Here is a 115343-nt window from a genome sequence, read left to right as displayed (position 1 = left end):
TGGCAAGGCTTAAAGAACATTTATCACTAAATCAAGAACACTTTTAGAGTGCTGTATAAACAGTGCTCAGGGCGTCTTGTTAATTACTTAAAACCAACACAAAGAAATGAAAAAAAAGTTAAACATACACATACTGCTGTTTCTACTCTTCATAACGGCAGGAATACAAGCCCAAAATACCACCCCACTTATTCAATCAAAACTAGATGGAACTGTCGTTGATGCTATTACAAATCAACCTATAATTGGTGCTTCGGTTACCATTAAAGGTACAACCCACGGCGTTGTGACAGATGCCGAAGGAAAATTTTATTTTCAAACAGGACAGAAATTTCCTTACACCTTGATCGTAAGTTACATCGGATATAAAAAACTAGAAATAATTGTTGAGAAAAATCCCGTAATTATTAATCTTAAAGAAGAACGCCAAGAACTAGACGAATTGGTAGTTGTAGGTTACGGAACTCAAAAAAGAAAAGACATTACAGGCTCGGTAGCTTCGGTTCCAAAAGCCAACTTATCTCAGGTTACTTCTTCGGCAGACAATCTATTAAGAGGTGCAGTTGCTGGAGTTGTAGTTACACAAAGTTCTGGACGTCCAGGCGCTTCTTCAAGCGTTCGCATTCGCGGAGGAAACTCGATTACTGCTGGTAATGAACCTTTGTATGTTGTTGACGGAATCTTAATTTACAACGATAACAATAACAGTAGCGCGGGAGTAACATATGCGGGTGCGAGTGTCAATGTGCTTTCTACTATTAATCCTGCTGACATCGAATCTATTGAAGTTCTTAAGGATGCCTCAGCAACAGCTATTTATGGTTCTAGAGGTGCCAATGGAGTTGTAATTATTACGACAAAAAAGGGAACAAAAGGACAAGATAATATTTCTTACCAAGGCTATTTCGGATTCCAGAATATTTCCAAAAAACTGAAATTGATGAATGCGAGCGAATGGGCAAGTTTAAGAAACGATGTTCAGGCGAGTATTGGTCAGGCTCCTTCTTTTTCTCCTGCACAGATCGAAGCTTTGAAGACTTCTGGAAACTACGATTGGCAGTCCGCAGCATTTGTAACGGCAGCACCTGTTCAAAATCATAATTTATCTTTTTCGGGCGGAGACGAGAAATCTAGATATGCTATTTCTGCAGGATACTTTGATCAGGATGGTATTGTTTTAGGATCTGATTTTAAACGTATTTCGCTACGAGCCAACTATGAACGAAATTATTCTCAGAAATTCAAATTTGGCGTAAATGCCAATTATACCAATTCGATTGCAAATGGTGTTGGTACAAATGGAGGCGCGGCGGCAGGAAGAAACCCAAACCCACTTGTTAGTGTAGTTTTGACAGCTCCTGTGGTTCCTATTAAAAATGCAGACGGAAGTTACAACGTAACCAACAATCCTTACGCAACTTCTGTAAATGGTTATGTTCCGAACCCAATTAATGATTTGGAAAATACAACGAACGAGACCAAGCTAAACAGAATCCTGACTAGCTTATTTGGCGAATATAAATTCAATAAAGAATTAACGGCTAAAGTTGCGGTGAGCGGCGATGTTTTAAATACGAAACAAAATTATTATGCGCCTTCAAACACCACTACTGGAGCAGGTACAAAAGGATTGGCCTCTATCGGAGAAAGATTAGTAAGTTCTGTTTTGAATGAAAATACGCTTACCTACAATACCAATTTTGGCGAAAATCATAAATTCTCTGCTTTAGGAGGTTATACGCTTCAATACACAAAAGGTGAAGTTGTAAATGCAGGAGCTCAGACTTTTGTTAACGATGCCAATACTTACAATGCACTTCAAGATGGTGTGGCGGTAAAACCATACAGCGAAGCTTATGAAAGTGTTTTGAAATCTTGGCTGGCTAGAGTCAATTATTCGTATAAAGGAAAATACAACTTTACACTTTCTGGACGTGCAGACGGTTCTTCAAGATTTGGTTCTGAATCACTTTGGGGCTACTTTCCTTCTGCTGGATTCTCATGGAATATTACAGACGAAGAATTTGCCAACAATATTAAAGGCGTAACCGAAGCAAAACTAAGAATTACAGCTGGAACGACAGGAAACCAAGAAATCGGAAACTACCTGCCTCTTGCTTCGATGGGATCTGTAAATTATTCTTTTGGAGGAACATTATATACCGGTTTAGCTCCTACCCGATTGGCAAACCCAGATTTGAAATGGGAAAAAACAAATCAATATAATGTTGGGTTGGATTTATCATTATTAGACCGAAGAATCAATTTTGTTTTTGATGTGTATTATAAAAAGACGAAAGATTTATTGATCAACGTTCCTGTACCATTGAGTTCGGGTTATGCCACAGTGCTTCAAAATATTGGTGGAGTTGAAAATAAAGGTTTTGAAGTTGGTGTAACAACGGAAAATATAAAAACAGAAAACTTCGCTTGGAACTCCAATATTGTATTTTCTCTTAACCGAAATAAAGTTACTGAGATCGGAAATGGCGTAGATCAGTTTTTCCCAGTAGTGCCAAACGGTTCTTTATTGCAGCAGCAGCCTGTCACAGTAAAAGTAGGTTTACCATTAGGAACTTTCTGGGGTTATAGAACCAACGGAATTTTCCAGACTCAGGAAGAAGTAAATACACAGCCAAAAATCAACAGTTTGGCCAATACAAAAGTGGGAGACAGAAAATATGTTGATACTAACGGAGATGGCGTAATTACAGCTCTTGACAAAGGCAATTTAGGCACATCTCAACCAAAATTTGTTGGAAGTTTCAGTAATACAGTTTCATACAATGATTTTGATTTAAATTTCTCTTTTCAAGGTGCATATGGCGGAAAAATCTTTAATGCCTTAAATCAGCAATTGGAGATCTCTACTCTTGGAACCAATGCGGCGGCGACTCTAAATGATCGATGGACACCAACAAATCCGAGTAATGAAATTCCGAGAGCTTCTAGTTCTCCTTTAGGAATTGTTTCTGAACGTTATGTTGAAGATGCTTCTTTCTTACGATTAAAATTAATCACATTAGGATACACTTTACCTAAAAGTGTTTCTAAAAAACTGGGAACAAAAAGCGTAAAAATCTACGTCTCAGCAGAAAACCTAATTACATGGACCAAATACACTGGCTATGATCCAGAGGTAAGTTCATACGAACAAAACAACTTATATCCGGGAATTGACTTTGGTTCTTATCCAAACTCCAAAACATTCATCTCGGGCTTGAACGTAACTTTCTAAGTAAAAAAAAATATATAATGAAAAAGATAATCATAACATTCCTTTTAAGTGCCAGTCTATTGGTATCGTGCACTGATCTTGAGGTGACACCTAACTCTTTCGTAACCGAAGACAATTACTTTATCACTCAAGATGATGCAGTAGCGAGTGTAACTGCAGTATATGCCTCTTTGAGCCTTGATCCAGGTGAGCAAAGTTTATTTGGTCGAAACCTTTACTTCTTAACCGATATGGGTTCTGATTACGCAGCTGCAGGAGTTTCTGCTACAAACCCGCAAGTTAGAGCCATGAGCAGTTTAACACACGATGCTACCAATGATCGTGTTCAGGTAGCATGGAGACAAATTTACAACGGAATCAACAGAGCAAATGTTTCTATTGATAATATTCCGAAAGTTTCAGGTTCAGAAGTGATCAAAACCAGATTGATCAATGAAGCTAAATTCATCCGAGCATTGCTTTATTTTCAAGCAGTTCGTCTTTGGGGCGGAGTCCCGATTGTTTTGCACGAAGCTAAATCTATCAATTTGGGAGATTTAAAAACGAATCGTTCTACAGTTGAGGAAGTGTACACCCAAATCATCAAAGATTTAACAGATGCCGAAGCGCTTCCAAAAACCTATACGGCAGCAGATGCTGGACGTGCCACATCAGGAGCAGCAAAAGCCATTTTGGCAAAAGTGTATCTGACTAGAAAAGATTGGCCAAACGCGATTGCAAAAGCTAGAGAAGTAATTGACGGAGGTTACGGATATGCTTTGTTTGAAGATTTTCAAGATATTTTCACTAAAACAAAAAAGAACGGAAAAGAGCATATTTTCTCTGTTCAGTTTGAACCAAATCAAGCAGGAAACGGATCAAGCGGAAGTACTTTTCAAGCCACTTCTTTTACTGGATTTACAGCAACAGAACCAGCAGATATCATTTCAGACGTTGCTTTGTTTTATGACATCTATGTACCTGGAGACAAAAGAAGAGATGTAAGTTATGCGAAACAATTGCTTAATCCAGCGACAGGTACGCTATACACTTTTCCAAAACCTATTTTCAAAAAATACTTGGATTTGTCTAATCTGGCGACACCTTCAAACGTAGCGATCAACTTTCCAGTTATTCGTTATGCGGACATCCTTCTGTCTTTAGCGGAAGCAATAAATGAACAAGGAGGTCCAACTGCAGAAGCATACGAATTGATTAATCAAGTGCGAAGAAGAGCTTTTGGAAAGGCCATCACAACTCCAGATGTGACTGTTGATTTAGTGGGATTAAACCAGACGTCTTTTAGAGCTGCAATTCAGGAAGAGCGCAAAAAAGAATTTGTTCAGGAAGGACAGCGCTGGTACGATTTGGTAAGATGGGGAACATTGGTTACTGAAGTAAAAAAGGTTACAGCTAAAAACTCAGTTTCAGAAAGAAATAATCTGTATCCGATTCCGCAAAGCGAAAGAAATATCAATCCTGATGGATTGCCACAAAACCCTGGATATTAAAAAATTTAAACGCATGGAAACATAGATTTTAAATTATTAATAAAAAAAGTAAAAGAGAAACTCGTTTCTCCACACATAGTTACTATGTGAATTGAAATAAGTGAAACGCCTTTTATCAGAAAACAAATCTATGTTTCTATGTGTTTAAAAATAGGAACCATTATTTAAAAACCATATAACTAAAAAAACTATAAAAAATGAAAAATTTAAAAAATAGCATCTCAATCAAAGGCTCTAAGAAGGGGCTTTTGATTACTGCTGTCCTGATTGCACAATTGGGAATAGCACAAGACAAACAAGAATTTAAGGGTACAATCGGAAAAACTCTGGCTGATTCTAAAGAATACTGGCCAGATCCTGTAACGGCACCAAAAGGCGCTCCGAACATTGTTTGGATTCTTTTAGATGACGTTGGATTTGGAGCTTCAAGCGCTTTTGGAGGCTTAATCAATACGCCTACTTTTGATAATCTGGCAAATAATGGTTTACGTTATACAAACTTCCATACAACAGCAATTTGTGCTCCTACCCGTGCCGCTTTATTGACTGGAAGAAATTCAGGAAGAGTTCACGTAAGCGGATTTTCTCATACTATTTTATCGGCTGGTTTCCCAGGTTGGGACGGAAGAATCCCAGCAGATAAAGGAACAATTGCAGAGATTTTACGCGACAATGGCTACAACACGTTTGCAGTTGGAAAATATGGTGTTACACCAGATGAAGACGCAACAGATGCGGGTCCGTTTGACAGATGGCCAACGGGAAAAGGTTTCGATCATTTTTACGGATTCTTAGGCTCTCAAACCGACCAATACAATCCTGATTTGGTTGAAGACCAAGTTCACATTAAACCTGACGGACGCCATTTAAATGAATTAATCACAGACAAAGCAATCAGTTACATTCAGAAACAGCAAAAAGCAGCTCCTGGAAAACCATTTTTCTTGTATTATGCTCCAGGGGCGGTTCATGCACCGCATCAAGTAGCTGAAAAATGGGTTGAGCCATACAAAGGCAAATTTGATGAAGGCTGGGATGTTTATCGCGAAAAAGTATTGGCAAACCAAAAGAAATTGGGTGTAATTCCTCAAAATGCCGTTCTGCCAGAACGTAACGCTTTAATTACAGAATGGAAAAAATTATCACCAGATCAAAAGAAAGTATACGCAAGATTCATGGAAGTTTACGCTGGATTCTTAACGTATACAGATTATGAAATTGGAAGAGTTGTAGATTATTTAAAACAAAGCGGACAGCTTGATAATACTTTAATCTTTGTTGCCATTGGAGATAACGGTGCAAGTAAAGAAGGGACTCTACAAGGAACAATCAACCAAAGTTTATTTGCTCAAGGAAAAACCGACGAAGAAAACTTCCAAAGCAATTTGAACAACATTGGCGAAATCGGAACAGCTAAAGGTTTAAATACCAATTACCCTTTGGGATGGGCTCAGGCAACAAATGCTCCTTTCAAAAACTGGAAACAAGATGCTCAGTCTGAAGGAGGAACTCGCAACCCGCTGATTGTTTTTTATCCAAACGGAATTAAAGACAAAGGCGGTATCAGAAATCAGTACAGCCACGTAACAGATATTTTGCCAACGACTTTGGATATTGTTGGCATTAAAGCGCCAGAATACATTAGAAATATCAAACAAGATATTATTCAAGGTTCAACATTCAAAGCTTCTATAGATAATCCGAAAGCGGAATCATTGCACAAAGTTCAGTATTACTACATCTTCGGAAACAGAGCCATTTATAAAGATGGATGGAAAGCTTCTGCGGCGCATTTGCCAGATTCTTTTGCAGTAAAAAAATCTTTAGGAAGCAACGAAAAACCTGCTCCAAGCAACTTTGATACTGATGTTTGGGAATTATACAATCTAAACGAAGATTTTAACGAACGTAATAATCTGGCGAAAAAGTATCCTGAAAAACTGGCTGAACTTCAAAAATTATTTGACGAACAGGCAAAAGAAAATAATCTATATCCTTTAATCGATTGGCAGGATGTTTATAACAGAAGAATTCACAATACTGGTGCTGATAAAGGAAAAACAATTTCTGATTTAATCAAACAAGCAACTAAACAAGGCGGAACCAATAATTAATTACAGAACCTGCAAGGTTTTGGAAACCTTGTAGGTTTCAAATCTTATACATAAAAAATACCTACAAGGTTTGAAAAACCTTGCAGGACATAAAAAGAATAATCATGAAACGAGTAGATTATGAAATCATAGGAAAAAAGATTGTCGTTGGGATAATCTTGTTTTTAGTTCCACTGGCTATCCTAGCTGGCGGATTAGCAGTAGTAAATCAATTTTTAAAATAAGAAATCATGGCAATAGTTCAAAAAGAAAAACTAACGAGAGACTTCACAATAAGTTTCTTCATTTATTCATTGCCTGTAGTGGCAATTTATCTATATTTTAAATTAACTGGCGGAGCTATAAGTGAATCGCATATAACACTGCCTTCATTTTTAGAATTTGCACAACCTGTTTTTGCTAATATCAGAACTTGGGGATTAACTGTATTTATGATCGTTTTAGGAATTATAGAATTTGCCGCTGGACTTTACGATGACGAATGGACAGGTGAAGAACGCAAAATAGATATTGTTTGTTTCTTAGCCCCAAAATTGCTTTTGCCTCCTGTAATTGCTTTTTTCAGTCTAACTGCTTTACCTTATTTATTGCCAAATCTGGCTAATTCATTATCATGGGTTCCGTTTTGGGGAGGTTTTTTCTTAATAGCAATTGCCGATGATTTAACGCAATATTGGTATCACAGACTTCATCATCAGATTCCGTTCTTGTGGCGCTTTCACAGGACACATCATTCGGCTCCGTACATGGGAATGGCGATGGCTTCAAGACAAAACTTTATTTATACGGTTTTCTTTTCTCAAATTTATTTGACAGCCACTTTAACCTATTTAGGTTTAGGACTTCCTGCTTTATTTGTTTTAGTAATCAAAAGTTTTATCACTTTGGGAGCGCATTCAAGCATTCCATGGGATAAACCATTTTACAAATACAGAGTATTGCATCCAATTGCATGGGTTTTAGAAAGATTGATTTCTACTCCAGCAACACATCACGCACACCATGCAGATACAAGCGGAGACGGTGTTGGACATTTTAAAGGAAACTTCGGAAACATGTTTTTTATCTGGGATGTCATTTTCGGAACAGGATTGATTACTCGCCAATATCCAAAATCATTCGGAACAAAATCATACAAACAAGAAGAATGGTACGCACAATTTCTTTGGCCTATTTTTAAATCTAAAAAAGAAGGAAGTTCTCTTGCCGAGGGAGTATTATCGCTTCCGCTAAAACCAAAGCCAGTTTCCGCTGAAGAAACTCCTGCACCAGTATTAGAACAAGTATAATGCTTCGTGATATGAAAAATCAAATCTTAAAATCCAGTATAACAGCAATTGCCTTTTTATGGGCAGTTGCTGCTTTTTCGCAAAATGAAATTCACAGCTCATTATCGCTCGATTCATTTTATTCGAAAATAAAAAGTCAAAAAAATCCGCAGATTGTTGATGCCAGAACTCCTGAAGAATTTGCATTGAATCATATTGAAGGTGCTGTAAACTTTAATCTTCAATCTGAAAATTATGCGCAATCTGTTGCTAAACTAGATAAATCAAAACCTGTTTTTATTTATTCTATCGGAGCTGGCAGAAGCGTCGCTTTAGAAAAGGAATTACTAAAAAATGGTTTCTCAGAAGCCTATAGTTTAGAAGGCGGAATTGCCAATTGGATTGGAAACGGAAAACCTTTTTATTCTAATCTAAAAAGCAAATTGTCTCTGGCAGAATTCAATAAGATCATTACTGATAACAAAACTGTTCTCGTAGATATCGGTTCCAAATACTGCGCGCCTTGCAAAAAAGTAAAACCAGTTTTAGAGAATATCAGGTCTGAATACGGAAGCAATTTAAAAATCGTAGAAATTGAACTGGAGGACAGTCCGCAAGTAATTGCCGATCTAAAAACCGTAAAAGTTTTTCCGACTTTGATCTTATATCAAAACGGTAAAATTGTTTTTAAGAAAGAAGGAATAAATGACTTGAAAAACGAAGTTGATGTTGCGCTGGCTTCGAAGTAAGCACAATCTTTTACACAGTTTCAACGCACAGTATGTCATCCTGAGGAACGAAGGATCACACTAGTAATTCAGTAATCAGAGTCGACAATCTTTGTAGAGCTACGTGTGTGATCCTTCGTTCCTAAGGATGACAAAATACCGGCAAAAGCAATGCGAACTAACCAAAAACCAAAATATGGCAACGTATAAAAAAATAACCAAAATTGCTCTCCCCTTTTTAATAGTGCTTCTCATTCTAGCAGCATTTTTATTCTGGCCGATTAATACTGATGGCACTTTAGTCAAAGAAGATCAGAAATTGGCAGAAGGCAAAAAGGAATTTTTAGCCTCAAAACCTAAAGATTCCATTGTTGGAAAAAAGACCAATATCATTATTCTGCTTGCCGATGATTTGGGCAAGTATGATATTTCGCTCTACGGCGGAAAATCGTCTCCTACCCCACAAATCGATTCTTTGGCTGCTTCTGGAGTTACTTTTACAGATGGTTATGCATCTGCTGCAATCTGTTCGCCTTCGCGTGCCGGATTGATTACAGGAAGATATCAAGAACGTTTTGGACATGAATATCAACCTGGAGATCGTTATCCAAAAAACAATTTAGAATATTATGGCTTTAAATATTTAATCAACACAGACGGATGGAGATTAAATGATAAAATCAATTATCCGAACGAGGCTTCCATTAAAACGCAGGGGCTGCCAAAATCTGAAATCACTTTTGCAGATTTGGCAAAAAGGCAAGGTTACACCACTGGGATTATCGGAAAATGGCATTTGGGACACAATAAAGGATTTTTTCCTTTGGACCGCGGTTTCGATTATCATTACGGGTTTTATCAGGCATTTTCGCTTTATGCTCCAGAAGATGATAATCCAGATATCATTAATCATCATCACAAAGATTTTACCGACAAAACCATTTGGGGCAACGGCCGTGTCGGAATTGGACAAATTCGCAGAGACAGCACCATTATTGATGAAAAAGCGTATTTAACCGAAAAATTTGCTGAAGAAGCGGAAGCTTTTATTGACAAGAATAAAAACAAACCTTTCTTGCTTTATATTCCGTTTAATGCGCCTCATACGCCATTTCAGGTTCGTAAAAAGTATTACGATCGTTTTCCGAATGTAAAAGACGAAAATAAACGCGTCTATTTTGCCATAATCAGCGCTTTGGATGATGCCATTGGAAGAATTCGCGAAAAAGTCAAAAAAGAAGGTTTGGAAGATAATACCTTAATCATTTTTGCCAGCGACAATGGCGGTGCCGATTATACTTTTGCGACGACAAACGCTCCATTGAAAGGCGGTAAATTTTCTCATTTTGAAGGCGGAATCAATGTTCCTTTTGCACTTTCGTGGAAAGGAAAAATCAAACCCCATACGGTTTACAAAAATCCTGTAAGCACTTTGGATATTTTTACCACCATTGCATCAGCGATTGGTTCTGATTTGCCAAAAGACAGAATTTATGATGGTGTAGATTTAGTTAAAACCGTAAAAGAAAATAAAATAGCGCACAAAGATTTATATTGGCGTTCGGGCGATGCAAAAGCCATTAGAAGCGGCGATTGGAAACTAGTCATTAGTGGAAAAACACACCAAAAATGGCTATATAACCTTGCCTCAGATAAATCGGAAACAACAGACCTCTCACAAAAAAATCCAGGTAAAGTAAAAGAATTGCAAACTGCGTTGCAAACTTGGGAAAAAGGTTTAATTAAACCGCTGTGGCCTAATCTAACTTATTATGAATTCAATTTTGACAAACAAAAATACTTTGTCGATTTGTAGTTTTTTAGGATAAAAAAAATCTAATAGGCTTACGCAAACTCCTGCAAGGTTTTCAAAACCTTGTAGGTTTATTTTATCTATTCCAAAATTAATAACCAATACCTACAAGGTTTTGAAAACCTTGCAGGAAAGAAAAATATCAAATGTCAACTTCAACAAAACAATATAACCTTCACGAAGACTGGACCGTCGTTATTCTCGGCTTTCTCATTATCGGAATTTCGCTTTTCATTTTTCTGCCGCAAGTTCCTGTTTTTAAATGGACAAACGGAACAGACTTAATTACCAATGTTTTCGATATTAAAAATATTAAAATAATAGGTTTTCAGTTTTTTTATTTCATTGCTATTGGAGTAATCGGCATATTTTTAGTTGGAAAATCGGTTAAAAATTTCATTTTCGGATTTCCCGTAGTTTATGTTTTAACGATTCTAGCTTTAATTATTGCAGGAAATACTGAAGTAAAAGCACTCAATCTAGAAGCCGTAATTTTCAGTTTAGCTATCGGATTGATAATCGGTAATTTTTTCAAACTCCCAGAATGGTTTCGTTCTGCTTTGTCAACTGAATTATTTGTCAAAATCGGATTGGTTTTACTGGGAACCAGCGTCATTTTTTCGGATATTCTTAAAGCAGGCTCATTAGGTTTAATTCAAGCTTTGGTTGTCGTTTTATCGGTTTGGTATTTTGCTTTTTGGCTTTGCCGAAAACTAAAAGTCGACAACGAATTGACTATGATGATCTCGAGTGCGGTTTCAATTTGCGGTGTTTCGGCGGCAATTGCCACTTCTGGTGCGATAAAAGGCGATTCTAAAAAATTGTCTTACGTGATTTCTATGGTTTTGGTAACTGCGATTCCTATGATGATTTTTATGCCAATAATTGCCAGTCATTTTAATTTTCCCGAAGAAGTTACAGGAGCTTGGCTTGGCGGAAGCATTGATACTTCTGGCGCTGTAGTGGCATCTGGAACTTTGGTTGGCGAAACGGCTTTAAAAATAAGTACAATTGTAAAATTTTCTCAAAATGTTTTATTGGGATTAGCTGCTTTTGCGATTTCTGTTTATTGGACCTATACTCACAATCAGTCTTCTGAAGTTCGGGAATCTAAACCAACTCTTGGGGTAATCTGGGAACGTTTTCCAAAGTTTGTTATTGGTTTTATTGCGGCTTCCATTGTTTTCTCTTTTTTTGTTGCACCAGAAACTCGTGATGAATTAAAGGAAAGTTTAAAGAATCTGCAAGGACTTTGGTTTGCCTTGACTTTTACCAGTATTGGTTTAGAAACCAATTTTAAAGACCTATTACAGCATAATAGCAGAAAACCTTTGATCGCATTTTTAATTGCACAATTCTTTAATATCTTTATTACGTTGATTATAGCTTTTTTGCTTTTTAAACCTTAAAAACAACGCACACTCCTTCGGAATGTATAAGGACAATTCGATTTCAATTCTAACGACCAAATGTTTCTAACGGATGTTTCTAGAAATGTATCTCCCTTTTGAACTTTTCAAAAAGAAAAAAATACAAACCAAAAATATACTAACGGTAAATTATAATAAAATGAATAAACGAATAAATATTTTGTTTTCTGTCTTATTGACGGGAATAATAGGCTCCAACCAAACCGAAGCACAGACTGCATCTGCCAAACCCAACGTAATTTTAATTCTGGTGGATGATATGGGATATTCCGATTTAGGGAACTATGGGTCTGAAATCAAAACACCAAATTTAGATCGTTTGGCCAAAGAAGGAACACGTCTCCGTGAGTTTTACAACAATTCTATTTGCGCGCCAACGAGAGCTTCTTTGCTAACTGGACAATATCAGCATAAAGCTGGAGTTGGCTATTTTGATGTCAATCTTGGTCTTCCAGCTTATCAAGGTTATTTAAATAAAGAATCTTTAACTTTAGGAGAAGTTTTCCGTTCGGGAGGTTACAGCACTTTAATGTCTGGAAAATGGCATGTGGGTTCTGAAGATCAGTCACAGTGGCCAAACCAAAGAGGTTTTGACAAATTTTACGGAATCTTGAAAGGGGCTTCTAATTATTTTGACACGAAACCTCTTCCTTTCGGGACGACACCTTATCCTGTAAAGATGATTCGAAATAACGAAGAACTACATCCAAAAGACGATTCATACTATTTTACAGATGAAATCGGGAATAATGCGGTTACTTTTTTAGAAGAGCAAAACAAAGAAAACAAACCATTCTTCTTATACTTGGCATTTACGGCGCCTCATTGGCCATTACAGGCAAAACAAGTTGATATTGCCAAATACAGAGGCAAATTTGATGAAGGCTGGGATATTTTGAGAGAAAAAAGAATCCAGAAATTGAAAGAAAGCGGTATCATTCTACCCAATCAAACTATTTCTCCTAGGGATCCAGAAGTTCCAGAATGGGATAAACTGACTTATGATGAAAAACAATTCTGGAAAGCCAAAATGGAAGTTTATGCCGCAATGGTTGACAATATGGACCAAAATGTGGGTAAAGTTTTAGACAAATTAAAAGCGCTTAAAAAAGACAAAAACACTTTAATTATTTTCATTGCAGATAATGGTGCTCAAGGCGGATTTAATACTTACAATCCTTTAAGAAGAGGTTTGGTCCGCAACGACGGGCCAGTAGGTTCTTCTGGTTCTTTTGATTATCAGGAACAAAATTGGGCATATCTTTCTAATACTCCTTTACTGGATTACAAAAATAATATGCATGAAGGCGGATTCAGCTCTCCTTTTATTGCTTGGTATCCATCAAAAATTAAGGCGGGAAGAATAGATAAAGGAACTGGACATATTATTGACCTTGCCCCTACTTTTTATGAATTGGCAGGAATTGAATATCCTAAAACTTTAAATGGCGTAAATTCTAATCCGCTTCCTGGAAAAAGCCTGCTTCCGGTTTTATTTGACAGTGTTTCTGAAGTAAATCGTGGCGCGCCTTTATTCTGGGAAAGAGCTGGAAACAGAGCGGTTAGAGAAGGAAAATGGAAATTGGTCTCAACTTACCCTGCTTACCAATGGGAACTTTACGATCTTGAAGCAGACCGTGGAGAAACGAATAATGTGGCAGCACAAAATCCGGGAATTGTAAATGATCTTTCGGCAAAATATTTTGACTGGGCCGACAAAACAGGAGTTGTAGAATACAGCAAATTCAAGCAAAAAGGAGAATTAATTCCTGGTGCTCCTCAAAAGAAATAATTACTTTTTTTGATATTTTTAGTAATTATAACAAAAAGCGATTGTCTATAGAACAGTCGCTTTTTAAAACGAAAAAATGGTTTTTACAAAAAAAGCAGCAAATACATTTTGCTGCTTTTTATTTTTTAATCTCAAAGGACGATTATTTAAACTCATTCAAAGATTTCTCGATAATGTCAAGACACTCTTTAATTTGCTCTTCGGTCATTACCAAAGGTGGTGCAAGTCTGATTTTATTTCCGTGAGTTGGTTTTGCCAATAATCCGTTGTCTCTAAATTTCAAGCAGATTTCCCAAGCTAAATCAGATTCTTCGTCTGTGTTGATTACGATAGCATTCAATAAACCTTTTCCGCGAACCAGCGTAATTAAGTTATTTTTTGCAGCAATTTTATTTAATCCATCTCTTAAAATAACTCCTAAACGTTCTGCATTTTCAGCCAGTTTTTCGTCTTTAATTACTTCTAAGGCCGCAACTGCAACTGCCGCTGCAACAGGGTTTCCACCAAAAGTAGATCCGTGCTGTCCTGGTTTAATCACATTCATGATTTCATCATTACATAAAACAGCCGAAACTGGATAAACTCCGCCAGAAATTGCTTTTCCTAAAATTAAAACATCAGGCTGTACATTTTCATGATGAACTGCCAATAATTTTCCTGTACGTGCGATTCCCGTCTGTACCTCATCCGCAATAAAAAGTACGTTGTGTTTTTCGCAAAGTGCTTTCGCTTTCGCTAAATAACCTTCAGAAGGAACATAAACTCCTGCTTCACCCTGAATTGGTTCAACCAAGAATCCAGCGATATTTTTTGATGAATTTAAAGCATTTTCAAGCGCTTCAAGATTATCATATTCTATTTTGATGAAACCATCTGTGAAAGGTCCGAAGTTTTTGCGTGCCGTTTCATCATTCGAAAATGAAATGATTGTTGTTGTTCTTCCGTGAAAGTTATTCTCACACACAATAATCTGCGCTTGATTTTCCGGAATTCCTTTTACTTCATAAGCCCATTTTCTAGAGATTTTCAAAGCTGTTTCAACCGCTTCGGCACCTGTATTCATTGGAAGAACTTTATCGAAACCAAAATATTTCGTTACATATTCTTCGTAATTCCCTAATTTATCATTGTAAAAAGCACGAGAAGTCAAAGTCAGTTTTTGAGCTTGTTCTACCATTGCATTTACAATTTTAGGATGGCAGTGGCCTTGATTTACTGCAGAATAAGCAGATAAAAAATCATAATATTTCTTTCCGTCAACATCCCATACATATACGCCTTCGCCACGTTCTAAAACGACAGGAAGCGGATGGTAATTATGAGCTCCATATTTGTTTTCTTTTTCAATCAGAACCTCTGATTTTGATGAAAGTGTTTTTTCTGTACTTATCATAATATGCTTTTTATTTCTACAAAAATAATAAAATTAAACAAATAACAATCCTAAAAACAACATTTTGACTTAAATATAACAAAATAAAAGTCAAAACTTAAATTTAAACACCTCGAAAAAGGCATATTTATTTTTGAGAAATTTGATTCAATGTCTGTTTATTAAAAAAAAGGATTACTTTTATGAATCGCAAAAGACTCAATTTTAAAACGATTTTTACTGAATGGATATATTAGACGAATTTGATATTAGTATTCTTAAAGAATTAGAAAAAGATGGAAGAATGGCTTATTCTGCCATCGCCACTAATCTTAAAATATCAAATACAATGGTGCATCAGCGTATTAACAGAATGATTGAACAAGGCGTGATTGGCGGTATTAAGCCCATTATTCAGGAAAAGAAGATAGGTTACGACTGGGCTTCTTTTACTGGACTCACACTAAACAAAGATTCTGATTCTGAACGGATTATTGAAGCGCTTAAAGAAATTCCTGAGATTACCGAATGTTATTATGTAACCGGTTCCTTTACGCTTTACATAAAAATCATTGCGAAAAACCATGAGCATATGCGCCGCATCCTTTATGAAAAAATCGATGGAATTCCAGGAATCGATAAAACCGATTCTATTGTAGAATTGGGTTGCGCTTTTAAACGAAACATTTCATTATAAAAAAGAAAAAACATTCTTTTACAATATTGGTTACAAACCTCACAAGATTTTACTTGTGAGGTTTTTTTGTAACATAATATTTCTGATATTTGTTAAAAATTGAAGAAATCATGAAAAACTCCATAGTCATTTTATTCAGTGCAATCTTATTTTCTAATCTCATGAATGCGCAATTAAAACCAGTAAAATATACAGAAGGAAGCCAGCAATTGAATGGCTTATTTATAAAATCTGCTAAAAAAAGCACTAACAATCCAGGCATCTTGCTTTTACCAGCTTGGTTAGGAATTGATAATGCTTCTAAAGGAATTGCTGAAGAATTATCTAAATTAGGCTATCACGTTTTTATCGCAGATATATACGGTGAAGGAAATTATCCTAAAAACACGGGAGAAGCAGGAAAACAAGCAGGATTTTATAAAACAAATTACGAAGCGTATCAAAAACGTATTGACGCTGCCTTAAAGGAATTAGTTAAGTCTGGTGCCAATGCTGATAATATTGTCGCTATTGGTTATTGTTTTGGCGGTACGGGAGTTCTTGAAGCAGCCCGCGGACATCTGAATGTAAAAGGAATTGCTTCGTTTCATGGAGGTTTAGGAAAAGATGCCAGCAGAAAAACAGAACCGATTTCTGCAAAAGTTCTTATTTGCCATGGTGCAGACGATCCTTTTGTTTCTAAAGAAGAAATTGCATCATTTCAGCAGGAAATGCGCGATGCTAAAGCAGATTGGCAAATGATTTATTATGCCAATGCTGTTCATTCATTTACAAATCCTGAAGCAGGAAATGACAATTCTAAAGGTGCTGCATACAATGCTGTTGCGGCAAAAAGATCTTTTGACCATTTGCAGCTTTTCTTAAATGAAGTCCTGAAAAAATAATTTCAAAAAAACCTAAAGACTACCAAAACAAATCAATTAACATAAACCAATGTCACATAACAAAATTAGAGAAGACAAAACTTGTCTAAACTGCAGGCATGTTGTAGAACTGAAATTCTGCCCGAACTGCGGACAGGAAAACAGCGATAGCCGAAAAACTTTTCATCATTTGTTTATCCATTTCTTTGAAGATTTGACACATTATGAAAATGCATTCTGGAAAACTATTAAAAATCTACTATTCAAGCCTTCAACGCTTACAAAAGAATACCTTTCAGGAAAACGTTTATCTTATCTTGCTCCGGTTCGACTTTATATTTTTATAAGTTTTATTACATTTTTATTAATTGCAATGTTTCCAAACAATGTAGGCGAAAAAATTGATAAAAGTGAAGAAGCATTGAACAAAGAAATCTCTAAAGCTACGGACAGCCTAAATATAAGCAGAAAGGACGACAAAAGATATTTCCATTTTAAAACTATGAAAGAAATTGATTCGATTCAGAAATATGGAAAAGAAAATGAGAAGTTAAATGCCTCTTCATATTGGTTTTCTGAAAAAGCTATACACGTAACAGAAAAATATACAAAAAAAGAGATTTATGAAAAATTCGTGGAATCGTTCTTTCATAATCTTCCTAAAATCCTCTTTATAATAATGCCATTTTTTGCTTTTTTCTTGTGGCTTTTCCACAACAAAAAGAAATGGTATTATTTTGATCACGGAATTTTCACGCTCCACTATTTTTCTTTTCTCTTACTAATTTTCCTTATCATGTTTATCATCGAAAGACTAATTGGTCTTTTTGGAGAAGATAGTCCGCTATCTTTTATCTCAGGTATTACCACTTTTGCGGGAACTATTTGGATGTGTTATTATTTTTATCCTGCACATCACCGTTTTTATGGCGAGTCAAGAATAGTCTCTTTTATAAAAAGCTTTTTCTTGTTTATAATAAATTCTCTTTTTATCCTATTTTTACTCACCTTTTACGTTCTTTACACATTTATTAATTTACACTAACTATTTAGAATGAAAAAATTACTCATTTTATTTTTAATTGTTACTGCGTACTCTTGTAAAACGACGCAGCCAACAGCATCTAAAGACAATTCAGATCCTTCAAAATATATTAAGGCTATCAGCGAAAAGGATCTTAAAAAAATGCTTTACACTGTTGCTTCTGATGAAATGGAAGGCCGTGAAACTGGTTCGAAAGGACAGAAAAAAGCAGGTCTTTACATGATTGAGCAATACAAAAAAAGTGGAATCTCTTTTCCAAAAGGGGCTTCAGATTACTATCAGCCTGTTCCTGCAACATTTATGAATGCAAGACGCAATCAGAACCTTCCTGATTCAGAAAACATCTGGGCTTATATTGAAGGAACAGAAAAACCAGATGAAGTTTTGGTAATTTCTGCGCACTATGACCACGTTGGCATTAAAGATGGCGAAGTGTATAACGGTGCTGATGACGATGGTTCAGGAACTGTAGCGGTTATGGAAATGGCGAAAGCTTTTGCGAAAGCGAAAAAACAAGGGCACGGACCAAAACGTTCAATTTTGTTTCTTCACGTAACTGGAGAAGAGCACGGTTTGCATGGATCTCGCTACTATTCTGAAAATCCGTTATTCCCAATTGCAAATACAATTGCCGACATCAATATCGACATGATCGGTCGTCGTGATGTTGAACATTCAAATACAAACAACTATGTGTATGTAATTGGTGCTGACAGGCTATCATCTGACTTACACAATGCAGTTGTGGGTCAAAATGAAAAATACATTAAAATGGACTTGGATTTTAAATTTAATGATCCGAAAGATCCAAATCATTTCTACGAGCGTTCTGACCATTATAACTTTGCTAAACACGGCATCCCATCTGTTTTCTTCTTCAACGGAGTTCACGAAGATTATCACGGAAAAGGTGACGAGCCTCAAAAAATTGAATACGATGCTTTAACCAAAAGAACTAAACTGGCTTTCGCGGTAGCATGGGAATTGGCAAATAGAGAGAATAGACCTGTAGTTGATAAGAAATAAGGCACTGAGTTGCTAAGATGCTAAGGTTCTAGGTTTTTCTCTTAGCATGGTTAAAAGAAAAAGGATGAGTTTTACTCATCCTTTTTTATATTTATTAAGGTTCAGAAAACTTAGAATCTTAGCATCTAAGAACCTTAGAATCTTTGTTAGTCATTCATAGAAATCAAAAACTCCTCATTATTTTTCGTTTTCTTGAAACGATCGTTTACGAAATCCATAGATTCTACTGGGTTCATATCTGATAGATATTTACGCATAATCCACATTCTTTGTAATGTTTTTTCATCTAATAACAAGTCGTCGCGACGTGTACTTGACGATGTAAGATCGATTGCAGGGAAAATACGTTTATTGGCTATCTTACGGTCTAATTGAAGTTCCATGTTACCTGTTCCTTTAAACTCTTCGAAGATAACCTCATCCATTTTAGAACCAGTTTCTGTTAATGCAGTTGCGATTATACTTAAAGATCCACCGTTTTCTACATTTCTAGCCGCTCCAAAGAAACGTTTTGGTTTTTGCAATGCATTGGCATCAACACCTCCACTTAATACTTTTCCAGATGCAGGCTGAACGGTGTTGTAAGCTCTTGCTAAACGTGTAATAGAATCTAATAGAATCACAACATCGTGACCGCATTCTACCAAACGTTTTGCTTTTTCTAATACGATATTAGCGATTTTTACGTGTTCTTGCGGTTCTCTATCGAAAGTTGAAGCAATAACTTCACCACGCACACTTCTTTGCATATCGGTAACCTCCTCTGGACGCTCATCAATAAGAAGAACAATTAAATAAACCTCTGGATGGTTGGCCGCAATTGCGTTTGCAATATCTTTAAGAAGCATTGTTTTACCCGTTTTAGGCTGCGCAACGATCATACCACGCTGACCTTTACCTATTGGTGAAAACAAGTCTATAATTCTTGTTGAAATAGAACTGCCTTTTTCGGCAAGTTTGAATTTTTCTGAAGGGAAAACCGGTGTCAAGTGTTCAAAAGAAACTCTATCGCGAACTACTTGCGGATCGTGACCATTGATTTTTAATACACGAACCAAAGGAAAAAATTTCTCACCTTCTTTTGGAGGGCGAACCACTCCTTTTACTGTATCTCCTGTTTTTAAACCAAATAATCTGATTTGTGAAGTTGACAAATAAATATCGTCTGGAGAAGCTAAATAATTATAATCTGATGAACGTAAAAATCCATAACCGTCTGGCATCATTTCTAGAACGCCTTCACTTTCAATAATTCCGTCAAATTCAAAATCAGAATCTCTGAAATTATTGTTATTCTTTTTATTCTTATGATTAGGATTTTGGTTATTGTGGTTTCCGTTTCCATTGCCATTCCCGTTTTGATTTTGGTTCTGATTCGGGTTTTGATTCTGGTTCTGGTTCTGATTTTTATTCTGATTCGGATTAACCTTTTTTGCAGGGGTTTGTGTAGTTTTTTCAGCTGTTTCTGCTGTTGGCTCAGAAATTGGTTCTGATGGAGTTAAATCTGTAACTTCTTCAGATGCTACTTCTTTTACTACCTCTTTCTCTTTTTTAAGTGCTACTTTTTTCTCGTATGCCTGTTTATTGAATTTTACTGCTTTAGGTTCTTTTTTTCCTGCCGCAGGCTTATTTTCCTGTACTGCTTCTATCGTCGTTTCTGCAATTGGCTCTACTTTTTCTGCAGTTTCTGTATTCTGAACAGTTTCCTCTACTTTATCAAATTCTAAAACAGGTGCATTTTTGGTATTTGCTGCTTTTGCTTTGGCTGGTGCAATTCTAGCGCGTTTTGGTTTCTCTTCTTTAGTTTCTGCTGCTTCAGTTTTTGGAGTTTCTGTCGGCGCAAGAGATGCTTCTTGGTGTGCTAAAATCTGACTAATTAAAGTCTCTTTTTTGACACCAGTAATCTTTATTGTTTTAGCTAACTTAGCTATTTCTTGAAGCTCAGAAAGCTTCATTTCTTTTAATGCAGAAATATCAAACATGAATGTTCTATGAATTTAATTATTTTAAGGAATACTGTAAAAAGAATAGGTAGATAATTAATTTGAATTGACCGCAGTATGAAGTGCTTACGGTATTATGATGCAATAATACGAATAAAATTTTATCATACAATAGTATTTTAAAAAAAGAAAATATATTTTTGTAAAACATTTTTAGACCATGATACAAAGAATTCAGACTGTATATTTATTTTTAGCTTTTGCTGCAACTGGCATTTTAATGCTTTTTGTTCCGCTTTGGACAACTAGTGCAGGAAAACCATTCTTTTTTATGCAGGATCAACTTTATACTGTTTTATTAGGTTTGACGACTATGCTTAGTATTATCAGTATCATTTCATTTAAAAAGAGACAAAATCAGTTTGTGCTAAACAGACTTAATATAATATTAAATTTAATTTTATTAGGATTATTTGTATATCGATCACTAAATTTATCTGGAGGGACTGAGGTCTCTGAGAAAGGTATTGGGATGTTCATGCCGATTGTTGCTATCGTGTTATTAGTTTTAGCTAATAAGGCCATCAAAAAGGACGAAGATCTTGTAAAATCTGTTGATCGTTTGAGGTAAACCTATAAACTTAGTTTATTTTGTGCGAAGAAAAACCCGAATTTTTATTCGGGTTTTTTTTACCCTATAATGTTATAAATCAAACCTAAAGGGCACTATAATACTGCTTTTACGTGATAAATTTGCATTTTTCAAATTCAAATTTATCATGACACCAAAAATAAGGATTCATCTTGCAGACGATCATCAGGTCTTAATTGATGGATTGTCCAACTTACTTCAAACCGTTTCAAACTTTGAAGTGGCAGGAACTTCACTAGACGGCACAACTGTCTATGATGATGTTGTGAAAGACCTCGCCGATGTTTTAATTTTAGACATCAGCATGCCGAAAAAAGATGGCATTGAAACCCTTAAAGAATTTAAAGAAAAACAACTGCCTTGTAAAGTCATTATTTTATCTAGCTATGATGATTTAAAAATCATTAAAGAAGTAATGAAACTAGGCGCAAAAGGCTATCTGACAAAAAATTGCGCTGGAGAAAATATTATTGAAGCGGTTGAAGCCGTTTATCAAGGTCAGGAATATTTTAGCGACGCGGTCAGAGAAAAAATCTTCAACTCCTTTATGGACAGTCCAAAACTGAATCATAATGTGATTATAGAAAATCCGATCTTAAGTCCACGTGAAATTGAAATCATTATTCTGATTGCTTTGGAATATAGCGGAAAAGAAATCAGTGAAAAGCTTTTTATTAGTTCGCATACTGTCGAAACGCATCGTAAAAACATCATGAAAAAGCTGAATATTAAAAGTACAATCGGCTTAGTGAAATATGCCCTTAAAAACAATCTGATCAATCCTTAACAATTGCTTTTATGTCTGTTTTTCGTTTTTTAATCTCTTTGCTATTATTTTTTGCTGTTAAAGCAACTAGTCTTGCACAGCCAAAAGATATTGCAAATGCAAAGACTCTTCAAACTCAAGTTGATAATAAAACAACAATTAAGCCTGTTAGCAAATCGGAACAGTTGCGAAATAAGAAAATCGTTAGCTTATCTATTATACTTACCGTTATCATTTTTCTTTTGTTTTATTTCCTATACCAAAACAATAAGCTTAAGCAAAAAATAAAACGAAAAGACACCAAACAGAAAATTCTTCTAGATATCATCAATTCTGGCATTGATTCTCAAGAAGCAGAACACAAGAAAATTGCTTCTTTTCTGCATGACAATATCAATTCGTTATTATCCTCAGCTGGATTGCATTTAAATACATTTACAGCTCAGAACGATATAAAATCTAATGAAATACAAAAGGCAAAAGCTATTTTATCTGAAGCTCATGAACTTTTAAGAGATATGTCTCATGATCTTGTTCCATCACTTTTGGTGCGTTTTGGACTGATATATTCTTTAGAAGATTTATGCGAAAAAAACTCCAATTCTGCTATTGAATTTGAATTTTCGAGTTTTATTCCAACCAGCAGAAGATATGCTGAGAAATTTGAAATGAAAATTTATTTTATTGTCAGCGAATTATTCAGCAACATTACAAAACATAGTAATGCCAAAAAAGCAAAACTTTCTCTTACGGAAAAAGAAAATCAATTGGTCTTACGTATCTATGATGACGGAATTGGCTTTAAAACTCAAAAATTAAAAGACGCTGAAGGTTTTGGTTTAAACAGAATTAGGGCCAGAATTAAAAAATACAAAGGTTCATTATCAATTGTTTCAAAAGAAAATCAGGGAACTAAAATAAAAATTCAGATTCCGCTACCACATTAATTACTTGGCTCCTATCTCAATAATCTCTAAATCTTTTATTTTATCATCGTCAATTACAAATCGAAGCATGGTTCTTACTTTATGAAAACCGCTTTTTCCAGCCGCACCCGGATTCATATGCAATAAATTGTTCTTTTTATCAAACATGACTTTCAGAATATGCGAATGCCCACAGATAAATAATTTTGGAGGATTCAGCGCTAGTTCTTCCCTAACATTCTGATTGTATTTCCCAGGATAACCTCCAATGTGCGTAATCCAAACCGATACATTTTCACATGAAAAACGGTTATTTAATGGAAATTCTAACCTAGCTTTCGCATCGTCAATATTTCCATAAACTGCTCTTAGTGGTTTTAGCTTTTTTATAGTATCCGTAACACTCAGATCTCCAATATCTCCAGCATGCCAGACTTCATCGGCTTGAGCAACATATTTTAAAATTGTATCATCGATGTGACTGTGAGTATCGGAAAGTAAGAGAATTTTGGTCATTTTTTTAAGAGGCTAAGATTCTGAGATGCTAAGATACTAAGTTTTTTTCTGGAGAGACGTACTGTGGTGTGTCTAACGTCAGATTACTCAATAACTAAATTTTAAAACAGAACGAAAGACGCACTGCAGTCTTTACAGATAGAAATTACAAAAAAACCTTTGTAACTCTGAACCTTTGCAACTTTTTCACTAAAAAAAAGAAAAAACTTAGCACCTTAGCACCTTAGCATCTTAGAAGCTTTTTTTCATACCTTTGTGCCTTTGAACCTTTGAACCTCAACAGTGAGATATTTTATTCAATTCGCTTACAACGGAACACATTATCATGGCTGGCAGATTCAGCCAAATGCTTCTTCAGTTCAGGAAACTTTAAATAAGGCTTTTTCAGTTTTATTAAATGAAACTATCAGCATTATGGGCGCTGGAAGAACAGATACTGGTGTTCATGCGAGTGAAATGTACGGGCATTTTGACACAGAAAAGGCTTTAGACATTCCGGTTTTGGTTTATAAACTGAATTCGTATTTACCAAAAGACATTGCGATTTTTGATATTTTACCAGTTCACGATGATGCCCATTGCCGATTTGACGCAACTAAACGAACGTATGAATATCATATCAATACGGTTAAGAATCCGTTTTTACAGGAATTGAGCTGGTATGTAACGCAGAAACTTGATGTGGATTTAATGAATGATGCGGCACAATTATTATTGAAGCATACCGATTTTCAGTGTTTTTCAAAAGTTAATACTGATGTCAACACATTTGATTGCACGATTTTTGAGGCGTTCTGGAAACAAGAAAACGGAAAACTGATTTTTACCATTTCGGCAAATCGGTTTTTAAGAAATATGGTTCGCTCCATTGTGGGAACTTTAATTAATATAGGTTTACACAAAATTACGCTGGAGGATTTTGAAAATATTATTGCCAGCAAAAACAGAGAAAAAGCAGGGTTTTCTGTCCCAGCACACGGTTTATATTTAACCAATATTTATTACGATTATTTATAAGCTTTAGGCTTTAGGCAATAAGCTTTAAGCTTATCCCTAGTTGCTTACAGCTAATAGCTTACGGCCTAAAGCCTAAAGCTTAAAGCATAAAAAAAATAAATGAAAGCAAAAGCATTCGACACAGGATTATTCAAACGAATTTTAAAATATACCCGCCCTTATAAATGGCGTTATTACGGCGTAATTATTTTTGCCATTTCGCTGTCTATTTTTGCCGCGCTTCGTCCTTATTTACTTAAAGAAACAGTCGACGGTTACATCAAAACTCATGATAAAATGGGATTGCTGCTGTACATCATTTTGATGGGAGTGGTTTTGCTTATGGAGGTTTTTTCTCAGTTTTACTTTGTGTATTGGGCAAACTGGCTCGGTCAAGACATTGTAAAAGATATTAGAACCAAACTTTTTCAGCATATTCTGAGTTTTAGGATGAAATATTTTGATTTGGTTCCGGTTGGACAATTGGTGACCCGTGCTGTTTCGGATATTGAATCGATTGCTCGTATTTTCAGTCAAGGTTTGTTTATGATTATAAGCGACTTGATGAAAATGGTTGTAGTTTTGATTTTTATGTTTTACATGAACTGGAAACTGACTTGGATTGTCGTAATTGCGATGCCAATTTTGGTTTATGTAACTAGAATTTTTCAACGCAAAATGCAAGTGGCTTTTGAAGAAGTGCGAACTCAGATTGCCAACATGAACTCGTTTGTACAGGAACGCGTAACGGGAATGAAAATCGTGCAGCTTTTTAACCGCGAAAAAATCGAAGCCGAAAATTTTAAAGAAATCAATAACAAACATAGAGTTGCCTGGATTAAGACGATATTGTACAACTCCATCTTCTTCCCTATCGCCGATATTATTTCGTCTATTACTTTAGGTTTGGTTGTGGTTTATGGCGGTTTTAGAATTTTGAACGGAGATCATTTTACAACTTTTGGAGATTTATTCTCTTACACGATGTTTATCGGAATGCTATTTAATCCGTTAAGACAAATTGCGGATAAATTTAATGAGATGCAATTAGGAATGATTGCAGCCAATCGTGTTTTTGATATTATCGATACGCAAGATCATATTCAGGATACAGGAACGATTGAAGCGCCTGTTTTTAACGGAAGCATCGAATTTAAGGATGTTCGTTTTAGCTATATTCCCGAAGAAGAAGTTATAAAAGGAATTGATTTGTCGGTTTCATCTGGACAGACTGTAGCTATTGTAGGTTCAACGGGCGCCGGAAAATCGACTATCATTAATTTATTGAATCGCTTTTACGAAATCAACAGCGGTACAATCTGCATTGACGGAGAAAATATTGAAAATTATACTTTGGCTTCTTTAAGAAAACAAATTGCAGTCGTTTTGCAAGATGTATTTTTGTTTGCCGATACGATTTATAATAATATTACCTTGCATAATCCAGCAATTACTAGAGATAAGGTAATTGATGCGGCAAAGAAAATTGGTGTTCATGATTTTATTATGAATCTTCCAGATAATTATGATTTTGATGTAAAAGAGCGAGGTGTCATGCTTTCTTCTGGTCAGCGCCAGCTTATTGCTTTTTTACGTTCGTATGTGAGTAATCCGAGTATTTTGATTTTGGATGAAGCCACTTCTTCTATCGATACGTATTCAGAAGAAATGATTCAGCGTGCAACGGAGACGATCACAAAAGGAAGAACTTCTATTATTATTGCACATAGACTAGCAACAATTGTAAATGCAGATAAAATTGTGGTGATGGATAAGGGATTGATTGTTGAACAAGGAACGCATCAGGAATTATTACTTAAAACTGATGGTTACTATAAAAATTTATATGACTCGCAGTTTGCTGTGGCGAACTAAGTCATAATGGTATTCTTTGAAATTTAGATTAAAAAATATTACTTCTAGACGTGCTTTTTTAATATACGTTATTGTCTCCATTCTGGTTACTGTTGCATCGGTTTATATTCTGAGTAATCTAATTACAGATCTGACCGAAAAATCGAATGATGATCTGGCAACACGTAATTTCTTTAAAAAGCAGGAATTCTTGTCTGAGGAATTTTCAAAGTTTTGGGAACAGGAAAAAAGAATTGAACACGTTTTAAAAACAAGCAGTTCGGTAAATCTTGACAATAATTTACAGCTTTTGTCTTCGCTTCAAGCAAATAATAAACTGGTTGTAAACAACTGGTTTCAAATTAATGACAATGCTATTCATTATGGAAACAATTTTATTTCAGACGAAATCAAAAATGATGTAAAAGAATTTGTTCTCCAAAATAAAAATGCAAAAGATCTCAGTTTAGTTCTTCCACAAGGAAAAGAATGGATTTGGCGCATTTATTTCGAGTTAGTATCAAAAAACAACACCACCATAAAATACGGTTATGATATTAATCTAAGATTGCTTCATAGTTATATTTCTAAAATAGATAAAACGGCTTCCAACTATGCTTTTATTTTTGATAAAAAAGGAACCTGTGTTTACCATCCAGAAATTGCTTTTCTTGGAAAGAATATTTTTAAAATTTCTTCTTTTAGCCCTTCTGATACCATTTACAGCAAAAAAGAAGATTTTTCAAAAAGGACAACCATGTCTGAGTTTTTAAAAATGGATGTTGTTCGTTTTACAACAAAGATGAATATTAAAAACTCAAATTGGTTTGCCTGCGTAAGCATTCCAAAAATTTATGTAGATGAAAATGTAACTTTGATCAAAAAGTATACAACTTTAATTTATTCGATTACTACTGTAATGCTTCTTTTGATTTTTTATCTTTTCTCCTATGCCAACAGACGAGCTTACAGAGAAAAAGGAATTGTCATAAAAGAGAAAAACAAGCTATTGGTTGAAAATGAAAAGATAATCAAAGAAAAAGCTCTCATTCAGCTACAGCAATTAAAAGAGCAGATTAATCCGCATTTTTTGTTTAATTCGCTCAATTCACTTTATATGTTAATTGGAAGCGATATTAAAGTTGCGCAGAAATTTACTTTAAACCTATCTCGCATTTATCGTTATTTAATTGATCCGCCAGAAAAGAACATTGTTCTTTTGAAGGACGAATTATTATTTATCGAAAAATATATCTTTTTACAGCAGACTCGTTTTAAGGAAGAATTATTCTTTTCTATCGAAATTGAAAACGAAGCCGCTTTAAACAAACACATCCCCTATCTTGCTTTTCAGATTGTGGTCGAAAATGCTATTAAGCATAATACAGCCACTCAGGAAAGTCCACTTACCACTAAAATCCTGATTCAAGAAGACCAGGTAATAATCAGCAACAATCTTCAAAAGAAATTGAATGCTGAACCAAGTACAAAATTCGGGTTAAACTATCTGAATAGCATTTACCATTATTACGCAAAAACCGATTTTAAAACATCAGAAAAAGACGGCTATTTTATTTGTTTTCTTCCATTAATATCCATTCACTCCTAAAAAAAAGCCACTCACTCCTTTTTGTTTTTTTCCTGAACTAAAATAAAATAGTTTCGGCCTCAAAATTAACCTAAACTTAACATCTGATGAAGGAAAAGGCATTCCTGCATAATTTGATAACATTTTGCATATTTCTATTATTATTATCGCCACTTACTGTTCAATCTCAAAAGAAAAAGAAAGACAGAAAAGAAGAAGCAACAGAAATTAAAAAAGATACTACCGATTCTAAAAAAGGTAAAAAATATGACGACCTAGTAAAAAAAGGTTCCGTAAAAAAAGGACTTTTCAATATCATTCAGGTTAAGACTGACGTTTATTTTGAAATTCAAGACAGTTTATTTAAGAGAGAGTTTCTGGTTGTAAACAAATTATCTCAAGTTCCTTTTCAAGTCAACGAAGCTGGATTAAACAAAGGAATGAATTATGAAAATAAGATTATTAGCTTTTATAAAGATACAATCGCAAAGAAAGTCTGGGTAAAATCTTATGTACCGAAGGTTTCTTCACCAAAAGAAGATGCAATTACTCAATCGGTTCAAAATAATTTTGCCGAATCTATTATTGAAGTTTTTGATATCGAAACAAAAAATAACGATTCGTCAGCAGTTATAATTAAAGTAAACAAGATTTTTGACGGAAAACAGAAAAGCTTCAATGATGTTTTGAGCAGTATTGGGTTTGGAGGTTCTGTTAAATCTGACCTTTCGTATATTGAAAGTTTAAAATCTTTCCCAAAAAATATTGTTGTCAAATCTCAACTGACAACCTCTATAAGCGAAGGCGGTCCTGCATTGTCAGTAACCCTTGGCGTAACAAGCAATATTATTTTATTGGATAAAACTCCAATGAAACCTCGTTTTTCTGATAACCGAATTGGCTTTTTTACTGAAAAGCATTGGTATTTTGCCGATGCCCAGCAGGCAATGCTAGAAAAAGAATTGATTACCCGCTGGCGTTTGGAACCAAAGAAAGAAGATGAAGAACGATATTTAAAAGGTGAATTAGTAGAGCCGAAAAAACCAATCGTTTATTACATTGATCCTTCTACTCCAAAACAATGGAGAAAGTACATTATTGATGGAGTACGCGATTGGCAGGCAGCTTTTGAAAAAGCAGGATTTAAAAATGCTGTTATTGCAAAAGAACCTACTGAAAAAGATTTAGATTTTGACATTGATGACGTTCGCTATTCTGTAATTACGTATGCTGCATCTCCAAAATCAAATGCAATGGGACCATCTGTGGTTGACCCAAGAAGCGGTGAAATTATCGAAGCCGATATTATCTGGTGGCATAATGTAATGACTTCGCTTCAAAGCTGGATGCGTATTCAGACGGGGCCAATTGATCCTAAAGCTAGAGGAAATAAATTTAGTGACGAACATATGGGAGAGGCAATTCGTTTTGTTTCGTCTCACGAAGTGGGTCATACTTTTGGTCTAAAACATAACATGGGTTCTTCTTTTGCTTATGATGTAGAATCGTTGCGTTCTAAAGAATTTACAGCAAAAATGGGCGGAACTGCTCCATCAATTATGGATTATGCACGTTACAATTATGTAGCACAGCCAGAAGACAATGTTACAGTTATTACTCCGAAAATTGGAGAATACGATAAATATGCTATTGAATGGGGTTACAGATGGTACTCGCCTAACGACAACGAAACAACAAAACTAAACGCCTTAATTGCAAAACATCAAGATGACCCCATTTATTTTTATGGAGAACAGCAGGAAAATATAATAGATCCGCGTTCGCAATCTGAAGATTTAGGAAATGATGCTGTTAAAGCAAGCGAATACGGTCTAAAAAACTTAAAACGTGTTGTAGATAATATTTTAAGTTGGACTTATGAAAAAGATCAGTCGTATTATGAAACTGGAAAATTATATATCGGAACTATTGGTCAATGGCAAATGTACAACCGACATGTAATGAACAATATTGGAGGTGTTTATTTGAACACAACCGTTCATGGAGATAACAAACAAAGTTACATACCTGTACTTGCAGCAATGCAGAAAAGAGCAACAGATTATTTAGCTAAAAATGTGATTACCATTCCGCAATGGTTATTCTTTAATGACATTCTGGACAAAACAAATCCGTTGAAAGATTCTCCGCTTGGCCCATACGAATATACTCCGTATACACTTTCGAGAGAATTGCAATATAGTATCATGTATGATTTATTTAGCGATGATCGTTTGGTTCGAATGACTGAAAATGAATTATATCAGCGCAACAAAACTAAAGATCCTGTTTTTACCGTAAATGACTTGTTTAAAAAAATGCATCAAAGTGTTTTTGCAGGAACTATTGCTAATAAATCACTGTCGATTCTAGAGCGTATGACGCAAAAGAATTATGTAGATGTTTTGGTGGTTTCGACTAATAAATTATTTGAAAAAACAGATGCAAAAAAAGCATTAGACATTCAGCAGACTTTAAACATGCCTCATTTATGCAATTATTTAGACTATGCTCATATGGCAAGAAATATTAATCAATCTTCTTTAAAAAGAGTTACAGAAGTGACTTCTGATAAAAAAGGAGAACTAAATAAAATCCTTCAATTATTAAAAACTAAAAAAAGTACAGGAGACCAGTCTACCCAAAACCATTACCGCGATTTGATCCAACGAATCGAAAAAGCCCTAAATAATACAACCTTTTAATACACATTCCAAAAACATGACAAAAATTTTACATGCCTTACTGCTGTTCCTGGCCATCGCAGGATATTCGCAGGAATCCCGAACTATTACGGGTATCATTCAAGATGAAGCAGACTTATCACCAATTCCAGGTGCATCAGTCTTCGTTGAGAATAATTCTATTTCGAACAAAACTGCTATGGCAGGTATTATTCACAGTGAAGCAATCGGAACTACTTCAGATTTCGACGGTAAATTCACTTTGAAAATCGGAAAAAATGTTACTTCGCTAAGAGTTACTTTCATGGGGTACAAATCGTATACTTTGGAATTATCTGCTCAAAAAAATTACACTGTTAACTTAACATCTGAAACCGCAAAACTTCAAGAGGTTGTGGTAACAGGTTACCAAAAAATTGAGAAAAGAAAACTTACTGCTGCCGTTTCTAAAATAGATATGTCGGCTATTCAGCAGACTGGGGTTTCTAGTATTGACCAATTATTGGTAGGACAAATTGCAGGGGTTGCTGTTTCTACTCCATCTGGAGCACCTGGCGCGCCAGCTAAAATTAGAATTAGAGGTACAGCTTCTCTATCTGGTTCTCAAGATCCTCTTTGGGTATTAGATGGTTTACCATTAGAAGGAAATGATGTTCCTAAAAACTACGACAAAGACAACATTGACGTTTTAAACAACTACTCTATCGCTGGTTTGAATCCAGATGATATTAAAGACATTACAATCTTAAAAGATGCAGCAGCAACTGCTATTTACGGTGCTCGTGCAGCAAACGGTGTTATCGTTGTAACTACTAAAAAAGGTAAAGCGGGTAAAATGGTGATTAACTTCAACACCAATACTTTTATCACTCAAAGGCCAGATTTTGACAAATTAAACTTGATGAACTCAAACGAGAAAGTTGATTTCGAACTTAACATGGCGAGCCGTCCTGATTTAACTTACAGAGATACTGGTGGAGATATTGCGCGTATTTTAAATGGATCAAATGAGTTAGCAGCTTATAGAGCGGGAGGATTTTCTGCTTTGAGCCCTGAAACACAGCAATCTATTAATAAATTAAGAAATATCAATACAAACTGGGGTAACTTATTATATCAAACTGCAATCAACACGCAACACGGTTTAAGTTTATCTGGTGGTGGTGAGAAATCTGATTACTATTTCTCTTTAGGGTACTATGACGAAAAAGGAGCAACAATTGGAACGGGTTTCAAACGTTACAATTTAACTTTAAAAAACAATTACCAAATTTCAGACAAATTTAAAGTTGGTATTGGAATTTTTGGTTCTGAAAACAAAACTTCTTCTTACATTACAGATACAGATGGTTTCACAAACCCTGCTAACTATTCACGAAACGTAAATCCATATTTGACTCCATACAACGAAGACGGAAGTTATAAATATGACCCAGACATTGCTGGTTATTCTGATCGTTATGTTCCATTCAACATCATCGAAGAAAGAAACAATACTTCTTACGATTTAAAAACTAGAGCAATTAAAGCTTTATTGGATGCTGAGTACAAAATCACAAAAGATCTAAAAGTAACAAGCCAATTAGGTTTACAATTAGATAATACTTTAAGTGAAAAATTCGCTGGTAAAGAAACTTACTATACAAGAAAACAAAGAGAGAAATCTCGTTTCTTCACAAATGGAAATTTCATCTATTATATGCCTGAAGGTGGTATTAATCAAAATACCAATACAGACTTTTTTCAGTACAACTTGAAAACAATGGTGAATTATACTAAAACTCTTGGAGAAAAGCACGAAATTGAAGCAATGGTTGGTAATGAAATCAGAAGAAATTACACAACATCTATTTTCTCAAGAGCTTTTGGTTTTGATGAGAAAAACTTAACTTCTCAGCAAATCATTTTCCCAAATACAGATACTGCTAAAAATAAAGAATGGAGTACTTATAACAAAAGCCAAAATGAAAATGCTTTTGCTTCATTCTATGCAACAGCGGCTTATACTTACGATAAAAAGTATAACATTTTTGGAAGTGTTAGATACGATGGATCTGATTTATTTGGTGTAGATCCTAAGTATAAATATTTGCCACTTTGGTCAACGTCTGCATCTTGGACAGTTTCTGAAGAAGATTTCTTAAAAGAAAATTTAACTCTTTCAAACTTAAGACTTCGTGCTTCTTACGGTCTACAAGGTAACATTGACAAAAATACGTCACCTTATGTAGTAGGTGAAAACAAAACGACTACTATTTTACCAGGACAGACAGAACCTACAATTGTAGTTACAAGTCCTCCAAACGATAAATTACGTTGGGAAAAAACTACAAATACTAACGTGGGTATGGACCTTGGTTTATTCAACAACCGAATCAGTATCATTACAGACTTATACGGAAGAAAAAGTACTGACTTAATTGGTTTACGAGCAGTGCCACTTGAAAATGGTTATGAATATAGCAATATGAACTGGGCACAAGTAACCAACAAAGGTTACGAAATTACTTTGTCTACAAGAAATATTGACCGTCCAAATTTCAAATGGAATACAAGCATTAACTTTTCTCATAACAAAAGTAATGTTGATCGTATAGAAGTTCGTGATTCTGAGTTCTTCCCTAACAGAGAAGGTCTTCCTGTAAATGCTGTTTTTGGATTTAAAACAAACGGAATGGATGCAAACGGGTATCCTTTATTTGTAAACAAAAAAGGAGAAACTGTAAACTCTCAAACATTCTTTGGTTTATATGATCCATATGCAGATTTCTTCCCTGGGGAAATTGTACAGTCAAACTTATCTGCAGCAGAATTTAGAGATTTGTTTACTTATTTAGGAGACAGAGATCCGAAATTTACTGGCGGTATTACAAACACATTTAAAGTAAGTAATTTTGATTTTACTGTAGCAGCTTCGTTTAATATCAAACAAACAGTAACTAAAACTCCTCCTTACAACGGAACGATTGTTGACAGAGGGCAAAACTATAGTAGAGATATTCAAAATGCTTGGTCACCAACCAATACTTCTTCAAATTTACCTGGAATTAATGGTAAAGATACGTGGACTGGGGATTCTTACATGAACTATTTATGGTATTCTGGTCAAAATCAGATTGAAACTAACAATTATTTAGATACTTGGGTTAGCGAAATGAGTTATATGAGATTGAGCAGTATGCGTTTAGGTTATACATTCCCTAAAGCATTTACAGATCACATCAACATTCAAAGCATTAGACTTAATGTTGAGGCAAGAAATTTATTTGTAATCAGTTCTGATTATAAAGGATATTTTGATCCTGAAACTTACGGAAACATTTATGCACAGCCAGTTCCTAAATCATTCACTGTTGGATGTAATGTAACTTTCTAATACAATTAAAGATGAAAAAAATCTCAAAATACATATTCCTTTTTGCTGCGGCAATTGCAGTAAGTAGCTGCGACGATTATCTGGATATTACGCCTGTCGGTAAAGTTATTCCAGAAACACTAGATCAATTTCGTGCAGTTTTAACAACTGGATATGCTACTTATCCAGAACACAAATCTTTAACAGCAGTTCGCACTGATGAATTGATCTTAGATGAATTCAATGACAACTTAATAAATTACAAAGATATTTACATCTGGAAAGATGCCAATCCAGATAAAATTACAACATCTTTTCACTATCAGGATCTATATTCTGTAATTTTCTATACAAATGTAGTAATCAATGAAGCATCGAAAAAAGTAGCTGTTTCTGAAGAAAGAAATCAATTAATTGGAGAAGCTTATGCTTTAAGAGCAATGGCTTATTTTGATTTGGTTAATCTTTTTGGAAAACCTTACAACGCTGCAACAGCTGGTACAGACAAAGCAGTCCCGTTGGCTTTGGAAATTGATTTAGAACAAGCATTTATTCCTCAATCTGTAGAAACGATTTATAATCAAATCATCTCAGATACAAATGAAGCAGAGAAATTACTTAATGTAAATACTCAGACAAAAGGGATAAACTATCGTTTTTCTAAAGTTGCATTGTACAGTTTGGAAAGTCGTGTTTACTTATATCAAAAACAATGGCAGAAATCTTTAGAAGCTGCAAACAAAGCTTTAACAATAAAAAACAATTTGATTGATTTAAATGCTACTCCAGTTTTAGCAACTAAATATGATGGCGCAGAATCTATTTTGGCTCTTGAAGACGGATTAATTAACTTATTAAAAGGTCTTTCTTATGCTTCTACAGACTTAACTTCTGCTTATAACCAACAAACAGATTTACGTTTTTCAACTTATTTTTCAGCAAGCGGAACTCGTTTCAGATTTAAAAAAGGTGGAGAAGATGCTCAAAAATCTTCATTTAGAACTTCTGAATTGTATTTAACAAAAGCAGAAACACAAGTTCAGTTAAATAATATTGCTGATGCAAAATCTACTGTTTTAGCTTTCGTTAAAAACAGATATACTCCAACAGGGTATGTAGATCTTGAAATTGCAATTAACGCTATGAATGCAGCAGATCTTACAAACTTCATTTTAGAAGAAAGACACCGCGAATTTGCTGTTGAAGGACACCGTTGGTTCGATTTAAGAAGAACATCTCAAAAACAAATCGTACACACTATTGGTGGTGACGATTATACTTTGATACAAAACGATCCTCGTTATACAATCATTTACCCTGCAAATGCGAGATTGAACAATCCCAATCTATAATTTTACCTAAATTGTTTTTTTTTTTAAAGGTCCAGTTTTTTTTAAGCTGGGCCTTTTTAGTTTATAAATCTCGTCCTAAAGGTAACATTAAATTAAATTATTAGAAAACGGTAAAAGACATTCTATATCAGCGTTCCAAGTGTGATTACAACATGACTTTAAACTAACAGTAATATAACTAAAGATTAGATAACTCACAAAAAAACAATAGCAACCAAACTTGTTATTTGTTTAGTCTAAAGAAACACTACACAAAAAATCAAAAAACTTGAAACACATAAAAAAAAACCAGCCAAGAAAACCTGACTGGTTAATTTAATTTAAAAGTAATCCTTATTTTATTAAATTTCTTTTGAGAAACTAATATTAATATTAATCGTATTTATTTAGAGCCTAAAATCAACAAATGTTGATGAGGTATATAACTAAAATTTGAATTTGGATTAAAATTACAAACTATTTTAGCAGGACGCGTAATACTTGCATTTTGTCCATCTATAGATATAGGATAACGTAAATTACCGTTTATAGTCATTACATAATTTAATAAATTTCTGTAAAAGTCATAATTATCTATATAGTAATCTACCCCATTTCCTCCTATTGTAAATGCACTAACCCCATTAATTGCATTCCTTGAGTCATAATCTAAAGCCCAGCGATAGAAAAAAAACTCGTAATAAATTGACATCGATTGTCCAGGTACTGTTATGGTAGATGCAAAATGTGTATATTGAGCTACATTATCATTAGCAACTTTTGACGATGATTTATTTGTAAATTCTTCCAGTTCAATATTTTCCTGATTAATACTTTTAGGAAAAATCTTTTCCAAATCTTCGATCGATTTTACAATAATCTTCTCACCAACAATATTATCAGTAAATGTCACATCTTTTGGATCAATACCTAGGTCTTCCAATTTATTTAAAATCTGTTTTTGTTTGTTTAGCTTTTCTACATTTTTTGCATCAACTAAATCATCGTTTGAAGAATCACAAGAAATAATTGATAAAAATAGCATTAAAACTAAAAAAGGCATAAATTTTTTCATAGTGGTATATAAAATTAAAAGTTACAAAGGATTACAATTTTGCCGTTTTCGAATGTTAAAAATCCAACAAATAGAATTCAAAAATAGTTAAAATATCACAAAAACAAAGTCCAATATCAATTTTAAATAAGTTTATTTTTACATTTATAAACAATAAATTGAAAATCAAAAAATTAATTCTTACAGAAAAATCAGTTATCTACAAAAAGCAATGAGTTTTAAATTAAAATGAGTTTTTCTAGTTTTGCGAAAATTTAATAAATTAATGAGAATTGCCATTGTCGAAGACGAATACCTAGCTTCTAGCTATCTAAAATCTATTTTAGAACAGCAAGATATTTTACGGATTGCAGAAATCTGCGTTTTAAAATCGGTAAAAGAAGCTGTTACTTTCTTTAGCGAAAACAAAGTAGACCTTGCCTTTATGGATATTCATTTGGGCGACGGAAAAAGTCTTGATATTTTTGAAAGAACCATTATCGCCTGTCCAGTCATTTTTATCACGGCCTACGATTCTTATGCGATTTCGGTCTTCAAGCACTTTACAATCGATTATCTTTTAAAACCATTTGAAGAAGAAGAATTATTGGAAGCACTTCAAAAATTCAAAAAAATAAAAGATAGCTTTAATAGTGATTCTACGCTTCAATCTTTAGTGGCAATAGAAAATCCTGAAACCAATAAAATCCAGCGCCATTTTCTAGTAAATCACGGTTATAAGTTGATTTCTATTAACGAAAGTGAAATCACTTATTTTACTGCGACAGGAAAGCATCTTTTTATTCATGTAAAATCAGGAAACAGCTATTTGTACAATAGTACCTTAACCGAAATTATAAACAGTTTAGATCCCTTCAATTTCTTTAAAATAAACCGAAAATATATCGTTAGTAGAAACAGCATTAAAGAAGTTATAAAACACTCGCATCAAAAAGTAGAATTGATTCTCAACGTTTCAGCAGCCGAATCTGATGCAATTTTCATCAGTAAAAAGGAAATTAATAACTTCAAAAACTGGCTGGATCAATAATTTAATAATTATTTCGCTATGAATTTACGATAGTTATCAAAATTAAAAAACTGCATTTTTGATAATTTGTGATTTAAAATCCGACTAAAAACTATCAAAAAGACGTCAAAACGTTAAATTACCGTTATAGAAATCATAAAATTGCCCTTTCACAATCAGCAAGATAGCTGAAATTTTTGGTTTATTATTTATCTTTGAGAATATAGAAATCAAATGTAAAAGACAATGCCACAAAATAGATTTTATCCCGATGAAAAATTCAAAGAAATAGAAATAAATGCCTCATTACAATTAAGATACGCCATTTCTAACAGAGGAAGATTAATAAGTTTTACTGACAAGATTGAGAACGGACGCATTCTAAAAGGTGGCTTAAGTGACGGATACCCAACTTTCCGTTTTAAGGTTAAAAAAGACGACAAAATCGTAAACAAATATCTTTTCTTGTACAAATTAGTCGCTCAATATTTTATCCCAAAAGATTCTGAAGATCAAACGTATGTTCTACACTTAGACTACAACAGAGCTAATGATGATGTAAGCAATCTTCGTTGGGCAACCAAACAAGAAATGATGGCGCATAGCCGTAAAAGTCCGCGCGTTATTCAGGCAAAAAAGAACTTAATTGAACACAATCTCAAAGCTGACGGACGAAAATTAACCACAACAAAAGTGATGTTAATCAAAAAAATCCTTGCAAGACCTGAACAGAAAACACGTCTTAAAATGATTGCGAAACAATTTGGCGTAAGCGAAATGCAAATTAGAAGAATTGCCAGCGGAGAAAACTGGGGACATGTGAAAATATAGTTATGAATTAGGAGTTATGAATTATGAATTCACAACTCGTAAATATAAGCCACAGATTATATCGATTACACAGATTTTAAAAAATCATTTTAATCCTTATAATCTGTGGCTTATTTTTTTACAGTAGATTCAACAACTGTTAGGCTGAGCGGAGTCGAAGCCTACATACAATGCTCTTCGAATATGCTGAGAGTGACACTCAATAATCATGTGAATTTTTCAGATTTATCGTCAAAATCGCAAAAATCACCTCAGAATTCATAATTTACAATTCACAATTCATTCGGTTTCTGTGAAAAGACCAAAATCTCTGCCTTTAAAAACAAAATTTCAGGTGTTCATATAAAATAAATCCTTAAATTCGCAATCACAAATAACAAAAGAAGAAATCGAAAGATGAGTTTCGGAAATATAAACTTCATTTTCGATAGTTAATACTAAAAGCAAAAAAAATGAAATACGACGTTATTGTTTTAGGAAGTGGTCCTGGAGGATATGTAACAGCGATTAGAGCTTCACAATTAGGCTTTAAAACAGCTGTAGTAGAAAAAGAAAATCTTGGAGGAGTTTGCCTTAACTGGGGATGTATCCCAACAAAAGCGCTTTTAAAATCTGCTCAAGTTTTTGATTACCTTAAGCACGCTTCTGACTACGGATTGAAAGTTTCTGAATTTGATAAAGATTTCCCTGCAGTTATTCAACGCAGCCGTGGTGTTGCGGAAGGAATGAGCAAAGGAGTTCAATTCTTAATGAAAAAAAACAAAATTGACGTTATCGAAGGTTTTGGAAAACTAAAACCAGGAAAAAAACTTGACGTTACTGATAAAGACAATAAAGTTACAGAATACAGCGCTGATCACATTATCATCGCAACTGGTGCTCGTTCTCGCGAGTTGCCAAACTTACCTCAAGATGGTATAAAAGTAATTGGATACCGTCAGGCAATGACATTGCCAACTCAACCAAAATCTATGATTATTGTTGGTTCTGGAGCAATCGGAGTTGAGTTCGCTCACTTCTACAACTCAATGGGAACTGATGTAACTATCGTAGAATTTATGCCAAACGTAGTTCCTGTAGAAGACGAAGATATCTCAAAACAATTTGAGCGTTCTTTGAAGAAATCAGGAATTAAAGTAATGACTAACTCTTCTGTTGAGCGTATCGATACAACAGGAGCTGGAGTTAAAGCTTTCGTTAAAACTGCAAAAGGAGAAGAAGTTTTAGAAGCTGACATCGTACTTTCTGCTGTTGGAATTAAAACAAACATTGAAAACATCGGATTAGAAGAAGTTGGAATCGCTGTTGACAGAGATAAAATCTTAGTAAACGCTTACAATGAAACTAACATTCCAGGATATTATGCGATTGGAGACGTTACTCCAGGTCAAGCTTTAGCTCACGTAGCTTCTGCTGAAGGAATCAACTGCGTGGAGAAAATCAAAGGTTTACATGTAGAACCTATCGATTACGGAAACGTTCCTGGTTGTACTTATGCAACTCCAGAAATTGCTTCTGTAGGTTTAACAGAAAAGCAAGCAAAAGAAAAAGGTTACGAATTAAAAATTGGTAAATTCCCATTCTCAGCTTCTGGAAAAGCAAAAGCTGCTGGAAATGCTGACGGATTCGTAAAAGTAATTTTCGATGCTAAATACGGAGAATGGTTAGGATGCCACATGATTGGTGCTGGTGTTACAGATATGATTGCTGAAGCAGTTGTAGCTCGTAAACTAGAAACTACAGGTCACGAAATCCTTAAATCTATCCACCCTCACCCAACTATGAGCGAGGCTGTTATGGAAGCTGTGGCTGATGCTTACGGCGAAGTAATTCACTTGTAAAATATACCGTTTTACGGTTATATATAATTCTCAATTTATAAAATCCGATTTACTAAAAGTAAATCGGATTTTTTTATTCCTAGTAATTACATCTCTCCTATTTTCATTATTTCAACGTTAGGAAAAATAAACCAAACAAAAATTTGTTTAAAACTTTACGTAAGAAAATTTTGTCACACTATCTAAATCATTATTTTTATTCTTTTTAAATAAGACAAGTGATGAAATTACCTTTTATAGAAATTATCGAAGCCACGACAAGCGATCCTAACTTATTAATGTGGAAGTTTCCCGATGAAGATAAAGAAATCAAAAATGGCGCAAAGCTAACCGTTCGCGAAAGCCAGCATGCAATGCTTTTAAATGAAGGACAACTTGCTGACGTTTTTTCTCCGGGACTTCATACTTTATCTACAGAAAACATTCCAATTCTAAGTAAATTAAAAGGCTGGAAATACGGATTCGAAAGTCCTTTTAAAGCCGATATCTATTTTTTCAATACACATCAATTCATTAATAATAAATGGGGAACTCCTGCTCCTATCCTATTAAATGATCCTCAATTTGGTCAAATTAGGGTTCGTGCTTTCGGGAGTTTCGATCTTAAAATTTCTGATGCTGCTAAATTCTTTCGCCAATATGCAGGAACTTATGAGCAACTTACCATTTTTGAACTTCAAAACCAACTGAGAGATTTTGTTGCTCCAAAATTCGGAGAAGTTTTAGCCAATGAAAATATAACGGTTACAGATGTGGCGGGAAACATTACACAATTAGGCAAAAAAATAGAACCTTATCTTAAACCTTATTTTGAGCAGTTAGGAATCGAACTCACTCAGTTTGTCATTACAAGCGTAACCTTACCAGAAGAAGTAACAGCACATTACGATAAAATCACCAATATGAATATGGTAACCGATATGGATAAATTTACCAAATTCAATACCGCTGCAGCTATTGGCGATAAAGGAACTGCTTTGCACGATGCAACTCAAAATGCTTTGAGCATGGGAATTCTTTTAAATCAGCTACAGCAGAATAGAGAAACTCCAAAACAGGAAACTACAGACGATTTAACCTCCAAACTTCAAAAATTAAAATCATTGTTTGATGCTGGTTTAATTGATGAAGATGAATTTAAAACTAAAAAATCAGAATTATTAAGCCAATTGTAATGGAAGAGAAAAAAGTCAATTCGTTTTTGAACAGACTTAAAGAAAATGCTCAAAAACAAACCAATTATGGAGACGAAATGGAGATTACAGAAGCCAAAATAAATGCCAAAGACTGTCCTAATTGTGGTGCTGGAAGAGCCAAACAAGATGGACTGACGCATTGTGCCTATTGCGGATTTGAGTTTTTAAACATAAAACTTACCGATGGAGTTTATATCAAAAAAGAAGATAATTCAATTTAAAAATCAGATAGCGTGTTCGGATTATTCAAAAAATCAAAAGACAGTCAAAATGGAGAATCTACTCCAGAATGGTATTCAGAACTTCAAGAAAATCAACAAAGATGGTTTGCCTTTTTAGAAAAACTAGAAGCTAAAATGGAAGAATTTGCCACAGCAGCAATTCCAGAGCTTAAAGAAATTATGCAAAGCGATGATGATATTTATAAAAGAACTTTTCACAGAGTATATTCGGGTGTAAATGGCCAGTTAAATAACATTAGAGAAAAAGCGAGAGATGTTTATGAAGAAAAAGTACACGACGTTTATTATAATCTCAATTCGCAAATTTCAGTTTTGAGCAAACATCACGATTTGCTTTCCGATTTTAGAAGCGCTTGTTCTGATCGTTACAACGAATTTGAAAATAAATATGACTATTGGAGAAAACAGATCGACAAAACTCAAGAACGCGATCTCGAAACCGAATATCAAAAAATATTAGACGAATACGAAGCCATTAAAAACAAATTCAACTGCACGCAATGTGGTGGAAATATCGTGATTGAGAAAATATTTTTAATCGAAACCTATATTACATGTCCGTATTGCCAGACCCAAAACACCTTTGCACCAAGCACACTTGGCAGAAACCTTCAGAATATTGCAAGAAATCTCGCTGAGCAGCGAACAGCGCATCTGTATGAAGCTTATGAAGCCGAAAAAGACAAAGAACGTGATTTGTATCATCAGCGACATGAATTAAGTTTGAGCATTATTCATGAAAAAGATAAAAAAGTGCTTCACGAAGTTCAGTTAAAAATGGACGATTTGGAAGAACAAAGACAATTTGCCATTAAAAATGCTCCAAAACTTCATCAGGAATATTTAAGAGCAATGTATGACGAGTTGAATAAAATCACACCAGATTTAAAGGAGCACAACGAAAAAATGTATCAAAATCAATTGCAATACCTATAATTTATTAATCCTTAAAAAATTTAAAAATGTTTAAAAAACTTTTTGGAGCTCTAACAGGAGACAAACAAGAAAACCAGAATTACGAGACTCAGACGTCAAATGACAATTATGAAAATAATTATGAAGACAATTATCAAGAAGTAGAATACGATCCAGAAACTTTGCACGGAACACATTATACTGTTGAAGATTTTGATAATGAAGTAGCTGAAAGAGCTGAAGCATGGATTGCAGATGAGCGCGCAAGCGGAGAAAACCTTGACGAAAAAGATATTCAGAACATTTATTTTAATTACAGAAGAACGGTTTATACAGAATGGAACAATTGTGATTCTGACCAAATGATTCGTTTTGAGCATGCAAATTCATTAAAATATACAGGAGTTCAAACTTCTGGATTTGTAAAAGCAGATGATAATAATCCGTTTTTAGAGCCAGTACACGGTGTTGATTTAAGAACTTATACGGCAATGTGCCTTAAAATCAGTGCAGGAATCGATTATTTAGAAGTTTGCAAAGCCATGGGATTTGAACCAGCGGTTTGGGAAGAATTAAATACAATCTGGCCACAGCGTATGGGCGAAGATACTTCGTTTACCGTTACTACTTTATTCGGACAATATTATGCTGAAAATGTAACTGTACCTCAACTGGAAAACCTAAAAGCTGAAATTTCTGAAGAAGGCGCTGCCAATTTAGAAAGAATAAAAAGCGATCGTTATTTCTACGAAGAATTGGCTGGAGCAAGACAAGCTGCATACGAATACGGAATCGATGGTGCGCAATGGATTTTGGAAAATTTTGGAATTAATCTTGCCGATTTCCAATCTGTAGCAATGCAATGGATGACTGAACAAAACCAAAACTGGAATTCAGCTGATATTACAGAATTTCATGATTATCAGCAGCAAAAACAAAAAGAATATGCCGCAAAATTTGCTGCAGAGCAGGGCGGAAATATTGCTGACGATGTGAATTTTTAAAATTTATTTCTTATGATAAAAACCGATTTGCAGAAACAAATCGGTTTTTTTATCGTTAAAACTATTCAATTCTATAGGAATCATTTAAAATTATATATAATGGAAGAAACAAAAATATTCTACGCCGACGGGGAAAACCCAAAAATGATTGAAGCTTACAAAAAAGCTCAGGAAACTTTTAAATATTTCTGGAGAGAACTTTCTTGGGAATACAGAAGAATAGTACCTGGATTAGACGTTGCGTGCGTGAAATTGGCTTTTACACAAGAAATAGACAACGAAACTGTCGTTGAGCACATGTGGATTAACGATGTAAACTTTGACGGTGAAACTATATACGGAGTATTAGTAAACGATCCGAACGAATTGACGAATGTAAATAACGGAGATGAAATTGCAATTCCGGTCAATCAAATCAGTGACTGGCTGTTTGCTATTAATGGCCAAACTTATGGGGCATTTACAATTCAAGCAATGCGTTCTGAGATGGGCGACGATGAAAGAGAATCTCATGATGAAGCTTGGGGACTTGATTTTGGTGATTTTAATGATATTCTGATTGTAAATGAGCAAAAAGAAAAACCCGAAAATCTGATCGAACACCCAATGAGCAAGAACATGAAAGAAAGTCTTATTGAATTCGTTACCAATAATCCTGAAGAAGTATCAAGCCAAGACGAATTAGGATATACTTTTCTGCATCGTGAAACTATTGCTGGAAATCAGACTTCTGTTGAAGTTTTATTGGAATCTGGTGCAGATAAAAATGCTAAAACCGCAACAGGCAAAACTGCTTTAGATTTTGCTAAAGAATTAAAATGGGATCATTTGCTGCCTTTATTGCGATAAAAAACTTTAAAATCCGATTTGCGAAAAACAGATCGGATTTTATTTATAAGACACAATATTTTTTAAACTTAAAACCAAAACTATTCTATTTTTCATCTGTTTAAAATAAAGAATGTGCTACTTTTGCTGCACCAAATCTAATCTGCCACAGAATGAAAAAATTATTCTATACGCTCGTACTGTTATCTTCAGTTCTTTTATCTGCCCAAACAAAAAATGACACTGATTTTGCTTCTCAGTTAAAAAACTCTTTTTCAGGATCTACAGACTGTGTCAACGACTTCGAAAAAATACTGGCACCAGCCGAACTTCAGTCTTTGAATTCTACGCTAAACGGTTTCGAAAAAAAATATCTTTATAAAATTGTCGTTATTACAACTCCATCTTACGCGCCATTCCAATCCTTGGAAGAATATACTTTGGAACTGGATAAATTTCTATCAAAAGACCCGCGATTAGACCCTACTCTTTTAATAATCTTAAGTAAAAAATTAAGACAAATTCAGGTTATAAGTGTCGATTTTATAAAATACAAATTAAGTACAGAAGACACGCAAAACATAATAAGCACTTATTCTGTTCCCGAACTTAAAAAAGGAAATTATTATAAAGCTTTGGAACTGGCTTCGAATGAATTCATGAAAAAGCTTCAGCCATAAAACACATCAAAATCCGATTTGCATAAACAAGTCGGATTTTTTTATTTACCTTGCCTACACTTACGAACACTAAATGTAAATTCGAAAATGGTAGTTGTAGAAGAAGCAAAAAATGTCAATTTACCGCTTTTAAGAACCATTTTCTTAAAAGAGCGACAACGAACATTTACAGAGCAAGACACATCAGAATTTAAACTTGAAGATTTTGACAAACAAACTCAGGGAGAATATATTCTGAGTGCACTTATAGATGATATTCCCGTCGGGTTTATTTCGATTTGGATGCCTAACAATTTTATCCACCATCTTTACGTTGATAATGCATACCAAGGAAAAAACATTGGCACCCAATTATTAAAAGCCACAATACAGAAAACAGCATTTCCAATTACGCTTAAATGCCTTGTAAGCAATACCAAAGCAATTAATTTTTACCTCAGAAAAGGATTTGTAGAAAAATCGAGAGGACAATCAAGCAATGGAACTTATATTTTATTTGAACTAACAAAAGAGATACAATAACTTAAAGGCTGAAGATATGACGGTTCAAGAATACAATGATTCTCAGACAGCAGAAAATAAAGAAATCTGCGATTTTCTTTATGCAATTATTCATAAAAACTTAGCCGAAGCCGAAAACAAAATCTGGCATGCACATCCTGTCTGGTTTCTAGACGGAAATCCTATTGTAGGTTATAGCAAATTAAAAGATTCGGTTCGGTTGCTTTTCTGGAGTGGACAATCTTTTGATGAAGAAAAACTTCAAAATGAAGGTTCATTTAAAGCCGCCGAAATGCGATATACAAACGCAAGCCAGATAAATGAAGAAGATCTGGAGCGCTGGCTCGAGAAAAGCAAAGAAATTCAATGGGATTACAAAAACATTGTAAAACGTAAAGGAGTTCTAATTCGAATAATGACTAAACCATATTAACCCAAAAAACCTAATGAAACTTTTACCCCTACTCGCCTTTACATTTTTAACTATAACAACTTTTTCACAAACAAAAATGCGACCTATAAACGAACTTATCGATCAAAATGATTCTGGATGGAAATTAATAAAAGAATGGACCGCTTCTGCTAAAAACAAAGTTGAAATTCTTCCCGCAGATCCTCAAAAAGCAAAAGACGCTTTGTATCATACGCAAGTAACAACCAGCTCGCCCATGGGTGCAATTGTGTATAAAACTGGCGGAATTTTAATCGATAACGGCTGGATCAGAATATTAGGTTCTGGAAGCACAAAACTAAACCGCAGTCTTCCCGATTGGAACAAAGGAAAATCTTTTAAAGAATTTGGAGAAACGCCTTCACATCTTTTAATTGCCGACGATGCCTTAGGTGGCTTTTATTTGCTAAATGGAGGTGCATTTGGAGCAGATCTTGGAAAAATATATTATTTTGCTCCAGATAATTTAGAATTCGAGCCTCTTGATATTACTTATTCGCAATTTTTAGAATTCTGTTTTAATAATGACCTAGACAAATATTACGAAGGTAGCCGATGGGAAGATTGGAAAAAAGAAGTGATTGCTTTACAAGGCGATCAGGTTTTCAATTTTTATCCATTTTTATGGTCAGAAGAAGGAAGTGATATAAATAAAGTACAAAGAAAAATTATCCCTATTGAAGAGCAATACAATCTCAACTTAGATTTAAGAAAACAGATTCAGCAGTAAACTGAAACACATAACGTATTATTTTTCAAAACTTTATTTTTAATTTTATTACTGACATGCAGTTGTCACAAGGTCATTTTACCTTTACGAAGTAAAACTAAAAAGGATGGAAACTAAAGACGGAAAATTGGCTGTTTATGCTCCAACTAGACAAGATTGGCGAAATTGGCTTGAAGAAAATAGCCAAATAGAAAAATCGGTTTGGTTAATCTTGTATCACAAAAAAAGTAAAACACAAAGTGTAAATTTAATCGAAGCTACTGAAGAAGCGCTTTGTTTTGGATGGATTGACAGCCTCTGCAAAAAACGAGACGGAGAAAGCTATTACCTCACTTTCTCTCCCCGAAATCCAAAAACCAGTAAATGGAGCAAACCGAACATCGAAAGAGCCGAACGTATGATTCAGCAGAATTTAATGACCGAACATGGCCAGAAAGTAATCGATATTGCAAAAGAAAAAGGAAAATGGATAATTGACAATCCATAATAATAAGCTACAGAATTTCAACATACAAATATAAAGCTTCAGCAGACTTCATTGCTGAAGCTTTTTTTTTGATAAAAACTATTTATTTATTGTTTATCAATAAATTTTTATTATTTTAGCAGCATAACTTTTAATCTTGAATAGCATGGAACTTAAAATTGGAACACCACAGATTCTAAAAATCCTGAACATCTTATCATGGATTATTTTTATTGGCTTATGTGTTGAAGCCGGTATGTATCTTTTTAATGGAATTTACACTATGACTATAAATTCTTATAATGCCCGTTTTCTTGATTTACTAGACCTGTACAATTTCAGTCCAAGTTTTTACATTCAAGAAATATGTTTTATTAGCATTGTTGCGATCTTAAAAGCGATTATGTTTTATCTGATTGTAAAAATGCTTCACGACAAAAAATTAAATATCGAACAGCCTTTTACTGCTGAGATGGGGCGGTTTATATCTTACCTTTCATACTTGGCTTTCGGAATTGGGTTGTTTTCTTTTTGGGCTTTCAAATTCAACAATTGGCTAATTATTAAAGGTGTAAAACTTCCTTCGCTAGAATCTCTCAATCTTGAAGGCCATAGTATTTGGATCTTTATGGCCATTATAATATTTGTTGTAGGACAGATTTTTAAAAGAGGAATCGAAATCCAATCTGAAATTGATTTAACCATATAAACAAAAAATTATGCCCATTATAGTAAATTTAGACGTCATGATGGCAAAAAGAAAAATGTCATTAAATGAACTTTCAGAAAAAGTAGATTTGACATTATCCAATCTTTCTATCTTAAAAACGGGTAAAGCGAAAGCAATTCGTTTCAGTACGCTCGAAGCCATCTGTAAAGTTTTAGACTGTCAGCCTGGAGATATTTTAGAATTTTCTGAAGATTAATTTTGTTTTGATTTAATTTGTATTTTCGTACAAATCGGTTGTGGTTTTTAAATAATTTGAAATCTAAAAAATCAAAAATGAATATTCTAATCGTTTACGCGCATCCAAGCAAAAAATCGTACACTTTTCAGGTTTTGGAAAGATTAAAATTAGCATTGGGGAATGAAAACTGGAATGTAGAAATCTCAGATTTATATGCATTAAATTTTGTCAGCGATATGTCTGAAACAGAATACGAGCGTGAAGGGTTTGCCAAAACACAGCTTCCGATTCCAGCAGATGTTTTAGCAGAACAGGAAAAAATAGAAAATGCAGATTGTATTATTTTCCTGTATCCAGTTTGGTGGAGCGATTGTCCTGCAAAATTAAAAGGCTGGTTTGATCGTGTTTATTCTGTTGGATATGCGTACGGACAAAATGAAACTTCAAGAAAAATGAAAACCATTCCGTACGGACTTGTAATTTGCACCGCTGGTCATCCTAATGATTTTTTGAATGAAATTGAAATAGCACAAAGCATGGAAAAAATTATGCTTGAGGATAGACTTGGAAAACGTTTTACGCACAAAGAAATGATCATTCTCGGCGGAACATTAGAACTTGAAAATGTAATGGCACAGCATTTTGAACTGATTAATAGAATTCCAGAAAAAATTAAAGCAATAATTTAAAAATCTAAATTTTAAATTCCAAAATCCAAATTCTAAATTCCAATCTAAATTCCAATCTAAATTCCAATCTAAATTCCAATCTAAAATCTAAATTCTAAAATCTAAATTCTAAAATCTAAATTCTAAAATCTAAATTCTAAAATCTAAATTCTAAAATCTAAATTCTAAAATCTAAATTCTAAAATCTATACCTGTCCGAAAAGCACCTCAAAATTGTCTTCTAAACACCTCAAGCAATTGATTTTTAGATTGTAATTTTACGTTACTATTTTAAAATCAATCAATTATGAGCTCTCAAGATTTTACCACAACAATAATTGTCAATCAATCACCCGAAGAAGTTTTTAAAGCCATACAAAACGTTAAAGGCTGGTGGTCGGAAGAAATTGAAGGAAAAACAGCAAACGAAGGTGACGAATTCAAATACCATTATGAAGACGTTCACCGTTGTAAAATAAAATTGGTAGAAGTCATTCCAAATCAGAAAATGGTTTGGCTGATTGAGGAAAATTATTTCAGTTTCACCAAAGACGATACCGAATGGACTAATACTACAGCCGTTTTTGATATTTCGAAAGAAAACAATACAACAAAACTCACTTTTACCCATGTTGGTCTGGTTCCAGAATACGAATGTTTTGATGTCTGTAAAGCAGGCTGGACCAATTACATTGAAAATAGTTTAAAAAAACTAATTGAAACCGGTAAAGGACAGCCAAATGCTACTGGAAAACCTCAGCTAGAAACAGAAAGAAAATTATCTGAAAGATAAAATCACATTTTCATAATACTATTACCCGTTACCCTGTTGGGTGAAATGGAACAAAAATTAATTTAAACAGATAGAAACATAGCTCTTTATTGCTTCTGCTTAAGATTAAAGAAAAAGCAAGCTAACACATAGTGCTATGCGTAATATTTGAAGTGAAACGCCTTAATTAATCACCTAAAGGCTATGTTTCTATATGTTAAAAGTAGTTTTACCAAACGGATACTACTATTATTTTAGGCTACATCTATCATAGATTTGGCTAAATCTATTTCGTTAAGGATGCCCAACTTTGTATCATTAAAATAATAGTATTATGAAAATTATAATTACAGGTTCTTTAGGGAACATCAGCAAGCCACTAACAGAGGCATTAGTACAAAAGGGAAATACTGTTACGGTAATCACAAGCAGTAATGACAGACAAGAAGAAATTGAAAAACTAGGCGCATCAGCTGCAATTGGTTCTGTAGAAGATTTAAGTTTTTTAACTCAAACCTTTACTGGAGCAGATGCCGTTTATTGCATGATTCCACGTGCAAATTATTTTGATCCGAATCTTGATTTGGACGCCTATACCAGAAAAATCGGAAATAATTATGCAGAAGCCATTAGGCTTTCTGGCGTAAAACGCGTTGTTTTCTTAAGCAGTATTGGCGCACATTTAAAAGAAAAATCCGGAATCATTCAGCGCTATAATGAAATCGAAGCTTTCTTAAATCAGCTTTCAGATGTTGCGATTACTTTTATGCGTCCGACCTCATTTTACTACAATTTGCTGGCATACATTCCAGCCATAAAAAATCAGGGATTTATTTCAGCAAATTATGGAGCCGATTCGTTGATTCCATGGGTTTCTCCAAATGACATTGCAGAAGCTATAGCAGAAGAGATCACCACTCCGCTTGACGGGAAAAAAATCCGTTATGTGGCGAGTGAAGAACTTTCTGGTCATGAGACGGCAAGAATTTTGGGTGAAGCAATAGGCAAACCGAATTTAGAATGGAAGCTAATTAGCGATGAGGAAACCTTAAAGGAGTTAATTTCTGTTGGAATGCAGCCAAAAATTGCGCAAGGTTTGGTAGAAATGTACGCAGCGCTTTACAACGATACATTGGGCGCAGATTATTATCAAAATCGTCCTTCAGTTTTAGGAAAAACCAAACTGTCAGGTTATGCCATAGAATTTGCTTCGATTTATAACCAAAATTAAGTACTTTAGACTATGGCAAATCTACAACCGGTCCGAATAAAAAGTATCAGCGAATTTCATGAATTTAGAAATTTGCCAAAACCTGAGCATCCTTTGGTGAGCGTCTATAATTTTGAAGATTTAAAATATTTGAATGAAGATGAGCCAAAAAGCCTGATGCTCGATTTTTATTCGATTGCACTGAAACGAAATGCAAATGCCAAAATGCGTTACGGGCAGCAGGAATATGATTTCAAAGAAGGTGTTTTACTTTTTATTTCGCCAGGACAGGTTTTTTCTATAGAAGGAAATGCCGAAATGCAGCATACAGGATGGTCATTATTGATCCATCCTGATTTTTTATGGAATACGCCGCTTGCGCAGAAAATCAAACAATATGAATATTTTGGATACGCAGTTCACGAAGCGCTTCATCTTTCTGATAAAGAAGAAAAACTGATAATTGAAATCATTCAAAATATTCAGCAGGAATACCAATCCAATATAGATAAATTTAGTCAAGATGTTATTATCGCTCAAATTGAATTGCTACTGACCTATTCTGAGCGTTTTTATAACCGCCAGTTTATTACTCGAAAAATAAGCGATCATCAGATTCTGGCACGACTGGAAAAATTACTCGAAGACTATTTCAACAACGATTCTTTAACTAAAAAAGGACTTCCAACAGTGCATTATATTGCCGAAAACTTGAACGTTTCGCCAAATTATTTAAGTGCCTTACTCAAACATCATACCGGGCAAAGCACCCAGCAGCATATTCATAATAAGCTGATTGAAAAAGCTAAAGAAAAACTCTCTACTACTGATTTATCTGTTAGCGAAATTGCTTTTGAATTAGGTTTTGAACATCAGCAATCTTTTAGCAAATTGTTTAAAACAAAGACTAATATCTCTCCAATTGAGTTTAGGCAATCTTTCAATTAATAATTTAACAAAAGGATAAATTTCATACATTCGTTACAATAAAAAACGAAAATTATGAACCCTATTTTAAGAAATACTTTGGCCGTAATAGCAGGTCTCGTTATCGGAAGCATTGTCAATATGAGTATCATTTTAATAAGCGGTTCTATTATTCCGCCCCCAAATGGTGCCGATGTTACCACTACAGAAGGTCTGCAGGCTACCATGCACTTATTTGGGCCAAAGCATTTTCTATTTCCTTTTTTAGCTCACGCCATCGGAACTTTTGCCGGCGCGCTCACAACTGCCATATCTGCAGCTTCGCACAAAACAAAACTGGCTTTTATTATCGGAGCTTTCTTTTTATTTGGCGGCATCACAATGGTTTTCACACTTCCATCTCCAATTTGGTTCAGCGTTGTAGATTTGGTTTTAGCTTATCTTCCAATGGCTTATCTGGCTTCTAAAATTACTTCACAAAAGAAAATCTAAAGAAAAATGAAAACTCAAAACACTATAAAACCGGCTAAAAAATGCTACAGCCATATTGGAGGCAAACTTGGCGAACTGCTTTTTGAAACATTTGCAGACAAAAAATGGATTGCCAAAAATGAGGCTTCAGACAAACACTTTTACATTACTGAATTAGGAGAAAAAGAGTTTGATAAATTGGGCATAGATCTTAGTAAAATCAAATCGGAAGAAGTTTAATTTTATAATTATTCCATTCTTTTCTGCAAAATTTGTAGCGCTTAATTTCATATCTTAGTTTACTTTTAAATTCTGAATCATGACTAAGAAAGAAATCGCTAAAAACTTCCTGAAACTGGCAGCCAAAGGACATTCTCATGAAGGTTTTCGGTTATATGTCGGAAAAAATTTCAAACATCATAATCCCCACTTCAAAGGCGATGCAGAGACATTAATGCTTGCTATGGAAGAGTCTGCCAGAACAAATCCAAACAAAGTTTTCAAAATCCACCATATTTTAGAAGACGATAAATTCGTTGCTGTACATTCTCACCTAAAGCAGAATTCTGAAGATATTGGTTTTGCAGTAGTTCATATTTTAAAGTTTAAGGATGATAAAATCGTCGAACTCTGGGATCTCGGGCAACCTGTACCAAAAGATTCTATTAATGAAAATGGAATGTTTTAGTTAATTGTGAATTATAAATGGTAAATTATTAATTCAAAAACTAAATCTATAAATAACAACTAAACGCATTCACTACATTTCACCATTTATAATTAACAATTCACCATTAAAAACAAATGAACTTCATCACCAAAATCTCCTTATTATTTGTTTTAATCTTCACTTCTTCTTTCAATTCATCAGCTCAAAAAAAAGAGGATTATAAAAAAAGTATTGATAGTATACTTCAAAACTCTAATCCTAAATTTAATGGTGCGATTTTAATTTCACAAAACGGAAAAACATTGTATTCCAAAGTTGTAGGTCTTTCAAACTTCGAGACAAAAAAGCCTTTACTAATGGACACTCAGTTTGAAATTATGTCAAACAGCAAATTAATTGCTGCGACCTTGCTTTTATTGGAAGTTGAAAAAGGAAAAATCGATTTAAATGCTCCAATTAAAAAGTATTTGCCAGAACTCACGCAAACTTGGGCAGATTCTGTTACGGTCCATCAGCTTTTAAACCATTCACACGGAATTGTCGATTTACAAAAACCATTGGCTTTTAAACCTGGAACGCAATTTAAATATGGAAATCTAAGTTTCAATTTGGTTGCCAAAATTGTAGCATTAAGCTCTAAAAAAAGTTATAGAGAGGTTGCCGAATCGCTTTTTAAGAAATTAAAAATGAATCAGACTTTTTGCTATTCTCCAGATAAAACTCAAAATCTTGCTACTGGTTATTTTAATGCAAAAAATCAGCTGGAGCCTATTACAACCAGACAAATTACTGACGAAAGTCTTGGAGCAGATGGCATTATTTCAACCGTTTCAGATCTTGCGATTTGGAACAATAATCTTCATAAAGGAAAAATTCTGAAACCAGAATCTTATCAGCTATTGACTAAAAATACCATTCTATCCCAGCACAATTTCTTCGGCAAAGAAAAAGACGGTTATGGCTACGGGATTAGAGTTGTAGAAAAAGAACAAGTTAAATATCTTGGCCACACAGGTTTAGGAGATGGTTTTTCTTCTGTAAATTTGTATTTCCCAGAAAGTGATGTGAGTTTGATTGTAATGGAAAATCAGATGCCTGAAGATTCTAATTTGTTTTATGCTTCTGAATTTAAAATCAAAAACATGCTTTTAAAAAGCGATTTATTAAAGAAAAAGCAAGTTAATGGCAAAAAATAAAACCACAGAAACTCAAAATAGCGTTACTGATTTTATTAACGCTGTTGAAAATGATGTCAAAAGAAACTATGCTTTTGAACTTCTAAAAATAATGCAGGAAATAACAGGATTTGAACCTAAAATGTGGGGACCTACCATTATTGGTTTCGGAAGTTATCATTACAAGTATGAAAGCGGACATGAAGGAGATGCGCCACTTGCGGGTTTTTCGCCAAGAAAAGCTGCAATGACCATTTATTTTTATCTGCCAGAAGAAAAAAGAGAAGCGCTTTTATCTCAACTTGGAAAACATACTTCTTCTAAAGCTTGTATTTACATTAAAAAATTGGCCGATATCAACATCGAAATCTTAAAAGAAATAGTTTTACTTTCTATAGCACATACCCAAAAATTATATCCTTCAAAATAAATGATTACATTTTTAATTCTATTAGTACTAATAGCTCTTGTTCTTTACCGATTTTTAAACCATCCAAAATTCGGAAAAGCGCCTTCTGGCGAAAGACTCATTCAAATTCAAAATTCTCCGCAATATAAAAACGGTAAATTCGAAAATCAGAGTTTTACACCAGATTTAGCCGAAGGAGCAAGCATGGCAGGAGTTTTGTTTGAATTTTTCTTTAAAAAAGTAGAAGGAAAAACTCCGAAAGATTTGATTCCGTCTATAAAAACCAATTTATTGGAACTTTCTTTAGATCAGGATATTTTAGTTTGGTTTGGGCATTCTTCCTATTTTATTCAGCTGGAAGGAAAACGTTTTTTAATTGATCCCGTTTTCAGCGGAAACGCCTCTCCTATTCCTGGTACAACAAAATCGTTTAAAGGATCTGATATTTATACGGTCGATGATCTTCCAGAAATTGATTATTTATTGATTACGCACGATCATTACGATCATTTGGATTACGATACAATTTTAAAATTAAAACCTAAAACAAAAAAAATCATTACTGCTCTTGGAGTTGGTTCACATTTCGAATTTTGGGGTTTTCCAACAGAAAATATCATAGAAAAAGATTGGTACAGCACCATTCAATTAGATAAAAACATTACGATTCATACCGCACCATCAAGACATTTTTCTGGCAGAGGTTTTAAAAGATGTAACACACTGTGGACTTCTTTTGTTTTAGAAACTAAAGATTTTAAAATGTATTTGGGTGGCGACAGCGGTTACGATTCTCATTTTGCAGAAATCGGAGAAAAACACGGCCCTTTTGATATTGTATTACTTGATAATGGCCAATACAATGAAAAATGGAAATACATTCACAATATGCCAGAAGATGTCATAAAAGCCATGAAAGACTTGAAAGCAAAGCGAGTATTTCCAGTACATTCTTCAAAATTTGCTCTATCGCTACATTCTTGGGATGAACCTTTAAATAAAGTAACTGAATTAAATGGCTTATCAGAAAATCCGATTTCATTAATTACACCAATGATTGGCGAAACAGTTGAATTAAAAAATGACAAACAGGAATTTAAACAATGGTGGAAAGGGGTTAAATAATTATGAGTTATGAATTGTGAGTTCTAAATCTATCCAATAGTCACCCTGAGCGAAGTCGAAGGGCGTTCCAATTAATACTAGGGCTTCGACTTCGCTCAGCCTGACAATGTAGGCAAAACTTGAAACCTGAAACTCGAAACAAACTTAAAAACCGTGAAAAGCAAAATATTTTTTTTAGCACTTTTATTTCTCGTAACAACCAACATTTTTTCTCAAAATACCTATGTCTTTTTAGGCTCTTATAATCGTGATAAATCGGCAGAAGCAATTCAGGTTTACCAATTGGACACATTGAGTGGAAAACTAACCAAATTTACTTCGGTTAAAAATATTGTGAATCCGTCTTATTTGACGATTTCTCCAAACGGAAAATATATTTATGCCTGTACAGATACCAAAACTCCAAATGCAGGAAGCGTGAGCAGTTTTGAATTTAATACTACAGCGAAAACTTTAACTTTTTTAAACAGCCAAAGAAGCGGCGGCGAAAATCCCGTATATGTCAGCGTTCATAAAAACGGAAAATGGCTAGCTAACGCCAATTATACAGAAGGCAGCGTTTCGGTATATCCACTTCTGGAAAACGGTAAAATCGATTCGATTGCACAGAATTTTCAATATATGGATGGAAGCGTAAATAAAGATAGACAAACTAGATCTCACGTACACTCAGCAGTATTTTCTCCAAAGTGCGATTATTTGTTTTTGCCCGATTTAGGTGCCGATAAAATTCGATGTTATGCTTTTGATGAAAATCAGAAAAAGCCTTTAGTGGAAACTAAAAATCCATTTACAAAAACCGATTTAGAAGCTGGACCAAGACATTTTACCTTTCATCCCAATCAAAAATGGGGATATTGCATTGAAGAAATGGCCGGACAGATAAGCGTTTACAATTATGAAAATGGCATTTTAAACAAAATTCAGCGCATTGCCACACATCCAGAAAAAATAAAAGAAGGTTTTGAAAGTTCTGACATCCACATTTCTCCTGACGGTAAATTTCTTTATGCAACAAATCGCGGCAAAGAAAACAATATTGCCATTTTCTCTATTGATGAAAAAGGGTTCTTGAAAAACATTGGTTATCAGTCAACTTTAGGGAAGCATCCGCGTATTTTTGCCATTGACGAAAGCGGAAAATTTTTAATTGCTTCGAATGTTCTAACTGGGAATATTATTGTTTTTAAAAGAAATCAAGAAACCGGATTACTTAAAAAAGTAGGCAAACAAATTAAAATGCAAAATGTTTCCTGTGTGCAGATTAAACAGATTTAAGTTTTTCTTTCACGCAGATTTTGCAGATTAGAGCAGATTTTATTCTGTCTTGCTGAGGGCGCTAGTGAATCGACCAAGATTGAAAACGAGAAACTAAATGGAATCAAAATTAACCAATCCAAAAAATATTAAAAAATGGAAATATCAAACTTCAATTTTCAACCCGATTTCCTTGAAAACGAAATCTCAAAATTAATTCCGTTAGAAGAAAAACATTTTGATGCCTTATTTGAAGCGGCTTCCGATCCTTTGATTTGGGAACAGAATCCTGCAAAAGATAGATATACCAGAGAAGGTTTTAAAACTTTTTTTGATATTATAATTACAAAAAATCCGTTCTTGATTCTTGATAAACAAACTAATGAAATAATGGGGACAAGTAGTTTTTACGACTATAATCCCGAAAGATCGAGCGTTGGAATTGGTTACACTTTTATTACGAGAAAATATTGGGGCGGTCCATATAATAAATCAAACAAAAAATTAATGATGGATTACGCTTTCCAGCATGTTGATTCAGTACTTTTTCATGTTGGAGCTGAAAACTTCCGTTCTCAAAAAGCCGTTCTGAAACTTGGAGCAGAAAAAATCAATGAACTTACATTTATTGTTAATGGTGCAGAAGTGCCTTATTTTGAATATGAGTTGAAGAAAAAAGAATAAATAAAAGAAGAAAGAGGCAAGAGAAAAGATATTGAATTTAATATATCGTCTTGCTTCTTTCATCTTTCCCTTCTTAAAAAATGAAAAAATGAAAAGAATAACCGTTTTCTGTGCCTCTAGTTTTGGTACAGAAAAAATTTACGAAGAACAAGCTGCTTTAGTTGGAAAAACTTTAGCTGAACAAAATATAGAGTTAGTTTACGGCGGTGCAAATGTAGGTTTGATGGGCGCGGTTGCTGACGGCGCTTTACATGCAGGCGGAAAAGTGATTGGCGTGCTGCCAAACTTTTTGCGATCTAAAGAAATTGCTCATTTAGGCTTGACCGAATTAATTTTGGTAGAAAGCATGCACGAAAGAAAAACCAAAATGAATGATCTGTGTGATGGTGTAATTGCGCTTCCTGGTGGTTTTGGAACACTGGAAGAACTTTTCGAAATGCTGACTTGGGCGCAATTAGGCTTGCATAAAAAACCAATTGCCATTTTGAACGTAAACGGTTTTTATGATGCTTTGATAACTTTACTGCAAACCATGACAGAAAAAGGATTGCTGAAAGAAGTAAATCGAGAAATGCTTTTGGTTAGTGATAATATTGATGATTTGCTCAACCAAATGAAAAATTATGTTGCACCAACTGTTGGAAAATGGATTGATAAAAAGAACGTTTAATAGAATTATTACCTATACACTTTTAAACTGCTTTTTATAATCACTTGGATTTAAACCCGTATGTTTTTTAAACAATCGATTCAGGTGACTGGCATCGCTAAAACCAAACTCATATACAATCTCATTAATCTGCATGTTTGTATATTTTAATCTAGTTTCTATTAGCTTGATTTTGTAAGTAATAGTGTATTCCTGAATACTTTGTCCCGTTTTGGTTTTAAAATATTCGCTGATATAGGTTGGCGAAATATTAAAGGCAGCAGCCATGTTGGATGCTTTCAACTGTTCTGGCTGATAAATATTCTGATGAACATAATTTAATAAATCCAAACTTGGGACAATGTTAGACTGATTTAGATTTAAAGGTGCAATAAGCGAAATATTTCTAGCAGCGACGGTAATAATCGTATTTAAAATCTGTTTAATAACTTCTTGCTGCTGTGGAAACTGATTTTCTTTTTCCATAATTAGCGCTTCAATCATTGCTCTAATCAAAGGTTTATCAGTTACTGTTTTCAGAATGCATCCCGGCAGGTGATTGTGGTTATGAAAAATAAATTCAAGTTTTTGAATTCCTTCACTACTTTGTGTCTTTAAATAACTATCATGAAATCGTATAAAGAAAAATTTCGTTTTCTCCATAACCTCAAAACTGTGCGTATCCTGAGGAAAAATTAAAAAAAGTTTGTCTGAGCTGTAAGGTAATCTGTGATCGTTGATGATCTGAGTTCCTTTTCCTTCCAAAACAAAAACCATCTCAAAGAAAGTATTCTTGCGTTCTTTTGCTTCATATTCTAAAACTTCTAAAAACTTAAGTTCAAAAGGTTGGTATAAATTTCTAATTTCCATCTTTCAAAAATACAAATTATTCCAATGATTGTACAAATTTCAACAATCTGTTATATGCAACTTTGTCGTATAAAAATTACATCATTATGGAAACAACCTCATTCTTATTCTTACGACTTGCTGTTGCGATCAGCATGTTTGGTCATGGTTTAGTCAGATTGCCAAAACTTACCGCTTTCAGCAATTGGATGGTCGGCAGTTTTGAAAATTCTATGCTGCCAAAAACAATTGTAACACCATTCAGCTACCTGCTTCCTATAGCCGAATTTGCGATTGGTTTTTTACTATTGCTCGGTTTATTTACAAAACCATCTTTAATTGCTGGATCCTTAGTAATGCTGGCTCTGCTATTTGGAACGTCAATGATTGAAAACTGGGAGGCTATTCCCTCACAATTGATTCACATTTCATTATTTGCTTTGTTATTACATTTTGCAGATTACAACAGCTGGGCAATTGATACTTTAATTAAAAAATAAACATCATGAGTTCAAGAAGAAATTTCATAAAACAAACCAGTGTAATAGGAATCGCTGGCCTGATAAATCCAATCGAAGCTATTTCTAGTGTTCCAAAAAATGCTCCGCTGTTCTCTACTCAAAAAGCGAAATGGGCAGATGGTTCAAGATTAGTCGTTTCAATTTCCATGCAGTTTGAAGCCGGAGGACAGCCACAAAATGCAGAAAGTCCTTTTCCTCAAAATATACAAAAAGGCTATATTGATCTTCCTGCTGCAACTTGGTACGATTACGGGTATAAAGAAGGTATCCACGCATGCTGGACAATTGGGATAAATTAGGGGTAAAAGTAACTTCGCACATGGTTGGAACTGCCGTTTTAAAAAATCCTGAACTGGCAAAAGAAATTGTTCAGAGAGGTCATGAAGCCGCAGCGCACGGAATGAACTGGAGCACACAATATACCATGCCATATGAAGAAGAAAAAAAATTCATAAAAGATGGCGTTGACGCAATCAAAAAAGTTACTGGTTTTACTCCTATCGGTTACAATGCAAATTGGCTTCGAAGAGGACAAAATACTCTCGATATTTTACAGGAACTTGGTTTCAAATACCATATTGACGATCTCAGTCGAGACGAACCCTTCATTATTCAGGTAAAAAACAAGGATTTTGCCGTTGTTCCCTATACTCTTCGATGCAATGATATTGTTTTAATAGAAGGAAAAACTTTTCAGCAGATCAGTTCTTACAACAGGTTAAAATGGAGTTTGACCAATTATATGCTGAAAGCGAAACTCAACGCCGCCAAATGTCTATTAGTTTTCATGACCGTATTGGCGGTACGCCACAAATGGTAAAAGCTGCATAGGAACTTATTAGGTACATGCAACAGCACAGTGGTGTAAGCTTTAAACGAAAAGACGAAATTGCAGCAATAGCTTTATACGATAAAACGACAATACGAGAATAATACTTTAAACTCAAAACCATAAAATTCATACAAGGAAAAAACTTGTATGGATTTTTTTTATTCCCTTTTTCGGAATTTCTTTCTTAATTTAGAAGTCCCAAAAAACTCATTTTTAACTTACACATCTTACTCATCAACCATGAAAACAGAAAACAACAAATATGCAAAGGCTGAAATGCTGATTAGAAAACCTGTTTCAGATGTTTTTCAGGCTTTTATTGATCCGCAGATCACAAGTAAATTTTGGTTTACAAAAGGATCAGGAAAATTAGAAGAAAACCAAAAAACCGAATGGACTTGGGAAATGTATGGTTTCTCTCTTTCTGTTACGACACTTGTCATTCAAGAAAATAAAAAAATTGTGATCGAATGGGGAAATCCTGACGAAATTACATTGGTCGAATGGGTTTTTAATCCGTTGAACGAAAGCGAAACTTTTGTGAGTATTACCAATTCGGGTTTTCAAGGAGATTCAGACAAAATAATCGATCAAGTTCGCAATTCAACTGAGGGTTTTACTTTGGTTTTGGCTGGAGCCAAAGCTTATTTGGAACATAATTTACGTTTGAATTTAGTCTTAGATCGTTTTCCGAAAGGACTTGCTTGATGAAAATTTAACCGCAAAGTCTTTTTTTACCGCAAAGCACGCAAAGATTTACGCAAAGAACACTAAGTTTTTTTGAGAGTCATTTAAAATGAAAAATTTCACAAAGCTTTGTCTAGACAAAGTTTTTTATAGATTATGCTTTGCGAACTTAAAATATAGATTTTGTTTAGTCTTCGTATTAAAAAAACTTAGCGCACTTTGCGGTAAAGATACAACTGCAAAGAAAGGCAACTTGAAACCTGAAACTTGAAACTTCAAAACAAAAAGAAAATGGAAGTTAAAAAACCTGAAAATATAGACGAATACATTGGCGGATTTCCGAATGATGTTCAAGAGATTTTGGAAAAAGTTCGAATGATAATCCAGAAAGCAGCTCCAGATGCCAAAGAGAAAATCAGCTATTCGATGCCGGCTTTTGAGCAGAACGGAATTGTCGTTTATTTTGCGGCTTTTAAAAACCATATCGGACTTTATGCGTTGCCTTCTGGACATGAAGCTTTTGCTGAAAAACTTTCAAAATATAAATCAGGAAAAGGTTCTGTACAGTTTCCTCTGAAAGATCCAATACCTTATGATTTGATTGCTGAAATCGTTAAGTTTAGGGTAAAAGAAAATCTTGAAAAAGCAAAAAAGAAATAATTATTAGATTCCATTTTCTTATCCTTTACAAAGCCTTATTTAATGAAAAAAATAAACCTTCTTTTTTTACTATTTACCTTTTTTATAAGCTGTTTGGGTTTTGCTCAAGATGAAGCTGCAATTGAAAAAGAAATCTTAGAACTTCACAAGCCCACAAAAAAAGTTCGCGATTCGATCGTAACACTACAAAAAGGTCTTTATTCAAAAATTGAAATTGAAAAGGACTCCACAATCAAAAATAAATTAGAGCTTCGCTTAGATGAATTGGAAAATGCAAAAGATCAAAATGATATTGAAGAATTAAAACTTGATTTTGTTTTTGCTAAAAATCATCCTAATTCATACCATGCTTTACAACTTATACGAATTCATGTTAGTCGCTTTATTGGAATGAATTTTTACGACACTTTCGTAAAAGTTTTTGAAAATTTTACGCCAGAAATAAGGAATTCTGAAAAAGGGCAAGAAATGTCCGAGAAACTAAAATATTTTAAACAAAGTAAAGTTGGAAGTCCTGCTCCCTACTTTAATTTGAAAGATATTGATAATAAAGCCATTTCACTTGCCGATTTTAAAAACAAGCAATATGTTTTAATTGACTTCTGGGCGAGCTGGTGCGCTCCTTGCCGCGAAGAATTACCGTATATTAGAGAGTTGTACAAAAAATATAATTCAGTAGGTCTTGAAATTATTAGCATTACAAAAGATGAAAAATCAGATGCTTGGAAAAAGGCCATTGCAAAAGATAAAATCGAATCTTGGAAACACATTTCAATTTTAGAAAATAACAGTTCTATAGATACCGATTATTTCGTTAGCGGAATTCCTCACAAAGTTCTTATTGATAAAAATGGTATTATTATTGGGAAATGGAAAGGTGCCGGAGAAAACAATAAACATGATTTACAAAAACTTTTAAAATCTATTTTTGAAGCAGAATAACCTACAGAAATGAATTTAACCGAACATTACAATCAGCTTTATAAAACATCTTCTGAAATCATTTCGGCAGGAAAATACTCTATTGATTCTGAACTTAAAAACGAATCGGATTCCCGTTTTGGAATTACGCTTCTTATTCGTCCAAATGATGAAATTAAAGCCAACATTCAGACTTTTATCAACGAATTAAAAAAAGCTGAACCAGAACAGTATTTTTATCCAGATTCAGATATCCATATTACGGTTATGTCTATTATTTCTTGTTCAGAAAACTTTAGTTTGAATCAGATTTCTCCCAACGAATATATTGAAATCATCTGCAGAAGTCTTGTTGAAGTGGATAAAATCAGAATCCATTACAAAGGCATAACCGCTTCTCCATCGGCAATTATGATTCAGGGGTTTCCTAGTGACGAAACTTTAAATAATTTACGAAACAGGCTTCGAGAGAATTTCAAAAATTCAGGATTACAGCAATCGATAGATAGCCGATATGAGATTTCTACCGCACATTCGACAGTAATGCGTTTTCAAGAAAAACTTCAAAATCCGAAAAAGCTGATTGAAATTGCAGAAAAATTCCGTGATTATGATTTCGGAGAGTTTGAGGTCAAAAATTTAGAATTGGTTTATAATGACTGGTATCAAAGAAAAAGCTCAACGCGTGTTTTGGGTGATTTTGGATTGAGATGATTTTTTTTTTGCTTGCCACTAATTTCACAAATTTACGCGAATTTATCTACTCTATAATTTTGAATACTAATTGGTGGAAATTCGTGCAATTCGTGGCAAAAAATATTGCCTATTTAAACTTCCCAAAATGCCATAAAACTCCAGCTGGATCGTGCAGAAAACATTCGCTTCCCCAATCTAAATATTTTATCGGAGTTAATTTTGCTCCTTCGTATTTTTCAGGAAGATTTAGAACCAAAAGTTCTTGATAATAACGCTCAACATCATCAACTTCTACAAAAATCATAGTGTTTTCAATCCAGCTTTTATCGTAATAATCTTGAAGATAAAAAGCGATTTCTCCAGATTTAAAAACTGAAAAATTAGATTCTAAAACTGTTTCTTCAAATCCTAAATCGCGGTAAAAGCTTCTTGAGATTTCGAAATTCTTAGCTCCAATAAAAGGTCTGATAGATTTTATTTTGTGATTCATAGCATTTATTTTTAATCTTGAAACCATTCAATTCCCTTATCTAGTCGAACAAGAAAATCTGTAAATGATTTTCCAATTTCGACGTGATATTTAGCATTCAAATCAATAAAAGGAGAAAGAATGATTTTTACAGAATTATCATCATCAAATTCAATTCCTATAAACTCGCCGCTTCCATTTGTGCCAATGGCGAGTGTTTGGGGCAGTTTTTCAAAAATATGATACTCTAAATTTGCATCGATAATTTCTTCTAGACTCCAAAGTTTTATAAACTCAACTCCAATAAACTGATCTATTCCCAAGTAATTCTCAACATAATAAACATAGTCTTCTGGAAGATCAAATTTTAAATGCTCCTGAATATCTTCAATTGCTACTAAAGAATTTTCATCCCGTTTTGGAAAAACATACTTCCTAAAAATCTCTGCTAATTCTTCTGTCATAAAACTATAAATGAGTTATCCTTTCTTCAAAATACTTCCAATACCTCGCCCGATCTGTTCTATGGCTTCGATTCCTTTTGCTAAAGGCGATGATGTAAAATCTTCATAAGCATCCATTGAACTTTCTTTTCTATCGTCTTGCGGATAAACTAAAATCACATTGTTATCGTTGAAATATTTTTCAAATTTCTGTGGCAGTTTATCAAAAATAGACTGATATGAAACAGAACCTTTTCTAGAAAGATTAAAAACTACTAAATCGGTTAGTTTTATTTCGTCTGAAATACTTTCAAAATCTTCCCAATCAGAAACATTTTTAAATCCTAATTTGGCATTTAATTTCAAATTATTAGCAATCTGCTGAATGGTTTCGTGAGTTTTATATTCAGCATAAAGCACAATCGGAATACTCAATTCCTGTGATAAACGGCATATTTTCTGAAGCAGTAAGTGAAACCCGACACCTCTTTCAGAAAATGGCGGACAAATAAAAACCAATCTTTTTTCTTCGATAAAATTCTTCTGAAATCTACAGATAAACAGACTCTTATCAACATTATTGATGATTGAATCTACATTTTCTCCAAAAATTTTATCGATAAATCCTGTTTTTCTCGGCCATCCGACAATTACAATATCGGACATAATTTCTTTTGAAGTTCTGGCAATTCCACTCGCTGGATTGTGGTCAATTCTGGCAATGGTATTGATTTTAACTTCTGAAGCTGAACCTTGAATAACAAATTTATCGGCCGCTTTTCTGTACTTTAAAATATTTTTTTCTGCCTGATTATTATTCGGTACAATCGTCAATAAAGTAATGGGGTTAGATGATTTTTTATCTTTTATCAAAAGAGCAAAATCCAATAAACTTGCCGCGGCAGAAGTTTTCGCCAGCGGAATCAGAATATGTTCGTCTAAAATTTGATCCCTACCAGCATCTTCATGAGAAAACTCTTCTTCGCAGATTGCAATTTTCTTAGCGGCTTTTTCAGTTGCAAACGAAGCCACAATACAAGTAATCAGGATTAGAATAATGGTTCCGTTTAAGATATTTTCATCTAAAATTTTAGCTTTATAACCCACCAAAATCACGGCTAAAGTTGCTGCCGCGTGCGCACTGCTCAACCCAAAAATAAGCTGTCTTTCGGTTCTGGTATATTTAAAAACAATTTGAGTAAAAAATGCTGCAATCCATTTTCCAAATATTGCCACAACACTCAAAGTTCCGGCTACGATTAAAGCTGTTGGTCCGCTTAAAATAACGCTGACATCAACTAACATTCCTACTGAAATCAGAAAAAACGGAATGAATAATGAATTTCCAATAAACTCAATTCTATTCATTAATGCCGAAGAATGCGGAATTAAAGGATTTAATGCCAAACCAGCAACGAACGCGCCAATGATAGGCTCTACTCCCGCTACTTCGGCCAAAAAGGCTGCAAAGAAAACCACAGAAAGCACAAAGATGTAATGCGCATGTTTTTCACTCTCTAATTTTTTGAAAAACCATTTAGCAATTCTTGGAATAAGCAAAAACATTATGGCAGAAAAAATAGCTAACGATATAGTCAATTTGATCCAGAAAGCCTGATTTAAGCTTCCTTGAGCACTTCCCATAATTACGGCCAAAATAATCAAAACAGCTGTATCGGTCAAAATTGTTCCTCCAACAGTAATGGCAACTGCTTGATTTTTGGCAATTCCCAGTTTACTCACAATCGGATACGCAACCAAAGTATGTGTCGCAAACATGCTCGCAGTTAAAAAACTGGCATTGAAATCGTATTGAAGCAAATAAAAACAAACTGGAAAACCAATTGAAAGCGGCAGAATGAAGGTAAAAAAACCAAAAAGCAAACTCTTGTTTCGATTGGCTTTAAACTCATTCATATCCAATTCTAATCCTGCGATAAACATAATGTACAGAAGTCCAATTGTTGAAAAAAGATCAACTGCAGAGTTTTTCGCCAAGATATTTAAACCGTGCGGACCGATAATAACTCCAGAAATAATTAGTCCAATAATTCCCGGAATATTAATCTTTTTAAGCAAAATCGGCGAAAGCAGAATAATAAAAAGTATTAACGAAAAAATCAATACGGGGTTGCTTAAAGGTAATTCGAATTCTTGTAATAGATGTCTGAAAAATTCTATCATATGGTAACTTTATCTTCTTGTGGCATTATAATTTGTAAAAAGACATTTTCAGAATTCAAACAAAATCCATGAAGTATTAATATTGAAGAATCGAGTATTTCTTAGCACTCGTTCTTTTACAAAAATACCTAAAAATAGTGAACTTTTTACTTAAAGCGCATATTAAGGTTTTAAATTTATTTCGTTGCCGAATTATTAAATTTTAATATTTTTTTTAACAAATACGCAAGATTAACAATCAAAAATTAATCATCATTGCATTATTCGATTATCTTTGTCTTAACAAAAATTGAACAATGGAAGAATGTATCTCTGTTTTTGATATGCTTAAAATTGGCGTTGGCCCTTCAAGCTCACATACTTTAGGTCCTTGGCGCGCTGCCGAACGTTTTCTTGAAGAGCTCAAAGACGAAGCAATTTTAGACGACATTACAAGAGTAAAAGTCGACTTATATGGCTCTCTTTCTTTAACTGGAAAAGGCCACGCAACAGATCTTGCTGTAATGCTCGGATTGAGCGGACAAGATCCTGAATATATTCCTGTTGAAGATATTGCGGGAATTATTAAAAAAATCGAAACTACAAACGAAATCAATTTGGGCAACCAAAAAGTGATTCCGTTCTTTTTTCTTCAAGACATTGTTTTCAACAAAGATTTTCTTCCGTTTCATGCCAATGGTTTGAAATTTACGGCTTACAAATCTGACGATTCTGAATATGAATCTACTTTTTATTCTATCGGAGGTGGATTTGTTGTAAAAGAAGAACGTACCAATGCTAAAGAAAAAAAAGCTATAAAATGTGCATTTCCTTACCCGATTCAAAACGCAGCTGAATTGTTGAATTATACGATTACTGAAAATAAATCAATTTCTGAAATTGTATATCAAAATGAAATTTCGATGCGTCCAGAAGCAGAAGTGCATTCTGAATTAATGCGTATCTGGAATACAATGCTGGAATGCATGTACATTGGCTGCCACTCTGAAGGTATTCTTCCTGGCGGACTTCACGTACGAAGAAGAGCTTTTGACATGCACCAAAACCTAATAGGATTGTCTAATTATACCGACCCGCAAAGCTGGCTGGAAGAAATTAGAAAAACTGAGGTTAAATTTCGCCAGATTCTAAAATGGGTAAGCTGTTTTGCACTTGCCGTGAATGAAGTAAACGCTTCTCTTGGACGTGTTGTTACGGCGCCTACAAATGGAAGTTCTGGAGTAATTCCTGCCGTTTTAATGTATTATATGGTGATCGAAAACCATAGTGCTGGAGAAAAAGAAATCAAACAATTTTTGATGGTTGCGGGCGAAATCGGAAGTATCTTTAAGAAAGGATCTACTATTTCTGCTGCAATGGGCGGATGCCAAGCTGAAATTGGCGTTTCTTCTGCAATGGCAGCGGGAGCTTTGTGCGAATTGATGGGTGGAACTCCTGCTCAAGTTCTTATGGCTGCTGAAATTGCAATGGAACATCATTTGGGCTTAACTTGCGATCCTATAGGCGGTTTGGTTCAGATTCCTTGCATCGAAAGAAATACAATGGGCGCTGTTAAAGCGATAAATGCTGCTGAGCTAGCTTTAGAAACCGATTCTAAAAATGCTAAAGTTCCATTAGACAAAGTGATCAACACGATGTGGGAAACAGCAAAAGATATGAACTCAAAATACAAAGAAACTTCTGAAGGAGGTCTTGCAGTAGCCGTAAACATGGCTGATTGTTAACTTTTTAAGGTTTGCCACAAATTACACAAATTAGCACGAATTAAATTTTACTCAATTACTCAAAAAAAATTGGTGTAAATTCGTGTAATTCGTGGCAGAAAAAACCAACCATTTACATGAAAAAACTTTACCTTTTACTCTTTTTCTGTTCTATTTTACTTCATTCGCAAGAACGTTATTTTTTAAATTCTGATACAAGATTATTTATTTCTCCGAATGCATCTGTCGATTTTTTAGGGTATTTTAAATACGGAGCTGAAGTTCGCTTATTATCTGAAAATCAGAATGGCTGGTACAGAATACAAGCTGATAATTTAAACGAAGGTTATGTGCAAGAAAAATATATAGCCAAAAGTCTGAATGCGAAAGATGTAAAAATTAAAGATCCTAAAAACCCTATTCTCGAAGGTGGTGATGCTTACTACGGAGGCAATCATCTTTTTGTTCTTGCTGCTGGACTAAAAGCAAGAGCCTTGCCCGATAAAACTTCAAAAATCAGAGAAATTTTATTTACAGGAGATCCTGTTGCAGTAAACTATCTTCCTGTAAATCCTGATGAATGGGTAAATATCAGCGGAAGTTTTAACGAAGAATATTCTAAATATACGCTGAGAAAATTTCTTGGCCCTAGACCAAACTTTGATGCTTTAGTAAAAGATTTCGATAAGTTGGATGTGAGCGCTCTTAATGACCGAAAAACTGCTAGCGAAAGAATTGTAGAGCTCGCTTGGAACAGCGATTATGATAAATTAATTCCTGCATATCAGCGATATTATGAAGTTGTAAAACAGCTAAACGACCCTAAATTACTTACCGAAACTGAATTAAATATGGCTTTAGCCAAAGGACTGGCGAATCATAAATTATCTGAGCAGATTATTGCCTTTTCTCAAAAATCCCATTATTCTTTAAAAGGCTTTAAAACAAAGTCGGTTAACATTTCGCTGGCAGATTTGATTAAAACGATGGGAAATCCACCCAAAAAAGCTCGAATTTCAGATGAATGCGGCATTTATTTGAGTGATTTATTTTATTACTATCCAGATCTGGAAGTTTCTGTTGATGAAAAACAAAATCAAGGAGAAATCATTAAAGTTTTTATCAACGAAAACAACAAATTTATTATAAATCAAAACGCTATTTTAGATCATACGCTGTCTGAAAAAGCTTTCATTGAAAAATATGGGACTTATATTGAGGCTTCTCTAAAATCGCCACATATTTACAGTATCATAATGGAAGACAGTCAATTCCGATTAGAATTTAAAGACTGGAAACTATTTTCTGTCGAAATATTCTATTATTGCTGATTCCCATTTTACAATTATTCAATACTTTTACATTATCAAAAAACAATAAAATGTCAGTAGCAAAAAAAGATTATAAAAGAATCACAACAAAGTCATTAATTGAAATGAAAAGCAATGGAGAAAAAATCTCTATGCTGACTGCGTATGATTATACAATGGCGAAAATTGTTGATACCGCTGGTGTCGACGTAATTTTAGTTGGTGATTCGGCATCAAACGTAATGGCTGGTCACGAAACTACTCTGCCTATTACTTTAGATCAGATGATTTACCATGCTTCTTCTGTAGTTCGCGCTGTAGAAAGAGGTTTGGTTGTAGTTGACTTGCCTTTCGGAAGTTATCAGTCAGATTCAAAAGAAGCTTTACGTTCTTCTATCAGAATCATGAAAGAAAGTGGTGCGCATGCTGTGAAATTGGAAGGCGGAAAAGAAATTAAAGAGTCTATCAAAAAAATATTAAATGCCGGAATTCCAGTTATGGGACATTTGGGATTAACTCCTCAATCTATCTATAAATTCGGGACTTATACGGTTCGCGCTAAAGAAGAAGAAGAAGCTGAGAAATTAATTGAAGATGCTCAAATGCTTGAAAAAGTAGGATGTTTTGCTGTCGTTTTGGAAAAAATCCCAGCAGCTCTTGCTAAAAAAGTAGCAGACAGTATTTCTATTCCTGTTATCGGGATTGGTGCTGGAGGCGGTGTTGACGGTCAAGTTTTGGTAATTCACGATATGTTAGGAATGAATAATGAATTCAGTCCACGTTTCTTGCGTCGTTACTTAAATCTTTACGAAGAAATGACAAAAGCAATCAGCCAATATGCTGCAGATGTTAAGTCTAGTGATTTTCCGAATGCTAGTGAACAATACTAAAATCAGACTGAGTTAGATTTTTAGACATACTTAGACTTCTTAGATCTTGCGCTGAAATTTATTTAATTGCGTAAACTTTAAGAAGTCTATTCTTTTGAAATCTTAAGCCCTTATTAAAAACTATCAACTAATTATAAGCCATGCATCAATTTAAAGAGCTTTTGATTTGGAAAAAAAGCAGATTATTTTGTTCTAAAATTTATTCTGTGACAGCCACATTTCCGAGTGAAGAAAAATTTGGAATAATTAATCAATTAAGAAGAGCTTCTGTATCAATCCCTTCAAATATTGCAGAGGGTTCTTCAAGAAATTCAAATAAAGATTTTGCTCGTTTTTTAGAAATTGCTATCGGATCAGCCTATGAAGTTGAAACACAACTTTTAATTTCATCTGATTTAGGATTTATAAATGAAGAAAGAACAACTGAATTAATTAATTTATTGGAAGAGATCACTAAAATGACATCTCGATTTAGAGCGACATTATTGTAAAATCAAAAGAATCAGTCAAAATCTAAGAAGTCTAAGTATGTCTAAAAATCTAAGCAAGTCTAATATGAAAGTTGTTTCTAACAAAAACAATCTCCAAATTTTACATGAAGACAATCACATCATTGTGGTTAATAAGCGTGTAGGCGATATTGTGCAAGGCGATAAAACGGGCGACAAACCTTTGTCTGATGTTGTGAGGGAATATATTAAAGAAAAATACAACAAACCTGGAGATGTTTTCTTGGGTGTAATTCATCGTTTGGACCGTCCTACAACCGGAATTGTGGTTTTTGCTAGAACTAGCAAAGCTTTGTCTCGAATGAATGAATTGTTTAGCAATCGTGAGACTAAAAAAACATATTGGGCGGTTGTAAAGAATAAACCTCGCGAAGCCTCAGCAAAATTGGTTCATTATTTAAAAAGAAATGAAAAAAACAACACTTCAAAAGCGCATTTAAAAGAAGTTCCTGACAGCAAATTAGCTAGTTTAGATTATACTATAATTAAAGAACTTCAAAATTATACGGCGCTGGAAATCAATTTGCATACAGGTCGTCATCATCAGATTCGTGCACAACTTAGCGCCATTGGATCTCCAATTAAAGGCGACTTAAAATATGGCGCAGACCGAAGCAATCCTGATGGTGGAATTCATCTTCATGCCAGAAAACTAACTTTTGTACATCCTGTTTCTAAAGAAAATATTACCATTATCGCCCCTACTCCAGACGATCCTATTTGGAACGCTGTATGATTTTTATGATTTATTTGTTAAAATTTTAAATTTTATAAATTAACTTGCAGAGAGAAAATTCAAGTTAATCGGAAAATGGATTATAAAAATAACATCGGATATCGAAAGGAAACTCTAAAAAAGTTATTGTATAATATTCAGAAAAGCGAAGATTTAATCGTAAAAGCTTTATACGACGACTTTAAAAAACCAGAGTTCGAGGCTGTTTTGACCGAAACCAATTATGTCATTTCAGAACTGAAAGATGTTATCAAAAACATTAATAAATGGGCAAAACCTGAACGCGTTTTTCCATCACTTCTAAACTTCCCTTCTAGCGATTACATTTATAAAGAACCATATGGAGAGGTATTGATCATTGCTCCTTGGAATTATCCTTTTCAGCTTGCTTTATGCCCTCTTATTGCTGCAGTTGCTGCAGGAAACAGGGTGGTTTTAAAACCATCGGAACTTACACCACACACCTCAGCAATAATTGCTAAAATTATAGAAAAAACATTTCATGTGAATCATGTTGAAGTTTACGAAGGCGGTGTTGAAGTTTCTAATAAACTGCTGGCACAACGCTGGGATTATATCTTTTTTACAGGAAGTGTTGCTGTCGGAAAAATTGTTGCGAAAGCTGCCGCAGAAAATTTAACTCCCGTGACTCTCGAATTGGGAGGAAAAAATCCTTGCATTGTTGATGAAACTGCCAATTTAAAACTAGCTGCAAAACGAATAGTCTGGGGAAAATTCATTAATGCTGGGCAGACTTGCATTGCGCCCGATTACATTCTGATTCAGAAAAACATGAAGGTCAATTTTATTTCTTATTTAATTGAAGAAATCATTAAAGCTTACGGAAAGAAAATTGATAAATCTCCTGACTTTGCTCGAATTATAAACACAAAAAACTGGTACAGATTAACCAGTATGATTCAGGATGAGCATGTTTTGTTTGGAGGAGAAAGTGACGCCAACAAACTCTATATTTCACCAACACTTCTTGAAGAACCAGATTTGGACAGCCCAGTTATGAAAGAAGAAATTTTTGGTCCTATTTTGCCTATTTTGGTTTACGAAAATGAAAGCGACATTGATAAGATCGTTAGCCGTTATGAGAAACCTCTTTCATTTTATATTTTTAGCGAAAATAATTCGTTTACAAAGAAATTAATTTCGAAATACTCCTTTGGAGGCGGATGCATCAACGATACTGTTGTTCATTTTTCTAATAACAGACTGCCTTTTGGCGGTGTTGGTCATAGCGGGATCGGCGCTTATCATGGTAAACGAAGCTTCGATACATTCTCTCATCATAAAGCAATTGTCAAAAAAGGAAATTGGCTCGATCTTCCTATGCGCTACGCGCCTTACAAAGATAAATTGGCTTCCATAAAACGTATTTTAGATTGGCTATAAATCAGTTAAAAACATTTCGGAATGTTTTGTAGATTTTTATACGGAATTGATTAAAAATATTATATTTACGTCAAGATACCTTTCAAATATTACAAGTCTATAAAACAATTTTACATAAAAATGAAATCTACACTTGACCAAATTGAGGACATTAAAAAAAATGGCTTTTCCCTTGATTTTTCTACAGTTTTCAACCATGCTTTCGAAAACTATAAAAAAATAGCTCTTTATTCGGGACTTATCATTTTGGTCTTAACCATCATCATTGTGATGGCATATGTGGGGATATTGATCGCCTATTTTGGAATCGAAAGCCTAAAACAAGATTATCTAAAGGAATTTACAAATCAAAATTTTACAGCTGTCGAACTTTTAGTTCAAACTGTTGGATTTTCTTTACTAGCAGCATTAATGGCTCCTTTTGGTGCAGGATTTTTAAAAATGGCAGATTCTGCAGATAAAGACATTGAATTTAATGTCTCTACGATGTTCTGCTACTACAAAGGAAAATATTTTGCACAGATTTTCACCGCAGCTATTATCGTCGCTATTACAGGAAACTTACTTTCTAATTTAATTAGAAGTTTAAATATTCCATTTGGAGAATTAATTGCATTTGCAATTCCCTACATTATATCCTATTTCGTTTATTTATCAACCCCTCTAATTATCTTTGGAAATCTAACAGGAATAGAATCCTTAAAAGCAAGCATTATTATAGTTACCAAAAATCCATTAAACATATTTGCCTTTTTTATCATAGGTTTTTTAGGTGCTTTAGTAGGGCTTGTAGCATGTTGTGTAGGAGTAATATTTACTGCAGTTTTTAACAGTTCAATGCAATATGCAACCTATTTTGCGATTTTTGGAACACAATCTGAAGAAGAAGATTCAATTGATTCAATCGGAAAATACAATGTAGATTAAAATAGAAAATTCTTAATTATAGAGAACCTAACCACTTCTTTTTAAGAATTCTCAAAACGCTATTTACTTAACCAACATACCCCAAATTCTATGGTCGCAAACTGTAGTTTTTTCAATTCGGTTATCTCAGGAATTTCTGCCAGCGGAAGTGCCTTTGAGTCAATTATGACCGGATGGTATGTGTTTAATTCTGATATCATTTATTACAACAATCACAAACTTGTTGTTTTAGGATTATCGCTTATTGCCTTTCTTGCGCTCTTAGTTTACCAGTTTTTTAAAATTAAAGCTAAAATTGGGTATTTCATTGAAAAAAAGAAAGAGCAGGAAACAGTAAGCAAAGAATACCAGCTTTATATTCTATTTTTTGGTATCGCGGTAATTGTTATCGAAATCATCAATGAAATTTTCAAAATCAGACCCAAAAGCCTTTTAGTGGTAAATGTTCTGATTGGTATTTTTGTTCTGATTATTTACATGATAACAAATAAAATCAAATGGATGAGAGACAAAATCCAGCAGATTTTTATTTCCTGTTTTTTCATTTATATCAGTTATGTAGCCTATAACATTGTTACTTTACGAAATGACGTTGTACCTATAATTGTTTTCCTGATTTCATTTTTCTTTTCGTACAACATTCTTAAACCTATAAAAATTTATTGGTCTTTTGTCGGTTTAACATTTGCCTTTTTGCTTGCCACGCTATTATTTCATCTTATTCCAATAAAGTCTTCCATTTTATTGCTTAATTTCTGCATTCTGATTTTCATTATAAATCAAGTAAAATATGCTGTTTTATTAAACAATCGAGACAATTTTAGGTTTGCAAATGAAATAGTTCACAAGGGCAATTCGCTTACTATAGCTTCAAATCAAAAAAGCGAAATTCTTTTTTGCAGTGAAACCATTACTCCCATTTTAGGATATCTGCCTGATGAAGTGATGGGATTAAAATTCTGGGAGCTAACCGAAGATTCAGAAGAAAAATTAGACCCCATTAAAAACCACGAAAACAAGCTGTACATCAGAAAATTAAAAACAAAAATTGGCGAATACAAATACATCCAATGGAAAGATAAAAAGTTCTCAGAAGATTTAATCATCAGCATTGGGCAAGATGTTACAGAGCAGGTTATCGTACAGGATCAATACAAAAATCTAATTCAGACGGCAACCGATATTATTTTTGAAATTGATGCTGAAGGATATTTTACTTTTATGAATGAATTTGGTTTTTCGATTCTTGGTTACACTGAAAATGAAATCATTAAAAAACATTATTCCAATTTTATTCACGAACATTATATTACTAGTGCTGTAGATTTTTATGAAAATTTAGTGCTGAATGAAAATAATTATCCGATTATCGAAATTCCAGTCCTGAAGAAAAATGGCGAAGAAATATGGATTTCGCAAAAGATCATCGTACGTAAAAATGATTTAGGATTAACGACTGGTTTTTCTGGTATTGCAAGAGATATTACTGAAAAAAAGAATATTGAAAACGAGAAAAAAAGGCGTCTTAAAAAAATTGAAGCGTACAATAATTCGACCAAAAAATTATCGACTACGGACTTTAGCAAATACAATGAGCTAAACACAATTATTGATTTAATACTAAAAGAAGCAGCCACAATAAGCGATGTCAATCGTGTAAGTTTTTGGAAATATGATAATGATCTCATTACCTGTAAAAATCTTTTTAGCCTTGACAATCAAAGCTTAAGCGATAAAAACATTTTAAACAAAGAGTCCTATCCTATTTATTTTGAAACACTCAACAGCAAAGCCATAATAAACGCTCCAGATGTATTCAATAAATTGGAAACATCTGAATTTCAAAAACTTTACTTTACAAAAAACAACATAAAATCGATGTTGGATGTGCCTATTTTCCTGACAGGGCAATTGGCAGGAGTAGTCTGCTTTGAAAGCACCGAACAAAAACGCGAATGGGATAATGAAGACATTAATTATGCAAGAACTATCTCAGATGTAATTTCGCTTGCCATTTCTTCACAAATGCGATTGGAAGCAGAAAGAAAATTACAGCTTAAAAGCCAGCTTTTGTCTGCACTTTCTTTATGTACCGAAAAATTCCTGCTAAGCAAAACCACACATCAGATGTTTGAGGAAACCTACAACATTATTGGAAAAGCAGCCAAAGTAGATCATATGTATTACTACGAAAAAGATGCCATTTACAATACTGTAAGCCAAAAATACAAATGGTCTCGCGAAGGGGTTATACATCAGATTACGCCATTGCGCTCCATGACCGAAGAAAATCTGCGAGAGATTTATGATGCGGCATCACAGAGAAAAATCCTAAATACGCTAACTCGAAATCTTAATGACGGTTTTTTCAAAAAGCTTCTGATCGATAACGAAATTCAGTCAATTTTAATTTTACCAATTTACATAAATGATATTTTTACTGGTTTCATTGGTTTTGATGATTGTACGACGGAAAGAAAATGGTCTGAAGACGAAATTAATATCTTTCAGGTTTTGGCCAATAATATTTCGTCTGCATTAGAAAGAAACCGAAATGAAACTAAAATTATCGAAAGTGAAGAAAAATTCAAATTGATTGCCAACAACATTCCTGGAACGGTGTATTTATCGAAATTTGATGCTTTCTCAACCAAAATATTCTTAAACGACGAGGTTTCAAACCTTACTGGATATTCAAAATCCGAATTTATTGAAAATAATTTGTCTTTTCTATCGTTAATTCATCCTGAAGACAAAGAAGAAGTAATTAACAATCAAATCGATAATCTCCAAAACGGAATGCCTTTGCATAATGTATACCGCATTAAGCGCAAGAGCGGCGAGTATATTTGGATAGAAGAATTTGGAGACGTAATTAAGCGAGATGATGAAATTGAATTTGTTGGCGGAATCTATTTTGATATTACAAGCAAAAAAGAAATCGAAGACGCTATAAAAGCCAAACAATTGGCCGAAGCAGCAAACAAATCAAAATCTGACTTTTTAGCCAATATGTCGCATGAAATTAGAACTCCTCTAAACGGAATTATTGGTTTTACACATCTATTAATGAAAACAGATTTAGAGGAAATTCAAGAAAAATATATGACGACAATTAACCAATCGGCTCATTCTCTTCTTGAAATTATTAATGATATTTTAGATTTCTCAAAAATTGAAGCTGGAAAATTAGAGCTCTTTATTGATTTATATGATCTCAAAAAAATCTTAGGGCAAGTCTTTGATTTAATTGTCTACGAATCCAATAAGAAGAATCTCGAACTTGAATTGAATATTGATCCTGAAGTTCCAAAATATATCTGGACGGATATTGTCCGCCTGAAACAGATTTTGATTAATCTGCTTTCTAATGCGGTTAAATTTACAATTGAAGGTTCCATCAAATTAAATGTTTCCGTTTTAGAAAAAAAACACAACAACAACTGCGTGATTCGCTTTGCTGTAATTGATACAGGCATTGGCATTTTGGAAAAAAATCAACAGAAGATTTTCAAAGCCTTTTCTCAGGAAGACAGCTCTACGACTAGAAAATTTGGAGGAACTGGACTTGGTTTAACCATATCCAATCAATTGTTAGCTTTAATGGAAAGCCGTTTACAGCTAGAAAGTAAAATTGATGAAGGAAGCACTTTTTTCTTTGATCTTAATTTAAAAACGAGCAACCAAAGCATTAATGACAAATACAATGCAGAACTTAAAAGTTTAAATATCAATCTTGATTCTGATGAAATTGAAACAAACGGCAGCAATATTACTTTTCTAATTGTTGAAGACAACAAAGTAAACATGCTTCTTCTTAAGACCATTATAAAAAATCTTTACAACAACGCTTTTATTTTCGAATGTGAAAACGGTTATGAAGCCATTCAGCAATTTGAACAAATTAATCCAACCATAATTTTTATGGATATTCAGATGCCGATTATGAATGGATATGAAACTGCCAAGGCAATCAGAAATACTAAAAAAGGACGAGATGTTCCAATAATTGCTGTTACCGCAGGTGCAGAAAAAGAAGAACGCAACAAATGTATTTCTGCCGGAATGGACGATTACATTTCTAAACCAATTATGAAAGGAAGTGTTGAAGAGGCTTTAATTAAATGGCTAGGTAATTTTTAGTTTTTAGTCTCAGTTGCAGTTTTCAGTCACACACTATTTGCTGAGAGTGAAGACTGCGTCCGAAAACTAAACATAAATATCTTTACTCTAAAATTTATCATAAAAAATCTATAAATTCGTACAACGTTTCAAACAAAAACAAAAAACAATTCAATATGAAATGGAAAGGCAGCAGACAAAGTGATAATGTAGAAGATCGAAGATCTATCTCTGGTGGCGGTAAAGCCATAATTGGTGGTGGCGTAATTGGTATTATTGTTTTACTTCTGAACCTTTTTGGAGGTGAAACAGGTCAGCAGATAGCGCCTATTTTAGAACAAATGCAAGGCGGACAAGGCCAGCAGACTGAAGCCGCTGCCCCATTAAGCAAAGAAGACGAAGAAATGGGGAATTTTGTTAGGGCAATGCTAGCTTATAATGAAGATACATGGACAAAAATTTTTACGCAACATGGCATGACTTATGAAAAACCAAAATTAGTACTTTTTAAAGGAGCCGTACAAACAGCCTGCGGTGGAGCATCTTCGGCCTCTGGGCCGTTTTATTGTCCTGGTGATCGTAAAGTGTATATGGATTTGGACTTTTTTGAAGAATTGAAAACCAAATTTGGTGCAAAAGGAGGTGATTTTGCCATAGCTTATGTAATAGCCCATGAAATTGGCCACCATATACAAACTTTGATGGGAACGTCTTCAAAAATGCGCCAGGAACAGCAGGGAAAAAGTGAAGCCGAAGCTAATAAATTATCCGTAGCTTTAGAGTTGCAAGCAGATTTTTATGCAGGAGTCTGGGCTCACGACAATCAGGAAAAACTTGAGGCAGGAGATATTGAAGAAGCATTAAGTGCAGCTAGTGCCGTTGGAGACGATGCCATTCAAAGCAAAATGCAAGGACACATTGTTCCCGATTCTTTTACACACGGAACTTCAGAACAAAGAATGTATTGGTTTAATAAAGGTTTTAAAACTGGAGATATCACTCAAGGCACTACATTTGAAGAAATTCGATAATACATAAACCAAATATAATAACCACAAGAAAAGCACAACTTAACAGTTGTGCTTTTTTAATTTCCAATATTCTAAAACCCAAACTCCAAACTCTTTGAAATTAGATACAAAATAAAAAATTCCAAATTTCAAACTGTAGTGAGTTGGAATTTGGAATTTCAAAAATTGGAATTTTACTTTTTTAGTTTTCGTCATAAAACAAAAAAAACCTTGAATTTCTTCAAGGCTTTAAATCTGGGTGGCTGACCGGGTTCGAACCGGCGACCCGCGGCACCACAAACCGCTACTCTAACCAGCTGAGCTACAACCACCATTTTTCTGCTTAGCGAGTGCAAATATAGAACAAAGGTTGAGTTCTACAAAGAAAAAAATGAAAAATTTTTATAAAAATTAAATCAAATTTTCTAAGCTATTGACAGCCAAACATCTTTCAACTGTAAAACCTTCTGCAAAATCTTTCCCAACTAGTCTTCCTAGGTCTTTCGCACGATAATTTAGGCTTTCAAAAAAGTTTTTACTGGTAATTGGCGTTGCAGGTTCATTCGAATTAGGATCATAAAATTGAGTTTTGTAAGCCATAATCGCTTCCACTTTCTTTTCTTCAAAACCTGTAATATCCACAACGAAGTCTGGGGTAATGTTTTTCCATTGAATATAATGATACACTACTTTTGGTCTCCAAGCTTCTTGTGCCTCGCCATCAACCGAAGTTTCGATTTTCATCAAACCAGACAAAAAGCAAGCATCAGAAACGAGTTTGCTTCCTCTTCCGTGATCAATGTGGCGATCGTCAATTGCATTGCATAAAACAATCTCAGGTTTATATTTACGAATCATTTTGATGACCTCTAATTGATGCTTTTCGTCATTTACAAAAAATCCATCACGCATGCGTAAATTTTCGCGCGCTAGAACTCCCAAAATCTTCGCTGCATCTTTTGCTTCTTGATCTCTGGTTTCCGCAGTTCCACGAGTTCCCAACTCACCACGAGTTAAATCTACAATACCTACTTTTTTACCAAGTGATACTTCTTTTAAAATGGTTCCGGCACAACCCAATTCTACATCGTCTGGATGCGCGCCAAAGGCTAATATGTCTAGTTTCATTATCTATATTTAAGTCACAGTTTACAGTCGCAGTATTCAGTCTCAGCAAAACTGAAAACTGTGACTGCGACTGTAAACATATTTTTAAGTTATTTTCAATACTCTTTTCATCGTCATTGATTTGTTGACGCTTTCTTCCCATTCTTTTTCCGGAACGCTTTCTTTTGTGATGCCGCAACCCATATACAGAATTGCTTTTTCTTCCTGAATCTGCATGCATCGTAAATTTACAAATAAATCAGAACTTGCATTATTTCCTGCAAATGTGCTGTTTAATTCGCCTAAGAAACCCGTATAGAAAGTTCTATCGTAATTTTCGTTTTCCAAAATAAATGCTTTAGATTTCTTTTTAGGAAGTCCGCAAACAGCTGGCGTAGGATGCAAAGTATCGATAACTTCTGCTAAAGTTGAATTATCTTTTAAAACACCCGAAATATCCGTTTTAATATGCCAAATCGATCCTGCTTTCAAACTGTAAGGTTCAGAAACCACTACAGAAGCAGTAAATTCTCGAAGGCGTTTTACAATAAAATCAGTCACAAACTGTTGCTCGTCTTTTTCTTTCTGTTGCCAAACAATTTCCGTTTCCTGATTATCTTTTTGCGTTCCTGCCAAAGCCATGGTTTCGAAAACATTACCGTTTGCTTTTAGCAGTTTTTCTGGTGTTGCTCCCATCCAAAGCCCTATTTTTGGGTGAAAGAAGCAATAACAAAAAGTGGCTGGATATAACTGAACCAAGTGCTGAAAAGTTTCAATACAATCAAATTCAGCCAAAGGCACTTCTTCACTTCTTGATAAAACTACTTTTTTGAATTCTTCATTTTTGATGGCCTGAATTCCCTTAACTACTAAATATTCATATTGAAATTTAGCTTCAGAATCAAAACTCAAATCATCAATTTCTATTGGAGCAAATGAGGTTTCTTCTTTATTAGCAGTAATAATTTCCGATTCATTTTCTGGAATTAGGATCAATTGTTTTTCATCAAAAGAAGCAAAAACAAATCCTTTTTCGCTGTAATCAGAAACCGTATTTAAGTTATTATTTTGCTGTAAAATCCCAATATAGTTTTCTGAATTGGGCTTTGAATAAAGCACAAAGGGTAAATTTTGTTCTTTATGATTTTTAATTTTTAAGAAAAATGCATTCATAATTTATTCACTTTTCTTTCTTTCCAAAACCATATTCGTCAATTTGCAAAGCGAAACCAAGTTTCCTGCTTCATCAGTAATTTTAATTTCCCAAAGATGAAGACTTCTTCCTTTGTGGATAATTCTGGCTGTTCCGAAAACATAACCTTCACGAATACTTTTTAGATGATTTGCCGAGATTTCAATGCCTCTTACCTCCTGCTCTTTCGGATTGATAAAAAAGAAAGAAGCTGCACTTCCAACACTTTCTGCCAAAGCTACAGAAGCGCCGCCGTGCAATAATCCCATTGGTTGATGAACACTTGGATTGACAGGCATTTTTGCAGTTAAAAAATCTTCTCCAGCGTCGATATATTCAATTTTCAGCGTTTCCATTAATGTGTTTTTAGAAAACTCATTACAGCGCGCTAAAATCTGTTCTTTTGTATAATTCATTAAAATAAACTTTAAAAACGTAAAATTAAAGAAAGATAAGACACAAATCGAAAAATCGGATTCTAAAATTAAAAATCAATTATGAACTTGTCAGTTTTTTGCTATTTTTACAAAAACAATCCAAATCAATCTTTGGCTTTTTGCCACTCCCGATAGCTATCGGGATACACAGATTGAAAAGTTTTTTTATCTACAATTTATTCGCCACGAATTCACGAATTATTTCAAATAAAAATTCGTGAATTCGTGGCTAAAAAAGAAATTAAATGCGTCAATACTTTGCACTCTTCATTTTCGGAATAATTATAACTTTCAGCTCTTGCAGAACTGACTTTGATACCGTTGCCAGCACAGGAGATTTAAAGTTCTCAAAAGACACGGTTTATTTGGATACTGTTTTTAAAAATATTGGCTCAAGCACGTATCAATTAAAAGTTTACAACCAAAGTAAAAATGACATATCAATTCCGATTGTGCAATTTAAAAAAGGTTTGAATTCCAAATACAGAATGACTGTTGATGGAATGACGGGCAACAACGGGAAAATTTTTCAAAATGTTACACTTTTAGCAAAAGACAGTTTGTACATTTTTATAGAGACAACGGCAGATATCGCAGACGCAAATCCTGATGATTTTTTATATACAGACGAAATTCAATTTGACAGCGGAGCCAATCTGCAAGAAGTGGCGCTGGTTACTTTAATTCAAGACGCTGTTTTTTTATATCCAAATCAAAATCCTGACGGAACCAAAGAAAAGATCAAAATTGACGGAAAAGATGTTGACGGATTTTATTTAAATGAAAATGATCCTACAAACGGAAATGAGCTTCTTTTTACAAATGACAAACCGTACGTTATTTACGGTTATGCTGGAATTCCAGAAGATAAAACCGTAATTTTTGAAGCCGGCACAAGAGTTCATTTTCACGCTAATTCTGGTTTGTATGTTAGCAAAAATGCTTCTCTCGAAATAAACGGAACAGCTTCAACAAGTGATAAATTAGAAAACGAAGTTATTTTTGAAAGCGATCGTTTAGAATCGCTTTATTCTGATATTCCTGGACAATGGAAATCGGTTATTTTTGAAAAAGGGAGCGCCAATCATTCGATTAATCATTTGACTTTAAAAAATGCTGTTGTTGGTTTAGATTTCAGAAACCCATCTAATACTATTTCAATTAAAAACTCGCAGATTTACAATTGTGCTGAATACGGAATTTTGGCTCAAAACGCGCAAATTATTGGAGAAAATATAGTGATTAATTATGCTGGATTATCGAGTTTGGCTTGCGTTTATGGCGGAAATTATAAATTCACGCATTGCACTTTCAACAACAGCTGGCCAACACCTTCACAATTTGCGGTCAGCTTAAGCAACGCTTTGGCTGGAGCAACGCCAGAAACCAATCCGTTGACACAGGCTACTTTCAACAATTGCATTATTTACGGCTCAAATACCAACGAATTTAATTTGAGTAAAAATGCTAATGCGCCATTTGTTTATCAGTTAAACAATTGTCTTTTAAAATTCAGCAGTTCGACAACAAACCCAGATTATCAGTTCAAAACTGATACAGAACATTATAACAATATTATTCTGAATGAGAATCCGAAGTTTTATAATGTTTCTCAGAATAAGTTTAATATTGATAAAACATCTTCCGCTTTCGCGAAAGGGAATCAGGCCTATATAATTCCAACAGATATTTTAGGAATTACAAGAACTTCTCCACCAGACTTGGGAGCTTATCAGAGTCAAGATTTCCCTAAATAGTTGTTTTTTGCCACGAAGACGCTAAGGCACTAAATTTTTTTCCATAAGGCATATTTTAGCTCGCAAAGTCGCGAAAACGCAAAGATTTTTAATTAACTTAAAAAATAAACCCTGCGCCTTCGCGACTTTGCGAGATTAAAAACTTTGTGCCTTAGCGTCTTCGTGGCAATAAAACACCACGTAAGAAAATATATCCAAATTTAAACATCGCTTAACGCATTGCTTTCATAAAAATAGTAGATTTGTTATAACACATTTTTAAAAACCTAACAATCAAGTTTTTAAAAATAATCTTCAACCAAATCTTAAAAACTATTACTTATGAAAAAAAACTACTTTTTATTGTTATTATTTCTTACTACACTTGGTTTTGCTCAAATCCCTTCTGGATATTACAGCACTGCAACCGGAACGGGCTACACTTTAAAAACACAATTGTATAACATTATTAAAGGCCATACCGACAATGGTTATGCGGGATTGTACACTACCTACCAAACTTCTGACGTTGACAATTTTTACGAAAACGACGGAACGGTTTTAGACATGTATTCTGAAAATCCCTCAGGAACAGATCCTTACAATTATTCGACCGGAACCACTCAGAGATGTGGCACTTATTCCGTCGAAGGCGATTGTTACAATAGAGAACATATCATTCCACAATCGGTTTTTAGTGAGCAATCGCCAATGGTCTCCGACGCACATTTTATTACGCCAACTGACGGAAAAGTAAACGGAATACGCTCTAATTATCCACATGGAAATGCAAATTCTGCGACATACACTTCTCAAAATGGGAGCAAATTAGGATCAAGCGCAGTTTCTGGATATTCAGGAACGGTATTCGAACCAATCAATGACTTTAAAGGCGATATTGCTCGAATGTATTTCTATTTTGCCACACGATACGAAAACACAGTAGCGGGTTATTCTTTTCCAATGTTTAACGGATCAAGCAACCAAGTTTTTACCACTGCATTCTTAAATATGCTTTTGGCTTGGCACGCGCAAGATCCTGTGAGCGCGAGAGAAATTGCTAGAAACAATGCCGTTTATGCAAGGCAAAACAATCGAAATCCGTTTATTGATCATCCAGAATATGTCAATCAAATTTGGGGCGGAACACCTTCTGGAGATACACAAGCACCGACTGCACCAACAAGCTTGGCTTCGACATCTACAACAGCAACTTCAATTTCACTTTCGTGGACAGCTTCTACAGATAATGTAGCCGTTACAGGTTATGATGTTTATGCCAATAGTGTTTTAAAAACAACGGTTTCTAGTACAACTGCAACAATTACAGGTTTGACTGCTTCAACGGCTTATTCCATTTATGTAAAAGCAAAAGATACAGCTGGAAATACTTCTGCGTCGAGCAATACGATTTCAGTTACAACCAACAGCAGCGGAACAGGAACTGCAACCGACCTTCTTTTCTCTGAATATATTGAAGGTTCTGGAAACAACAAAGCTTTAGAAATTGCAAACAATACTGGAGCTTCTGTTAATTTGTCTGCTTATACCATTAAAAAACAAACAAACGGCGCAGGTTCTTGGAGTACAGGCTTAGCTTTAAGCGGCACTTTAGCGACTGGAAGTAAATTTGTAATTGTAAACAGTTCAATGTCATCAAGCTGCTTTTCTACAAGTGCAGCCAATATTTCAACAACCGCAACCGAACTGACTTTTAATGGAAATGATGCTGTAGGTTTATTCAAAAATGGCGTTTTAATTGATATTATCGGAACTTTCAACGGTGGAACAGCCAATTTTGCGATAGATGTTACTTTAAGAAGAAAATCGACTGTGACTTCTCCAAGCACAACATTCAATTTAAGTGCACAATGGGACTCGTATTCACAAGACACTTGCAACAACTTAGCCAGCAAAATGGTTCAGACTGCTGAAATGGAAGAAGAAGTTACTACAGATGAAATTGTAATTTACCCAAACCCTTCTAATGGGAATTTCGATATTAATCCAGGCAATGTAGATAATCCTTATTCAGTTGAAATTTTCTCATTCTCTGGTCAGAAAGTATTTGAAAAACTAAATACGACTTCTCCAGAAGTTTCTATCAAAAATCTATCGCCAGGAGTTTACATTATTAAAATTATAAAAGGAGAAAAAACAGCTTTTAAAAAGGTCATTATTAATTAAAAATTAGATTTTCATCAACCAAAAAAGCGGCAAATTGCCGCTTTTTTCATAACCTATGAAAGATTTTTCTTTAGAAACGTATTTTTCATCACTTTCTGCATTTCGTAAATTTTGCAAATCTGCGCAATTGCAAACTTCAAAATTGTGCCGATTTATTTTTGATTTTTTCCTTTCTAAAAGTTTAATATTACAGAACATATCAAAAAAGAAATTTTACTAAAACATTAAATTTCTCGAAAGACCGAAACCTCTTGATATTGCGTCTTTTTGGTAGAAAAAATGCAAGAAAAAAGCAATTTCATTTTTTTTGAAAAGAGATGGTTTTCAAATTTGCGCTTACTATTTATTTACATTAAATTTGCAGCTCAATACAACAAACTACACAAATGATCCATTTCTTTGAAAACCAAAGCAAAACTGTTTTTGCCGTACAAACGCAAAACGAAATTTCAGCTCAAGACATTTCAAAATTAAACTGGCTTTTTGCCGATGCGAGTAAGATCGAAAAATCTGCATTGACAGGTTTCTTTGTTGGGCCTCGCGCAACCATGATTACACCTTGGAGTACAAATGCTGTAGAAATTACTCAAAACATGGGTATTTCTGGCATTATCAGAATCGAGGAATTTCATCCTGCAACGGAAGATTTTACTGATTTTGATCCAATGCTTTCTCAAAAATTCAACGAATTAGATCAAGAAATCTTCACTATCAACATTCAGCCAGAACCAATTCTAGAAATTGATGATATTGCTGCTTACAACAAAGTTGAAGGTTTAGCTTTAAGCGAAGAAGAAGTAGAATACTTAAACAATCTTTCGACTAAACTAGGAAGAAAATTAACTGATTCTGAGATTTTTGCTTTCTCTCAAGCCAACTCAGAGCACTGCCGTCACAAAATTTTCAACGGAACATTTGTGATCGATGGTGAAGAAAAAGAAACTTCTCTTTTCAAATTAATCAAAAAAACATCTCAGGAAAACCCTAACGATATTGTTTCTGCTTACAAAGACAACGTTGCTTTTGTAAAAGGGCCAAAAGTGCAACAATTTGCACCAAAATCGGCTGATAAACCTGATTTTTACGAAATAAAAGAATTTGATTCTGTAATCTCACTAAAAGCAGAAACACACAATTTCCCAACCACAGTTGAGCCTTTCAACGGAGCTGCAACAGGTTCTGGAGGTGAAATTCGTGACCGTTTAGCTGGAGGTCAAGGATCATTGCCATTAGCTGGAACTGCAGTTTACATGACTTCATATTCTCGTTTGAACGATGATAGAAAATGGGAAAATGCAGTTGAAGAAAGAAAATGGTTGTACCAAACACCAATGGATATCTTGATCAAAGCTTCAAACGGAGCTTCTGATTTTGGAAATAAATTCGGTCAGCCGCTTATTACAGGTTCTGTCTTAACTTTTGAACACGAAGAAGAAAACAGAAAAATTGGTTACGATAAAGTAATCATGCAAGCAGGTGGAATTGGTTACGGAAAATTAGATCAATCTATCAAACACAAACCAAAAGAAGGCGATAAAATCGTAATTCTTGGAGGTGAAAACTATAGAATCGGAATGGGTGGTGCTGCAGTTTCTTCTGCAGATACTGGAGCTTTCGGTTCAGGAATTGAGTTAAATGCCATTCAGCGTTCTAACCCTGAAATGCAAAAACGTGCTGCAAACGCGATTCGTGGTTTGGTAGAAAGCGATAATAACCCAATTGTTTCTATTCACGATCATGGAGCTGGAGGACACTTAAACTGTCTTTCTGAATTAGTGGAAGAAACTGGAGGTTTGATCGATTTAGATAAATTACCTGTTGGAGACCCTACTCTTTCTGCAAAAGAAATTATCGGTAACGAATCTCAAGAAAGAATGGGATTGGTTATTGGTCAAAAAGATATCGATACGTTGCAAAGAATTGCCGACAGAGAGCGTTCGCCAATGTACGAAGTTGGAGATGTAACGGGAGATCACCGTTTTACTTTCCAATCAAAAACTAACGGTTCAAAACCGATGGATTATGCTTTAGAAGATTTCTTTGGAAGTTCTCCAAAAACGGTTATGACTGATACTACAGTTGACAGAAAATATGCTGACGTTGCTTACAATGCAGCAGATTTCGAAACCTATTTAAAAGACGTTTTACGTTTAGAAGCTGTTGCTTCAAAAGACTGGTTAACAAATAAAGTTGACCGTTGTGTTGGAGGAAAAGTGGCGAAACAGCAGAATGCAGGTCCGTTACAATTGCCATTGAATAATGTTGGAGTTATGGCTCTGGATTATTTAGGAAAAGAAGGAATTGCAACTTCTATCGGGCACGCTCCTATTGCGGCTTTAATTGATCCAGTTGCTGGATCTAGAAATGCTATCGCAGAATCGTTGTCAAACATTATATGGGCTCCGATCAAAGATCAGCTAAAAGGAGTTTCTTTATCGGCAAACTGGATGTGGGCTTGTAAAAACGAAGGCGAAGATGCTCGTTTATACGAAGCTGTACAAGGATGTTCAGATTTTGCAATTGAATTGGGAATCAATATTCCGACAGGAAAAGATTCGCTTTCAATGAAACAAAAATATCCAAATGATGAAGTAATTGCTCCAGGAACGGTTATTATTTCAGCTGCTGGAAACTGTACCAATATCAGAAAAGTGGTTGAGCCAGTTTTACAGAAAAACGGAGATTCAATCTATTACATCAATTTGTCTCAGGACGATTTCAAATTGGGAGGTTCTTCTTTTGCACAAATAAGAAATGCAATCGGAAACGAAACTTGTACCATTAAAGATGCTTCTTTCTTCAAAAATGCATTTAATACAGTTCAGGAATTAATCGGCGAAAGCCAAATTTTAGCAGGTCACGATATCGGAAGCGGTGGTTTAATCACAACTTTATTAGAATTGTGTTTTGCTGATGTGAATTTGGGAGCTAAAATTGATTTCAGCGCTTTCGCAGAAAAAGACTTATTGAAAATCCTTTTCGCAGAAAACATCGGAATCGTTTTCCAAGCTAAATCTGATGCAACTGTTGAAGCTAAATTGAAAGCTAACAATATCGAATTCTTCAAAATCGGTTCTGTAACTTCTACAGCTACTTTAGAAGTTGGAAATTGGAAATTGGATATCCCAACTTATAGAGATGTTTGGTTTGAAACTTCTTATTTATTAGATCAAAAACAATCTAAAAACGGAAGAGCTCAAGCACGTTTTGAAAACTATAAAAATCAGGTTTTAAATTATACTTTCCCTGCACATTTCACAGGAAAGAAACCAGAAATCGACAATTCTAAACCAAGACCAAAAGCAGCAATTATTCGTGAAAAAGGAAGTAATTCTGAGCGTGAAATGGCAAATGCTATGTACTTGGCAGGTTTTGACGTAAAAGACGTTCACATGACGGATTTAATTTCTGGGCGTGAAACGCTTGAAGATATTCAATTTATTGGAGCAGTTGGAGGATTCTCTAATTCTGACGTTTTAGGTTCTGCTAAAGGTTGGGCTGGAGCTTTCTTATACAACGAAAAAGCAAAAACAGCTTTAGATAATTTCTTCAAAAGAGAAGACACTTTATCTGTCGGAATCTGTAACGGATGTCAGTTGTTCATGGAATTAGAAGTAATTAATCCAGAGCACGAAGTTCACGGAAAAATGCTTCATAACGAGAGCCAGAAACACGAAAGTATCTTTACTTCTGTAACAGTTCAAGAAAACAATTCGGTTATGTTGTCGACTCTTGCTGGAAGTACTTTAGGTGTTTGGGTTTCTCACGGAGAAGGTAAATTCAAATTGCCTTTAGCAGAAGAAAACTATAACATTGTTTCTAAATATGCTTACGAAGGTTATCCTGCAAACCCTAATGGTTCTGATTACAACACAGCTATGATGTGTGATAAAACAGGAAGACACTTAGTAATGATGCCTCACATTGAGCGCTCTACTTTCCAATGGAACTGGGCGCATTATCCAAAAGATAGAAATGACGAGGTTACACCTTGGCACGAAGCTTTTGTTAATGCCAGAAAATGGATTGAGAAAAACTAAAAATATATTTTTACCAGAAACGCCCGAACTTTATCGGGCGTTTTTTTTTGTCACAGATTAAAAAGATTATCACAGACTACAGATTTTAAAGAAAAGTTACTCGAAAATCAGTTTTCTACGGAGTAAAAACTTACCTAAAACAAATAGTTTCATTCTTGTATTTTTAAGCCTCCATTCTATAAAAAAAATGGATTATATTCGCCCAGAAAAAAATCAGCCACCCGATTTTTTCAGCCCAAAAACACTTAAACCTACATAGAATGAAATTTTTAAAATTACTTTTTGTTTTCAGCTTATTCTTTGCTGTTACCACTTCACATTCACAAGTTCACGTAGATCAAATTACCCACAATTCTAAGGAACGTTATATTACTACGACTATCGGATATCCAGTTCCGGGAACTTATGCTCCTCTAAATCAAAAACAGCCTATTACAGTTTTAAATCCAGATGGCACAGGTTTTATTCAAGCCGAAGATTTAAGCAAACAAAAAATCAATTGGGGAATAGAATGCACAGAAGAAGGCGTTCCTGTTTTCAAAGAAGGATTCAATAGCGCCTCTTATACTTTCTGGTACAGACCAAATGATAGCGAAGAATGGTATTATTCTCAATTTTCTATTCATTTTGCCAAGAAAAAAATGTTTTTAATGGGAGAAAGAGTAAAAGAATATGAAGATTACAACGTTCAGTAAATAAAAAAAAGACACCTTCCCATTAAATATTTCTTCATTTTTGACAAAATTTCCTATCAAAAAGAAAACGTTTTCGTTGATTTTTAATAGTCTCTATAAATTTTCCCATAAAATTTCATTAAATAAAAAATCATACCTAAATTTTATTTAATTTGCAATCAAATTCAATATATTAAACATGGTTTCAATCACACGCCTTTTTGATTTTCCCTATTATCAACAAGAAACTTACAATCTTCCAGTTGCTCTTGCAACCAAAAAAAATGGAGTCTGGGAAAAAACATCTAGCGAGGAATATATTGCAAAAGCAAATGCTATTTCGAGAGCATTATTGCGTATGGGCGTTCAGAAAGATGATAAAATTGCTTTAATTAGTTCAAATAACCGTACCGAGTGGAATATAATGGATATTGGTATTTTGCAGACTGGTGCGCAGAATGTTCCTATTTATCCAACAATTGCAGAAGAAGATTACGAATATATTTTAAACCACAGCGGCAGTATCTATTGCTTTGTTTCTGATGAAGAAGTTTTACAGAAAGTAAATGCAATAAAAGCCAACGTACCTTCTTTAAAAGAGGTTTATTCTTTTAATGAAATTGCGGGATGCAAACATTGGTCAGATTTATTGATTTTAGGTGAAGACAATAGCAATCAAAGCGAAGTTGAAACCAGAAAAGACAGTATTAAGACTGACGATTTAGCCACAATTATTTATACTTCTGGAACCACAGGAAGACCAAAAGGAGTTATGCTTTCGCACAAAAATATTGTGTCGAATGTTTTAGACAGCTCGCCAAGAATTCCGTTTGATCCAGGAAAAAGCACTGCATTAAGCTTCTTGCCTATTTGCCATATTTTTGAAAGAATGATTTTGTACATCTATCAATATTATGGTGTATCGGTTTATTTTGGAGAATCTATTGACAAAATCAGTGATAACTTAAAAGAAGTTCGTCCAACTGTAATTACAGCTGTACCGAGACTTTTAGAGAAAGTTTACGATAAAATTTATGCCAAGGGAGCTGAATTGACAGGAATCAAGAAAAAACTATTCTTCTGGGCTATCGATTTAGGTTTAAAATACGAACCATACGGAGCAAATGGTGCTTGGTATGAATTTCAGTTAAAAATTGCCCGTAAATTGATCTTCAGCAAGTGGAAAGAAGGTTTAGGCGGAAATTTAGACTTGATGGTTTCTGGAAGTGCTGCTCTACAGCCACGTTTGACAAGAGTTTTTGCTGCGGCAGAAATTCCGGTTATGGAAGGTTACGGTTTAACTGAAACGTCTCCTGTAATTGCCGTAAACGATCAAAGAAACAGAGGATTTAAAATTGGAACTGTCGGAAAACCAATTCGTAATCTTGAAGTTAAAATTGCAGAAGACGGAGAAATTCTATTAAAAGGTCCGAACGTAATGTTGGGCTATTATAAAGATCCTGAGAAAACTGCAGAAGCTGTTATAGACGGTTATTTCCATACAGGAGATATTGGAGAAATTGACAGCGAAGGTTTCTTAAAAATTACAGATCGTAAAAAAGAAATGTTTAAAACTTCAGGAGGTAAATATATTGCGCCGCAAATGATCGAAAACGCTATGAAACAATCTCGTTTTATTGAGCAGATTATGGTTATTGGCGAAGGTGAAAAAATGCCAGGAGCTTTTATTCAGCCAAACTTTGAGTTTGTAAAAGAATGGGCAAAAATCCACAAAATTACTTTAGGAAATACAGATGCAGAAATTAGTGCAAATCCAGAAGTAATTAAACGCATTGATGAAGAAGTGGAAAGCATCAATAAAAAATTCGGACACTGGGAGCAAGTAAAACGTTTTGAACTTACTCCAGATGTTTGGTCTATTGATGGCGGACAGCTTACTCCAACTCTAAAACTAAAACGTAAAATCATTAAAGAGATCTATAAAGATCTTTACGCTAAAATCTACGGAAACAATTAATAAATCAGAATAATATAACCAAACGAAAAGGCTGTCTCAATTGAGACAGCCTTTTTTAGTGTCAGAAAACAGGTGTTTTTACTTTAAATACCCAGCCATAAATCCTGTATTTTAGCTTATTGTCTTTTATAACAAAAAAGCTATGCCTTGGAATACCCTTGAACAATTATGGAAACGCACTGTTGATCCTCAAAATGCTGATCTCGGTCAAACCAACTGGAACAACGAAATCAAAACCTTGTATCAGCTAGGTATTGGTATGGAAGATGCTTTGCAATTTTTATATTTCGAAAAGCCAGATTATGAATCTTTTAAAATCTGGATCAACAACCGAAAACGTGATATAGTAATTGAACCCGAAGATTTAACCGACAATGTTTTATCCGAAGAAGATCTAGAATTCTGGAACCAAAATGGCTATGTAATCGTTAAAAATGCTATCTCAAAAGAAGACTGCGAAGACACTCAAAAAGCTATTTGGGAATATCTAAAAATGGATCCTAATAAAAAGGAAAGCTGGTACGAAAGCCATGAAGATCTAAAAGGCCTTATGCTTAATTTTTCTGATCATGAAACTTTAAATCGGAACCGTTTTTCTCCAAGGGTAAAAAAAGCGTATGAACAGCTTTATAAAACCACTAAAATTTACAAAACGATTGACAAGGTAAGTTTTAATCCGCCTGAAACAGAGAATTTTAATTTTCTGGGAAGTCCGCTTCATTGGGATATGAGTTTGAAAAAGCCGTTGAGTTTTGGCCTTCAGGGCTTGCTTTATTTAACCGATTGCGGACCAAATGATGGCGCTTTTCATTGTGTTCCGGGTTTTCATAACCAAATTAATCAGTGGCTTGACGAACTTAAACCTCACGAGAATCCGAGAGAAAAAGCCTTGCAGACACTGCAGTCGAAACCAATTATCGGGCAAGCAGGAGATTTTATCATTTGGAATCAAGCGCTTCCGCATTGTGCGACACCAAATAATGGTGAAAAACCGCGAATGGTTCAATATCTCACTTATCTTCCAGATGATTATAATGCAGCTGGAGAGTGGATTTAAACCATTCTAGTTTTTCAGACACCAATGCAAGATTTTAGCGATGTTTTTAGCATCATCAATTCCGCGGTGGTGTGTTCCTTCCAATGGAATATTCAGCAACTGTAGAGCGCCATTCATTCCTGTCGGCCTCTTCAAGCCAAACTTCTCGGCAAAATGTTCTTTTACATTGATGTGCTCCTCTCCCATCGGATACGGAATACCAAACGATTTACACTGTTTTGTCAGCATATTCAAATCGTACTGCCCATAACTTGCCCAAGTGTACAAATCTGGATTGTATTCGTCGATTAGCAAATCAACAGCTTCTTCAAAAGAAACTCCATTTTTATCCAGTAAATCTTGAGTAATAGTGGTGAGTTCAGTACAAAACGGACTAACATGAGAACGTTGTGGCTTTATCAGAATCCCCTTGTTCTTAGAGATTTCTCCCGTCTCAGTATCTAAGACTGCTAATCCGATTTCAATAATTTCATTCTGCTGTCCCCTCGGGACTGCGCCTTGCCAACATGTGGCTTCTAAATCGATAATAATAATTTTATCTGTTGTTTTCATTTTTTTAATTTTTAATAATTGTTTTATTTAACCGCAAAGAGCGCAAAGGTTTACGCAAAGGAACGCGAAGATTTTTTCTCTCGCAGATTCAGCAGATTTAAATAATCTATTTAATCCTTTATCCCAATAGCTATCGGGAGTGCGGCAAACCTCTAGAAGAACATGCTTTTGAAATCTAGAAAGAAGTTTCTTTTCTTAGACTTCTTTTCATGCTTTTCCTTTTTAGCAGATTTCTTTTTTTCAAGAACTGCTTTAGCTTTCTCAATCCGTTTAACTGGTTTTATTTCTTCAGTTTTAGACATTTCGTAGAACTTTTTAAAAGGACGTGGTTCAAAATCAACCAAAATAGCTGCCATGTTTATAGCGTCAATGTTTGACGGATCTGTTTCTCCTTTGAAGAAAGTTTCGATAGGTCTGAACTTATCCTTTTTCTCCTTAAACTTATTCTTTTTACTATGATCGAAATCTAAGCCCAATAGGTTGCTGAAGACGTTCAAGTCATCCTTTGTTGGGTTGTTTTCGAAAATTAGCCAGCACAAATCACGAAGTTTTCCACGAGAAGGCTTGTACAAGTAATCAAAGTATTTACCTTCTTTTTCTATTTCGTATTTTTTTCTAATCGCTTTTTTGTATTTTTCTAGTGTATTGTTTTGCATGGTATTTTTTTTTTTTTGTAATTCTTGGGAATCTCAGGAAATCGAAGGTTTTTCTGGGAAACCCAATCCCGATCTATCGGGACAAAAGTTTAAAAGCACCCTTGCTCTACTAGAGAAAAATCTCTAAGTCATATATATAATTTCCCTAAAATGTACCTTCTCATTCCATAGGTTAGTGAACTCCAAATCCATTTTTTTAATAGAGGCAAATGGCGACTCACTAAACTCCATTGTATTTGTTTGACCACTATGGCCCGACGAAAATCCTATTTCTTGATTCATCCTTAAATTTTTATTGTTAAACATAAACTGCCAGTGTTTACCACTAACGGTTCCTACTTTTTACTTCATTTTTATTCTTTCATGAACAAATATTACAATCGTTCTGCGCAGTTATTTTGCGTATTTCTTTCTCTTGCCGCTATCCCGATAGCTATCGGGACTAAGGCACAAAGTCTTCTTTTTATCTTTTGTTAAATCTTAGCGCCTTTGTGCCTTCGTGGCTAACAATAGCCACAAAAAAAGCACCCGATTAAAGGTGCTTCATAACAAATACGATATAACTATCCTATTGCCTATATTGATGCACCAACATGTAAAAGCGTTCACGGTCCGAAGCCGCTGCTACTAGTCCTGGGTTATGTATGTATAATTTAAAACTCATTTTATTTATTTTTTAATTGTTGTTGTTATTTATTGTAATTGCTATTGTTATTGTTATTGCAATTTGTTTCAATTTTGTTCGGCAAAGATATGATGGAAAAATTCATATTTCCAAATATTTTTTAAGAATAATTTTCTAATTATCAGTTAGTTAAGTCAAAAATAAAGACAAAGAAATTCCTGTCCGCAAACTGGTGCAGATCTCACTTTTGTATCAAATGACTGTTACTCATCAGATTACTTTCCAAGACTATATCTCTCTATTTTATTAATCATTAAACATTTTGGTTAAATATTTTTTTAGTTTTTTTAGTTCTGTTTTGCTTTCTTTATCATTTTGTTGTTCTCTTTTGTCACACTGAGGGAAGTCGAAGTGCTTTAAAACAAAAAAAGCGTCCTAAAATGAGGACGCTTTTCTATTCTATGATGAGTTTGACTCTAAATTCTAGATCATAATTTCATAAAAATACATACGCATCCTGAGCAATTAGCTGGAAAATCTCCGGCCAAACGTTCAAAAAATGGGCTTGATGAATATTTCATATGTATTTTTTTCTATTATTAATTACAGATACAAATGTAGTATATTTTAGATTAATTTAACAAAACATACTGAAAATATATTTTTTATAACAAAGCCATTAGGATTAATACTTGAGGGGTTCGTTTTTTTTATAAAATCCGTTTACAATAATTATCTGTCATTCTGAGTAAAATCATTGTGTTCGTTTTTACTTTTTAGAAATATGTTGAATTTAGAATTCAATTCACCTACTAAGGCTATTTCTTCTTTATCTAATACAATCTCATGAATTCCGAAATCAATGTCATTAATAGTAAAACCTATCTCATCATGTTTGAATGTATTAACTTTTTCAAATATTTTTTTCTTAATGTCCAAAATATTATTCGTTAGATCTCGTGTTGTTTGTCTTTTTATTTCATTAATGATTAAAGGTTTGAAAAGCGTAGATATTGTTGGATAAAATTTATTATCGACCGTCATTGTAAAATCTATGTCTTGAAGTTCAAATTTTTTATTGCTCGTCATAACTGGTTTACCCAATAAATAAACCCATCCTGAAACTGGGAACAAATTTCCTGGCAATTTAGCTTTTAGTTTTACTCCTACCACAACTTCATCTCCATTTGGATAAAAACTCATTTCAAGCAGTTTGACCTCAGCTTTTTGTTTAAGAACAATATCAGGTTTTAGAACTACTTTATTGTCTTTTAAATATTGATTAGCAGTGTATTCAATATCATTATATTTAATAAGCAATGGCAGAAAAGCTTTTATTTCACTTTCCGTTTGAGTTTTCTCTTCTAATAAAGGAAGTGAAGTCGTTGTATTGATAATCTTGTCATTAAGACTAATATTTGCTTTTATACCAGCATATAAAGCCAAAGTATCCTTGGATACCTTTACCCCAGACAATGCCGCTTTTGATGGATTAATATTCAATTGATATTCTTTTCCATTTGCCAGAGCTGGCAAACCAAAGCCATAATATTTCCATTTGTCCTTAACAATATCTGTGATCATTTCACATTTGATTTGTTGATCTATTAACTTACTTACATTGCTTTCAATATCTTTTAGCTTTTTATCTGTCATTCCAGTCAGAGAAATATAAATATTATCCAAGATTTCAATTTGCGGATTTGATATCCAAGAATGCGTTACAGCGAGTCCAATTTTAGGGCACCATTCTGGCGTAACCGAAAAACTTGCATTAATAAAAAACTGTATTTCTCCATCAAAATTCTTCTTATCAAATTTAATGGCAGCAGGTAAATTCCCTTTTAACCCAACAACTCCATTAAATGAAATAGGAACAGTTACTCTTAATGTATTATCATCAACATAAGATAATTTTATATCTTCCTTCAGCTTAAAGTCAACATCATATTTATACCCTATCGCTACTGCTGGACCTTTAGTTTCAATCCATTCGTTTGGATGATATAAGGGATTATTGGTCTCTATCCACTCATTTGGATGATACAATGGATCTTTTGTTTCTATCCATTTGTTTGGATGATACAAAGGATTTTTTGTTTTTATTCCGAAAGGTCCTTTCAACCATTTTTTTGGATTATATAAAGGATCTTTCGTTTTTAACCATTTGTTCGGACTATATAATGGATCTTTTGTCTTTATTGTTTTATTCGGGTCATAAAGAGGGTCTTTTGTTTTTATCCAAGACTTATATTCAAACGTTCCGTCATCAGAAATGCTGTACCCTTTTTTTAATACATCATTTAATTTATTTTCTAGGGTAGTTAAGTCCACTTTTAAGGCAAGGTTCAAATTACTTTCATAAGAAGGCAATTGGACATCTTCATATAAATGTTCTGGTTTTTTTGTTATCTCTTGATAACTTTTGCAGCTTACAAATAAAATTGCCGCTGCAAATACTGATAAGTATTTGGTGCAGTTCATAGTAATTGGTTTTAATGATTTAAACATGGTTTGTGCAACTTTGAAAGCTTACACACATAACATAATTAAAGCTGTTTTTAAGAAATTGAGAATGGTTCGCAGTTATTAGTTTTCTTCAATTCCTTTATCGAGACTGATTTTCTTTACTTTAGATAAATTGTAAGTTATTCCAAAAAAGTGCCCAAATTTAAATTGGCTTTGTGTAGGTATAGTGCCTGTACTCCCTAAGTTATAAGAACCTCCAACTGAATAAGAATCAGCAATTCTATCTACTTTTCCCATAGAAACGCCTGTTGAAAATATAATACGTTCTTGTTTTCCTAATATGGCACCAACTCCAAAAAGCACTTGTAACTTTTCACTTTTGGTTAACACGGCTCCAAAATTAAGCGTTGGCACTACCCATGAATTCATTCGGATATAGGTATTTATTGTAGAACCAAATGCAATATCATAATCACCACTATTTTTTAGAGTGATTATTTTGTTACCTGGAATTGCAGGGTCGTCTTGTTTATCATATTCTTCGTCATACAGCGAAGTAAAAAATAGTCCAGCACTAACATCAATTTTTAAACCTCCTTTAATCCAGATGTTATAGGGCTTGGGAGCAAAATTGATATCTTCTTCTTTGGTTATTTTATCAAAACGGTGCAATTTAAATTCTACAACATCAATATTTTTCCCTTGTACATCGACTGGTAAAGTATGGACATCTAAATCTATAGTATAGAATTTTTGCACAATTTCATCTACACTTTTTTCTGCTTTCTCTTTTGTTAGAAGCAATTTCTCTTTAATCTGTTCACTTTGAGAATCAGCATCCAATTGTTCAAAACTATTTACTGAACTATAGCTTACCTTCAAATTTTCTTTTGCTGTTTTAAGAAATTCTTCTCTTTTACCATAATCACTTTCAAGAAGAGTGTTTTTTTGAGTCAAAATTTTATACAAGCTTTCTACTTCGATATTTAAATTATCAATATCTTTTATTAATTCTTCATTCTGTTTTAAAATATCTTCCAAAGACATTCTATTTTTAGCAGTGAGAGATTCCTGCAATGAATCAACTTCTTTTTTTGCATCTTTTTTTGTTTCCTCAGCAGTTATATTTTTATCATTAAAAAAAGAAATGCTTTTAGTATCTATTTTATAATTGTACTTTAATGGATTCCCGTTTATTAATTTAATCGAAACCAATTCTCTTGACTTTATAGAAAGCCACTTGCTACTGTCTAAATCTTTTGATGATGAATCTTTATAAATTGCAACACTATTTTTGTGTGGTTTGCTTAAATCAATTTCTATAATTTTAGTCGCAACCTGGCTATAGCCCATAATTCCGAAGAATAAAAAATAAATAAATAAGGTTCTTTTCATGATTTCTAATGTTTTTGGTTAAACATTTCAAATGTATCCTGAGAACACTATATCAATCAATTACCCTTTTGGGTGATATTTTTTTCTTACGTTCTTCTTTATTTTTTTGTAAGTTTATCCACGTTAAGCTTAATTTCAAAAATCACCCGAAAGGGTAATTGTGATCAGTAGGGATATTGTACAACTTTGTAATGAAAATGTTAGCTCATGAAAATAAAAGTTGCCATAGTAGAAGACGATAAGAATTATAGTCAAGCACTGAAAAACATAATCGATTTTCAGAAAGACATGGAATGTACAGCCCAATTTTTTAATGGCAAAACCGCTTTGCAAAAACTAGAAATTGTTGAACCAGATGTGGTTTTAATGGACATAAACCTGCAGGATTTATCTGGAATTGATATCGTCTTTGAATTAAGAGAACTCATGCCTGGAACTCATTTTATAATGTGCACCAGTTTTGAAAATGACGAAAAAATCTTTTCGGCTTTGCGCGCCGGTGCAAGCGGTTATCTCGTAAAAGGCGATCCGCTTGACAAAATTATTCAAGCCATTCTCGAAGCGCATAACGGAGGCGCACCTATGAGTTTTGCAATTGCAAAACGTGTTCTACAGCATTTTCAGGAATCGAAAGTACAGGTGCAAAGTTTGGCCTTGCTTACCGTAACCGAAAAAGAAGTTCTCGAACTGCTGGCACAAGGACTACTCTACAAAGAAATTGCCGATAAAAAGAATGTCACCATCGACACTATAAAAAAGCATATTGGCAACATCTACAGAAAATTACAAGTAAATAATAAAATTGAAGCTATTAATAAGTTTAACACCAAAAACTAAAAATCATGGAACTAGAAAAACTCAAACAAAAAGGAATTGATGCAATTGATTTTATAAAAAAGATCGATAAAGACACGGAAGATACCTTTATAAAAAATTATAAAGAATTAGGCATTGATGGATTGACCGAAAGTTTTCTTTTAGATGTAGCAGCATTTAAAAAAGCACTTTCTGGCAATAATAATAAAACATTTTGCAAATTTTATTATATTCAAAAAGGTGATTATCTCAATTTAGGTTTATCTTTTTCTGATAATGAAGAATGTGATATTAAACAAAATAAACTTGCTGACGATGATGTTTTATACATCTTGGAAAATGATCAATTAATACCTAAAGATTTCAGGCAAATGAAAAAGGATTTTACGAATAAAATAGGAGCTAAACTACCTATTCATCCTGGAAATAAAAAAGACACTTTAATCTCATATTCTTTACAAGAAATTAATGGCTTCTTAGATATAATGGAAAAAGAATATTCAGATATATATAACTTAAAATTCAACATGTTTAAGTATTCCCCTGTTGGTATAGATCATGAACTTTCGGCTCATTTTACAGAAAGAAAAAATAGAATTGCTTTTTGTGTTCATGCCCTATTTAATAAAAAAGAGCTATACGGCGAAAGCGATGGTTACGACCTAGGAAACCTTAGACCTTAATGATATATCTTTATGAGATAATATTACTTATAACACTATTAAAATCAATAGTTTTGGTTAGAAAATTTAGTCTTTCTAGCCAGAACTATTTGTTTGTATATCTTCTTATTACCTTTCTTATAGAATTATCTTCCTGGATAATTATTTTACTTAAAAAAGATTGGGGTTTTCAATACACCGTTTATTGTGTTTTTTGTATTGCATTTTTCTGGTTCTATTATGCTAAGTCATTTCAAAAAAAGTTAAGAAAGAAAGTTCACTTTGTATCTGGTATAATATCTTTAAGCGTTTTATTATTCTCATTTTTTTCAAAGGAAGAAATAGGCACTTTGTTAATAATAGTATTACCTATTTTTTACATTGTATTTAGCATATTTTGGTTTTATCAAAAAATTGCTTTGCCTTCAGAATCTAAAATTACAAACGATCCTAATTTTTGGATTTCGACAGGTTTACTTCTTTGGAGTTGTTTTTTTATCTTTAGAGTTGTTCCAAGAGATTTTTTTAATATCGAAGATCAGGCTTTTTTAGAATTACTCAGAGAATTTTTATATGCGATAAACTGCGTTATGTATCTTTTATTCTTTAAAGCTCTAATTGAATACGAGACAATCGCAAAAAACATAAAAAAATGAGAGAACTGCCCCCAGAAATAAAACTAACCTACATTATCGCCATTATCATAATGCTGTTGTTTGTATGCTTCATTATTATGATGGTTTTTATTTACAACAAAAAACAGCTGATTCAGCAACAGGAAAACCAAATAAAAGAAAGCGAATTCCAGAACCAATTACTGCAAAAGGAATTAGAACGCCAAAAAGCCATTCAGCTCGAAAGAGAGCGTATTTCGCAAGATATGCACGACGATCTGGGTGCGGGAATTTCGGCCATAAAACTTCAGGCTGAGTTCTTAAAATATAAAATGCCACAGGAAAGTTATTCTGAAGATTTAGAAGCTATTATAAACACTTCTGAAGACATGAATTTAGCCATGCGCGAAATTCTTTGGAGTTTGAACTCGCAAAACGATACTGTTGACAATTTTATAGAATATACCACTTTGTACATCAAACGTTTCTTGAGTAAAACCAATATCGAATCAAACTTTAATTCGAACATTCTCGAACAAAAAACCAATTTAACGGTAAAAGCCAGACGAAATCTTTTTCTAGCGGTTAAAGAAGCCGTTCACAACATATACAAACACAGCCAGACAAATGAGATTTTTATTGATTTTGACCAAAATGAAAATTCTTTCAGCATTACGATTACCGATAACGGAATTGGATTATCTGAAACCACACAAAAAGGAAATGGCATGAGCAATATGTCTTTAAGAATGGAAGGCATAAACGGAACTTTTAAAATTATTCCTGTTCAAAAAGGGCTTCGGTTATTGTTTGAGTATCCATTACAGGATTAAATATTTTTATTTAAAAATCCTGCTTAAAACAAATCCCGGCAATACCAATTGCCGGGATTTGAGTTTTTATTGAGATAATTTACGATTCCTACTACAAGCCTTATAAATCTGTTTCTCTGAAAATGGCGATAAGGCTTCTGCCAGATTTCGGCTGGTTCTTAAACAGCTCAGGATTTTGTGCCTTAAATTGATATCGTCGCCAAACTCTGTATGCATTAATAGCTCGAAGATTTCCTGCAAATACAGGGGCTGTTCTTTGTAATCTCCATCAAACATTTCGTCTGAAAGGAAATTAAGTACGGATGGCACTACATCACGATGTGTTGTTTTTTGATTTTCTTTTTGCATAATAGAAAATTTTAGATGCGCGAATACCTCGCTTTAGGTGTGCAAAACATTCAAAGGAATGATTTAGGACAGTTTCCTGTTCCTTCACCATGACGAGGTATTCGTTTATGTTAACTTAAAAAAGTTTTAAGGATTTCTCCTTTGATTGTTTTGCATCGCAAAGATATAGTTTTATTTTAAAAAGAAAGAAATAACTTACTTTTTAACATTTTTAGATTTTAATTCTGAGCTTAGGTTGAAAACAAAGATAGAAATTAATATTTCATACATAATTGTTCTTCAAAGTTCTCCATTTCTAATTCATCATAGCATTGTAATGCGGTTCAGCTATTTCTCTAAAAATCATTTCAAAAGCAGTAAATAAATTTTGAGGAACTTCATTTAAAACGCGTTGATAAAATATATTATCTAAAGCTGAAATTTTATGACTCCCATCATTTATTTCTGACATTAAAGCACTAAAAATATAATACTTTGGATCAGTCACAGGAATCGTTGAAAAAAAGTCCCAAGAGTCTTTTCCCAATCCTGTAAAATTAACATAGCTCTCTAAAATTCTTCTCATTATGTTACAAACAGAAATATTTAATTCACTATCATTTTTTATCCTAAGACTTTTTAGTGAATTCCAAAGCAATGTATAATCATCCAAAATCTCATTTTTACTACCTGTGCAACTTACGCCACTAATATTTTTTATTTTTGTTATGTGAAAGAAAGTTTTATCATGACAAATAGGTCTATAATACAAGGAAACTTCTTTAAAGAAATAGATATTATGAGATAAAATAAAAACTTGTTGAATATTAGGATTTTTTAACATCAAATGATCTGGGCTATTACCTTTCTTTGCAATTAACTGATGAACTAAAGTAGTAACTATAAATAAAACTTGGCTATCAAGACTTGATACAGGGTCATCAATTACAATAATCTTCTTTTTTGAACTTCTATCAATGCTATCTGTTCCTAAACATAACTGATAAAAATATAAAAATGATATAAAGTTTTTTTCACCTTCACTCAACGTTTTAAATACATTATTTGAGTTTTCATCATCAATTCTTTTCAAATAGTACTGAGAAATGTTATTAACCTTCTCTTTTTCATCAATTAAAAAACCATCAAAACCGCTATTGACTAAAATTGTATTTATGTTAGATATTGCTTCTTGAGTAGTTACTGTTTCAGTTTTCCATTGTTCAATTTTTTCTTTTGATTCTGAAATTAAAGAATTAATATAATTTTCGGCATCAAGCTCAAAAAAATAATCAATTGCACAATTATACTTTTCTATATGGTATTCATTTATTTTTTCTTTGCTTTCTCGTGCAAGATAACACCACAAATCTATTTCAAATTGCTTTCTATTTGAATCTATGTTATTAAAATCGTCGTTATGCTTTTTAATTATTTTTTTTATATTAGAAATCTCATTTTTAAAATTAACTAATGATTTTATTTCTTTTCTAACATTAGAATCCTTAATCTTTAAATCTATTTGTTCTACATTTTCATCAAAAAAGGTTTTTATTGAATCATACAAATTAGACACAATATTTTTTTCATTAAATTCACCTAAAATACTTTTTAATTCCTGCAAAAAAAGTGATGTATTTGAAATATAATCTGTCTTTAACTTTTCTAATTCGGATATTTTATTTTTATAATTCTCATCAAAATAATTTTCAAACTTATCAATTAATTCTGCATCGACAGTTTCCTTCTGACAAAAGGGACAGATTTGTAAATCTTCATCTTGCTTCAAAAATGAAATTCCTGTCGAAACCCAATTTCGAATTCCCAAATCATTAATCATTTTTGCAATATCTACATCATTATTACCAATAATCACTTCATTTAAGAGTTTATTCAACTCTACTTCTTGCTTTCGGATTTTAGAATATAATTCTCTAGATATATTTGAATTTATTTTTACAAATTCATTGTCAAAATATCTTTTATAAGCATTTATTAAATCTTCGAAAGTAATATTATCATTGCTCAAAGGATTCGATAAAACATTTAAGATTTTATCAAAATTATTCTGTATTTGCTTATAAGGAAATGAATCCTTTATTTTTAAAAAAAATTGAAGTGCATTCTTTCTATCTTCGAAACATTCTTTTTTTAATTTATCAAAATTGACTTTATCATCTTGAATAATTTTATCTTTTTTTGGTTGTAAAATATCTTTAAGATAATCTATATTTTGTTGCAAAAAGATATTTTCATTTTCAATTAATGTATCAATTGTCTCATTACCTTGATTAAGAGAAAAAATTCCATTTTGAATATCTTTTTTAATGAAATTTTTCTCTGTAAACTTTTCATCAAAAACTAATATCTCATAATTGTCATCTAAATATCCCGTTTGACTACAATTATTAAAATCAGTAGATCTTAAAATCTCTTCTAAAGATAAATTATACAAAAACTTAGCAATTGTCGATTTTCCCGAGCCATTTTTACCAAAAAAGAAATTAACCTTTTTCAAATCATCAATGATGACTTCATTTTTATAACTTGATATTCCTTTAAGTTTAATATTTGTAATCATAGCAAATCAATTTATTTCATTTTCTCTGTAAAAATATTTTATTATTTAATCTTATCGGCTTTCCATTATGTTCTTAATTTAAATACTATTTCAAAGATTAATAATATTTTTTTAGACTTCTTACGTTTTTCCGTAATCACTATAGTTTTATAGAGTATTAACATCTCCAAATATATATAAACAAAAAGCCCTTAAAACAAGTACAAACCCCTGATTTAAAAGGCAACAAATAATCTTTATAATATTAATTAAATCCCAAAAAAGCTTTTAGAATTCCTAGTCGTTTCTTCCGCTACTTTAGCTAAAGTAATTCCTTTAAACTGTGCAATTGTTCCGGCAACATATGGCAGAAAAGCAGGTTCGCAACGGCGTTCGTGGTATTTCTTCAAAAGGCTGTTCGGGACGTTTTTAGGGAGCATAAACGGCGCATCGGTTTCAATCATCATTCGGTCGAGCGGTACGTACTGAATGACTTCTTTTAAATTGCTGAAACGTTTGGCATCTGAAATCGATCCCGTAAAACCCAGATAAAATCCGTTATCGAGATAGGTTTTGGCTTCTTGCATACTTCCTGTAAAACAATGCACAACAGCTTTTGGTAATTGTGGTATATAATCTTTGGTAATATTTATAAAAGAACTAAAAGCGCTTCTTTCGTGCAAAAACAAAGGTTTCTGAACTTCAATCGCCAATTCGAGCTGGGCTTTGTAACATTCTTCCTGTTTGTTTCGAGGCGAAAAGTCACGATCAAAATCGAGTCCACATTCACCAACCGAAACTACGTGTTTCAGTTCTAATAATTTCCTGAGTTTCGAAATACTCTGCGCATCAAAACTCTTCGCATCATGCGGATGTATGCCCGCCGTAGCGTACAACACGCCCGGATACTGCCTCGCCATCTTCGCCGATTCTTCGCTATTTCGTATGCTGGTGCCTGTGAGTATCATCTGCGATACGTCTGCGTCGAGCGCGTCTTGTACGACATCGTCTATGTCGTTTTGGAATTGTTTGTTGGTTAGGTTGATTCCTATGTCTATATAATTCATGTTTTTTGTTTTTTTGCCACGAAGGCACTAAGACACAAAGTTTTTTATTCTTTGGTCTATAATTATTATTTTAATCTCGCAAAGTCGCTGAGTCGCAAAGTTTTTTTTTCACGCAGATTTAAAATGATTTAAGCAGATATGCGCAGACTATTTATAAAAAAATCATTTTAAATCCGCTGGAATCTGCAAAATCTGCGTGAAAAAATCTTTGCGAATCTTGCGTAAGTCTTAGCGAACTTTGCGGTTAAAATCACCACAAAGCTAAGACGCACTGCAGTGCGTCTCTACACTGAACACTAAAAAACTGACCACTGACCACTAGTCCTCCTTGCTTCCATCATCTGCCATTCTCACTAATTTCGGTGTAAACTTCGCTACCACATCTACCAAATCTTTTTGCGCTTCCATCACCTGATTGATATCTTTATACGCCATTGGGGCTTCGTCAAGACCTGCTCCGATAAGCGTAACGCCATGATCTCTCAAAATCGATTTCATTTCGGATTGTGTGATATTTTTTATGGCTTGGGTTCTGCTCATTTGTCTTCCTGCTCCATGCGATGCCGAATTAATGGCGTTCTCCTCGCCTTTTCCTCTCACCAAAAATCCCGGTGCGGTCATACTTCCCGGAATGATTCCCATAACGCCTTTTCCAGCTGGAGTTGCTCCTTTTCTATGCACGATCACTTCTTCGCCGTTCCAGGTTTCTTTCCAGGCAAAATTATGATGGTTTTCGACTTTGGCTAAAATCGTAGCACCCAGAGCGCGTTCCATTTTGTTATGGATAATCTCGTGACAAGCCGAAGCGTAATCTCCCGCCAAATTCATCGCCAACCAATATTCTTGACCTAATTGCGAATTCATATCTAAATACGCTAAGTTTTTGGCAACTTCTGGAAGTCGACATTCTTCTTTGGCAATTTTAGTGTAATGTCCAGCAATTGTGGCTCCCATTCCGCGTGAACCAGAATGCGTTAACAAAGCGACATATTTTCCTTTTGGAATATTTAAAACCGCATCATCTTTGGCAAATTCCATGATTCCGAATTCCACAAAGTGATTTCCACCACCTGAAGATCCTAATTGCGACCAAGCTTTATCTTTCAAGTTCTTCACAAACGGATTCATATTGAAAGTCTCGTTTTCCAAAACCGCATGATCTGATTTGTATTGGCCGTGAAATCCGTGACCTGCTCCAAAAATGGAATTCGCAATCAATTCTCTTTTGAATTTCGCTTCATTTTCAAAGTAAAAATCTTCTGGAATATCATAAACCGACAACGCCATTCTACACCCAATATCAACGCCAACACCATACGGAATAATGGCATTTTTTGTGGCTAAAACGCCGCCAATCGGTAATCCGTAACCTTGGTGCGCGTCTGGCATTAAAGCTCCCGCAACCGTCACAGGAAGTTTCATAGCGACCTCCATTTGTTTTCTGGCTCCGTCTTCGATATGATCCAATCCGTAAACCGAATACGCATTCGGATTTTGATTTAAAGCAATAAAATCTTCTGGTTTTTCATTCGATTTTTCGATCAAAGCAACAGCCAGTTTGCTGAAGATTTTATCGTCCATATAATTCTCCGGAGTTTCTAAGACGTTTTTGTAATGAGCAATCATTTCGTCTCTTGTGAATCCGTTTCTTTTGCTGTTTATTTTTAAGGCAATCCCAATTATTTTTCCTTCTGGGAATCCTAATTCTAATATATCTGTACCGTTTATTTGTGTTTTCATTGTTTGTTTTATTTTGATAGTACAAAGGTTAACTACTACTGCGCAGTTATTTTGCGTAGATTTTTTATTTCTCGCAAAGTCGCTGAGTCGCGAAGTTTTTTTAAAGGTATTAAACACAAAGTTTGTCATTTCGACGGAGGAGAAATCTTCGCGAGAAGCTTTACAAAGATTGGCTTTTTGTTACGGAGTTACTTGTGGAGATTTCTTCTCCGTCGAAATGACAAAATAATGTAACAATATTAATCACGAACATTTGCGGTAGCGTTATTTCACAAAAATTTCTTTCAATTGACTGATTACGTTTCCACCGCCCGAAATCGTAATTTCACCAATTTTATCAGCAATTTTTTCTACATATTCCATCTCTTTCAATTTCCACAACATTTCATTTTCTTCCATAAGCTTTGCTGTATTTAACAAACTTCTTGTTGCGGCAGTTTCCTCTCTCCTCATAATGCTATTTGCTTGCGCTTTCTTCTCAGCAACCAAAACCTGATTCATGATTTCTTTCATATCTCCTGGCAAGATTACATCTCTAATTCCTGCATCTGAAATTACTAAACCTAAATCTTTAATTTTAGTTTTTGCCTCTTCTAAAATAGCATCTGCAATGACGTCTTTTCTAGTCAATAATTCGTCCAAGGTCAAACTTCCAATAAAGGCCCTTAAAGCCAATTGCATCGTAACATACAATTGTTTTTCGAAATCTTTGTTATCAACCAAAGCTTTCAAAATATCTACAAGTTGGTATCTTACAAAAAAGTTGATTCGCAATCCTGCCTTATCTTTGGTTAACAATTCTTGACCTGAAATTTCAACTTGTTGTTGTCTTGTATCAACTGTTTTAACTTCGATCGTGATTGCATTATTCCAAAAATAATGAGTTCCAGATTTTAATTCTTTTATAAAAGTGCCATTTACAAACAACAAAGCTTTATCATTGCTTGATACAACGTATTTTCTTGTAAAGAATCTCAATTTAGCATTTTCTAATAAATTAACTCCGATATCTTCTGTAATTTCAATTTTAGATAAATCTGCTTTTATGAACTCATTTTTTACAATTCCTTTCCAAAAAGCGTATTTTCCTGGCACTAAAACTTCTTTGAAATTTCCTTTAACGAATTGCAAAACAATTTCGTTATCGGCAACCTCAACAATTTCTAAAAGTGAATTTAATATTTCATTTTGCAATAAAATATCCAATTCAAAAGGCGCTTGAAAAGATCCGTTTAAATCGTAAATCATTACATTTTTGCTTCCGATAATCCAGTGCAATCCTTCTTCAATCACTTTTATTAATTTTCTATTTTCGAACACCAAGCCCACTTGGAATGCTTCGATTTTAATTCTTTTAATCATGGCTATATTTTTATTTTTTTGTTTTGTTTGATTCGTTGGTTTTGTTTCAAGTTTCAAGTTGTGAAATCTGTAAACTTCTATTTATTACTTCTTTCTTCTATTCTCTTATAATTCTAAATAAAAAAACTTCATTGCCTTTCTCCCCTGAGAAAAACGGACGGATAGTTTGTCCTTTGGTTGTCTAGATTGTTTACGATTTTATTTTATTGAGAGAATCTTTAAATTCTCTTAACAATCAAACCGAAAAGAAAACAAGCATTTCAAAATACATTGCTACTCGTACAGGCTTTATCAGAGTGTGAAATTTCAGATTCGAAAATCTTGATTGCACAGACAAAGACAAATCAGTTTTTTTCCTAATGGTCATCTTTTTAAGAGTGATGGTCTCTGGAAATGCAGATTTTTAATCTGCTGACTTACCAATTCGTCCAATCAACCTAAGTTGATGCAGGATTCGAACCTGCAAATTTCTATTACTCTACCGGGCTGAGCTACTGCACTACTGTAGATGGGATTCGAACCCATGACACATAGATTGTGAGATAGTTTTTTGGAAAACTACCAAAACCTCCAAACCAAGCTGCATAGAAAAACATAATACGCTTTCGCGAAAAGTCTGCTACAATGGTGCTATACAGAAACACCCAACAAGGCTTGTTTGATATTTTATTCAAAGTTTCCTTTGATCATTTCAATTTGTAAAAGAACTTATTTTTAGTTCTGAGCAAAGATTTCAAGACTAGTACGCAGTTATTTTGCGTACTGAAATTTTTGTTTCATTTTTTAGAAATACGATTTGCTTTATTTCCTGAACAAAGATTTCAAATCCACTACGCAATTATTTTGCGCAGTAAAAAAAGAATTTTAAATTTGAGTAAAAAACAAGATGAATTTAAAAGAAATTTATTCTGATCTACTCTCTAACATTGGCTTTTCAGCAAATGAAATTCAGCAAAACTGGCTGGATTTAGAAAAGGCATATTCCAAAAAATCAAGGCATTATCATAATCTCACGCATTTAAAAGAAATGATTGAAAGTTTTGAAGTTTATCGAAATAAACTCGAAAACCCAAACGAAATATTATTTTCTATTTTTTATCATGATTTTGTGTATTCGGCTTCTAAAAAAGATAATGAACTCAAAAGTGCTGAATATGCTTTGTCTGTTTTACCTGAAAATGTCAATCTAAATAAACAATTAGTTTTTGATGCGATATGCGCAACACAACAGCATCAGCAAAATACAATTGAAGATATTAATTGGTTAATCGATTTTGATTTAAAAATTCTCTCCAAAGATTGGGAAGATTACAAAATCTATTTTGAACAAATTCGGAAAGAATATCGCATTTATCCTGATTTTCTGTACAAACCCGGACGTGCAAAAGCGTTGAAACATTTTTTGGAGAACGAGTTTATTTTTCAAACGGATGAGTTTAAGAGTTTGTATGAGAAAAAAGCAAGAATTAATATAGAAAAAGAGATTTCATTATTAACGTAGAGACGCAATTCATTGCGTCTACACAACCAATATATCCACAATGTGTTAGAACGCACAGCAATGATGATCCACAATGATTATCCAAAACGAATATCCGCAACGAATATCCGCAACGAATATCCATAACGAATATCCACAATGTTTAGACGCAATGAATTGCGTCTCTACGTTTAAATAACGCAAAAATGTCACAAAACAAAAACGCCTTAATTCGGTACAAGACAATCGATAAATGCCTTCAGAATAAATACCGACAATGGACACTCGAAGATTTAATCGAAGAATGTTCTGAGGCTTTATTTGAATATGAAGGACGCCAAAACCCAATCAGCAAACGAACGATCCAAATGGATATTCAATTAATGCGAAGTGAAAAACTCGGTTACAATGCACCAATCGTGGTTTATGATAAAAAGTATTATAAATATGAAGACGAAGATTTTTCGATAACCGATATTCCGCTGACAGAAACCGATATGAATGTTTTGACAGAAACCGTTTCCATGTTGAAGCAATTTAAAGATTTCTCCTTATTTAATGATGTCTCGGATATTTTGCAGCGATTAGAAGATAAAATCTATGCCGAAAAATCGCATACAAAGCCGGTTATTTATTTGGATAAAAATGAAAAACTAAAAGGACTGCATTATCTGGACGAAATCTATCAGGCGATTATTAAGAAAATGGTTCTGATTATTACGTATAAATCTTTTAAATCTGCTGAAGAGACGAAATTCCATTTTCATCCTTTTATCTTGAAAGAATTTAATAATCGCTGGTTTTTAATCGGAAAGAAAAAAGCATCACAGCCTATTACCAATTTGGCTTTGGACAGAATCATTTCTATTGACTACGATTTTAATCATCCATACTTAGAAGAAGATTTTGATGCCGACATTTATTATAAAGATGTAATTGGCGTTACCGTAAATTCAGGTTTAAATGCAAGACGTATCGAATTATGGGTCGATGCTTCGAATGCGCCTTATGTACTTACCAAACCTTTGCATACTTCTCAGCGATTAATCAAAGAAAATGAAGACGGCAGTATTATTATACATATATATGTAGTACCAAATTATGAAATGGAACGTCTTCTGTTAGGTTTTGGAAGCTGTTTGGAGATTTTAAGACCAGAAGGTCTTAGAAATCGTATGAAAAAGATACTTCAAGACGCTATTTCACGCTATGATCCAAAAGAAACGACTGAAATAAATGCATAATTTTTTACAGAATACAGAATTAAATGCGTTTTAAAAACTAAAAAAGGATTTTTACAGCATTAAAAATGTTAAAATCTAAAAAAAGAATAGTATATTACACTTAAAATAAACAACCAAAACCCTCTAAATCAGGGATATTTTATAACTAACCAAAAAATTATTAAAAAATTATATGCATGCATAGTATTTTTTAATTATATTTGAAATCGATATAGTTACCTATGAAAGACAAAACGATAGATTATATTTTGAGAGCAACATGGCAAGCTGTTTCAAGAATGTATAATGAAGAAGCTGCTAAATACGATGCAACAATGGCAACCGGATTCGCTCTTTTAAGTATGGACAAGGAAGAAGGAACTCCGTCAACGGCTCTTGGCCCAAGAATGGGAATGGAAGCCACCAGCTTAACAAGAACATTAAAATCTATGGAAGAAAAAGGTTTGATTGTTCGCAAAAAGAACCCTAGTGACGGAAGAGGCGTTTTAATCTATCTGACGGAATTTGGAAAAGAAAAAAGAGATTTATCTAAAAATACAGTTCTGAAATTTAATGAAACGGTAAGAAAACATGTTTCGGATGAAAAGCTGAATCATTTTATCGAAGTTGCTGAAATCATCAACGAATTAATTCAGGACAAAAACATATTTAATCAAACAGAAAACGCAGAAAACGAATAGTATTTCATCAGACAAGAAATAATTCGAAAACTGCAAAAAAACAAACAAGTAACAAATTATGAAACGCACAATCAAAAAAGTTGCTGTAATTGGATCCGGAATTATGGGTTCGGGTATAGCTTGTCATTTTGCCAATATTGGTGTTGAAGTTTTACTGCTTGACATCGTTCCTCGCGAGTTGACAGAAGCTGAAGCTAAAAAAGGATTAACGCTTGAAAGCAAAGCCGTTCGCAACCGTGTGGTAAATGACCATTTGGCGAACTCATTAAAATCGAAACCCTCTCCTATCTACAGTCAGAAATTTGCAAGCAGAATCACGACTGGAAATACGACAGACGATATGGCAAAAATTGCCAATGTTGACTGGATCATCGAGGTTGTTGTAGAACGTTTGGATATTAAGAAACTAGTATTCGAACAAATCGACAAATTCCGCAAACCGGGAACTTTGGTTACTTCAAACACTTCAGGTATTCCAATTCACTTTATGAGTGAAGGAAGAAGTGAAGATTTCCAACAGCACTTCTGCGGAACGCACTTTTTTAACCCTGCGCGTTACTTAAAATTATTTGAAATTATTCCTGGTCCAAAAACTTCAAAAGAAGTATTGGATTTCTTAAACGAATACGGTTCTAAATTCTTAGGAAAAACTTCGGTTGTTGCTAAAGATACTCCGGCTTTTATTGGAAATAGAATTGGTATTTACGGAATTCAGAGTTTGTTCCATTTGGTTAAAGAAATGGGATTAACGATTGAAGAAGTGGATAAATTGACTGGACCAGTTATCGGTCGTCCAAAATCAGCTACTTTCCGTACAGTTGACGTTGTTGGTTTAGATACTTTAGTACATGTTGCTAATGGTATTTACGAAAACTGCCCGAATGACGAACAACACGAATTGTTCAAACTTCCTGATTTCATCAACAAAATGATGGAAAATAACTGGTTAGGAAGCAAAACTGGACAAGGTTTCTACAAAAAAGTGGATAAAGATATTCTTTCTTTAGACTTAGATACATTAGAATATAGAGCTGCAAAAAAAGCAAATTTTGCAACTTTAGAATTAACTAAAACTATCGATAAACCAATTAATCGTTTTAAAGTTTTAGTAAAAGGAACTGATAAAGCAGGTGAATTCTACCGTAAGAGTTTCGCTGGAATGTTTGCTTACGTTTCTAACAGAGTTCCTGAAATCACAGACGAATTCTACAAAATTGACGACGCTATGAAAGCTGGTTTTGGATGGGAAAATGGTCCATTCGAAATCTGGGATGCTATTGGTGTTGAAAAAGGAATTGAAATCATGAAAGCTGAAGGTTTAGAGCCTGCTGCATGGGTAAACGAAATGTTGGCTTCTGGAAGCAAAAGTTTCTATACTGTAAAAGAAGGAGCAACTTATTTCTATAACATTCCAACAAAATCACAAGTAAAAGTTCCTGGACAAGATTCATTCATTATTCTGAACAACATTCGCGAAAGCAAAAAAGTTTGGAGCAACAGCGGTGCCATTATTCAAGATTTAGGAGACGGAATCTTAAACTTAGAATTCCAATCTAAAATGAATACCATTGGCGGTGACGTTCTTTCTGCGATTAATAAAGCAATTGAATTAGCTGAAAAAGAGCATCAAGGTTTGGTTATTGGAAACCAAGCGGCGAATTTTTCTGTTGGAGCTAACATCGGAATGATTTTCATGATGGCAGTTGAGCAAGAATATGACGAATTGAACATGGCAATCAAATTGTTCCAAGATACGATGATGCGCGTTCGTTATTCTTCAATTCCAGTTGTAGTTGCGCCTCACGGAATGACTTTTGGTGGTGGATGCGAAATGAGCTTACATGCTGATAAAGTTGTGGCAGCTGCAGAAACGTATATGGGATTAGTTGAATTTGGTGTTGGAGTTATACCTGGTGGTGGTGGTTCTAAAGAAATGACTTTAAGAGCATCTGATTTATTCCGTAAAAATGATGTGGAATTAAACGTTCTTCAAGAGTATTTCTTAACAATCGCTATGGCTAAAGTTTCGACTTCTGGTTACGAAGCTTTTGACACTGGTCTTTTACAACACGGAAAAGACATTATCGTAGTAAACAAAGATCGTCAGATTGCTGAAGCTAAGAAACATGCTTTATTAATGGCTGAAGCTGGTTACACGCAACCAATCAGAAGAAACGATATTAAAGTTCTAGGAAAACAAGCTTTAGGGATGTTCTTAGTTGGAACGGATCAAATGGAAGCTGGAAAATACATCTCTGAACACGACAAGAAAATCGCTAACAAATTGGCTTACGTAATGGCTGGTGGTGATTTATCTGAAGCAACTTTAGTATCTGAACAATATTTATTAGATATCGAACGTGAAGCTTTCTTGAGTTTATGTACAGAGCGTAAGACTTTGGAGAGAATTCAATACATGTTGACTAAAGGAAAACCGCTTCGTAACTAGAAAAATAGATAAAGAAGAAAGAAGCAAGAGAAAAGACAAAACTCTGTTTTGAAATCTTGCTTCTTGCATCTTTCTTCTACCAATCTTAAAAAACAAAAAACAAATGAAAACAGCATATATAGTAAAAGCATATAGAACAGCAGTTGGAAAAGCTCCAAAAGGTGTTTTTAGATTTAAAAGACCTGATGAATTAGCTGCGGAAACCATTCAGTTTATGATGGACGAACTGCCTAATTTTGACAAAAAACGTATTGATGACGTTATGGTAGGAAATGCCATGCCGGAAGCAGAACAAGGTCTTAACGTTGGTCGTTTGATCTCTCTTATGGGATTAAAAGTAGAAGACGTTC

The 115343-nt window shown here is 34.0% G+C and carries 100 protein-coding genes and 1 tRNA gene (1 of these 101 running past the window's edge); 80 read left to right on the top strand and 21 right to left on the bottom strand.

Annotated features, from left to right (window positions below; genetic code table 11):
- Window positions 1–106 precede the first annotated feature (106 nt).
- The 8 genes from GR162_RS11660 to GR162_RS11625 all read left to right on the top strand — a co-directional run bounded on the left by GR162_RS11660 (window position 107) and on the right by GR162_RS11625 (window position 13873).
- Complete coding sequence (locus GR162_RS11660) at window positions 107–3238, top strand: TonB-dependent receptor (RefSeq protein ID WP_160782291.1); 3132 nt, start codon at window positions 107–109, stop codon at window positions 3236–3238.
- 17 nt (window positions 3239–3255) lie between these two features.
- Complete coding sequence (locus GR162_RS11655; RefSeq protein ID WP_160782290.1) at window positions 3256–4728, top strand: RagB/SusD family nutrient uptake outer membrane protein; 1473 nt, start codon at window positions 3256–3258, stop codon at window positions 4726–4728.
- Between the two features lie 197 nt (window positions 4729–4925).
- Window positions 4926–6842 carry an arylsulfatase gene (locus tag GR162_RS11650; RefSeq protein ID WP_160782289.1) on the top strand — a complete coding sequence of 639 codons (1917 nt, stop codon included), beginning with the start codon at window positions 4926–4928 and terminating at the stop codon, window positions 6840–6842.
- Window positions 6843–7072: 230 nt separating this feature from the next.
- Window positions 7073–8131, top strand: a complete 1059-nt coding sequence (locus GR162_RS11645; protein ID WP_160782288.1) for a sterol desaturase family protein — start codon at window positions 7073–7075, stop codon at window positions 8129–8131.
- A gap of 11 nt (window positions 8132–8142) precedes the next feature.
- The gene (locus GR162_RS11640; protein ID WP_202393931.1) at window positions 8143–8859 is read left to right on the top strand and encodes a thioredoxin domain-containing protein; all 717 of its coding nucleotides are present in this window, start codon (window positions 8143–8145) and stop codon (window positions 8857–8859) included.
- 175 nt (window positions 8860–9034) lie between these two features.
- Window positions 9035–10654, top strand: a complete 1620-nt coding sequence (locus tag GR162_RS11635; RefSeq protein WP_160782286.1) for a sulfatase-like hydrolase/transferase — start codon at window positions 9035–9037, stop codon at window positions 10652–10654.
- A gap of 143 nt (window positions 10655–10797) precedes the next feature.
- Window positions 10798–12060 carry a YeiH family protein gene (locus GR162_RS11630; protein ID WP_160782285.1) on the top strand — a complete coding sequence of 421 codons (1263 nt, stop codon included), beginning with the start codon at window positions 10798–10800 and terminating at the stop codon, window positions 12058–12060.
- A gap of 160 nt (window positions 12061–12220) precedes the next feature.
- Window positions 12221–13873, top strand: coding sequence for an arylsulfatase (locus GR162_RS11625; RefSeq protein WP_160782284.1), 1653 nt, complete (start codon window positions 12221–12223; stop codon window positions 13871–13873).
- Window positions 13874–14015: 142 nt separating this feature from the next.
- Here GR162_RS11625 and rocD read toward each other — a convergent pair whose 3' ends face one another.
- Window positions 14016–15266 carry an ornithine--oxo-acid transaminase gene (gene rocD, locus GR162_RS11620; protein WP_160782283.1) on the bottom strand — a complete coding sequence of 417 codons (1251 nt, stop codon included), beginning with the start codon at window positions 15264–15266 and terminating at the stop codon, window positions 14016–14018.
- 223 nt (window positions 15267–15489) lie between these two features.
- Here rocD and GR162_RS11615 point away from each other — a divergent pair, with 223 nt between their 5' ends.
- From GR162_RS11615 to GR162_RS11600, 4 genes are all read left to right on the top strand, one after another.
- Entirely contained in the window at window positions 15490–15942 is a 453-nt protein-coding gene (locus tag GR162_RS11615; RefSeq protein WP_160782282.1) for an Lrp/AsnC family transcriptional regulator, read from the top strand.
- A gap of 110 nt (window positions 15943–16052) precedes the next feature.
- The gene (locus GR162_RS11610) at window positions 16053–16826 is read left to right on the top strand and encodes a dienelactone hydrolase family protein (protein ID WP_160782281.1); all 774 of its coding nucleotides are present in this window, start codon (window positions 16053–16055) and stop codon (window positions 16824–16826) included.
- A gap of 49 nt (window positions 16827–16875) precedes the next feature.
- Window positions 16876–17850 carry a DUF3667 domain-containing protein gene (locus tag GR162_RS11605; protein ID WP_160782280.1) on the top strand — a complete coding sequence of 325 codons (975 nt, stop codon included), beginning with the start codon at window positions 16876–16878 and terminating at the stop codon, window positions 17848–17850.
- Window positions 17851–17859: 9 nt separating this feature from the next.
- Entirely contained in the window at window positions 17860–18876 is a 1017-nt protein-coding gene (locus GR162_RS11600) for a M28 family peptidase (RefSeq protein WP_160782279.1), read from the top strand.
- A gap of 146 nt (window positions 18877–19022) precedes the next feature.
- Here GR162_RS11600 and rho read toward each other — a convergent pair whose 3' ends face one another.
- Complete coding sequence (gene rho / locus GR162_RS11595; RefSeq protein ID WP_160782278.1) at window positions 19023–20858, bottom strand: transcription termination factor Rho; 1836 nt, start codon at window positions 20856–20858, stop codon at window positions 19023–19025.
- A 181-nt stretch (window positions 20859–21039) separates the two neighbouring features.
- Between rho and GR162_RS11590 the strand changes: the two genes are divergently transcribed.
- The 3 genes from GR162_RS11590 (at window position 21040) to GR162_RS11580 (ending at window position 23184) form a co-directional block, all read left to right on the top strand.
- On the top strand, window positions 21040–21450 hold the full coding sequence (locus GR162_RS11590; protein ID WP_008468670.1) for a DUF4293 domain-containing protein: 411 nt from the start codon (window positions 21040–21042) through the stop codon (window positions 21448–21450).
- Between the two features lie 148 nt (window positions 21451–21598).
- Window positions 21599–22258, top strand: coding sequence for a response regulator transcription factor (locus GR162_RS11585; RefSeq protein WP_008468668.1), 660 nt, complete (start codon window positions 21599–21601; stop codon window positions 22256–22258).
- Between the two features lie 11 nt (window positions 22259–22269).
- Window positions 22270–23184: a sensor histidine kinase gene (locus GR162_RS11580; RefSeq protein WP_160782277.1), complete on the top strand. Its 915-nt coding sequence runs from the start codon at window positions 22270–22272 to the stop codon at window positions 23182–23184.
- Here the strand turns inward: GR162_RS11580 and GR162_RS11575 are convergent, their stop codons facing one another.
- Window positions 23185–23679: a metallophosphoesterase gene (locus GR162_RS11575; protein ID WP_160782276.1), complete on the bottom strand. Its 495-nt coding sequence runs from the start codon at window positions 23677–23679 to the stop codon at window positions 23185–23187.
- A 282-nt stretch (window positions 23680–23961) separates the two neighbouring features.
- Between GR162_RS11575 and truA the strand changes: the two genes are divergently transcribed.
- The 6 genes from truA to GR162_RS11545 all read left to right on the top strand — a co-directional run bounded on the left by truA (window position 23962) and on the right by GR162_RS11545 (window position 35508).
- On the top strand, window positions 23962–24696 hold the full coding sequence (gene truA, locus GR162_RS11570; RefSeq protein WP_160782275.1) for a tRNA pseudouridine(38-40) synthase TruA: 735 nt from the start codon (window positions 23962–23964) through the stop codon (window positions 24694–24696).
- 99 nt (window positions 24697–24795) lie between these two features.
- Window positions 24796–26550 (top strand): ABC transporter ATP-binding protein, encoded by a 1755-nt coding sequence (locus GR162_RS11565; protein WP_160782274.1) that lies wholly within the window; start codon window positions 24796–24798, stop codon window positions 26548–26550.
- A 16-nt stretch (window positions 26551–26566) separates the two neighbouring features.
- A complete protein-coding gene (locus tag GR162_RS11560) occupies window positions 26567–28138 on the top strand; it encodes a histidine kinase (protein WP_160782273.1) in 1572 nt (523 codons plus the stop codon).
- Window positions 28139–28224: 86 nt separating this feature from the next.
- The gene (locus GR162_RS11555; protein WP_160782272.1) at window positions 28225–30822 is read left to right on the top strand and encodes a zinc-dependent metalloprotease; all 2598 of its coding nucleotides are present in this window, start codon (window positions 28225–28227) and stop codon (window positions 30820–30822) included.
- Between the two features lie 16 nt (window positions 30823–30838).
- The gene (locus GR162_RS11550) at window positions 30839–34177 is read left to right on the top strand and encodes a SusC/RagA family TonB-linked outer membrane protein (RefSeq protein ID WP_160782271.1); all 3339 of its coding nucleotides are present in this window, start codon (window positions 30839–30841) and stop codon (window positions 34175–34177) included.
- A gap of 11 nt (window positions 34178–34188) precedes the next feature.
- Window positions 34189–35508 (top strand): RagB/SusD family nutrient uptake outer membrane protein, encoded by a 1320-nt coding sequence (locus GR162_RS11545; RefSeq protein WP_160782270.1) that lies wholly within the window; start codon window positions 34189–34191, stop codon window positions 35506–35508.
- A gap of 382 nt (window positions 35509–35890) precedes the next feature.
- Here the strand turns inward: GR162_RS11545 and GR162_RS11540 are convergent, their stop codons facing one another.
- Window positions 35891–36562, bottom strand: coding sequence for a hypothetical protein (locus tag GR162_RS11540; protein ID WP_160782269.1), 672 nt, complete (start codon window positions 36560–36562; stop codon window positions 35891–35893).
- 265 nt (window positions 36563–36827) lie between these two features.
- Here GR162_RS11540 and GR162_RS11535 point away from each other — a divergent pair, with 265 nt between their 5' ends.
- From GR162_RS11535 to GR162_RS11400, 28 genes are all read left to right on the top strand, one after another.
- Window positions 36828–37592: a LytTR family DNA-binding domain-containing protein gene (locus GR162_RS11535; protein ID WP_160782268.1), complete on the top strand. Its 765-nt coding sequence runs from the start codon at window positions 36828–36830 to the stop codon at window positions 37590–37592.
- A 225-nt stretch (window positions 37593–37817) separates the two neighbouring features.
- Complete coding sequence (locus GR162_RS11530) at window positions 37818–38402, top strand: NUMOD4 domain-containing protein (RefSeq protein ID WP_008468648.1); 585 nt, start codon at window positions 37818–37820, stop codon at window positions 38400–38402.
- Window positions 38403–38854: 452 nt separating this feature from the next.
- Complete coding sequence (lpdA, locus tag GR162_RS11525) at window positions 38855–40243, top strand: dihydrolipoyl dehydrogenase (protein ID WP_119792157.1); 1389 nt, start codon at window positions 38855–38857, stop codon at window positions 40241–40243.
- Window positions 40244–40464: 221 nt separating this feature from the next.
- Window positions 40465–41418 (top strand): SPFH domain-containing protein, encoded by a 954-nt coding sequence (locus GR162_RS11520; RefSeq protein ID WP_160782267.1) that lies wholly within the window; start codon window positions 40465–40467, stop codon window positions 41416–41418.
- Window positions 41418–41660: a hypothetical protein gene (locus tag GR162_RS11515; RefSeq protein ID WP_160782266.1), complete on the top strand. Its 243-nt coding sequence runs from the start codon at window positions 41418–41420 to the stop codon at window positions 41658–41660. Before GR162_RS11520 ends, GR162_RS11515 begins: the two co-directional genes overlap by 1 nt.
- 12 nt (window positions 41661–41672) lie before the next feature.
- On the top strand, window positions 41673–42617 hold the full coding sequence (locus GR162_RS11510) for a hypothetical protein (RefSeq protein WP_160782265.1): 945 nt from the start codon (window positions 41673–41675) through the stop codon (window positions 42615–42617).
- Between the two features lie 26 nt (window positions 42618–42643).
- Window positions 42644–43600, top strand: coding sequence for a DUF6620 family protein (locus tag GR162_RS11505; protein ID WP_091133169.1), 957 nt, complete (start codon window positions 42644–42646; stop codon window positions 43598–43600).
- Between the two features lie 99 nt (window positions 43601–43699).
- Window positions 43700–44449, top strand: a complete 750-nt coding sequence (locus GR162_RS11500; protein ID WP_160782264.1) for a DUF2314 domain-containing protein — start codon at window positions 43700–43702, stop codon at window positions 44447–44449.
- Window positions 44450–44601: 152 nt separating this feature from the next.
- Window positions 44602–45108 (top strand): YgcG family protein, encoded by a 507-nt coding sequence (locus tag GR162_RS11495; RefSeq protein WP_008468635.1) that lies wholly within the window; start codon window positions 44602–44604, stop codon window positions 45106–45108.
- A gap of 87 nt (window positions 45109–45195) precedes the next feature.
- Window positions 45196–45630, top strand: coding sequence for a GNAT family N-acetyltransferase (locus GR162_RS11490; RefSeq protein WP_160782263.1), 435 nt, complete (start codon window positions 45196–45198; stop codon window positions 45628–45630).
- A gap of 16 nt (window positions 45631–45646) precedes the next feature.
- The gene (locus GR162_RS11485; RefSeq protein ID WP_066034018.1) at window positions 45647–46042 is read left to right on the top strand and encodes a DUF1801 domain-containing protein; all 396 of its coding nucleotides are present in this window, start codon (window positions 45647–45649) and stop codon (window positions 46040–46042) included.
- 76 nt (window positions 46043–46118) lie between these two features.
- The gene (locus GR162_RS11480; protein ID WP_160782262.1) at window positions 46119–46790 is read left to right on the top strand and encodes a DUF2625 domain-containing protein; all 672 of its coding nucleotides are present in this window, start codon (window positions 46119–46121) and stop codon (window positions 46788–46790) included.
- A gap of 106 nt (window positions 46791–46896) precedes the next feature.
- Window positions 46897–47277: a YdeI family protein gene (locus tag GR162_RS11475; RefSeq protein WP_008468626.1), complete on the top strand. Its 381-nt coding sequence runs from the start codon at window positions 46897–46899 to the stop codon at window positions 47275–47277.
- A 145-nt stretch (window positions 47278–47422) separates the two neighbouring features.
- Window positions 47423–47965, top strand: a complete 543-nt coding sequence (locus GR162_RS11470) for a DUF2975 domain-containing protein (RefSeq protein WP_008468624.1) — start codon at window positions 47423–47425, stop codon at window positions 47963–47965.
- 10 nt (window positions 47966–47975) lie between these two features.
- Window positions 47976–48182, top strand: coding sequence for a helix-turn-helix transcriptional regulator (locus GR162_RS11465; RefSeq protein ID WP_008468622.1), 207 nt, complete (start codon window positions 47976–47978; stop codon window positions 48180–48182).
- A gap of 77 nt (window positions 48183–48259) precedes the next feature.
- The gene (locus GR162_RS11460; protein WP_160782261.1) at window positions 48260–48853 is read left to right on the top strand and encodes an NAD(P)H-dependent oxidoreductase; all 594 of its coding nucleotides are present in this window, start codon (window positions 48260–48262) and stop codon (window positions 48851–48853) included.
- 286 nt (window positions 48854–49139) lie between these two features.
- Complete coding sequence (locus tag GR162_RS11455; protein WP_160782260.1) at window positions 49140–49625, top strand: SRPBCC domain-containing protein; 486 nt, start codon at window positions 49140–49142, stop codon at window positions 49623–49625.
- Window positions 49626–49938: 313 nt separating this feature from the next.
- Window positions 49939–50835, top strand: a complete 897-nt coding sequence (locus tag GR162_RS11450) for an NmrA family NAD(P)-binding protein (RefSeq protein ID WP_160782259.1) — start codon at window positions 49939–49941, stop codon at window positions 50833–50835.
- 12 nt (window positions 50836–50847) lie between these two features.
- The gene (locus tag GR162_RS11445) at window positions 50848–51762 is read left to right on the top strand and encodes an AraC family transcriptional regulator (protein ID WP_160782258.1); all 915 of its coding nucleotides are present in this window, start codon (window positions 50848–50850) and stop codon (window positions 51760–51762) included.
- 54 nt (window positions 51763–51816) lie between these two features.
- Window positions 51817–52233 (top strand): hypothetical protein, encoded by a 417-nt coding sequence (locus tag GR162_RS11440; RefSeq protein ID WP_160782257.1) that lies wholly within the window; start codon window positions 51817–51819, stop codon window positions 52231–52233.
- 6 nt (window positions 52234–52239) lie between these two features.
- Window positions 52240–52452 carry an ArsR family transcriptional regulator gene (locus GR162_RS11435; protein WP_160782256.1) on the top strand — a complete coding sequence of 71 codons (213 nt, stop codon included), beginning with the start codon at window positions 52240–52242 and terminating at the stop codon, window positions 52450–52452.
- A gap of 79 nt (window positions 52453–52531) precedes the next feature.
- Window positions 52532–52900 carry an ester cyclase gene (locus GR162_RS11430; RefSeq protein WP_160782255.1) on the top strand — a complete coding sequence of 123 codons (369 nt, stop codon included), beginning with the start codon at window positions 52532–52534 and terminating at the stop codon, window positions 52898–52900.
- Between the two features lie 116 nt (window positions 52901–53016).
- Window positions 53017–54078: a serine hydrolase gene (locus GR162_RS11425; protein ID WP_160782254.1), complete on the top strand. Its 1062-nt coding sequence runs from the start codon at window positions 53017–53019 to the stop codon at window positions 54076–54078.
- The gene (locus tag GR162_RS11420) at window positions 54065–54487 is read left to right on the top strand and encodes a DUF1801 domain-containing protein (RefSeq protein WP_160782253.1); all 423 of its coding nucleotides are present in this window, start codon (window positions 54065–54067) and stop codon (window positions 54485–54487) included. The genes GR162_RS11425 and GR162_RS11420 overlap by 14 nt, the downstream gene beginning before the upstream one ends.
- Window positions 54488–55591 (top strand): MBL fold metallo-hydrolase, encoded by a 1104-nt coding sequence (locus GR162_RS11415; protein WP_160782252.1) that lies wholly within the window; start codon window positions 54488–54490, stop codon window positions 55589–55591. It begins immediately after the preceding gene.
- Between the two features lie 153 nt (window positions 55592–55744).
- Window positions 55745–56869: a lactonase family protein gene (locus GR162_RS11410; RefSeq protein WP_160782251.1), complete on the top strand. Its 1125-nt coding sequence runs from the start codon at window positions 55745–55747 to the stop codon at window positions 56867–56869.
- A 135-nt stretch (window positions 56870–57004) separates the two neighbouring features.
- Window positions 57005–57532: a GNAT family N-acetyltransferase gene (locus GR162_RS11405; protein ID WP_160782250.1), complete on the top strand. Its 528-nt coding sequence runs from the start codon at window positions 57005–57007 to the stop codon at window positions 57530–57532.
- A gap of 88 nt (window positions 57533–57620) precedes the next feature.
- Window positions 57621–58202 (top strand): TIGR00730 family Rossman fold protein, encoded by a 582-nt coding sequence (locus GR162_RS11400; RefSeq protein WP_160782249.1) that lies wholly within the window; start codon window positions 57621–57623, stop codon window positions 58200–58202.
- Between the two features lie 12 nt (window positions 58203–58214).
- Here the strand turns inward: GR162_RS11400 and GR162_RS11395 are convergent, their stop codons facing one another.
- Entirely contained in the window at window positions 58215–59051 is an 837-nt protein-coding gene (locus GR162_RS11395) for an AraC family transcriptional regulator (protein WP_160782248.1), read from the bottom strand.
- Between the two features lie 86 nt (window positions 59052–59137).
- Between GR162_RS11395 and GR162_RS11390 the strand changes: the two genes are divergently transcribed.
- The 7 genes from GR162_RS11390 (at window position 59138) to GR162_RS11365 (ending at window position 63365) form a co-directional block, all read left to right on the top strand.
- On the top strand, window positions 59138–59530 hold the full coding sequence (locus tag GR162_RS11390) for a DoxX family membrane protein (RefSeq protein ID WP_160782247.1): 393 nt from the start codon (window positions 59138–59140) through the stop codon (window positions 59528–59530).
- Window positions 59531–59535: 5 nt separating this feature from the next.
- Window positions 59536–59850 carry a hypothetical protein gene (locus GR162_RS22285; protein ID WP_237421354.1) on the top strand — a complete coding sequence of 105 codons (315 nt, stop codon included), beginning with the start codon at window positions 59536–59538 and terminating at the stop codon, window positions 59848–59850.
- A complete protein-coding gene (locus tag GR162_RS22280; protein WP_237421353.1) occupies window positions 59826–60371 on the top strand; it encodes a polysaccharide deacetylase family protein in 546 nt (181 codons plus the stop codon). The genes GR162_RS22285 and GR162_RS22280 overlap by 25 nt, the downstream gene beginning before the upstream one ends.
- A gap of 252 nt (window positions 60372–60623) precedes the next feature.
- The gene (locus GR162_RS11380; RefSeq protein ID WP_160782246.1) at window positions 60624–61091 is read left to right on the top strand and encodes an SRPBCC family protein; all 468 of its coding nucleotides are present in this window, start codon (window positions 60624–60626) and stop codon (window positions 61089–61091) included.
- 270 nt (window positions 61092–61361) lie between these two features.
- On the top strand, window positions 61362–61730 hold the full coding sequence (locus tag GR162_RS11375; protein WP_160782245.1) for an iron chaperone: 369 nt from the start codon (window positions 61362–61364) through the stop codon (window positions 61728–61730).
- Window positions 61731–61772: 42 nt separating this feature from the next.
- Window positions 61773–62672, top strand: a complete 900-nt coding sequence (locus GR162_RS11370) for a TlpA disulfide reductase family protein (RefSeq protein WP_160782244.1) — start codon at window positions 61773–61775, stop codon at window positions 62670–62672.
- Between the two features lie 9 nt (window positions 62673–62681).
- Entirely contained in the window at window positions 62682–63365 is a 684-nt protein-coding gene (locus GR162_RS11365; RefSeq protein ID WP_160782243.1) for a 2'-5' RNA ligase family protein, read from the top strand.
- 109 nt (window positions 63366–63474) lie between these two features.
- On the opposite strand, the gene GR162_RS11360 is transcribed toward GR162_RS11365, so the two are convergent.
- From GR162_RS11360 to GR162_RS11350, 3 genes are read right to left on the bottom strand one after another with little or no spacing between them, the layout of a single operon-like run.
- Window positions 63475–63837 carry a glyoxalase gene (locus GR162_RS11360; protein ID WP_160782242.1) on the bottom strand — a complete coding sequence of 121 codons (363 nt, stop codon included), beginning with the start codon at window positions 63835–63837 and terminating at the stop codon, window positions 63475–63477.
- Window positions 63838–63848: 11 nt separating this feature from the next.
- Window positions 63849–64280 (bottom strand): SMI1/KNR4 family protein, encoded by a 432-nt coding sequence (locus GR162_RS11355; protein WP_160782241.1) that lies wholly within the window; start codon window positions 64278–64280, stop codon window positions 63849–63851.
- Between the two features lie 15 nt (window positions 64281–64295).
- Window positions 64296–66443, bottom strand: coding sequence for a cation:proton antiporter (locus tag GR162_RS11350; RefSeq protein WP_008468587.1), 2148 nt, complete (start codon window positions 66441–66443; stop codon window positions 64296–64298).
- A 296-nt stretch (window positions 66444–66739) separates the two neighbouring features.
- On the opposite strand from GR162_RS11350, the gene GR162_RS11345 reads away from it, so the two are divergent.
- The 9 genes from GR162_RS11345 (at window position 66740) to GR162_RS11305 (ending at window position 79075) form a co-directional block, all read left to right on the top strand.
- A complete protein-coding gene (locus tag GR162_RS11345) occupies window positions 66740–68167 on the top strand; it encodes an L-serine ammonia-lyase (protein WP_160782240.1) in 1428 nt (475 codons plus the stop codon).
- A gap of 116 nt (window positions 68168–68283) precedes the next feature.
- Window positions 68284–69477 carry an SH3 domain-containing protein gene (locus tag GR162_RS11340; protein WP_160782239.1) on the top strand — a complete coding sequence of 398 codons (1194 nt, stop codon included), beginning with the start codon at window positions 68284–68286 and terminating at the stop codon, window positions 69475–69477.
- Window positions 69478–69527: 50 nt separating this feature from the next.
- Window positions 69528–70346, top strand: coding sequence for a 3-methyl-2-oxobutanoate hydroxymethyltransferase (gene panB / locus GR162_RS11335; RefSeq protein ID WP_066033997.1), 819 nt, complete (start codon window positions 69528–69530; stop codon window positions 70344–70346).
- A gap of 140 nt (window positions 70347–70486) precedes the next feature.
- On the top strand, window positions 70487–70837 hold the full coding sequence (locus GR162_RS11330) for a four helix bundle protein (RefSeq protein WP_160782238.1): 351 nt from the start codon (window positions 70487–70489) through the stop codon (window positions 70835–70837).
- Window positions 70838–70901: 64 nt separating this feature from the next.
- Window positions 70902–71591, top strand: a complete 690-nt coding sequence (locus GR162_RS11325) for an RluA family pseudouridine synthase (protein WP_160782325.1) — start codon at window positions 70902–70904, stop codon at window positions 71589–71591.
- Between the two features lie 75 nt (window positions 71592–71666).
- Window positions 71667–72995, top strand: coding sequence for an aldehyde dehydrogenase (locus GR162_RS11320; protein WP_160782237.1), 1329 nt, complete (start codon window positions 71667–71669; stop codon window positions 72993–72995).
- 120 nt (window positions 72996–73115) lie between these two features.
- Window positions 73116–73922: a hypothetical protein gene (locus GR162_RS11315; RefSeq protein WP_160782236.1), complete on the top strand. Its 807-nt coding sequence runs from the start codon at window positions 73116–73118 to the stop codon at window positions 73920–73922.
- A gap of 90 nt (window positions 73923–74012) precedes the next feature.
- The gene (locus GR162_RS11310; protein ID WP_160782235.1) at window positions 74013–78065 is read left to right on the top strand and encodes a PAS domain S-box protein; all 4053 of its coding nucleotides are present in this window, start codon (window positions 74013–74015) and stop codon (window positions 78063–78065) included.
- 155 nt (window positions 78066–78220) lie between these two features.
- Complete coding sequence (locus GR162_RS11305; protein WP_160782234.1) at window positions 78221–79075, top strand: neutral zinc metallopeptidase; 855 nt, start codon at window positions 78221–78223, stop codon at window positions 79073–79075.
- A gap of 237 nt (window positions 79076–79312) precedes the next feature.
- Here the strand turns inward: GR162_RS11305 and GR162_RS11300 are convergent.
- The 4 genes from GR162_RS11300 to GR162_RS11285 all read right to left on the bottom strand — a co-directional run bounded on the left by GR162_RS11300 (window position 79313) and on the right by GR162_RS11285 (window position 81769).
- Window positions 79313–79386: transfer RNA gene (locus tag GR162_RS11300), tRNA-His, on the bottom strand.
- Between the two features lie 79 nt (window positions 79387–79465).
- The gene (gene bshB1, locus GR162_RS11295; RefSeq protein ID WP_160782233.1) at window positions 79466–80182 is read right to left on the bottom strand and encodes a bacillithiol biosynthesis deacetylase BshB1; all 717 of its coding nucleotides are present in this window, start codon (window positions 80180–80182) and stop codon (window positions 79466–79468) included.
- 84 nt (window positions 80183–80266) lie between these two features.
- Window positions 80267–81334, bottom strand: a complete 1068-nt coding sequence (locus GR162_RS11290) for a chorismate-binding protein (protein ID WP_160782232.1) — start codon at window positions 81332–81334, stop codon at window positions 80267–80269.
- A 3-nt stretch (window positions 81335–81337) separates the two neighbouring features.
- Complete coding sequence (locus GR162_RS11285; protein WP_091133225.1) at window positions 81338–81769, bottom strand: PaaI family thioesterase; 432 nt, start codon at window positions 81767–81769, stop codon at window positions 81338–81340.
- A gap of 266 nt (window positions 81770–82035) precedes the next feature.
- Here GR162_RS11285 and GR162_RS11280 point away from each other — a divergent pair, with 266 nt between their 5' ends.
- The 6 genes from GR162_RS11280 (at window position 82036) to GR162_RS11255 (ending at window position 93462) form a co-directional block, all read left to right on the top strand.
- Entirely contained in the window at window positions 82036–83547 is a 1512-nt protein-coding gene (locus GR162_RS11280; protein WP_160782231.1) for a hypothetical protein, read from the top strand.
- A gap of 321 nt (window positions 83548–83868) precedes the next feature.
- On the top strand, window positions 83869–85713 hold the full coding sequence (locus tag GR162_RS11275; protein ID WP_160782230.1) for an endonuclease: 1845 nt from the start codon (window positions 83869–83871) through the stop codon (window positions 85711–85713).
- 386 nt (window positions 85714–86099) lie between these two features.
- Window positions 86100–89753 carry a phosphoribosylformylglycinamidine synthase gene (purL, locus tag GR162_RS11270; protein ID WP_160782229.1) on the top strand — a complete coding sequence of 1218 codons (3654 nt, stop codon included), beginning with the start codon at window positions 86100–86102 and terminating at the stop codon, window positions 89751–89753.
- Window positions 89754–90013: 260 nt separating this feature from the next.
- Window positions 90014–90448, top strand: coding sequence for a hypothetical protein (locus GR162_RS11265; RefSeq protein WP_160782228.1), 435 nt, complete (start codon window positions 90014–90016; stop codon window positions 90446–90448).
- 178 nt (window positions 90449–90626) lie between these two features.
- The gene (locus tag GR162_RS11260; protein WP_160782227.1) at window positions 90627–92405 is read left to right on the top strand and encodes a long-chain fatty acid--CoA ligase; all 1779 of its coding nucleotides are present in this window, start codon (window positions 90627–90629) and stop codon (window positions 92403–92405) included.
- Between the two features lie 142 nt (window positions 92406–92547).
- Window positions 92548–93462, top strand: coding sequence for a phytanoyl-CoA dioxygenase family protein (locus tag GR162_RS11255; protein WP_160782226.1), 915 nt, complete (start codon window positions 92548–92550; stop codon window positions 93460–93462).
- A gap of 6 nt (window positions 93463–93468) precedes the next feature.
- Here the strand turns inward: GR162_RS11255 and GR162_RS11250 are convergent, their stop codons facing one another.
- From GR162_RS11250 to GR162_RS11235, 4 genes are all read right to left on the bottom strand, one after another.
- Window positions 93469–94014: a 3'-5' exonuclease gene (locus tag GR162_RS11250; protein ID WP_160782225.1), complete on the bottom strand. Its 546-nt coding sequence runs from the start codon at window positions 94012–94014 to the stop codon at window positions 93469–93471.
- A 152-nt stretch (window positions 94015–94166) separates the two neighbouring features.
- Window positions 94167–94670: a hypothetical protein gene (locus GR162_RS11245; RefSeq protein ID WP_008468549.1), complete on the bottom strand. Its 504-nt coding sequence runs from the start codon at window positions 94668–94670 to the stop codon at window positions 94167–94169.
- A gap of 1357 nt (window positions 94671–96027) precedes the next feature.
- Window positions 96028–97779: a DUF4403 family protein gene (locus GR162_RS11240; protein WP_160782224.1), complete on the bottom strand. Its 1752-nt coding sequence runs from the start codon at window positions 97777–97779 to the stop codon at window positions 96028–96030.
- A 105-nt stretch (window positions 97780–97884) separates the two neighbouring features.
- Complete coding sequence (locus tag GR162_RS11235) at window positions 97885–99159, bottom strand: hypothetical protein (protein ID WP_160782223.1); 1275 nt, start codon at window positions 99157–99159, stop codon at window positions 97885–97887.
- 207 nt (window positions 99160–99366) lie between these two features.
- Here GR162_RS11235 and GR162_RS11230 point away from each other — a divergent pair, with 207 nt between their 5' ends.
- From GR162_RS11230 to GR162_RS11215, 4 genes are read left to right on the top strand one after another with little or no spacing between them, the layout of a single operon-like run.
- Complete coding sequence (locus GR162_RS11230; protein WP_160782222.1) at window positions 99367–99996, top strand: response regulator transcription factor; 630 nt, start codon at window positions 99367–99369, stop codon at window positions 99994–99996.
- A gap of 5 nt (window positions 99997–100001) precedes the next feature.
- Window positions 100002–100658, top strand: coding sequence for a hypothetical protein (locus tag GR162_RS11225; RefSeq protein WP_160782221.1), 657 nt, complete (start codon window positions 100002–100004; stop codon window positions 100656–100658).
- 53 nt (window positions 100659–100711) lie between these two features.
- A complete protein-coding gene (locus GR162_RS11220) occupies window positions 100712–101293 on the top strand; it encodes a hypothetical protein (protein ID WP_160782220.1) in 582 nt (193 codons plus the stop codon).
- Window positions 101290–102084, top strand: a complete 795-nt coding sequence (locus tag GR162_RS11215) for a sensor histidine kinase (protein ID WP_160782219.1) — start codon at window positions 101290–101292, stop codon at window positions 102082–102084. Before GR162_RS11220 ends, GR162_RS11215 begins: the two co-directional genes overlap by 4 nt.
- 66 nt (window positions 102085–102150) lie before the next feature.
- Here GR162_RS11215 and GR162_RS11210 read toward each other — a convergent pair whose 3' ends face one another.
- From GR162_RS11210 to GR162_RS11190, 5 genes are all read right to left on the bottom strand, one after another.
- Complete coding sequence (locus GR162_RS11210) at window positions 102151–102432, bottom strand: hypothetical protein (RefSeq protein WP_160782218.1); 282 nt, start codon at window positions 102430–102432, stop codon at window positions 102151–102153.
- Between the two features lie 295 nt (window positions 102433–102727).
- Window positions 102728–104992, bottom strand: a complete 2265-nt coding sequence (locus GR162_RS11205; RefSeq protein WP_160782217.1) for an AAA family ATPase — start codon at window positions 104990–104992, stop codon at window positions 102728–102730.
- Between the two features lie 248 nt (window positions 104993–105240).
- Window positions 105241–106038: a TatD family hydrolase gene (locus GR162_RS11200; RefSeq protein ID WP_160782216.1), complete on the bottom strand. Its 798-nt coding sequence runs from the start codon at window positions 106036–106038 to the stop codon at window positions 105241–105243.
- A 318-nt stretch (window positions 106039–106356) separates the two neighbouring features.
- Complete coding sequence (locus GR162_RS11195; RefSeq protein ID WP_160782215.1) at window positions 106357–107778, bottom strand: RtcB family protein; 1422 nt, start codon at window positions 107776–107778, stop codon at window positions 106357–106359.
- 264 nt (window positions 107779–108042) lie between these two features.
- Window positions 108043–109140: a slipin family protein gene (locus GR162_RS11190; RefSeq protein WP_160782214.1), complete on the bottom strand. Its 1098-nt coding sequence runs from the start codon at window positions 109138–109140 to the stop codon at window positions 108043–108045.
- Between the two features lie 886 nt (window positions 109141–110026).
- Between GR162_RS11190 and GR162_RS11185 the strand changes: the two genes are divergently transcribed.
- The 5 genes from GR162_RS11185 to GR162_RS11165 form a co-directional block, all read left to right on the top strand.
- Window positions 110027–110641 carry a hypothetical protein gene (locus GR162_RS11185; protein WP_160782213.1) on the top strand — a complete coding sequence of 205 codons (615 nt, stop codon included), beginning with the start codon at window positions 110027–110029 and terminating at the stop codon, window positions 110639–110641.
- Window positions 110642–110826: 185 nt separating this feature from the next.
- Window positions 110827–111864: a YafY family protein gene (locus GR162_RS11180; RefSeq protein WP_119792238.1), complete on the top strand. Its 1038-nt coding sequence runs from the start codon at window positions 110827–110829 to the stop codon at window positions 111862–111864.
- 221 nt (window positions 111865–112085) lie between these two features.
- A complete protein-coding gene (locus GR162_RS11175; RefSeq protein WP_160782212.1) occupies window positions 112086–112544 on the top strand; it encodes a MarR family winged helix-turn-helix transcriptional regulator in 459 nt (152 codons plus the stop codon).
- A gap of 58 nt (window positions 112545–112602) precedes the next feature.
- Window positions 112603–114993 carry a 3-hydroxyacyl-CoA dehydrogenase/enoyl-CoA hydratase family protein gene (locus tag GR162_RS11170; RefSeq protein WP_160782211.1) on the top strand — a complete coding sequence of 797 codons (2391 nt, stop codon included), beginning with the start codon at window positions 112603–112605 and terminating at the stop codon, window positions 114991–114993.
- Window positions 114994–115096: 103 nt separating this feature from the next.
- Window positions 115097–115343 carry the beginning of an acetyl-CoA C-acyltransferase gene (locus GR162_RS11165; protein WP_160782210.1) on the top strand. Its footprint extends 935 nt past the window's final position, so the window shows 247 of its 1182 coding nt (coding positions 1–247); the start codon lies at window positions 115097–115099; its stop codon lies off the right edge, out of view.

The organism is Flavobacterium sp. HBTb2-11-1 (assembly GCF_009826975.1).
Classification (GTDB): Bacteria; Bacteroidota; Bacteroidia; order Flavobacteriales; family Flavobacteriaceae; genus Flavobacterium.
Note: the sequence above shows the minus strand (reverse complement) of the source record. Positions and strands in the feature narration are given on the sequence as shown.

Bases quoted from the DNA above. Each gene is read 5' to 3' on its own strand.
- GR162_RS11660 (WP_160782291.1), top strand. From the start codon at position 107: ATGAAAAAAAAGTTAAACATACACATACTGCTGTTTCTACTCTTCATA.
- GR162_RS11655 (WP_160782290.1), top strand. From the start codon at position 3,256: ATGAAAAAGATAATCATAACATTCCTTTTAAGTGCCAGTCTATTGGTA.
- GR162_RS11650 (WP_160782289.1), top strand. From the start codon at position 4,926: ATGAAAAATTTAAAAAATAGCATCTCAATCAAAGGCTCTAAGAAGGGG.
- GR162_RS11645 (WP_160782288.1), top strand. From the start codon at position 7,073: ATGGCAATAGTTCAAAAAGAAAAACTAACGAGAGACTTCACAATAAGT.
- GR162_RS11640 (WP_202393931.1), top strand. From the start codon at position 8,143: ATGAAAAATCAAATCTTAAAATCCAGTATAACAGCAATTGCCTTTTTA.
- GR162_RS11635 (WP_160782286.1), top strand. From the start codon at position 9,035: ATGGCAACGTATAAAAAAATAACCAAAATTGCTCTCCCCTTTTTAATA.
- GR162_RS11630 (WP_160782285.1), top strand. From the start codon at position 10,798: ATGTCAACTTCAACAAAACAATATAACCTTCACGAAGACTGGACCGTC.
- GR162_RS11625 (WP_160782284.1), top strand. From the start codon at position 12,221: ATGAATAAACGAATAAATATTTTGTTTTCTGTCTTATTGACGGGAATA.
- rocD (WP_160782283.1), bottom strand. From the start codon at position 15,266: ATGATAAGTACAGAAAAAACACTTTCATCAAAATCAGAGGTTCTGATT.
- GR162_RS11615 (WP_160782282.1), top strand. From the start codon at position 15,490: ATGGATATATTAGACGAATTTGATATTAGTATTCTTAAAGAATTAGAA.
- GR162_RS11610 (WP_160782281.1), top strand. From the start codon at position 16,053: ATGAAAAACTCCATAGTCATTTTATTCAGTGCAATCTTATTTTCTAAT.
- GR162_RS11605 (WP_160782280.1), top strand. From the start codon at position 16,876: ATGTCACATAACAAAATTAGAGAAGACAAAACTTGTCTAAACTGCAGG.
- GR162_RS11600 (WP_160782279.1), top strand. From the start codon at position 17,860: ATGAAAAAATTACTCATTTTATTTTTAATTGTTACTGCGTACTCTTGT.
- rho (WP_160782278.1), bottom strand. From the start codon at position 20,858: ATGTTTGATATTTCTGCATTAAAAGAAATGAAGCTTTCTGAGCTTCAA.
- GR162_RS11590 (WP_008468670.1), top strand. From the start codon at position 21,040: ATGATACAAAGAATTCAGACTGTATATTTATTTTTAGCTTTTGCTGCA.
- GR162_RS11585 (WP_008468668.1), top strand. From the start codon at position 21,599: ATGACACCAAAAATAAGGATTCATCTTGCAGACGATCATCAGGTCTTA.
- GR162_RS11580 (WP_160782277.1), top strand. From the start codon at position 22,270: ATGTCTGTTTTTCGTTTTTTAATCTCTTTGCTATTATTTTTTGCTGTT.
- GR162_RS11575 (WP_160782276.1), bottom strand. From the start codon at position 23,679: ATGACCAAAATTCTCTTACTTTCCGATACTCACAGTCACATCGATGAT.
- GR162_RS11565 (WP_160782274.1), top strand. From the start codon at position 24,796: ATGAAAGCAAAAGCATTCGACACAGGATTATTCAAACGAATTTTAAAA.
- GR162_RS11555 (WP_160782272.1), top strand. From the start codon at position 28,225: ATGAAGGAAAAGGCATTCCTGCATAATTTGATAACATTTTGCATATTT.
- GR162_RS11550 (WP_160782271.1), top strand. From the start codon at position 30,839: ATGACAAAAATTTTACATGCCTTACTGCTGTTCCTGGCCATCGCAGGA.
- GR162_RS11545 (WP_160782270.1), top strand. From the start codon at position 34,189: ATGAAAAAAATCTCAAAATACATATTCCTTTTTGCTGCGGCAATTGCA.
- GR162_RS11540 (WP_160782269.1), bottom strand. From the start codon at position 36,562: ATGAAAAAATTTATGCCTTTTTTAGTTTTAATGCTATTTTTATCAATT.
- GR162_RS11535 (WP_160782268.1), top strand. From the start codon at position 36,828: ATGAGAATTGCCATTGTCGAAGACGAATACCTAGCTTCTAGCTATCTA.
- GR162_RS11530 (WP_008468648.1), top strand. From the start codon at position 37,818: ATGCCACAAAATAGATTTTATCCCGATGAAAAATTCAAAGAAATAGAA.
- lpdA (WP_119792157.1), top strand. From the start codon at position 38,855: ATGAAATACGACGTTATTGTTTTAGGAAGTGGTCCTGGAGGATATGTA.
- GR162_RS11520 (WP_160782267.1), top strand. From the start codon at position 40,465: ATGAAATTACCTTTTATAGAAATTATCGAAGCCACGACAAGCGATCCT.
- GR162_RS11515 (WP_160782266.1), top strand. From the start codon at position 41,418: ATGGAAGAGAAAAAAGTCAATTCGTTTTTGAACAGACTTAAAGAAAAT.
- GR162_RS11505 (WP_091133169.1), top strand. From the start codon at position 42,644: ATGTTTAAAAAACTTTTTGGAGCTCTAACAGGAGACAAACAAGAAAAC.
- GR162_RS11500 (WP_160782264.1), top strand. From the start codon at position 43,700: ATGGAAGAAACAAAAATATTCTACGCCGACGGGGAAAACCCAAAAATG.
- GR162_RS11495 (WP_008468635.1), top strand. From the start codon at position 44,602: ATGAAAAAATTATTCTATACGCTCGTACTGTTATCTTCAGTTCTTTTA.
- GR162_RS11490 (WP_160782263.1), top strand. From the start codon at position 45,196: ATGGTAGTTGTAGAAGAAGCAAAAAATGTCAATTTACCGCTTTTAAGA.
- GR162_RS11485 (WP_066034018.1), top strand. From the start codon at position 45,647: ATGACGGTTCAAGAATACAATGATTCTCAGACAGCAGAAAATAAAGAA.
- GR162_RS11480 (WP_160782262.1), top strand. From the start codon at position 46,119: ATGCGACCTATAAACGAACTTATCGATCAAAATGATTCTGGATGGAAA.
- GR162_RS11475 (WP_008468626.1), top strand. From the start codon at position 46,897: ATGGAAACTAAAGACGGAAAATTGGCTGTTTATGCTCCAACTAGACAA.
- GR162_RS11470 (WP_008468624.1), top strand. From the start codon at position 47,423: ATGGAACTTAAAATTGGAACACCACAGATTCTAAAAATCCTGAACATC.
- GR162_RS11465 (WP_008468622.1), top strand. From the start codon at position 47,976: ATGCCCATTATAGTAAATTTAGACGTCATGATGGCAAAAAGAAAAATG.
- GR162_RS11460 (WP_160782261.1), top strand. From the start codon at position 48,260: ATGAATATTCTAATCGTTTACGCGCATCCAAGCAAAAAATCGTACACT.
- GR162_RS11455 (WP_160782260.1), top strand. From the start codon at position 49,140: ATGAGCTCTCAAGATTTTACCACAACAATAATTGTCAATCAATCACCC.
- GR162_RS11450 (WP_160782259.1), top strand. From the start codon at position 49,939: ATGAAAATTATAATTACAGGTTCTTTAGGGAACATCAGCAAGCCACTA.
- GR162_RS11445 (WP_160782258.1), top strand. From the start codon at position 50,848: ATGGCAAATCTACAACCGGTCCGAATAAAAAGTATCAGCGAATTTCAT.
- GR162_RS11440 (WP_160782257.1), top strand. From the start codon at position 51,817: ATGAACCCTATTTTAAGAAATACTTTGGCCGTAATAGCAGGTCTCGTT.
- GR162_RS11435 (WP_160782256.1), top strand. From the start codon at position 52,240: ATGAAAACTCAAAACACTATAAAACCGGCTAAAAAATGCTACAGCCAT.
- GR162_RS11430 (WP_160782255.1), top strand. From the start codon at position 52,532: ATGACTAAGAAAGAAATCGCTAAAAACTTCCTGAAACTGGCAGCCAAA.
- GR162_RS11425 (WP_160782254.1), top strand. From the start codon at position 53,017: ATGAACTTCATCACCAAAATCTCCTTATTATTTGTTTTAATCTTCACT.
- GR162_RS11420 (WP_160782253.1), top strand. From the start codon at position 54,065: ATGGCAAAAAATAAAACCACAGAAACTCAAAATAGCGTTACTGATTTT.
- GR162_RS11415 (WP_160782252.1), top strand. From the start codon at position 54,488: ATGATTACATTTTTAATTCTATTAGTACTAATAGCTCTTGTTCTTTAC.
- GR162_RS11405 (WP_160782250.1), top strand. From the start codon at position 57,005: ATGGAAATATCAAACTTCAATTTTCAACCCGATTTCCTTGAAAACGAA.
- GR162_RS11400 (WP_160782249.1), top strand. From the start codon at position 57,621: ATGAAAAGAATAACCGTTTTCTGTGCCTCTAGTTTTGGTACAGAAAAA.
- GR162_RS11395 (WP_160782248.1), bottom strand. From the start codon at position 59,051: ATGGAAATTAGAAATTTATACCAACCTTTTGAACTTAAGTTTTTAGAA.
- GR162_RS11390 (WP_160782247.1), top strand. From the start codon at position 59,138: ATGGAAACAACCTCATTCTTATTCTTACGACTTGCTGTTGCGATCAGC.
- GR162_RS22285 (WP_237421354.1), top strand. From the start codon at position 59,536: ATGAGTTCAAGAAGAAATTTCATAAAACAAACCAGTGTAATAGGAATC.
- GR162_RS22280 (WP_237421353.1), top strand. From the start codon at position 59,826: ATGCTGGACAATTGGGATAAATTAGGGGTAAAAGTAACTTCGCACATG.
- GR162_RS11380 (WP_160782246.1), top strand. From the start codon at position 60,624: ATGAAAACAGAAAACAACAAATATGCAAAGGCTGAAATGCTGATTAGA.
- GR162_RS11375 (WP_160782245.1), top strand. From the start codon at position 61,362: ATGGAAGTTAAAAAACCTGAAAATATAGACGAATACATTGGCGGATTT.
- GR162_RS11370 (WP_160782244.1), top strand. From the start codon at position 61,773: ATGAAAAAAATAAACCTTCTTTTTTTACTATTTACCTTTTTTATAAGC.
- GR162_RS11365 (WP_160782243.1), top strand. From the start codon at position 62,682: ATGAATTTAACCGAACATTACAATCAGCTTTATAAAACATCTTCTGAA.
- GR162_RS11360 (WP_160782242.1), bottom strand. From the start codon at position 63,837: ATGAATCACAAAATAAAATCTATCAGACCTTTTATTGGAGCTAAGAAT.
- GR162_RS11355 (WP_160782241.1), bottom strand. From the start codon at position 64,280: ATGACAGAAGAATTAGCAGAGATTTTTAGGAAGTATGTTTTTCCAAAA.
- GR162_RS11350 (WP_008468587.1), bottom strand. From the start codon at position 66,443: ATGATAGAATTTTTCAGACATCTATTACAAGAATTCGAATTACCTTTA.
- GR162_RS11345 (WP_160782240.1), top strand. From the start codon at position 66,740: ATGGAAGAATGTATCTCTGTTTTTGATATGCTTAAAATTGGCGTTGGC.
- GR162_RS11340 (WP_160782239.1), top strand. From the start codon at position 68,284: ATGAAAAAACTTTACCTTTTACTCTTTTTCTGTTCTATTTTACTTCAT.
- panB (WP_066033997.1), top strand. From the start codon at position 69,528: ATGTCAGTAGCAAAAAAAGATTATAAAAGAATCACAACAAAGTCATTA.
- GR162_RS11330 (WP_160782238.1), top strand. From the start codon at position 70,487: ATGCATCAATTTAAAGAGCTTTTGATTTGGAAAAAAAGCAGATTATTT.
- GR162_RS11325 (WP_160782325.1), top strand. From the start codon at position 70,902: ATGAAAGTTGTTTCTAACAAAAACAATCTCCAAATTTTACATGAAGAC.
- GR162_RS11320 (WP_160782237.1), top strand. From the start codon at position 71,667: ATGGATTATAAAAATAACATCGGATATCGAAAGGAAACTCTAAAAAAG.
- GR162_RS11315 (WP_160782236.1), top strand. From the start codon at position 73,116: ATGAAATCTACACTTGACCAAATTGAGGACATTAAAAAAAATGGCTTT.
- GR162_RS11310 (WP_160782235.1), top strand. From the start codon at position 74,013: ATGGTCGCAAACTGTAGTTTTTTCAATTCGGTTATCTCAGGAATTTCT.
- GR162_RS11305 (WP_160782234.1), top strand. From the start codon at position 78,221: ATGAAATGGAAAGGCAGCAGACAAAGTGATAATGTAGAAGATCGAAGA.
- bshB1 (WP_160782233.1), bottom strand. From the start codon at position 80,182: ATGAAACTAGACATATTAGCCTTTGGCGCGCATCCAGACGATGTAGAA.
- GR162_RS11290 (WP_160782232.1), bottom strand. From the start codon at position 81,334: ATGAATGCATTTTTCTTAAAAATTAAAAATCATAAAGAACAAAATTTA.
- GR162_RS11285 (WP_091133225.1), bottom strand. From the start codon at position 81,769: ATGAATTATACAAAAGAACAGATTTTAGCGCGCTGTAATGAGTTTTCT.
- GR162_RS11280 (WP_160782231.1), top strand. From the start codon at position 82,036: ATGCGTCAATACTTTGCACTCTTCATTTTCGGAATAATTATAACTTTC.
- GR162_RS11275 (WP_160782230.1), top strand. From the start codon at position 83,869: ATGAAAAAAAACTACTTTTTATTGTTATTATTTCTTACTACACTTGGT.
- purL (WP_160782229.1), top strand. From the start codon at position 86,100: ATGATCCATTTCTTTGAAAACCAAAGCAAAACTGTTTTTGCCGTACAA.
- GR162_RS11265 (WP_160782228.1), top strand. From the start codon at position 90,014: ATGAAATTTTTAAAATTACTTTTTGTTTTCAGCTTATTCTTTGCTGTT.
- GR162_RS11260 (WP_160782227.1), top strand. From the start codon at position 90,627: ATGGTTTCAATCACACGCCTTTTTGATTTTCCCTATTATCAACAAGAA.
- GR162_RS11255 (WP_160782226.1), top strand. From the start codon at position 92,548: ATGCCTTGGAATACCCTTGAACAATTATGGAAACGCACTGTTGATCCT.
- GR162_RS11250 (WP_160782225.1), bottom strand. From the start codon at position 94,014: ATGAAAACAACAGATAAAATTATTATTATCGATTTAGAAGCCACATGT.
- GR162_RS11245 (WP_008468549.1), bottom strand. From the start codon at position 94,670: ATGCAAAACAATACACTAGAAAAATACAAAAAAGCGATTAGAAAAAAA.
- GR162_RS11240 (WP_160782224.1), bottom strand. From the start codon at position 97,779: ATGAACTGCACCAAATACTTATCAGTATTTGCAGCGGCAATTTTATTT.
- GR162_RS11235 (WP_160782223.1), bottom strand. From the start codon at position 99,159: ATGAAAAGAACCTTATTTATTTATTTTTTATTCTTCGGAATTATGGGC.
- GR162_RS11230 (WP_160782222.1), top strand. From the start codon at position 99,367: ATGAAAATAAAAGTTGCCATAGTAGAAGACGATAAGAATTATAGTCAA.
- GR162_RS11225 (WP_160782221.1), top strand. From the start codon at position 100,002: ATGGAACTAGAAAAACTCAAACAAAAAGGAATTGATGCAATTGATTTT.
- GR162_RS11215 (WP_160782219.1), top strand. From the start codon at position 101,290: ATGAGAGAACTGCCCCCAGAAATAAAACTAACCTACATTATCGCCATT.
- GR162_RS11210 (WP_160782218.1), bottom strand. From the start codon at position 102,432: ATGCAAAAAGAAAATCAAAAAACAACACATCGTGATGTAGTGCCATCC.
- GR162_RS11205 (WP_160782217.1), bottom strand. From the start codon at position 104,992: ATGATTACAAATATTAAACTTAAAGGAATATCAAGTTATAAAAATGAA.
- GR162_RS11200 (WP_160782216.1), bottom strand. From the start codon at position 106,038: ATGAATTATATAGACATAGGAATCAACCTAACCAACAAACAATTCCAA.
- GR162_RS11195 (WP_160782215.1), bottom strand. From the start codon at position 107,778: ATGAAAACACAAATAAACGGTACAGATATATTAGAATTAGGATTCCCA.
- GR162_RS11190 (WP_160782214.1), bottom strand. From the start codon at position 109,140: ATGATTAAAAGAATTAAAATCGAAGCATTCCAAGTGGGCTTGGTGTTC.
- GR162_RS11185 (WP_160782213.1), top strand. From the start codon at position 110,027: ATGAATTTAAAAGAAATTTATTCTGATCTACTCTCTAACATTGGCTTT.
- GR162_RS11180 (WP_119792238.1), top strand. From the start codon at position 110,827: ATGTCACAAAACAAAAACGCCTTAATTCGGTACAAGACAATCGATAAA.
- GR162_RS11175 (WP_160782212.1), top strand. From the start codon at position 112,086: ATGAAAGACAAAACGATAGATTATATTTTGAGAGCAACATGGCAAGCT.
- GR162_RS11170 (WP_160782211.1), top strand. From the start codon at position 112,603: ATGAAACGCACAATCAAAAAAGTTGCTGTAATTGGATCCGGAATTATG.